The following is a 115,343-nucleotide window of genomic DNA, read 5'->3' on the forward strand; positions in this document are numbered from 1 at the left end:
GATTATCTCACTGGCTACCCCCCGAGCCATCTCTTTGCGTGGTTGGGCCCGCTGGGTTCTGGGGGGGGCGGGCGGCCGCCCCCCCCCCCCCCACCGCGCACCGCGCTCGACAACTAGTGAACTTTTGCTCGAATTCGACCCGAATAGGGGAAAGGAAGTTACGTGCTAGACGTCAACTTCTTCGATGAACTCCGGATCGGCCTTGCCTCCGCCGATGACATCCGCCAGTGGTCTTTCGGCGAGGTGAAGAAGCCGGAGACCATCAACTACCGCACGCTCAAGCCGGAGAAGGACGGGCTCTTCTGCGAGAAGATCTTCGGTCCCACCCGGGACTGGGAGTGCTACTGCGGCAAGTACAAGCGCGTCCGCTTCAAGGGCATCATCTGTGAGCGCTGTGGCGTCGAGGTGACTCGCGCCAAGGTGCGCCGTGAGCGGATGGGCCACATCGAGCTGGCCGCGCCGGTTACGCATATCTGGTACTTCAAGGGCGTTCCGTCGCGCTTGGGTTACCTGCTCGACCTGGCGCCGAAGGATCTCGAGAAGATCATCTACTTCGCCGCCTACGTCATCGTCGGTGTCGACGAGGAGCTGCGTCACAACGAGCTCTCCACGCTCGAAGCCGAGATGGAGGTCGAGAAGAAGGCTGTCGCCGATCAGCGCGACGCCGACCTCGAGGCCCGCGCGCAGAAGCTCGAAGCCGACCTGGCCGAGCTGGAAGCCGAGGGCGCCAAGTCCGACGTACGTCGCAAGGTCAAGGACGGCGGCGAGCGCGAAATGCGTCAGCTGCGCGACCGCTCGCAGCGTGAGCTGGACCGTCTCGACGAGATCTGGACGACCTTCACCAAGCTGTCGGTCAAGCAGCTCATCGTCGACGAGGTGCTCTACCGCGAGCTCGTCGACCGCTACGGCGAGTACTTCACCGGCGCCATGGGTGCGGAGTCCATCCAGAAGCTGATGGAGAACTTCGACATCAACGCCGAGGCCGAGAGCCTGCGCGAGACCATTCGCTCCGGCAAGGGTCAGAAGAAGCTGCGCGCGCTCAAGCGTCTGAAGGTCGTCGCGGCCTTCCAGACCAACGGCAACTCGCCGATGGGCATGGTGCTCGACGCTGTTCCGGTGATCCCGCCGGAGCTGCGTCCGATGGTTCAGCTCGACGGTGGCCGTTTCGCCACCTCCGACCTGAACGACCTGTACCGCCGCGTGATCAACCGCAACAACCGCCTCAAGCGACTGATCGATCTGGGTGCGCCCGAGATCATCGTCAACAACGAGAAGCGGATGCTGCAGGAGTCGGTCGACGCACTGTTCGACAACGGCCGTCGTGGCCGTCCGGTCACTGGACCGGGTAACCGCCCGCTGAAGTCGCTGAGCGATCTGCTCAAGGGCAAGCAGGGTCGTTTCCGTCAGAACCTGCTCGGCAAGCGCGTCGACTACTCGGGCCGTTCGGTCATCGTCGTCGGCCCGCAGCTCAAGCTGCACCAGTGTGGTCTGCCGAAGCTGATGGCGCTCGAGCTGTTCAAGCCGTTCGTCATGAAGCGTCTGGTGGATCTGAACCACGCGCAGAACATCAAGTCGGCCAAGCGGATGGTCGAGCGTCAGCGCGCACAGGTGTGGGATGTCCTCGAAGAGGTCATCGCCGAGCACCCCGTGCTGCTGAACCGCGCGCCCACCCTGCACCGCCTCGGCATCCAGGCCTTCGAGCCCCAGCTGGTCGAAGGCAAGGCCATTCAGCTGCACCCGCTCGTGTGTGAGGCGTTCAACGCCGACTTCGACGGTGACCAGATGGCCGTGCACCTTCCGCTGTCCGCGGAGGCGCAGGCCGAGGCACGCATCCTGATGCTGTCGTCGAACAACATCCTGTCCCCGGCGTCGGGTCGCCCCCTGGCGATGCCGCGTCTGGACATGGTGACGGGCCTGTTCTACCTGACCCGTCTCGACGAGAACGGTGTCGGCACCTACAAGGCCGCCGCCAAGGACGAGCCGGAGTACGGCGTGTACTCCTCGCCCGCCGAGGCACAGATGGCCGTCGATCGTGGCGAGCTGACCGTGCGGTCCACCATCAAGGTGCGACTGACCGAGCAGCGCCCGCCGCGTGATGTCGAGAGCGAGCTGTTCCCGGACGGCTGGAAGCGCGGCGAAGCGTGGCTGGCCGAGACCACTCTCGGACGGGTGATCTTCAACGATCTGCTCCCGGCGGACTACGCGTTCATCAACGAGCCGATGCCGAAGAAGCGTCAGGCCACGATCATCAACGATCTGGCCGAGCGCTACCCGATGATCGTCGTCGCGCAGACCGTCGACAAGCTCAAGGACGCAGGCTTCTACTGGGCCACGCGTTCGGGTGTCACCGTCTCCATGTCGGACGTGCTCGTTCCGCCGGAGAAGCCCGAGATCATGGAACGCTACGAGACCATGGCGGACCTGATCGAGAAGAAGTACCAGCGTGGTGCGCTCGATCACCAGGAGCGCAACAACGCCCTGGTCAAGATCTGGCAGGAAGCCACCGAGGAAGTGGGCGCCGCGCTGCGTACCCACTACCCGCCGGACAACCCGATCATCACGATCGTCGACTCCGGCGCCACGGGTAACTTCACCCAGACCCGTACCCTCGCGGGTATGAAGGGCCTGGTGACGAACCCGAAGGGTGAGTTCATCCCGCGCCCGATCAAGTCCTCGTTCCGTGAGGGCCTGACCGTGCTCGAGTACTTCATCAACACCCACGGTGCTCGTAAGGGTCTGGCCGACACGGCGCTTCGTACCGCCGACTCGGGTTACCTGACCCGTCGTCTGGTCGACGTGTCGCAGGACGTCATCGTCCGCGAAGAGGACTGTGGCACCGAGCGCGGCATCCTGGTGCCGATCGCGGAGAAGCTGGCCGACGGCACGATCATTCGTGACGCGCACGTCGAGACCTCCACCTACGCACGGACCCTGGCGTCCGACGCGGTGGATGCCAAGGGCAACGTCATCGTGGCGAAGGGCGCCGACCTCGGCGACCCCGCGCTGGAGGCGCTGCTCGAGGCCGGTATCACCGAGGTGAAGGTCCGCTCCGTGCTGACCTGCACCACCGGCACCGGTGTCTGCGCCACCTGCTACGGCCGTTCGATGGCCACCGGCAAGCTGGTCGATATCGGCGAGGCCGTCGGCATCGTCGCGGCCCAGTCCATCGGTGAGCCCGGTACCCAGCTGACCATGCGTACCTTCCACCAGGGTGGTGTCGCGGGCGACGACATCACCGGTGGTCTGCCGCGTGTTCAGGAGCTCTTCGAGGCCCGTGTCCCCAAGGGCAAGGCGCCGATCGCGGAGGTCTCGGGCCGGGTGCGTCTCGAGGACGACGACCGCTTCTACAAGATCACGATCATCCCTGATGACGGGTCGGAAGAAGTCGTCTACGACAAGCTCTCGAAGCGTCAGCGTCTGCGGGTGTTCAAGCACGACGACGGCTCCGAGCGTCTGCTGGCCGACGGTGACCACGTGGAGGTGGGTCAGCAGCTGCTCGAGGGCGCTGCCGATCCGCACGAGGTGCTGCGCGTGATGGGTCCCCGTCAGGTGCAGGTCCACCTGGTCCACGAGGTCCAGGAGGTCTACCGCTCGCAGGGTGTGTCGATCCACGACAAGCACATCGAGGTCATCGTTCGCCAGATGCTGCGTCGTGTGACGATCATCGATTCGGGTGCGACCGAGTTCCTGCCCGGCTCGCTCACCGAGCGCGCCGAGTTCGAGAACTCGAACCGTCGCGTGGTGGCCGAAGGCCGCGAGCCGGCTTCGGGCCGTCCCGTGCTGATGGGTATCACCAAGGCGTCGCTGGCCACCGATTCGTGGCTGTCGGCGGCATCCTTCCAGGAGACCACCCGAGTGCTGACGGACGCGGCCATCAACTGCCGCTCCGACAAGCTGATCGGCCTGAAGGAGAACGTGATCATCGGTAAGCTCATCCCGGCCGGTACCGGTATCAACCGTTACCGCAACATCCAGGTGCAGCCGACCGAAGAAGCCCGTGCCGCGGCGTACGCGGTGCCGTCCTACGACGACACCTACTACTCCCCGGACAGCTTCGGCTCCTCCACCGGCGCAGCAGTGCCGCTGGACGACTACGGCTTCAGCGACTACCGCTAGTCCGTGAACATGGACGCCCCGCTCCTACTAGGGAGCGGGGCGTTCGTCGTCCCGGGGTCACGCGACTTCGGTATCGTTGGACTCATGACCGCGGCCTATGATCACTACCCGGAGCTGCACCGTCTGGTCGAACAACTCCGACCCGAGACGGCCCCTGCCGCGCGCGAAGCATTGTTGCGGCTGGTCAAGGACAACGCGCCAGATCGTTTGGCGGCGCTGCCGTCCTTCGACGGTCCGGAAGATCTCAGCGAGCGTATGGACGACGATCTGTTCGATGCACAGTGACACTCATCGTCGACGCGAATGTGCTTGTCGCGGTGATGAACCGCAAGGACAAACGGCACGCCGAGATGAAGGCGTTCCTGTCATCCAGAACCGATTACTTTGTCGTGACGCCTTATATCGTCGCTGAGGTGACATATCTCCTGCAGAAGTACGCTGGAGCTGAAGCCGAGATTCAGTTCATGGAGACGGTGCGTGACGCGCTCTTCCGCGAGGAATTCGACTCGGCGGACTCAACCCGAATCGTCGAGTTGATGAAGCAGTTCGCCGACTTCCCGCTCGGAGCGGCCGACGCGTCGGTGATCGCTGTCGCCGAGCGCCTACACATTCGCGACATCGCCACAGCCGACCACCACTTCCGTGCCGTCCGCACGGCGGGCCTTGACTACCTCAACGTCGTTCCCTGATCTGGCGGCGTGTTCCCTTTTCAGTCACTCGGCTCGTGCCGCTGCGTGCGCGGTGCCGTCCTACTACGACACCTACTACTCCCCGGACAGCTTCGGCTCCTCCACCGGCGCAGCAGTGCCGCTGGAAGACTACGGCTTCAGCGACTACCGCTAAGCAATAGGTAGGCAACAGATTGTCGGCCCCCGCTCTTTCGAGAGCGGGGGCCGTTTTCGTGCGTACAGTCGCTGTGTGAAGTCTCAGATAGTCGTCGTCGCGCTCGCGGTGATCGGTGTGCTCGCGTCGGCGTTCACCGCCTATCAAGTCGCCACCAGCGTGATGTCGGACCAGGTAATAGTCAGCTGCCGCCCGGACCCTGGCAGGTCGTACTGCGTGTACCACCGAACAACGCCAGGGCTGCTGGCCACCGAGTACGTGATCCATGTCGGAATCGCGCCCAATCGCGGCTTGTTCTACGAAATTCCCTACCCCGCAGGCGACGTCGCAGCCACCTGGAATCCGGACACCGCCCTCCTGACGATCGCGATGCCGGGTACGGAGCTGAAGATCGCAGAAGCGGAGTACCGCGACCGGTAGTGGTCGCCTTCTCGGCGAACTTCACTCCGCCACAACGGATTCTGTGGGTCCGGGTTGCCGGCGGGACGGGGCGGTGCGGGCGTGGGTGGCGTAGAGGGTCAGGCCGACGAAGGTGAGGCCGCCGACGAGGTTGCCTACGACGGTGGGGATTTCGTTCCAGATGAGGTAGTCGGCGAGGGAGAAGTCGCCGCCGAGGAGGAGGCCGGAGGGGAAGAGGAACATGTTGACGATGGAGTGTTCGAAGCCCATGTAGAAGAACAGCATGATGGGCATCCACATCGCGATCACCTTGCCCGACACCGAGGTCGACATCATGGCGGCGACGACGCCGGTGGAGACCATCCAGTTGCACAGCACGGCGCGGATGAACAGCGTGAGCATGCCCGCACCGCCGTGTTCGGCGTAGCCGAGCGTTCGGGATTCGCCGATCTCGCCGAGCTTCTCGCCGACGGCGCTGGGGTCGACGGAGAAGCCCATGGTGAGAATGATGGCCATCATCACCGCGACGGTGAACGCCCCGGCGAAGTTGCCGACGAAGACCAGCCCCCAGTTGCGCAGCATCGCGCGCACGGTGACGCCGCGGCGCTTGTCGATCAAGGCGAGCGGTACCAGTGTGAAAACGCCGGTGAGCAAGTCGAATCCGAGCAGGTAGAGCATGCAGAACCCGACGGGGAAGAGCACGGCTCCGAGCAGTGGTTCGCCGGTGTTCACGGTGATGGTCACCGCGAAGGCGGCGGCGAGGGCGAGGATCGCGCCCGCCATGTAGGCGCGGATCACGGTGTCGCGGGTGGACATGAACGCCTTGGCTTCGCCCGCGTCGATCATCTTCTCGACGAAGTCCGCCGGTTTGAGATAGGACATGAAAACCCCTTCGTAGTTGCTCTGGCTCAGGAGTTTTCGCTGTCGAGGTTGCCGCGCGATCACCGGAGGTTGCCCTCGCGTAAATAGTGGTATTCCACTATGGCGGGGAGTGGTTCGAGATGGCAGGCTGGCGGCGACCCCGACCTAGGAGCCCGCATGCAACCGATCCTGAGCAAGTCCGCCGCCGCCGACCTCATCGTCGCCGCCCGTATCCGCAAGGGTCTCACGTGGGCAGGCATCGCGGAATCGATTGGCGCGCCCCTTGTCTGGACCACAGCGGCCCTGCTCGGCCAGCACCCGATGACCGAGGAACAGGCCGCCGCCGTCTGCACCCTGCTCGCCCTCGACGACACGGTCGCCGAAAGCCTGCGCCTCCAGCCCTCCCGCGGCGCCGACCCGGCAAAACTGGCCGACCCGACCATCTACCGCCTCGTCGAAGCGGTCTCGGTCTACGGCCCCGCTCTCAAGGAACTCATCCACGAGGAATTCGGCGACGGCATCATGAGCGCCATCAACTTCAACATCGACATCGCCCGCCGCCCCCACCCGGACGGCGACCGCGTCGTCATCACCCTGGACGGCAAATTCCTCGACTACCGCTGGTGATCCCGGCCGCGTGCGGCACGAGGCTGACGCTGTCGACGCGCCCGCCGAGGATTTGCGCGTAGGCCCACGAGGCAGTGCTTCCCGAGGTCGGCTGTGGTAGTTGTTGCGGGTGTTCCTGCCTTCGCGTCCGTACCTAATAGCGTTGTACGCCTTGGTGTTCACAGCGGGTTGCTCGATCGGGGGCGGTGGTACGACGGGAAGTGCTGTCCCCGAAGTCCGGTCGTATTCGGCGTTGCCTTCGTCATGCGAGGCGGTGGACGGGGCGGTAAGGGAGGCGTTAGGTCGGTTCGCTGGGTATCTGGACGACCCGGACGCACGATTGCAGGCCGCAGACATCGGAACGCCGCTCCGCGCGAACGAGCTGATCTGTACGGTGAGCTTCGATGCCGACCCGGTCCCCGCCAGTGATGTCATGCCTGTTGCTGGACCGCTGCTGCGCACCGTGACTATCGAGCTGAGCCGGGGTCCGGTTCTGCTGCCGCAGATTCACATCACGAGGCCGCCGATGGCGTCGAATGCCGCTGAGCGTGAGCACTTCAGCGCGCCGCGCAGGCTCGACGGAATCGGCGACGACGCGATGATCAGGGACCAGGATCAAGCCGGCGCGATGCGGAGCTGGGCGACCGCGGTGCTGGGTAACGTCAGCCTCGAGGTCGTCACATCCGGGATGGATTGGAGTGGCGGTGCGACGCCTCCGGTCTGGAGGTCGCTGACCATGCGTGACGACCTGAGCTCGGGTGCCGAGGCGATCCTCGCCGATCTTGCCCGTGAGTTGCCCGAAAGCCTGCCCGTCGCGACGAGTGAACCACCGTCTACTTCGACCGCTCCTCCCAGTGTGACTACTACCGCAGTACCTGTGCCCGTGTGGAACCCGTGCGGTATCCCTGAATCTGCCATTGCCGCTGCAGGATTGGACCCGTCGAAGAAGGAGAACGGCACCGGTGGCAGATGTCAATGGCACGGCGACGGGTACACGGTCGAGATCTTGGCGGGCGCGGAACCGTTTCATGAGGTGTACTACAGCCACTACGGCTGGTACCCGACGCCGCGACCGATCAAGATCCGAGATCGGCCCGCGCTCATGGTGGCGAAGGCCTTCGGTGGCGCTGGTGCCGACGTCGACGACGGCTACTGCGAGCTCGGGTTCGACACACCTTTCGGCACGAAGAACGGCATCCCGACCGGCCACGTCAGCATCGAACTGTGGGACACCGTCGACCGCGAGCCTGCTGCGGTATGTAAGGACCTCGCCCGCTTGGCTGAACCACTCGTCGCCCACATCCCACCCAGTCGATAGCAAGCGCTCGACAAGTCGATTTCAGCACGACGCTGCTGGACCGCATGTCGGGTCGGGCAGTGTGGCGGAATGAGTGTTGTCATGCCCGGCGGATCAGGGTTCAGGCCGCGTCAGCGAGATGGCGTCGGTGTGGGTGTCGGCCGGTGTCTCTGGGTCGCCGAGGGCGGGGGCGCCGGGTTCGCCGAGGCGGACGGTGACTACTCCGATGAGGATCAGTGTGCCGCCGAGTAGTTGGATGGGGCGGGGGGCTTCGCCGAGGAGGATCCAGGCGAAGATCAGGGCGGCGAGGACTTCGGTGAGGGCGACGAAGGAGGCCAGGCGGGAGCCGAGGCGGCGGGTGGCGGCGATGCCGGTGACGTAGGCGATGGCGGCGGTGACGATGCCGATGAGGAGGATGGGGATCCACCAGGGGGTGGTGAAGTCGGCGAAGACGACGGGTTCGGTGGTGGCGCGTAGGGGGACGATGCCCACGAGGCCTGCCAGGATCAGGGTGAGGCCGCCGATCAGGAGGCCGCCGCAGGCCAGGACGGTGCCGGGGAGGTCGCCGCCCTGGGCGGAGAGGACGAAATAGGCTGCGGCGCCGACCATCGCGGCCATGGCCCAGGCGATGCCGATCGGATCGGCCGACAGGCCCGAGGCCACATCGAGGACGAGGAGCAGCCCGGTGATGCCGAGAACCGCGCCGCCGATCGTGGCCGCGCCCGGCTGCTGCCGGTGGCGCACCCACAACCAGCCCACCACGGCGATCGGCGCGGTGTATTCGATCAGCAGCGCGGCGCCGACTTCCATGTGCGCGACGGCGTTGAAGTAGGCGAGCTGCGTGCCTGCCACCGCGACCAGCCCGTACGCGCCGATGAGACTCACGTTGGCTCGCAACAGCTTCCAGTCGCCTCGTAGCTGGGGGAGCGCGAGCGGCAGGAGCACCACCCCGGCGAGGATGACCCGTGCGGCGACGACGGCCGCCGCGCTCCACCCCGCGTTCATCAGCCCGCGCGCGAGCGGACCGGACAGCCCGAAGGAGGTGGCCGACGCCAGCGCGAGGAGCAGCCCGGATCGCATCCGGATCGCGCTGTCATGAGTCAAAGTCACCATGACTAATGACGGTAAGCAGACTGCGGTAATATGTCAATGTGGTTTTTGCTCATGACACCGAAGCGGCCCTGCTGGCGGCGGTCGAACTGGTCAATTCCGCCGAGGATCCCGACACCTTGACCGAAACGGCCCAGCTCGCCGAGTTCTTCGAACGACACGTCTACACGGGCGTGCACACCGGCGACCCCGCGGAACTGGCCGCTGTCCGGGCCTTGCGTGCGCCACTCCGCGCGATGCTCACCAGCGACCGCGATGCCGCCGTCACCCTCGTGAACGAGACCCTCGCCGAGCACCGCGCGGTGCCGCAGCTGGTTCGCCACGGCGACGTCGACTACCACGTGCACGCGGTCCCGCCGCAAGCCCCACTACCGGTCCGCGTCGCCGTCGAAACCGCGATGGCGATGATCGATCTCATCCGCGCCGACGACATGAGCCGCCTGTCGATCTGTGCCGATGCCGACTGCGAGGGACTGGTACTCGACCTGTCTCGCAACCGTTCCCGCCGCTATTGCAGTACCGCCTGCGGCAACCGCAACGCCGTCGCCGCATACCGCGCGCGCCAGAAGTAGTCCGCCGCAACGCGATCCGGCGTGCGGAACCTGCCACGATCTAGCCGCTCGGCAGCCGTTCCGCGAGCCCGTCGAGCAAAGCCGCGAGTCCGAACTCGAAACTCGCCACGGCCGTGAGGGTATCCATATCGGCACGCTCGAGCCGCGCCCGCAGCCGCGGGTACGGCTGCGCGATCTCGCTTGCCTCGTCGAGCGCGGCCTGCAATTCGACCGCCGGATCGCGATCTCCGCGCCCGAGCCGCCGCCGCAGTGACACGTCGGCCGCGGCGCCGGCGGCGCTGCCGAGGATCAGCGTGAACACCGCCCCCATCGCTTGGTCGGCCGCGTCGTCGACGAACCCGGCGTTCTCGTACACCGTGAGCGAGACCTCATCGTGGCGAGCCTTGTTCGGCCCGTAGAGCAGGTAGCTCGACTGGGCCTGTGCCAGCCAGGGATGGCTGGTGATGGTTGTGTACAACCCGCGAGCCAGCTGTTCGGCGGCCGCGCGCCAGTCGGGCGAGCCGGGATCGGGCAGGGCGATTTCGCCCCAGGTCTCGTCGGCGGCCAGGCGGATCAGGTTGTCCTTGTTCTTCACATGCCAGTACATCGCGGTCGGCGCGGAGTCGAGCCGCTTGCCGAGGCTGCGCATGTTCAGCCCGTCCAGGCCTTCTTCGTCGAGTAGCTCGATCGCGGTGGCGACGATCTGTTCGCGGGTCAATGTCTCACGCGGCATGCCCCAACCATAGGGGCTCACCTGGCACTTTCACAAAGTTCAAGAAATTTCTTGCACTTAGTTCAAGTCGCGGGCTATTGTACTTTTACAAAGTTCAAGAAGGGATTGACCAGCATGAACGTCCTCCTCGCCACCATCGACCTCGCAATCGCCGCCGCATTCGTGAGCATGCCGATCGTGCGCAATCGCTACGGCGCGGCCGCCATGGCCACCGCCGAGTCCGAGCTGGCCCGGCAGGGCGTGCGTACCACCGCGCTCACCGAGAACGGCATGCGGTTCGACGCCAGCGGCCATGAGAGCGCCGCGCCGTTGAGCGTCGCCGCGATCATGATCGCGCTCGCCGGGGTCAACCTCGCCGATCTGGCCGTCGCCCGGCCGCTGAACTGGGTGCTGTTGACGCTGGTTCTGCTCGCCAACAGCGTCATCGTCTACAGCAATCACACCGCCGTGAGCTCGGTGCGCGCCGCGTTCCGCCGCAAGGGTGATCCCGAACTGATCCGCATCGACGTTCCCGCACTGCTCGCGGCCGCCGAATCCGGCTTCCCGGCCTGGACCTGGACGCTGCAGACGCTGCGCAACATCACCGTCTTCGGCGGCACCATCCTCGGCCTCGCCGCCCTCGCCCTTTCCTGAAACAGCAAGCAAGGAGAAGAATCATGTCCGATCTCGCCCAGTTCACCGCCGCTACCGCCACCGAATTCGGCATCCCAGGCCTAGCTGTCGGCGTTTTCGCCGACGGTCAGGAGATCTTCGCGACGCACGGCGTCACCGGCATCGACAACCCGCTTCCCATCACCCCCGACACCCTGTTCGCCGCAGGCTCGATCACCAAACCGGTGACCGCGACCGCGCTGATGCGGCTGGTCGCCGAGGGCAGGATCGACCTGAATGCGCCTGTTCAGCAGTATGTTCCGGAATTCACGGCATCGACCGAGGTCACCGTCGGGGCCCTGCTCAACCACACCGCAGGCCTGGACTGGAACCTTCTCGTCGACACCGGCGACGGTGACGACGCGCTCGCCGAGTTCGCCCGCCAACTGAGCGATCTCCCGCCGATCGGCAAGCCCGGCGAACGCTCCTCCTACAGCCAGGCCGGTTTCAACCTCCTCGGCCGGGTCATCGAAACCGTCACCGGACAGAGTTTCGAGAGCGCGGTCCATGACCTCGTACTCGCGCCGGTCGGCATGAACAACAGCGTCTTTCAGCTCTCCGACGTCATCACCCGCCGCTTCGCGATCGGCCACGAACTCGGTGCCGATCACGATGTGAGCGTCGTGCGGCCGTGGAAGGGCAACCGCGCCAACAATCCCGGCGGTGGCCTGGCCACGACCGTCGCCGATCAGTTGCGGTGGATGCGTGTGCACCTGGGGAAGGGCGACGTGCTGCCGGCCGACCTGCTCACCCGCATGCAGGAGCCGACCGTGCAGCTGCGGGCCAGTTCGCTCGGTGACGCGATCGGCCTGTGCTGGTTCGTTCGAGACATCGACGGTGTCCGCACCATCGGCCACGGCGGTTCGGGCTTCGGGCAGTTCGCCGAACTGCTTCTCGTCCCCGAACGCGACTTCGCGGTGGTCGTGATGGCCAACGCCGGTCCCGATGGCATCGCCTGCAACCAGCGGATCGTCCGCTGGGTCCTCGCCCACTACCTCGGCATCGACGACGTGGACCCGACGCCGCTGCCCTTCGACGCCACGTCCGCCGCGGAACTGCTCGGCCGCTACGAAATCGACGCGATGACCTTCGACATCACCGCGACCCCGTCGAGTTTGGTCCTCGAGGTCAGGATCAAGCCGGAGCTGCGCGCGGCCGACCAGGAACTCCCGCCCGACCACGCGCCGTTCGAGTTCGGCCTGCTCCCGGGCACCGGTGACGAATACATCATCACCTCAGGAGCTTTCGTCGGTCAGCGTGGGTACTTCAGCCGTGACGAGGACGGCGCGGTGATCGGAGTCGACCTGGCCGGCCGGTTGTTCACGCGCATCGGCTAGCTCGAGTCGAGGCGTACCGCCGGGTTTCGATTGCCCGGCGGTACGGTCATGTCGTCTGTGCCTACCGGACCTTCGGGCACTTCTTCCCCGCAAGGTGACACTTGTCCTCGAAACCAGCGGGCAGCCAGGTGCCGGTCTTCAACAGCGGATGATGCGGAAAATGTTGCAGCGCGGCCGTGACGAAAAGCAGTACGGCCCAGGGACTCTGGACCTGAATCTGCTGCAGCTTGCCTTCCCGGTCGGGGAACCGGCAGCCGATCCGATCCGGCGCGGTGAGGTCGATGGACTCGAGTGCCGACCAGTACAGCGAGAACGACCGTTCGGGGTTGGTCAGGTGCAACCGCCGGTCCGAGATCATCACCGACCCGGCCCGCTCAGCCACCCAGCGCGGTTGCGCGGCAGCCGCTGCCTGCGTGCGGCGCGTCCGGTTCGCGACCGCGTTGCCCAACTGCGCGGCCGCGGCGATCGGGGCCGGACCGGCGACGGGAACCTGACGACGAGTCCGGCTGCCATCGCCCGTCGTCCGCCACGTGTACCAGTTGACCGCGCCCTCGGCCAGGCCGACCTCACCTGGCTCGATCCGCACCCGCGTCGCCGTATGCGGGATCAGCGCGACCTCACCGCGCGCCAGCAGATCGGCCACCCCGCACGTGTACAGCAGGTAGTCGTCGAACCACGTCCACCCGGCCTGTTCGGCCAGGGCGCGTTCGATATCGGCCAGCGGGTCGAACACCACTCTCATCACCACCCACCCGTGCGGACTTCTGCTGTCAACGTTAGCGGAGACGGGCGACTCGATCAGCGTTCGCTGTCCAGCATGGCCATCTGCTCGGCCGCGTAGCGCTCGCCCGCGACAGCGTCGGCGGGCGCCGCCGCTTCGATCACGGCCAGTTCGTCCGGTGTGAGCGAGATCGTGAGTGCCCCGAGCGTCTCGTCGAGGCGAGTGCGGCTCCGCGCGCCGATGATCGGCACCACGTCGGCACCTCGGCTCAGCACCCACGCGATCGCCAACTGCGCGACCGAAACCTGTTTCGTAGCAGCGATATCGGCGAGCGCCTCGACCAATCGCAGGTTCCGGGTGAGATTGTCGCCCTGGAACCGCGGGCTGTGCGCACGGAAGTCGCCGACTGCCGATGGCCCACCGCTTCGGAAGGTATCGCTGAGCAGGCCACGCGAGAGCACGCCGTAGGCGGTGATGCCGGTGCCGAGTCGCCTTGCGATCGGGAGGATTTCCTTCTCGATGCCGCGCGAGATGAGCGAGTACTCGATCTGCAGGTCGGCGATCGGATGCACGGCGGCGGCACGTCGCAAGGTGTCGGCACCGACCTCGGAGAGTCCGATATGGCGCACGTATCCCGCCTCGACGAGTTCGGCGATGGCGCCGACGGTGTCCTCGATCGGCACGTCGGGATCGAGCCGCGCGGGCCGGTAGATGTCGATGTGGTCGACGCCGAGCCGGGTCAGCGTGTAGGTGAGGAAGTTGCGGAGCGCGGCCGGGCGCCCGTCGAATCCGCCCCACGTCCCGCCCGGCCCGCGCAGCGCGCCGAACTTCACGCTGAGCACCACGTCCTCGCGGGCGCGTTCGGCGATGGCCTTGCCGATCAGCGTTTCATTGTGGCCTGCGCCGTAGAAGTCGCCGGTGTCGATCAGATCGATGCCCGCGTCGATGGCGGCGTGCACGGTCGCGGTCGATTCACGGTCGTCGGAGGCGCCGTACATGCCCGACATTCCCATGGCGCCGAGGCCGATGCGGCTGACGCGGGGGCCGGTCTCGCCGAGCGCGACGGTGGGGATCTGTGAGTTCGTCATGCTTCGAGCCTGCGGCGCGAGCGCGGATCGCGGCAGAGATCGTTCATCGGGGGATCGCCGGTCCCTGGCTGGGCGGCGCCGCTGCGCGCACCATGGAGAGATGGACCGATCCGAGCTGGCCGACTTCCTGCGCCGTCACCGGGAACTGCTCACCCCCGCCGACGTGGGCCTGCCGCCCGGCGTGCGCCGACGCACCCCCGGCCTGCGCCGCGATGAGGTCGCCCTGCTCACCGGCATGTCGGCCGATTACTACACCCGGCTCGAACAAGCCCGCGGTCCACGCCCGTCCACCCAGGTGCTCGCCGCGCTGGCCCGCGCGCTCCGGCTGAGCGCCGATGAACGCGACCACCTGTTCCACCTGTGTGGCCATCAATCCCCGGACCGCGGGCTGCGCGACAAGCATGTCGGTCCCGGACTGCTGCACATGCTCGACAAACTCGACGACATCCCCGCCGCCGTGATCACCGATCTCGGCGAGGTCCTCGTGCAGAACCGCATGCACAGCCTGCTGGCGGGCGACCACAGCACCCGTCGTGGCCTCGACCGCTTCTACTCCTGGCGCTGGTTCACCGATCCATCGGCCAGAACGCTTTTCCCCGAATCGGATTGGCCCAGGATGAGCCGCAGTCACGTGGCCGATCTGCGCGCCACCGCGGCACGCCGGGCCGACGACGCCGAGGTCAGCGGTTTCATCGCCGAATTACGCAGCACCAGCGAGGAATTCGAAGAGCTGTGGAACGAACACGAAGTGGCCGTGCGTATCTCCGACACCAAACAGTTCCTGCACCCGGAGATCGGTCTGATCGATACGATCTGCGAAACCCTGCTCACCCCGAACGCGGCCCAGCGACTGCTCGTCTACCTGCCGCGCCCCGGCACCGACGCGGCGGAGAAGATGGCGCTGCTGCGCGTGATCGGTACCCAGCTACTCAGCCCTACAACGCAATAGGCGATCAGGGCGCCCCGGTGACATAGGCCAGCGCGGTGTCGATCGCGGGCTGACCACCTGCCAAGGCGTACCCGGCGAGCGCGCCGATCGCCGCGCCCGCCACCGTGGCGACCGGGACGGTGATGAAGTCCAGAATGAACAGGCCCAGCGGAAAACCGAGAACGAAACCGATGGCTGCTCCGATGGCGGCGCCCTCGATGATCTTCGGCTGCAGGCGTTGGGTTTCGGCGAAGAAGCGTTCCTGTGCGCTGATGTCGCGCACCGGTGCGGTGGATTCGCTGATCGGGGTGAGAGTCAGGCTGGTGCCCTTCTCGTCGATCGACGGGGTGAGCGGCACCGCGTGCTCGCCGACGCGCACGACCATCGGCAGCGCGGCGAGCACCGCACCCGATTCATCGGTCACCGCGACAACTTTCGCGTCGTGGACGAGCTGGAACCGCCCCGTGTCGATGCTGGTGACCACCGCGCGCCGATCGTCGGTCGCGCTCACCTGGTAGTTCAGGCCCTTGTCCACCCCGCGCAGCGAAGGTGCCGGGGTCGGTTGTTCGGCGACAACCGCAGTGGGCTCGGCGTGCCCGTTTCCGGCCGCTGCCACGATGACCCCCAGCGCGAGCAGTGCCGCCCCGACCCCAGTGCCGATCCTCATCCCGCAAGCCTCCTGCTGCTCAATCCGGTCCGATTAGTCCCGTTCGTCGCGGCAAACCTAGCCGTTGTGGCCCGTTTCGGAAAGTCGAGCGCCGGCTGGGCGGTAGGGCGGATCAGCGTGTCGCGCTCGACGGTTCGGCGCCGGTCGGTGGACGTCGCGCGAACTCCGGTGCGTGCTCGGGGCGCAGGCCGATGCCGCCGAGGTAGGCGGTGAGTCCGGCGAGCGCGGGCACGGCGTCGACGACGCGCAGCGGCAGCGGCGCGGTGTGCAGGGTTCCCCGCAGCGCGGGTCCGATGAGCATGTCGTGCTCGCCACGCTGGGATCGCTGGGTGAAGCTCGCGGGCAGCATCCGCCTGCGCTGCACCTTTTCCAGGTCGGCTGTCTGCACGGTGCCGTCGAGCAGTGGCTGCGCCAGGATGCGCGCGGCCGCCACGGCGTCCTGCACCGCGAGGTTGACCCCGACCCCACCGACCGGTGACATGGTGTGCGCGGCATCGCCGATGCACAGCAGGCCGGGCACATACCACCGGTCGAGCATGCCCACCGTGACCTCGAGCAGCTTGACGTCGTCCCAGGTCCGGATCGCCGCCGTCGCCTCGGTGGACCAGCCGAAGAGTTCGGTGACGCGATCACGCAGCCACCCCACGTCGTGCGCGGTGCGAAGCGCTGTGTCGCAGCCCTTCTCGATGATGTAGCCGGTCTGGTAGTAGTCGCCGCGATCGATGGCCACCGCGGAGTTGCCGCTGGTGAAGCGGGCCTGCACAGCTCCGCCGTCGATATCGTCCACCGCTTTGGGGACGCGGAAGAACCACATGTCCATCGGCACGTCCTCCATCCGCTGACGCAGGCCCGCGGCCTCGCGCGTCACGGAATCGCGTCCGTCGCAGGCGATCACGAGATCGGCGCGCAACGCGTGTTCGGCACCACCGGCATCGAGGTAGCGCACGCCTGCCACCCGGCCCGCCTCCTCGATCAGCCCGATCGCGGTCGCGCGCATGCGTAACGTGAAGGACGGTTCTTCGGCGGCGGCGCTGGTCAGCAGGTCGAGGAAGTCCCATTGCGGCACCATGGCGATGTGGCGGTACTTGCCGGGAATCCGCGTGAGATCGGCCGCGACCACCATGCGGTCGCCCGCGTACATGCACATCCGGGTCAGCTCGGAGCGCGGCAACCTGGCGAACTCGGCGCCGAGCCCCAGTTCGTCGATCAGCCGCACGGTCGAGGGGTGCACTGTGTCGCCGCGGAAATCCCGGAGGAAGTCGGCATGTTTTTCCAGCACGGTGACTTCGACGCCGGCTCTGGCCAGGAGTAGTCCGGCCATCGTGCCCGCGGGGCCACCGCCGACGATGCAGCAAGCGGTCTTGTCCATGAGTTCTTCCCCCTCGATGATTTTCCCACCACGTTCTACGACAAAGCGTAGTAGTGAATCCGTTGGCACGTCCAGGGTTTTGCCGAAAGGGCCTTGACCAGATGGGACCGCTGCATAATACTGAACTAGATGGTTCAGTATGACTTCCTAGACGCCTCGTTCGGGGCGCTCGCGGACCCCACACGGCGGGGCATCCTCGAGCAGCTCGGACGTGGGCCCGCGAGTATCAGCGAGTTGGCCGAGCGGTTCGAGATGACCCTGACCGGCATCAAGAAGCACATCGGGTTGCTCGAGGACGCGGGCATGGTGGTCACCGAGAAGCGTGGGCGGGTGCGGTACTGCCGCATCTCCGAGCGCGTCTTCGATCGTGAGGTGGCCTGGATGCAGGGTTATCGGCAGATGCTCGAGGCCCGGATGGACCGTCTCGGTGAATTCCTGCAACGAACGGAGCCAGAGCAATGAGTACAACCACCAATGACGCGGTCATCACCTCCACCTCGGACCGCGAAGTCCACATCGAACGCGATTTCGACGCGCCGCTGGACCGGGTGTGGGACGCCTACAGCCGCATCGAGCAGCTCTCGCGCTGGTGGGGCCGTGGACACGTAGTCGACGTCGAGCGCTGGGAGTTCCGCAAGGGCGGGCACTGGCGGTTCGTCGAACACGACGGCGACGAGTCCTACGGATTCGAAGGCCGCTTCCGCGAGATCACCCCGAAGGAACGCATCGTGCAGTCCTTCGAATGGGACGGCATGCCCGCCCACATCAGCATCGACTCGACCACCTTCACCGATCTCGGCGACGGCCGCACCAGGGTCGCCACCGACAGCATCTTCCACACGGCCGAGGAATGCGCCGGCATGCTCGACTCGGGCATGGAGGTCGGCCTCAACGACAGCTACCGCGCCCTCGACGCCCTGCTGGCCGGCGGTCGCTGAACGCGCGAACCCGATGCGGCGCCGGGGAGCCCGCATCGGGTTCCCGCGTGGTCTGATCCCGGGTCAGAGGTGAGTGCAGCCGGTCGCTCGCTTGCGTGGCTTCAAACGCAACGGAGGCAGGGGCGGGGCGGGTATCCGCTCGTCGGGGGAATGGCCGACGACGGTGGGAAAGCGACTGGTATCGCGGGCTTCCCACGCCGCACGGGCATCGACGATCTCCTCGTGACTGCGTGCGACGAAGTTCCACCACATCACGAGTTCCTCGGCGAAGGGTTCGCCACCGACCAGCGCGAAATGCGCGCCGTCGGAGCTGGAAAGGCGCAGTTCGGCGCGGTCGGTGCCCAGATACAGCAGCGGCCCTGGGGTGAGTTCGGTGCCGTCGATCGTCACCGTGCCCTCGATCACCAGCACGGCGTGCTCGAACGCGCGATCCAGCGGGAGCGACACCTCGGCGTCGGGATCGAGCACGATGTCGGCCCCGACGATCGGTGTGTAGGCCTTCGCGGGTGAGGCGACACCGCCCAGCGCGCCGATCAGCACGGTGGCGCGCAGTCCCGGCGCTGCGTAGGTCGGCAGTTCGCGATGCTGCTCGAAGTGCGGGTCGATGCCGGTGGCGGTGCCGGGCAGCGCGATCCACAACTGGAGGCCGTGGCCCGCTTCGGCGCCGGGCACGCCGAACTCCGAATGCGCGATGCCGCGACCGGAGGTCATCAGGTTCAGCTGTCCCGGCTCGATCTCGACGTCGGAGCCGACCGAATCGCGATGCCGGATGCGGCCGTCGAGCGGCCAGGTCACCGTCTGCAAGCCGATGTGGGGGTGCGGCAGGATGTCGGGGGAGGCGCCGGCCTCGGTCGCGGCGGCCGAACCGAACCGGTCGAGGAAACACCACGCACCGACGGTCGGCAGATCCCGTTGCGGCAGTGTGCGTTCCACGTACACCCCGCGCACCCCGCCGAGCGGGACCTCCCTGGCCGGATACAACTCGGCGATCGGACCCGGGCGCGGCGACGGCTCACACAGCGACTCGTCCGGGTCGACCTCCATGTCGCTCACGGCAGGATGCCCTTGCCCACCACATGCGCGTCGTACTCGGGGTGTTTGTCCAGCCAGCCGCGGATGAACGGGCAGTGCGCGGTGATGGTGCGACCGCGCGCGATCACGTCCTCGACGGCCTGGCGGGCGAGTACCCCGCCGAGCCCTTTGCCCGCGAACGCGTCGTCGATCTCGGTGTGGATGAAATCGGTGTCGTTGTCGCGCTCGATGTACTCGGCGAAGCCGGCGAGCTCGTCATCGAGGAACACGTCGTAGCGGTTCTTCTCCACGTTGCGCACGACGCGGCGCTGCGGATCGGCGGTGGCATCGGTCATGGCCGCGATCCTATTCGCGCCCGGCCGAGGTGAACGACATATCCGCGTACCGGGCGCCTGCCACGTGTCCGGCGATCGGTTCCAGCGTCGCCAGTTCGTCGGATGACAGACGCACGGACGCCGCGGCGACGTTGTCGGCCAGCCTGGTCCGCTTGCGGGTACCGGGGATCGGCACCACGGACACGTTGTGCGCACCCGCCCTCGCATGCACCCACGCGAGGGCGACTTGGGCCTGGGTGATGTCGTGCGCCGCCGCGATCGCGGCCAACGGCGCGAGCAATTCGGCGTTGTGCTCGGCGTTGTCGCCGGTGAAGCGAGGCTGGAACCGACGGAAGTCCTTGTCGCTCAGATCTTTCGCCGAGGTGAACGCGCCCGTGAGAAAACCGCGACCCAGCGGCGAGTACGGAACGAACGTCACACCCAGTTCGGCCGCGGCGGGCACCGCGGTGCGTTCCACGTCGCGGGAGAACAGCGACCATTCCGACTGCAGTGCCGCGATCGGGTGCACCGCGTGCGCGGCGCGCAGCTCGTCACCGGTCACCTCGGACAACCCCAGCGCCCGCACCTTGCCCGCCGCGACGAGTTCGGCCATCGCGGCGACGGTCTCCTCGATCGGCACCGCGGGATCGCGCCGGTGCATGTAGTACAGGTCGATCGTGTCGACGCCGAGCCTGCGCAGGCTGGCCTCGACCGACGCGCGGATGTAGGCGGGGGAGTTGTCGAAGCCGCGGAAGGACGGGTCGTCGGCCTTGCGCACGATGCCGAATTTCGTGGCGATCAGCAGGTTTTCGCGGTTGGCGCGGACGAAATCGGCCAGGAATTCCTCGTTGTGGCCGGAGCCGTACACATCGGCGGTGTCGAACAGGGTGACGCCGAGTTCGAGTGCGTGGTCGAGGGTGGCCCGCGATTCGGCCGCATCGGTATCACCGTAGAACTCGCTGATGCCCATGCAGCCCAGCCCCTGGGTACCGACCAGCGGTCCGTCGGTGCCGAGAGTGGTGGTCGGCAGTGTCGCGGTGGTGCTCATGTGTCGCTTCCTTCGTTCGTGTGCACGGTGATCGTGGCGGGACGGACCACATCGGATCGGCCTTCGTAGATGGCGATCTTGTAGTCGAGAACGGCCACGGTCTGTCGCAGCTCCGCGATTTTGTCGAGCACGTCGGATCGGGTCTGCCGGAACATCTCCAGCCGCTCCGGGTAGGTCTGCTCACCTGCCCGTACCAGTTCGGCGTAGCGGATCATGTCGGCCACCGGCATGCCGGTCAGGCGCAGCCGCCCGATCAGCGCCAGCCACTCCAGGTCGCGGTCGCTGAACCGGCGGTTGCCGGTGTGATCGCGACCGATGTAGCCCATCAGCCCGATCCGCTCGTACCAGCGCAAGGTGTCGCGGCTCAGGCCCGATTGCTGCGCCACCTGGCCGATCGAATACCTCGGGCGCTCGTGCTCGTCGTCGCTGTCGGCGCGTAGCGCTGCGTCCTGATCCATCGTGCTCGTCCCTTCCCGTGGAACTTCCTCAGACGCTATCCACCTGGAGTGCACTCCAAGCAAGACCTATTCTCACGGGCGGGCGAATTCAGCTGTAGTTCGGCAGCTCCTGGATAGCCCACTTGTTGCCGTCGGGGTCGGCGAAGAAGGTGAACCGGCCCCAGCCCATGTCCTCGACGGGGGTGGCTTCCACGCCTGCCGCGATCAGCTGTTCATAGGCCTTGTCGGCGCTGGCCACGACCATCTGCATGCCCTCGACACTGCCCGGCGCGGCGCTGGTGAGCCCGCGCCCGATGCAGATCGAACATCCCGAACCCGGCGGAGTGAGCTGCACGAACCGGATCTCCGGGCTCGGTGTGTGGTCGTGATCGGCGTTGAAGCCGATGCTGGTGTAGAAATCCTTGGCCCGGTCGACATCGGTGACCGGGATGGCAACGAGTTCGATTTTCCATTCCATGCGGTCAAGCATCGTTGCGGGGTCCGACAGAAACAAGGCGCGGATCACATGTCCGTGCGCGCCAAGCGTGTGTACCGGGGTGCCGCAGAAACGTAGTGTGGATCACATGGCTGGTAAGGACATCGACCGCGTCAGGGCCCGCTCGGCTTGGGAAACGGTCAAGGAGAGCCCGGTGATCACCGCGATCGCGGTGGCGCCGGTGGTACTCGTGCTAGGCGTGGTCTGGGCGCTGACGAACGGATTCGTCGCGTTCCTGCTCCTCGCGCTGCTGGGGGTGGGCATCGTCGTCGGCGGCAAGTTGCTGAAGTGAGCCACCGCGTGACTCAGCGCGGGACGTGGAATGACGTGAGTTCGCCCGTTCCGGGGCCCAGTTGTGCCCACGGCCGGTCGAATTCGAGCACGGCCAGCGCCGAGGTGGGGAACTTGCGGCTGAGTTCGGTCGCCTGATCGGATTCGCGGTTGCTCGCCAGTTCCCACGCGGTCCAGGGGATCCCTGGAACGTGGCCGACGACGAGCAGCGTCGAGATCGAGTCGTCGGTGAGCCCGATCAGTTCCATCAGGGTGTGCGGGTTCGCGTCGTAGATGTCGTCGGTGTACTCGACCGGCGCCGTGATGCCGGTGGCGGCCAGCGTCTGCCTGGTGCGCTCGGCCGTCGAGCAGCGCACGGCGTCGATCGGCGGCTGGGAGGCGCGCAGCCAGGCGCCGGCCAGCGCCGCTTCGCGCTCGCCACGCGGTGCCAGCGGGCGGGCGTGGTCGTCGACATTGTCGGGGTAGGCCGATTTTCCGTGCCGCATCAAGATCAGGGTCGCCACCATGAGACCACCGTAATCCTGGGCAGCGGTGAGGTCGCGGTCACACTCGAGGCACACTGAAAGGTGCGTCACCGATGATGTGCCCGCGGCTCACCCGCCGCGGGCCCGTCCCGGCGGCGCCTCGAGCCACCGACCACACATTTCGAGGATCTGCACCCTATGGCCTACGTCATCACGCAGCGTTGTTGCAACGACGCCAGCTGCGTCACCGAATGCCCGGTCGACTGCATCCGCCCGACTCCGGATCAACCGGAGTTCGCCACGGCGGAGATGCTGTACATCGACCCTGACACCTGCATCGACTGCGGTGCCTGCGTCGACGCGTGCCCGGTGGACGCGATCTTCTCCGAGGACGACCTGCTCGCCTCGCTGGCCAGGTATCGCGAGATCAACGCGGCCTACTTCCAGCGCCACCCGCTCGAGTCGAACTTCGACCCGCTGAGCACGCCTGCCCGCCCGCCCAAGAGTCTGGGCACGCTGCGGGTCGCGATCGTCGGTGCGGGCCCCGCGGCCTGCTACGCCGCCGACGAACTGCTGCGGCGCAGCGACGTCGAGATCGAGATGTTCGACCGGCTACCGACCCCGTGGGGTCTGGTGCGCGCGGGCGTCGCCCCCGATCACGCGGGTACCAAGGGCGTCGCCGAGATGTTCGAGTCGGCGTTCCGTCGCGACTCGCTGCAGTACTACCTCAATGTCGAGGTCGGTGAGCACATCGATCACCAGGAGCTCCTCGACCACCACCACGCGGTGATCTACGCCGTCGGTGCCTCGAGCGACCGCTCGCTCGACATCCCCGGCGAGGACCTGCCCGGCAGCCACTCGGCCACCGAGTTCGTGGCCTGGTACAACGGCCACCCCGATTTCGCCGACCGCGAGTTCGACCTCTCCGGCGAGCGCGCGGTGATCGTCGGCAACGGCAACGTCGCCCTCGATGTGGCGCGCGTGCTCACCGGTGACCCCGACGAGCTCGCCAAGACCGATATCGCCGACCACACGCTGGACGCCCTGCGCCGCAGCAAGATTCGCGAGGTCGTGATCCTCGGTCGGCGCGGCCCGCTGCAGGCCGCCTACAGTTCGCCGGAGTTCCTGGCGCTCACCCATCGCAACGGCGTCGATGTGATCGTCGACCCCGCCGATGTCGAACTCGACCCGCACAGCCGTGCGGTGCTCGACGATCCGAACATCGAACCCTCGTTGCGCCTGAAGTACGAACTCGCGCAAGAGTATTCGACGGCGAAGTCCGACCCGGCGAACAAGCGGATCGTCTTCCGCTACCTCGCCGCGCCGACCGCGGTGCACGGCACCGACGCGGTCACCGCGATCGAGTTCGCGCACAACGAATTGACCGAGGAGAACGGGCAATTGGTGGCCACCGCCACCGACCGCACCGAAACCATCGACACCGGACTGGTACTGCGCGCGATCGGCTACCGCGGCGTGCCCGTCGCAGGCCTGCCCTTCGACGAGCGCCGCGGCACGGTGCCCAGCGAGCACGGCCGGGTCCTCGATGCGACCGAGCCCGTCCCCGGCGTCTATGTCTCCGGCTGGATCAAGCGCGGCCCGCGCGGGGTGATCGGCTCCAACCGGGTCGATGCCGAGGAAACCGTCGAAGCGGTGATCGCCGACTTCATCGCGGGCAAACTCACCGCACCGACCGGCGACCGGGCCGCCCTGCGCGCACTGCTCGCGCAGCGTCAGCCCGATCTGGTCGACCGCAAGGGCTGGAAGACCATCGACCAGGCCGAGAAGACCGCGGGCAAGGCGGCAGGCAGGCCGCGGGTCAAGTTCACGACCCGCGCCGACCTCCTCAAGGCCGCGAAGGGGTAGTAGCCGATGGCCCCGGTCCCTAGATGGGTCCGGGGCTATTGGGGGAGCGGCATGATTCTGACGACGGTCGTGGTGACGCCGCCGACCACGAACCACAGCCGCAGCACCGTTTGCCCGTTCCGGTCACCCGGTTCGTGGCGGGCGCGCACGGTGATGTGCTCGCGGGCCAGCACCGGTGCCACGTACTCGATCACGGCGCGGTGCGGTCCGGCGACCAGCTTCGGGAAGTCGACGAGGAACTGTTCGACGGCCTGCCAGTAGCAGGCATTGTTGACGTGGTTGTACTGGTCGATATCGGTGGCGCGGACCGGGAACGGCAGGTCGGTATCGCTCTCGCGCGGCGCCGGATCGGTGAGATAGGGCCGCCAGCGCAGGCGATGCTCGTCGGTGGATCGGGCCAGGTAGGCAAGGCCGTCGTCGCTGATCCGGGCGGGCAGATTGCTCGATTCGCTGAGGTTGATCCAGAATCCCTCGGTCTCGATCAGCCCGCCGCGTTCGCTGGTGATCCGCGTGCGCATGTTCGTCCACCGGGTGGACATCGACGAACACCAGCGCTCGAGATGCACGTGATCGGGCCAGACGACCGGGCGGATCACGTCGATGACGGTGCGGCGCACGATCCAGGTGGGATCGGTGAGATGCAGAGCCGTCTGATTCAGCTCGTCCCAGGCGATATCGGACAGGTAGCGCGCCACGGCATCCAGGCGCAGTCGTTGATAAGGATCCACGTCGCCGGCCCGGACAGGCCACGCCGTGGCGAAACCCGTGCCCTCCTCGGGAAGCGGGGCCAGTGGCTGATCGAGTGACACGTGTGCTCCTTGCGCGGCACACCAGGGTGCGCCGCGACTTCTTGCGTAGTTCTGTAGACGACTTTACGGGTCGCAGATCACACCCTCGCGGCGAGTCGGGACTAGGGGTACCAGGTGACGATCACCAAGGGGGTAGGAGCGCGGTTGTCCTACATGACAGACCTATCCGCGCCCAGGTAGCCTGCTTGAATGGCCGGCGGAGCAATGGCGGGCTCGATGTTCGGGCGCTATGAAATTCGCAGACTTATCGGAGTCGGCGGTATGGGGGAGGTCTACGAGGCCTACGACACCTCCAAGAATCGTGTTGTCGCCCTCAAGATGCTCAACCGCGAACTCGCCACCGACCCCACCTTCGTGCAGCGCTTCCGCCGCGAATCGCACGCGATGGCGAGCGTGCAGGAACCGCACGTCATCCCGGTGCACGACTGGGGCGAGGTCGACGGCGTCCTGTATATCGACATGCGCCTGGTCAAGGGCGTCGATCTCAAGGAGCGGCTCCAGCAGTACGGCAAGCTCACCCCCGTCGAGGCGGTGCAGGTGATCGAGCAGATCGCGTTCGCGCTCGATGCCGCGCACGAGGCAGGCCTGGTCCATCGCGACGTGAAACCGGCCAACATCCTGCTCACCGGCAACCTGTTCGCCTATCTGGTCGACTTCGGCATCGCCCACGCCGCCACCGATCCGCAGCTCACCAGCGCGGGCAGCGCGGTCGGTTCCATGGCGTACATGGCGCCGGAGCGGTTCGAGAGCGTGCCGATGTCGGCGTCGGTGGACACCTACGCGCTCACCTGTGTGCTCTACGAATCGCTGGTCGGCCGGGTGCCGTTCCCGGTGAACAGCCTCGCGGGCGCGATCGGCTCGCATCAGATGGCGCCCGCTCCGCGCCCCAGCGCCGCCGATCCCACGCTCACCACCTTCGACCCGGTTATCGAGCGCGGCATGGCCAAGCGCCCCGACCAGCGCTACGCCTCGCCCATCGACCTGGCCCGTGCCGCCAGAGCCGCGCTGATCCAGGCCGAGCGCTCCACTCCCGCAACGGTATCCGGCCCTCGAATCGAGATCACCGGCCCGCAGACGCCACCGCACCGCTCCGACGTTCCGCCGTCCCCACCGACGACCCGCGGCTCCGCTGTCGTCCCAGCCGACTCACAACTCCCGCCGACCCGGGACTCTGCGGCTCTTTCGCGCGACTCGCAACCCCTGCCGACCCGGGACTCCGCGGCTCTGCCGCGCGACTCGCACCCTGCTCGGGACCCTGCGGCGTTTTCGCCCGACTCGCAGTCGCCCCCGACTCGGGACTCGGCGGCCCTCTCGCGCGACTCGCACTCGCCGCCGACCCGTGGCGCGGCTGCCGTCCCGGCAGACTCACAGTCCCCGCCGACTCGCGCCTCCGCGGCCCTGTCGGCCGAGTCGTCGCCGGCAACCCGTGCTTCGGCGGCTTTCTCCGCCGGATCGCTGTCGTCGCCGACAACTCGAGGGCCGGCCCGATCCGCGACCGGTGCCGGTTCATTCACCCCGATACCTCGCGTCACGGGTCCGCAACCCGCGGAACCGAATTCGACGCGTCGCGTGACAGGCCCACAATCGGCCGAACCGCAGCCGATGCGTCGCGTGACCGAACCCCGGCCCACACGCGCGGCAGGACACGAGTCCACGGTCGTTCGGGCATCACAACGGGTGGTCGGTCCCAGCCAGGGGAGTGGGTACACCCATCCATCGGCGCCGATACCGATTCCCCCGCAACGTAATTCGGCGACACCATTGCTGGTCGGCGCGCTGGGCTCGCTGATCGCGCTGGCGGCGGTCGGCATCGGGGTGTGGTTCATGATGAGCGTCGATGACCGTCGCAACGTGGCCGTCCCGCCATCGCTCGATTCCGGCGTCGTCGAACCGTCCGTGATCGACACCGCGAGCCAGACGTATGCCTCCACAGCACAGTTGCCCACCGAAACCACCGTCCCGCCGCTGCGGTCGAGTGTCACCGGCGCCGACGGTCAGGGCTTCCTTTCTGGAGGCCCGCGCTGTCATGACAACGACGCCGCGATGTCCATCGCCCGCACCACCCAATCGCGAGTGGTCATCTGCCACACCGGTGATCAGCGCTATTACTACAAGGGTGTCCGGGTCAATGACGGCGCCGTCATCACGCTCAACGATCCGGTGCCCAACGGCGACGGCTCGTTCATCGCGACCAACTACACCGACGGCACCCAGTACCTGCTCAGTGCCGACGGTCTCACCATCACCGTTCCAGGTAAACCGCCGTTCAGCGAAACGGTGACCGAGTTCGCCCATCGTTGAACCGCTCGCCGGGTTATGTTCGCGGGTGAATGTCATCGCAGAGAGGTGTCGGAAATGCGCGCAGCCCAGATCGGCAAGTTGGACGGACCGTCGGCGATCGAGATCGTCGAGCTGCCCGAGCCCGTGGCCTATCCGGGCGGTGTCCTGATCGACGTGCACGCCGCGGGCATCGCCTTCCCCGATGTGCTGATGACGCGCGGTCTCTATCAGATGAAGCCGGGCCTGCCTTTCGTCGTCGGCGGCGAGGTGGCCGGGGTCGTGCGCGAGGCACCGGAGGGGTCGTCGCTGCGCCCCGGCGACCGGGTCGCAGCGCTGACCATGCTGGGCAACGGTGTCGCCGAGGTGGCGGTGTCGCCCGAGCACGCCGTGTTCGCGCTGCCCGACAACATCTCCCTCGAAGCGGGCGCGGGCGTGCTGTTCAACGACCTCACCGTCCACTTCTGCCTGACCAAGCGCGGCAGGCTGGCCGAGGGCGAGACGGTCCTGGTGCACGGCGCGGCAGGCGGGGTCGGCACCTCCACCCTGCGGATGGCCAAGGCGCTCGGCGCGGGCCGGGTGATCGCGGTGGTGAGCACCGACGAGAAAGCTCAGGTGGCCAAGGCCAATGGCGCCACCGACGTAGTACTCACCGACGGCTGGCTCGCCGCGGTGAAGGAGCTGACCGGCGGGCGCGGCGTCGATATCGTCCTCGACCCGGTCGGTGGCGACCGCTTCACCGATAGCGTGCGCTCGCTGGCGGGCGGCGGCAGGCTGCTGGTCGTCGGCTTCACCGCGGGGGAGATCCCGACGGTGAAGGTGAATCGCCTGCTGCTCAAGAACGTGGAGGTCGTCGGTGCCGCCTGGGGCGAATGGGTGATGACCCATCCCACCTACCTCGCCGAACAGTGGTCCGAGATCGCGCCGCTGCTCGCCTCCGGCGCGATTCCCGCCCCCGATCCGGTGCTGTACCCGCTGGAGAGCACCGCCGAAGCCGTTGCGGCACTGGATAACCGGACCGCCACCGGCAAGGTGGTCGTGCAGCTGCGCTGACCCGGATGTCAGCGGTCGGCGGTAATGTCGGCGGATCATCGCGGGCCGACGGAGGAACTCGAATGCAGCTGTCGAATCGAACGCTCAACCGGACCTTGCTGGCCCGGCAGCATCTGCTGGAGCGCTCCACGCTGACCGCCGCCCAGATGTGTGACCATCTGATCGGTTTGCAGGCGCAAGACGTACCGCCACCGTTCGTCGGGTTATGGAGTCGGATAGCCGATTTCGATGCCGCGACGGTGACGAACGGCCTCGATGACCGGTCACTCGTCCGGATCACCTTGATGCGCGGCACGATTCACCTCGTCACGCCGCCGGACGCGCTGCGCATCGCACCCCACATCCAGCCGGTTCTGGAAAACGCGCCGTTCCGTAAGGGTTTCAACTTCGGCGCGATGGTCGGCCTCGACCCCGACGAGGTGCGTGCGCACGGTGAGGCGGCGCTGGGCGACGAACCGATGTCGACGGCGGACCTGCGCGCCGCAGCCACCCGCTGCTACTCCGACCGCGACCCCGGTGCCGTCATGCAGACCTGGCTGTACCAACTCCCCGTCCTGCAAACGCCGCCGCGCGGCCGCTGGCGCGACAACAGCCGCCCGGTCTGGTCGCGAATCCAGCCCTGGCTGGGCGCACCACTCGACCCGACCTACCCGGCATCGGAACTGATCCTGCGCTACCTGCGCGCGTTCGGTCCCGCGAGCACGATGGACATGCAGGCCTGGTCACGGCTGCCTGCCATGAAGCAGGCCGTCACCGAACTCGGCGACCGGGTCCGCACCTACACCGACGACCGCGGCCGCACCCTTTACGACGCAGCCGACCTCGAACTCGCCGATCCCGACCTGCCGGCCCCCGTCCGGCTGCTCGGTTGGTTCGACAACGCCCTGCTCTCGCACAAGGACCGCTCCCGCATCGTCGGCGACACCTCCGCACCGCCCCTGCGCACCTTCACGACCAATGTCTCGCCGATCCTGATCGACGGTTTCCTTGCCGGGATGTACAAGATCTTCGTCAACGGTGGCACCGCCCGGCTGTGCGTCAGCCCGAATCGTGACTGGACGAAAGCCGAAGCGGCGCAGGTGGAACCGGAGGCGGTGGCGCTGCTGGCCTTCCTCGAACCCGAGAGCGAGCCGGTCGTGGAGATCCTGGCACCGGGTGCGGACCTGCGCCCGTGACAGCGCCTTAACGTCGAGGCAACACACCGAGCAGAGCTGGACACCCGCCGTCGACGACGACCGCATCCGCGATGTGCTCGCGGTCCGCGCCGTCCTCGACGGTCTCGCCGCCGCCGAGGCGCACGTGCACGGCCTGCTCACCAGGCTCGCCCGGCAGTGACCCCGTCGGCTACTTGACGCCGATCGGCTTGCCGAAGAACGACGCGAACGTCTCGCCGAAGGTGGCGGCCAGCAGGCTCAGACCCTCCGGGTTCAGCGCCATCAGCGTGTCGTCCTTGATGCTGCATCCCGCCTCGGCGGGTACTCCGTCAGGCGGTCACGGACCCAGAGCAGGGCGGTGGCGACACCGGACAGCTGGGTGGTGATGTGCTCGCCGAGGTGCTCGCGGGTGTAGCGGACCTGGGCATCGGGGTTCTGGCAGTAGGTGTCGACCAGGGTGTTCACCGGGCCGACCGGAATCAGCTCATCGGGGTTGGCGTTCCAGATGAACATCGGCATATCCGGCAGGGACTTACCCATGCGCGTCTTGTCGAGCACATCGCGGACGACGGGGTGCTCCAACGGATCACCCGGTACTCGCAGCATCCCGGTGATGTTCAGGAACGGGAAAAGGATGGTGTTGTACTGGACGCACAGCTTGCCCTTCACCTGCGCCAGCGCCTGGCCGAACGGATCGAGGTCGCGGTTCAGCAGGTCGGCGAACTCCGGATACTCGCGGGCGAGCCCGAGGATGGCCGCCATGATCATGCCCGACCACAGCTGGTTGTTGCCGACCTCCACGATGGCTCCGAGGTCGGCGGGTACACCGCCCTCGGCGGCGCCGACGATGTTGAGTTCCGGGGCGTAGCTCTGCTTCAGCTCCGCCGCGTGACCGGTCGCGATCGCGCCGCCGGAGTAGCCGAACAGCGCGGCGCGCACGTCGGGTGAGAGTCGCATCTGTTCGAAGTTCTCGGCGGCGCGGATGCCGTCGAGGGTGATTCGGCCTGCGAGCGGCCCGGCCGCGAAGGCGTCGTCGGGCCCCTGATGGTCGGGAATCACCACGCCCCAGCCCTGCTGCACCGCGCCCTGGGCGATCACGAACTCCGCCGGTGTGACGATCTGGCCGGCCAGCGCGGCCACCGACCACTGCTGCATGGCGTAGGACGGTGCACAGTATCCGGCGAGCGAGTCTTCCGCGCCCTGCATCGACAGCAGTTTGTCGGGCGCTGATCCCCGCGGTTTCAAGACGGTCGCGACCGCGGCGATCGCTTCGTCACGGCTGTTGTTCGATCGGTAGGACAGTTGCCAGGCATCGACGTTCACCGGAATCAAGCCAAGGTTCGCCACGTTCACTTGCCGCGCGGCGATGATCTCGCCGGGAGCCTTTCCGGCGAACAGCTCCGGGGACGGGCGGTAGAAGCCCGGATCCAGCTCGGGCGGCAGCGGGACCGCCGCGGTCGGCTGCACGACGACCGGGTCGGCTGCCACCGGTGTCGCCGTGAACACCGTCAGAGTCGCGATTCCCGCTGCTAGACCGGCAAAGCCGCGAGAAATCCGTTTCGAGGAGGTCACGCCTCGCTCCATCCACTCCTGAGTCAGACACCAGCGTCTAACATTTCGATCACTATGACACAGCAGTGATGCCCGTCTCAAATGTTCGCGCGAATGCGCTGGCTCACTCGCCGGCTCGGGTACGTGAGATCCGGCGTGCCCGGCCGAGGCCGGGGCAGCTACATCAGGCTGATGAGGAAGAGGGTGAGGACCTCGACGAGGTCGTCGAGTTCGGCGCGCGCCGCAGCGGGCCCGCCGGTCGGGTCGCCGGTACTCCACTGATGCACCAGCGCCATCAATGCGCCGATGAAACCCGTTGCGCCGGCGCGATATCCGCCCGCCGGAACGAAATCCTGCCCGAGCGTCCGTCGCAACTCCGCGGTGAAGAACTGCACCCAGATCTCACGCTGTTCGACCCGATGCTTCTCCACGCCCGCGCTCACGCCGACGATCTCGACGAACGACACCCGGGCGCGCCGAGGATCGCTGCCGATCGACTCGGCATAGGCGCGCACCGCGATTCGCGCCCGGGTGGCCGCGTCCGCATCGGTGACCGCTGCCAGCGCCTCGGTCACGGCGAGCCGGGCGTCGGCCTGGATCAGGTCGTAGACCGCGAGCAGCAACATCTCACGGTTGTCGAAGTGTTCATAGAACTGCGCGCGCGCCAATCCGGCGGCCTTGCACACTCCGGTGATGGAGCTGCCCTGGTAGCCGTGCTCGCCGAACACGGCGAGCCCGGCGGCGATGAACTGTGCCCGTCGATCCGCCCGGCGATCATCGACCGGGCGGCCGTCATAGACTCGAGAGGAGCTGCTCGCCGTCACAGCGGCAACCCTAGCGGGGGTGCTCGGTCCGATAGGCGGGCGCCTTCGCGGTACCCGAGGGGGCCAGGGTACGCAGCAGCGGCATGGTGCGGCGCGCGATCACCGTCGACAACACGACCACGCTGTGCGACCGCACCACCGACCCGGTCCGGTCGATGCTCAGCAACACCGACTGCAACCCGGCGTGTGAATCGGCCCCGATCCGGCACAGCACGTCACCGGACCCGGTCGTCGCGTACGCCTCGACCACCCCCGGAATCGCCGCGAGCTCCGCGCTCACCAGGTCGAGCGCTCCCTGCGCGATCTCCAAGGTCACGAACGCCTGGACATCGAAACCCGCTGCGGTGACATCGATCTGTGGGTCGTAGGAGGCGATCACCCCGGATTCCTCCATCCGGTTGATCCGCGCCTGCACCGTGGCCCGCGCGACCTTCGTCCGCCGCGACAGCTCGAGAATTCCGGCCTTCTGGAACTCGTGCATCGCGGTGAGGATCGCCAGGTCGAGCTCATCCAGTTTCGCGGGCGTGCGCATGAGAAGACCTCCATGTCCGGTTGCTATTCAAATTGTCCACCATTTGTGCGCATTCGGTGGCTTCTCGAGCCAGCCTGTTCAGGCAAATATGGGGTAGTTGCCCACCTGTGGCATGACGCGATTTCCTAGGTCATGACCATTGAGCAGCAGCTCGTCGGGCTGATCGAGCACGACGACAGTGTCGATCCGTTTCCGGTGATCGGGTGGGACGCACTCGTCTGGGTTGTCGGCAACGCGACCCAGAGCGCCCACTTCCTGCAATCCGCGTTCGGCATGCGACTCGAGGCATATTCGGGGCCGGAGACCGGCAATCGCGACCACAAGTCGTTCGTGCTGCGCAGCGGGGGAGCGCGGTTCGTGATCACCGGCGCGGTCGACCCCGACAGCCCACTCGTCGCACACCACGACCGCCACGGCGACGGCATCGTCGATATCGCGCTCGAGGTCCCCGACGTGGACCGCTGCATCGCCTGGGCCCGCGAGCACGGTGCGACGATCCTCGTCGAACCCCATGACGAGACCGACGAATTCGGCACCGTCCGCTCCGCCGCACTCGCCACCTACGGCGACACCAGACACACCCTCATCGACCGCTCCGATTACGTCGGCCCCTATCTCCCCGGCTATATCGCGCGCACCTCCACCCGTGAGCCGGGCAAGCGCGTGTTCCAGGCGATCGACCACGTGGTCGGCAATGTCGAACTCGGCATGATGGACCGCTGGGTCGACTTCTACCGCGGCGTCATGGGATTCACGAACATGGCCGAGTTCGTCGGCGACGACATCGCCACCGAGTACTCCGCGCTGATGAGCAAGGTCGTCGCCAACGGCAACCACCGCGTGAAGTTCCCGCTCAACGAACCGGCGGTGGGCCGCAAGCGTTCTCAGATCGACGAGTACCTCGAGTTCTACCGCGGCCCCGGCGTCCAGCACATCGCCCTGGCCACCGGCGACATCCTCACCACCGTCGACGCCCTGCGCGCCGAGGGCGTCGAATTCCTGCAAACTCCCGACACCTATTACGAGGACCCGGAATTGCGCGCCAGGATCGGTGCCGTGCGGGTCCCGGTCGGCGAACTCCAGCGCCGAGGCATCCTGGTCGATCGCGACGAGGACGGCTACCTCCTGCAGATCTTCACCCGCCCTCTCACCGATCGACCCACCGTCTTCTTCGAACTCATCGAGCGACACGGCTCACTCGGTTTCGGAAAAGGCAACTTCAAGGCCCTTTTTCAGGCCATCGAACGCGAACAGGAGGCCCGCGGCAACCTGTGACCGGACCGCGCCGCCGGTTAGAGTTCATGGCATGCGGATCCCCTCGGCGATCATCACCGGCATGACCTTGGTCGTCATGCTGACGTCGTGCGGATCGGGGGGCGACTCCGATACGCCGACAGGGCCAAATCGACCACCACCGAAGGTCGCCTCACTCGGCCCCTTCGTCGGCGAGTGCGGTCACGTCACCGACGACGAAGTGCGCACCCTGGCCGGCCTCGGCCAGATCGCGAGGGTCTACAAGAACGCGACCGGCTGCAACTGGCAGGCGGCCGGATTATCTTCGCCCAGCGTCACTTTCGCCTCCTACCGTGGCAGTCCGATCGAACGTGAGAAGGCATGGGTGTCCAACGTCGGCCGCGCACCGGAGACCGTCGACGTCGGCGGCCACCCCGGCTTCCAGGCACTCGCGCCGGAGGGCACTGTCTGCGACTTCGCCGTGCAACTCGACGACGACTTCTTCGAATGGTCGATATCCACCGGCCTCTTCGCCACCGGCGGGAACCCGTGCGACCGGACCAGGAAACTGGCCGAGCTGACCGTGGGACGGCTGAAGTGAGGGCGGGCGGGATCGCCGTCGCCGCGCTGATGCTCACCCTCGCGCTGGCGGGCTGCGGCCAGAAGATCGAGGGCACCGCCCAGCCGCTGGGCCAGGGTGGCGGCGGGGAGTCGATCAACACCGACTTCGACAAGCTACTGCGCGAGTGCGAGGTGGTGGCCCCCGACAAGATCGGCGAGATCGTCGGCAACGCCAAGATCGTCGGTGCCTCCTTCAGCGGTGCCGTCTGCATGTGGGACGTCGAGGACGCACCTGGTGGGGGAGCCATGGTCAGCCTCAACTGGTACGAGATGGGTACCCTGAACAACGAGAAGACCACCAACGACAAGCTGGGCTACCTCTCCGGCGACATCACCGTGCAGGGCCGCAGGGCGCTGCAGGTGCGTCGGCCGGGCGACAACGACTCCTGCGGCGTCACCGCACCGGCCGCCGATGTCGGCGTCGTCGGCTGGTGGATCAACTACCGGCCCGGCTCGGCTCACCCCGATCCGTGCGCGGGCGCCCAGAAATTGGTCGAGCTGACTCTGGATCTCGCCCGGTAGAAGGCTTGACGCGGCCCCCCGCTTTGACCCCGAATCGGGCAGGTGGGTATCGTAGATCCCTGTGCCCGGATTGCTACGGGCAAGTTCGTGTGTGAACGTAGGCCAGCGAAAGCGGCCGATACGTTCCAACGTGCCTTGAAAAGGGCACTGAGCGCCACCGCGACACGCCCGACCACGGGTTAACGGAAACGTGGTCTGACGTGCGAGTGAAAGCTCGATGAACTGCAAGACACTGCACACCAAGCGCAATTACCAATAAGGAAAGCCGGTCTATGCCAACCATCAACCAGCTGGTCCGCAAGGGTCGCCGCGACAAGGTCACCAAGACCAAGACTGCGGCCCTGAAGGGGAGCCCGCAGCGTCGTGGCGTGTGCACTCGCGTGTACACCACCACCCCCAAGAAGCCGAACTCCGCGCTCCGTAAGGTCGCGCGTGTTCGCCTGACCAGCGCGATCGAGGTCACGGCGTACATCCCCGGTGAAGGCCACAACCTGCAGGAGCACTCCATGGTGCTCGTTCGCGGCGGTCGTGTGAAGGACCTTCCTGGTGTCCGTTACAAGATCATCCGTGGATCGCTCGACACCCAGGGCGTGAAGAACCGCAAGCAGGCGCGCAGCCGCTACGGCGCCAAGAAGGAGAAGAGCTGATATGCCACGCAAGGGCCCCGCACCCAAGCGTCCGCTGATCAACGACCCGGTCTACGGGTCCCCGCTGGTCACTCAGCTGGTCAACAAGATCCTGATGGACGGCAAGAAGTCCACCGCCGAGCGCATCGTCTACGGCGCACTCGAGCAGGCGCGTGAGAAGACCGGCACCGATCCGGTCGTCACCCTCAAGCGCGCGCTGGACAACGTCAAGCCCGCCCTCGAGGTGAAGCCCCGTCGTGTCGGTGGCGCCACCTACCAGGTGCCGGTCGAGGTCCGTCCGGGCCGCGCCAACACCCTCGCGCTGCGCTGGCTGGTCAGCTACTCCCGCGCCCGTCGCGAGAAGACCATGGTCGAGCGTCTCGCCAACGAGCTCCTCGATGCCAGCAACGGCCTCGGTGCCGCCGTGAAGCGTCGCGAGGACACCCACAAGATGGCCGAGTCGAACCGGGCCTTCGCGCACTACCGCTGGTGATTGCCCGGCCCGTCACTTAAAAGGGAGAATTTCGTGGCACAGGACGTGCTCACCGACCTGAACAAGGTCCGCAACATCGGCATCATGGCCCACATCGATGCGGGCAAGACCACCACGACCGAACGCATCCTGTTCTACACCGGTATCACGTACAAGATCGGTGAAGTTCACGATGGCGCGGCCACGATGGACTGGATGGAGCAGGAGCAGGAGCGTGGTATCACCATCACCTCCGCGGCTACCACCTGTTTCTGGAAAGACAACCAGATCAACATCATCGACACCCCCGGGCACGTCGACTTCACCGTCGAGGTGGAGCGTTCGCTCCGCGTGCTCGATGGTGCGGTCGCGGTGTTCGACGGCAAAGAGGGTGTCGAGCCCCAGTCCGAGCAGGTGTGGCGTCAGGCCGACAAGTACGACGTGCCGCGTATCTGCTTCGTGAACAAGATGGACAAGCTCGGTGCGGATTTCTACTTCACCGTGCAGACCATCAAGGACCGTCTCGGCGCTCGCCCGCTCGTGATCCAGCTGCCGATCGGCGCTGAGAACGACTTCGAGGGCATCGTCGACCTGGTCGAGAACAACGCCAAGGTCTGGAAGGGCGAGACCAAGCTCGGCGAAGAGTACGAAGTCGTCGCGATTCCGGCCGACCTCGAGGAGAAGGCCGCGCAGTACCGTCAGGAACTGCTCGAGACCGTCGCCGAGTCCGACGAGGCACTGCTCGAGAAGTTCTTCGGTGGCGAGGATCTCACCATCGAGGAGATCAAGGGCGCCATCCGCAAGATGACGGTCAACTCCGAGCTGTACCCGGTGCTGTGTGGTTCCGCGTTCAAGAACAAGGGCGTTCAGCCCATGCTCGACGCGGTCATCGATTACCTCCCTTCCCCGCTGGACGTCGAGGCCACCACCGGCCACGTGCCCAACAAGGAAGAAGAGCTGATCACCCGCAAGCCGAACGTCGACGAGCCGTTCGCGGCGCTGGCGTTCAAGATCGCGGTGCACCCGTTCTTCGGTGAACTCACCTACGTGCGCGTGTACTCGGGTCAGGTCGCCTCCGGCGCCCAGGTCGTCAACTCGACCAAGGGCAAGAAGGAGCGTCTGGGCAAGCTGTTCCAGATGCACTCCAACAAGGAGATGCCGGTCGCCACGGCGTCGGCAGGCCACATCTACGCGGTCATCGGCCTGAAGGACACCACCACCGGTGACACCCTGTCCGACGCGCAGAACCAGGTCGTCCTCGAGTCGATGACCTTCCCGGATCCGGTCATCGAGGTCTCGATCGAGCCCAAGACCAAGTCCGACCAGGAGAAGCTCGGCACCGCGATCCAGAAGCTGGCGCGCGAAGACCCGACGTTCTCGGTCAAGCTCGACCAGGAGACCGGCCAGACCGTCATCGGCGGCATGGGCGAGCTCCACCTCGACATCCTCGTCGACCGTATGCGTCGCGAGTTCAAGGTCGAGGCCAACGTCGGCAAGCCGCAGGTGGCCTACCGCGAGACCATCACCAAGAAGGTCGAAAAGCACGAGTTCACCCACAAGAAGCAGACGGGTGGCTCCGGCCAGTTCGCGAAGGTCATCATCGCCCTCGAGCCGTTCGTCGGCGAAGACGGCGCGACCTACGAGTTCGAGAACAAGGTCTCCGGTGGTCGCGTGCCCCGTGAGTACATCCCGTCGGTCGACGCGGGCGCCCAGGATGCCATGCAGTACGGCGTGCTCGCCGGCTACCCGCTGGTGAACCTGAAGGTCAGCCTGCTCGACGGCGCGTACCACGACGTCGACTCCTCGGAAATGGCGTTCAAGATCGCGGGTTCGCAGGCCCTCAAGGAAGCGGCCCGTAAGGCCGGTCCGGTGATTCTCGAGCCGCTCATGGCGGTCGAGGTCATCACGCCCGAGGAATACATGGGCGACGTGATCGGCGACCTCAACTCCCGCCGTGGCCAGATTCAGGCCATGGAGGAACGCAGTGGTGCCCGTGTCGTCAAGGCGCTGGTTCCGCTCTCGGAGATGTTCGGTTACATCGGTGACCTGCGGTCCAAGACCCAGGGTCGCGCGAACTACTCCATGGTGTTCGCCCAGTACGCGGAGGTTCCGGCCAACGTGTCCAAGGAGATCATCGCTAAGGCGACCGGCGAATAAAACCCTCTTGCGGTCCAGTGACACACTGGACCGCAAGTGCTGGACGTCAAGAAGAAACCCGATCCCCACCCCCAGTGGGGATGACCATACGCACTGCTGCAAATGCACGCACCAACAAGTCCAGGAGGACCCAAAGTGGCGAAGGCGAAGTTCGAGCGGACGAAGCCGCACGTCAACATCGGCACCATCGGTCACGTCGACCACGGCAAGACCACGCTGACTGCAGCGATCACCAAGGTGCTGGCTGACAAGTTCCCGACCCTGAACGACGCGTTCGCGTTCGATCAGATCGACAAGGCGCCGGAGGAGAAGGCTCGTGGTATCACGATCAACATCTCCCACGTCGAGTACCAGACGGAGAAGCGCCACTACGCGCACGTCGACGCCCCGGGTCACGCGGACTACATCAAGAACATGATCACCGGTGCGGCGCAGATGGACGGCGCCATCCTGGTGGTCGCGGCCACCGATGGCCCGATGCCGCAGACTCGCGAGCACGTGCTGCTCGCCCGTCAGGTCGGCGTGCCCTACATCCTGGTCGCGCTGAACAAGTCGGACATGGTCGACGACGAGGAAATCCTCGAGCTCGTCGAGATGGAGGTCCGCGAACTGCTGGCCTCGCAGGAATTCGACGAGGACGCGCCGGTCGTGCGTGTCTCCGGTCTGAAGGCCCTCGAGGGCGACGAGAAGTGGGCCGAGGCCATCGTCGAGCTCATGCAGGCCGTCGACGACTCGATCCCGGACCCGGTCCGCGAGACCGAGCTCCCGTTCCTGATGCCCGTTGAGGACGTCTTCACGATCACCGGTCGTGGCACCGTCGTCACCGGTCGCGTCGAGCGCGGCATCGTCAACGTGAACGAGGAGGTGGAAATCGTCGGCATCAAGGAGAAGTCGACCAAGACCACCGTCACCGGCATCGAGATGTTCCGCAAGCTGCTCGACCAGGGCCAGGCGGGCGACAACGTCGGCCTGCTGGTTCGTGGCATCAAGCGCGAAGATGTCGAGCGTGGCCAGGTTGTCGTCAAGCCGGGCACCACGACTCCCCACACGGAGTTCGAGGGCCAGGCGTACATCCTGTCGAAGGACGAGGGCGGCCGCCACACCCCGTTCTTCAACAACTACCGCCCGCAGTTCTACTTCCGTACCACGGACGTGACCGGCGTCGTTACCCTCCCCGAGGGCACCGAGATGGTCATGCCCGGCGACAATACCGAGATGCTGGTCAAGCTGATCCAGCCGGTCGCCATGGACGAAGGCCTGCGCTTCGCGATCCGCGAAGGTGGCCGCACCGTCGGTGCCGGTCGCGTCACGAAGATCATCAAGTGAGTCTGTAGACCCACTGCACAACCCGAACGGCGTCGCTCCCCTGGGAGCGGCGCCGTTCGGCGTTTCCGTGCGAGCTACTCCGGTCGGAAGCGGACGGAGACTCCGCCGCGGTCGTCTCGGGTCGCTATGGCGTGGCCGGGGTGGTCGATGCCGTCGATGCGGAGGGTGGCGGGGGCGCCTTCGCCCAGGAAGTTGCGCCACCAGCTCTTCTTGTCCGGCATGGCCACGCCGATGAGGTATTCGTCGCCGGAGCGGCGGTAGTTGACGGGGGTGCTGATGGTGCGGCCGGAGCGGCGGCCGACGTAGGTGATCTGGGCGAAGGCCTTGCCGAGTAGTTTGCCGATGACGGGTGCCTCGGTCAGGGCGACCACGCCCGTGTTGAACGCGCCGACACCGCGGCGCAGCAGCGATTGTTGTCCCATCGGATTCTCCTGTAGTCGACGAACCGCCAGCCTACCGACGGTGGATGACGTCGCAGGTCATCGTGGTTGTCGGTGGTGCTCGGTAGCGTTGGGGCGCTAACGCATTCGACAGGATCGGAGACGTCATGGGCAGGGCTGCGCTCGAACGGGAATTGGATGTCAGCGAGGGGGTGCTCGAACACGGGATGCCCTATCTCGCGTTCGGGTCGGGGCGGCCGCTGGTGTTCTTGCGGTGGTTCACGCCCGACCATGCCAATCCGCGTGGCTGGCTGCGGTCCAGCGAGATCAAGACGATGCTGCCGTTGGCCAGGAGCTTCCGGGTGTACGCGGTCAATCGCGCGCCGGGGATGACGGCAGGCACCTCGATGGCCGATATCGCGCAGGCGCACGCGCAAGCCCTGCGCGCCGAATTCGACGCTCCCGTAGACGTTCTCGGCATTTCCTCGGGCGGTTCGGTAGCGCTGCAACTCGCCGCCGACCATCCGTCCGCCGTGCGCCGACTGGTGATCGCCTCCTCCGCCTACCGGCTCGACCAGGCCGCGCGCACGTCGCAGATGAACTACGCGCAGGCCGCGGCCGCGGGCAAGCGGTCCCTGCACCACCTGGCAACCCAGGGCATCGAATCGCCATTGAAGGCCCGCCTCGTCGGCGCGATGGCCTGGCTGGCGGACCCGCTGCTTCGCCCGAAGAACCCCGCCGACACCCTCGCCTTCGTGCAGGCCGAAGATGCCTTCGACCTGACCGACCGCCTCACCGACATCACCGCCCCCACGCTGGTCGTCGCCGGCGAACGCGACGAGTTCTACGACCAATCCTCGTTCCGCTACACCGCCGAAGGCATCCCCGATTCCCGCCTGATCATCTACCCCGCCACCACCCATCTGGGTGCGATCAAACACGCCAGGTTCGCCCCAGACGTCACCGAATTCCTTTCCGCGACAACTTGACTCAGCGAATCTTGGCCCCGTAGACGTGCTCTACGGACAACGCCATGAGTACCCGCCGGTCCGAGACCATGACCTCGCGATACTCGTTCCAGTCGGGATGCTCGCCCGCCGCTGCCCGGTAGTAGTCGACCAATGCCTCGACTTCCGGTCCATTCGGATCGGTACCGGGACCGGTCAATGTCGCGGTGCCTTCGGCGGTGGCCCACGACCATCCGTCGGCGCTGGTGACCTCGATGGCGGCGCGCGGATCGCGACGGAGGTTGACCGTCTTGGCGCGCCCTTCGGTCATGGAGACGTAGATGATGCCCGCCGCGCGGTCGTAGTACGGGGTGACGGGGGAGAGCTGGGGGCGGCCGTCGGACTTGATGGTGGCGAGGATGCCGATGCGGGAGTCGGCGATGAGGGCGTGCAGGTCGAGTGGGGTTTCGGGCATCGGTCGGCTCCTAGTGGTTGCGGGGCTGCTCGTTGTGACGAACCGTGGTGGTGGCGTGTTTATGCCCGGCGGCGAAAATCCGGTCGACAGCGCGACGTCTCCTCGCGTAGAACTTGTCGCATGGTTACAGCACGTCCGCAGTCGCGGTTCTAGCTCGCATCGGGTCCTTCGGCGCCGGTGCGGCGCCGCGTGATCCGACGCCCGTGCCGTCCCAGGAACGCACAACCGGCGAGCGTCGATTCATCGACCGAACCAGCCTGGGGGATTCCCATGACCAGAATCGATCTCGCCCGCATACGCAATATCGGCATCGCCGCCCACATCGACGCGGGCAAGACCACGACCACCGAGCGGGTGCTGTTCTACACCGGCGTCACCCGCACCCTCGGCGAGGTACACGACGGCACCGCGGTGATGGATCGCATGATCCAGGAGCGTGAACACGGCATCACGATCGCGGCGGCGGCGACCACCTGCTCGTGGAACGAGCACCAGATCACCATCCTCGACACTCCTGGCCACGTCGACTTCACCGTCGAGGTGGAGCGCTCGCTGCGGGTGCTCGACGGTGCGATCGCCGTGTTCGACGCCAAGGAAGGCGTGGAGCCGCAATCGGAGCAGGTGTGGCGCCAGGCCGACAAGTACGGCGTCCCGAGGATCTGTTTCGTGAACAAGATGGACAAGCTCGGTGCCGATTTCGGGTTCACCGTGCGGACCATCGCGGAGCGACTGCGGGTGCGCCCATTGGTGATTCAGCTGCCGATCGGTGCGGAACGGGAGTTCGAAGGGGTTATCGACCTGGTCGAGATGACCGCGAAGGTGTGGCGTGGCGACACCGACCACGGTGCACGTTTCGAGACGGTCGAGATCCCGGAAGAGCTGCGTACCAAGGCCTTCCAACACCGCGAGGCGCTGGAAGCGGCGGTCGCCGAAGCCGACGAGGAAGTGCTGGAGCGCTACCTCGCCGGTCAGCCGATCACCGTCGACGTGCTGAAAGCGGCCATCCGGCGGATGACGATCGACGCACAGGCCTACCCGGTCCTGTGTGGCTCGGCCCTGGCGAACATCGGCGTGCAACCGCTGCTGGACGCCGTCGTCGACTACCTTCCGTCGCCGTTGGATGTTGTTGCTGTGCACGGATTCTCACCGGCTGGCGAGCACATCCATCGCGCGCCCGATATCGCCGAGCCGTTCGCGGCCCTGGCGTTCAAGGTCGCGCTGCACCCGTTCTTCGGCAAGCTCGTCTACCTGCGGGTGTACTCCGGTACCGCCGAACCCGGAGCGACCGTATCGAATTCGACCAATGGACGAAAGGAGCGCCTCGGCAAGCTGTTCCAGATGCATTCGAGCACCGAGATCGCCGTCGAGCGAGTGCAGGCCGGTCAGATCTGTGCCGTGATCGGCCTGAAGGCGACGGGAACCGGAGACACCCTGTGCGATCGGGAAGCCCCCGTCGTGCTGGAGTCGATGACCTTCCCCGATCCGGTACTCGCCGTCTCGATCGAACCGAGGACCCGCGCCGACCAGGACAAGCTGGGCACCGCCCTGGCCCGTCTGGCCGACGAGGACCCGACGTTCACCGTGCACGTCGACGCCGAAACCGGTCAAACGGTCATCGGTGGCATGGGCGAACTGCACCTGGAGATCCTGGTCGACCGGATGAAACGGGAGTTCCGGGTCGACGCCGACATCGGCGCCCCACGCGTGGCCTACCGCGAAACCATCACCGCTGCAGTCGATCTGTTCGAATACACCCACCGCAAGCAGCAGGGTGGGCACGGGCAGTTCGCCAAGGTGGTGATCGCGCTGGAACCGCACGTGGCCGATGACGACGCGATCTACGAGTTCGAAAGCCGGGTCACCGGCGGGCGCGTACCGCGGGAGTACATCCCCGCGGTCGACGCGGGCGCACAGGACGCGCTGTGCGTCGGCACGCTCGGCGGCTTCCCCCTGGTGAACGTGAAGGTGACGCTGCTCGACGGCGCCGCCCACGTGCAGGATTCGTCGGAGCTGGCGTTCCGTCTCGCGGGTGCGGCAGCGGTGCGCGCCGCGGTTGCGAGGGCGAAGCCGGTACTGCTCGAACCGGTGATGGCCGTCGAGGTCGTGACACCGGAGGAGTACGTCGGCGAGGTGATCGGTGACCTCAACGCCCGTCGTGGCCGGGTCACCGACCTCACGGAACGGGGTGGCGCGCACGTGATCCGCGCACTGACCCCGCTCCAGGAGATGTTCGGCTACATCGGGGACCTGCGCTCGAAAACCCGTGGCCGAGCGAACTACTCGATGGTGTTCGACTCCTATGCTCCGGTCCCACCGGGTGCGGCCGAGTCGATCATCACGGGCGGCTGATCGAAACCGGTGGCGTCGCACTGCGTGCGGCGTCACCGGTTCCGTCCGTGATGCCTACGGGTGGGTTCCGTCCGACGTCTCGGAGTCGACCATCGCGGGGAGTTGGCGCGTCCCTGCGGATGCGGCCAGCAGGCGCAGCGCATCGGCCGAACTCTCATCGCGCGCGGTGTAGACCTCGAGCCGATGGTCGGGACTGTCGGGCTGCAACCACACCTGATAGTCGACATCCACGCGCCCGACCGTAGGATGACGCAGATCCATGGGCCCGACGGTGCAATCGGCGACCTCCGCCCCAGCCCACAGCGTCGCGAAAGTCGTACTGCGCATGGCGAGTTCGCCGATCAGTTCGGCCAGATGCGCGTCGGTGGGATACCGTCCCGCGGTCAGCCGCAGGTAGCCGACGTGAATGCGGGCGAGCTCGTCCCAGTTGCGATACAGGTCCCTGGCGAGGGGATCGAGGAAGAACAGGCGCGGAATCGACGGGCGTCGCGCGGGGTCGCTGGGCGCGGTGAAGTCGAGATGCTCGGCGACGAGCGCGTGTCCGGCACGGTTCCAGGCGAGCACATCGCCACGGCGACCGAGGACGACGGCGGGCATGGTGTCCCCGAGTGAGGTGAGCAGCGTGAGTACCCGCGGGTGGGGCTGTTCCGGTTCGGCCCTGACCAGGCGCGGGACGGCCGGTTGACCGGCGAGGTTGTGCAGGTGGGCCGTTTCGGCGGGGTCGAGCTGGAGCACCCGGGCGATGGCATCGATGACCTGGGCGGAGACGGTTCCGGCCTGGTCCTGTTCGAGGCGGGTGTAGTACCCGGCACTGACCCCGGCGAGCTGAGCGATTTCCTCGCGACGCAGGCCGGGCACGCGGCGGGTGACACCGAAGGTACGTAGGCCGATCCGTTCGGGGGTGGTGCGGTCGCGGCGGGACTTGAGGAACGTTCCGAGGCTTTCCAACTCCATCGTTCCGATCGTAGGCACCTGGGCGCGGTCGTGCCTACCCCGGCTGGGTGTACCCACGTCAGGGGTCTGGTTGCCGCCCGCGCCGGATCGCAAGCTCGGTGACATGAATCGAACCCATGACACCGAGCTGCGGTCCTGGCTGGGCCTGCTGGTGGTGCTCGGCCCCGTACTGCTCGTCGCGATGGACGGCTCGGTGCTGTTCCTGGCGATGCCCGCCATCACCGACGCGCTGTCGCCTTCGGCCGACGAATCCCTCTGGATCCTGGACAGCTACGGGTTCGCGGTCGGCGCACTGCTGATCGCGTTCGGCACCATCGGTGACCGTTACGGCCGCAAGCGCCTGCTGATGATCGGCGCGGCGATGTTCGGCCTCGGCTCGGTGGGCGCGGCCTTCGCCACCAGCCCCGAACTGCTGATCGCCTTCCGCGTCCTGATGGGTGTGGCCGGTGCGACGCTGCTGCCGTCGGCGCTCGCCGTGCTCGGCACCCTGTTCACCGACCCACGTCGACGCGCGCAGGCGATCGGCATCTTCGCCGCCACCTTCGCCGCGGGTTTCGCGATCGGCCCGATCGTGGCCGGTCAGCTGCTCACCCGATTCTGGTGGGGGTCGGTGCTGCTGATCAATGTGCCCGTGGTGCTGGTGTTCCTGGTGCTGGCGCCGGTCCTGCTCGGTGAGGTGCGCGCGACCGGGCTCGGCCGCATCGACGTGGTGAGCGTGCTCACCTCGGCGGCCGGGCTATTGCTGACAATGTACGCGGTGAAACATATTGCTGCGCAAGGTGTCTCGATATCATCGGTGATCGCCGGGCTGGCCGGTATTGCTCTGCTCGGGTCGTTCGGCCGCAGGCAGGGTCGCATCGACAACCCGCTCATCGACTTCACCTTGTTCCGCAACCGGGTCTTCACCATCGCGATCATCACCGGGTTCCTGCCACTGGCAGCCTGGTCGGCGACCGCGTACCTGGCCGCGACCTACCTGCAATCGGTCCTCGGGATGTCCATCGCCGACGCCGCGCTGCTCGCGGTACCCGGAGCCCTCGTTCTCACCGTGGCCGCCGTCGTCACCCCGGCCGTCGTCGCCCGCATCGGCCACTCGGCAGCCCTGATCACCGCCCACTTCACGATCGCGGTCGGGCTGATACTGCTGTTGCCGACCAGCACAGGCGGCGGTGTCGGCTGGTACATCGCCGCGACGGCGGTCGCCGGCATCGGCTACGGCATCTCGTTCAGCGTGGTCGCCGATATCGCTGTCGCCGCGGTTCCGGTCGAACGGGCAGGGGCGGCCGCCGCGCTGGCCGAAACCGGCAACGAGCTCGGCAACGCCCTCGGTATCGCCCTGTTCGGTTCCCTGGCCGCCGTGCTGTTCCGCATCGACGGCCCCGACCTAGCTCCGACCCTCGGCGAAACCCTGCGTCTCCCGGCCCTCGCCCCCGCCGTACTGGCGGATGCCCGCAGCGCCTTCGTCAGCGGATTGCATGTCGTCGCCGCGACCGCGGCCATCCTGCATGCCGTCCTGGGGATGGCGGCCATCCGCCTGCTCCGCGGCAATTCGCCGGGCATCCCACCGACCGAGCCGGGGTCAGCCGAGTTGGGTCATGCCCGCCGCGACCACCTGGGCGACATTCATCAGGTCGTCGGCCGTCGGAACGGGTAGGCCGTCGAGGGCGTGGAGGCGGTCGGTACTGGCGATGGCGAACATGGCGGACACCCAGGCGGCGGCGCACGCATGGAGGGTGCCGGGCCGAACGGGGACCGGTGTGCTGGCTTGCAGCACCCGGGCGGTGACGTCGAGGAGCTGGTCGCGCAGGGCGCGCAGGGTGCGGCGGACGTCGGGGTGGGTGTCGGCCTCGCGCCACATGATCACGCGCAGGACCGAGGAATGGTGGTCACGCAGGTTGATCGCGGTGTCGAGGTTGATCAGGCTGGCGGCCGGATCGCCGGGGGTGACCACGGCGGTGAGGTCGTCGATCGGGTGTTCCGGGACGCGCTCGCGCATGAGCGCGGACAGGATCGCGTTCTTGGTGGGGAAGTAGTAGAAGACCAGTCCTTTCGGCACGTCGGCGGCCGCGGCGACGGCTGCTGTCGCGGTGGCATCGAATCCCTGGGTGGCGAACAGGGTTTCGGCGGCATCCAGGATGAGTTGCCGGGCGTCGCCATCGCGTTTCGCGTTGCGGCGCCCGACTCGTCGGCCCGGCATCAGTGATGTGGAGCCATGTTGTGCAGGCGCTGGTTCATCGCGGGCAGTGCGGCGACCGCCACCACCGCCGTCACCACTCCGACCACCCATGCGGTCCAGGATGCGCCGCTGAAGGCGGTGAAGTCCATGGCCCACGGCGAGATGAACAGCAGCACGCCGAACACGCCCATCGCGTAGTCGGCGACGATCAGGTCATCCCTGGCCATCTGGATCAGACCGGTCGCGGCGATGAGAACGCCGAGCACGATGAGGGTCCAGCGGGCGTTGTCGTTGGTGGCGAGCCACAGGGGCGACAGTGCGGTGAACGCGCCGAGCACGACAGCGAGAAAATCCTGTGCGCGACTGTTGGTGAACATAGGTTGTGCCTCCTCGATGAGACGAAAATACTTCTGACCTCGGTCTACTCCTGATTGACCGCCCGGTCGATATCGGAAGCGGCACGGTTGGGTTGCGACGTGGGTGTCACAGCGGCCCGGCGCACTGGTACAAACATCTGGGGGCCGTAGTGGTCCGCGACACAGCAGAACATGGCATGGGTGGTCGGTGACCGAGCATGCCGAGAGGACACAACATGAGCGCGCCCATCGTGATCGTCGGAGCGGGTCTGGCAGGCCTGCGCACGGCCGAGGAACTGCGTCGGGCCGGGTACGAGGGCGGGGTGCTGCTGCTCGGTGACGAGACGCGCCCGCCGTACGACCGTCCGCCGCTGTCGAAGCAGTTCGTGCGTGGCGAGACCGACGACACCACTCTTCGACCGCCGGAGTTCTTCGCGGACAAGAACATCGAACTGCGCCTCGGCACCGCCGTCACCGGCGTCGACACCGCCGCGCGCACCGTCACCCTGGCCGACGGCAGCACCGTCGCCTACGACCAGCTGATCATCGCGACGGGTCTGCGCCCCCGCAGGCTGCCCAGCTTGCCCGACGTCGCGGGCGTGCACGTGCTGCGTGCCCACGAGGACGCCGAAACCCTGCGCGCCGAACTCGACGGTGCGAACCGCGCACTGATCATCGGCGCCGGTTTCATCGGCTGTGAACTCGCGGCCAGCTTCCGTGCTGCCGGAGTCGAGGTCACCCTGGTCGAACCGCAGCCGACCCCGCTCGCTTCGGTTCTCGGCGAGCAGGTCGGTGGCCTGGTGGCGCGCATGCACCGCGACGAAGGCGTCGACCTGCGCTGCGGCGTCGGCGTCGACACCCTGCGCGCCGACGACTCAGGCCGGGTGCGTGGCGCGGTCTTCACCGACGGCACCGAAATCGACGCCGACCTGGTCGTGGTCGGCGTCGGCTCCGTCCCCGTCACCGATTGGCTGGCCGACTCCGGCATCGAACTGGCCGACAGGTCCGCGGGCGGTGGCGTCCTCGCAGACGAGGTCGGCCGCACCTCCGCCGACGCCGTCTGGGCCGTCGGCGACGTCGCCGCCTGGCAGCACGACAGCGGCGTCCGCAAGCGCGTAGAACACTGGACCAGCGCCGGTGAACAGGCGAAACTCCTGGTCACCGCCCTCCTCGGCGGCGCGCCCCCCACCATGGCCCGCGTCCCGTACTTCTGGAGTGACCAGTACGACGTCAAGATCCAGGCACTCGGCACCCCATCGCCCGACGATGACGTCACCATCGTCACCGACGACGGCCGCAAGTTCCTCGCCTACTATTCCCGCGACGGCGTTCTCACCGCCGTTCTCGGCGCCGGCCTGACCGGCCAGGTGATGAAACTGCGCGCCAAACTCGCCACCCCCACCCCGGTAGCCGACCTCCTCGCCGCAGCGGGCTGAACCTCATAGGTGGGCAGGGACCTGCTGGTTGCCCAGCCCGGTGACCAACTCCGCCAGGTACTCGGCGGCGGCGGTGCTGCCCACCAGCGCCGCCGACTGCCCGGACCACAGATTGAGCAGCTCTGAACTACCCTGCTGTGCGGCGGTTTTCCGGATCGGCATCATGAGGGCGTTCTGTGCGGGATAGGCGGGTACCTCGGCTTCGTACCTGGCCATCTCACGCACGAAGCGGTTCGCGATGCCCCGTGCCGTCCGCCCCGAGAACAGTCGGGTGAGCACCGTCGTACGGGCACCTGCCGAGCGCAGCGCGGCGCGGTGCACCGCGCTCGCACCTGATTGCTCGGTGGCCAGAAAGCCGGTCCCGATTTGCACAGCGTCCGCGCCGAGCAGCAGCGCGGCAGCGACCCCACGGCTGTCGGCGATGCCGCCTGCTGCCACGACAGGGATCGAAACAGACTGCGCTACCTGGGGAATCAGTGAGAATGTGCCGACCAACGACTCGTGCACCGGGGCTAGGAACGCGCCGCGATGTCCACCGGCGTCGGACCCGGACGCGACCACCGCGTCCATGCCCGCGGCCTCAATGGCAACGGCTTCGTCGACCGTGGTGGCGGTGCCGAGCGTGAGAATCCCGCGCTTGCGGGCGGCCGCGAGAAATCCCGCGTCGGGAATGCCCATCACGAAACTCACTACCGGTGGCGCCGCTTCGAGTACCCCGGCGAGCTGCTCCGCGTAGTCCGGCGTGAAGATGCCGTGCGGGGGTTCGGTGCCGAGTTCGGTGTAGAACGGTTGGAGCCGGAGCTTGTCCGCAGCCGCGAGGGTTGTGGGTTCGTCCGGTTGCGGTATCCACAGATTGATGTTGAAAGGCCGCTGGGTACGTGCCCGGCATTCGGTCACCAGCTCAACGATGCCCTGCCCATCCAGTATGTGTGCGCCGAAGGAGCCGAGCCCGCCGCCGTCGGAGACGGTTCCCAGCAGCTCGACCGTGGACAGCCCACCGCCGAACGGCCCTTGCACGATGGGATGTTCGATTCCCATCAGTTCGGTGAATGCGTTCACTGGGGCACAACCTCTCGGCCGTGCGCCAGCAGCAGCGCTTGCTCGGCGACGCGACGGCCCAGGTGCGCGGCGGTGTCCAGATCGGCGCGCACAGGCGCCTCGTCCGGCCCCACGTCGGACGGCGACTGCGCCATCGCGCCGAGAAAACCGCCGAGCGCGTTCAGCGAGTCGCGTTCACCGGCAGCGGTGTAGGCCCAACCGGGCGGCAGACCGAGACCGACCCAAGTCATCCCGTGTTGCGCGGCGAACAGGGAAAGCCAGACCAGGGTGTTGAGCTTGTCGCCGTTGACACCGGCGGAGTTGGTGAATCCGGCTGCGACCTTGTCCTTCCATCCTTGCTCGAGCCATACCCCGGAACTGGCCTCGGCGAAAGCCTGGAACACCGCGGTGTGGCTGGCCATGTAGGTGGGCGAGCCGAACACGATGGCGTCGGCGGAGGCAAGGGTGTTCCACAGGTTCTCGCCGAGTTCCTCGACGTCGACCAGCACGGCTGTTGCGCCGTCGAGGCTCTCTGCTCCCGACGCTACGGCCTTCGCTTGCCGCGCGGTGTGGCCGTATCCGCTGTGATAAGCGACGGCAACGGTGATTGTGGACATGTCCATCCTTCATTTGTAGACGACCGGTCAACTATAAACAGAAAGTTGACCGGTCGTCTACTGTGGGGACATGGGAAGAACGAGTGATGCCCGAGAGCGCCTGCTCGACTCCGCGGGGGATCTCATGCATCAGCGCGGCTACGCCGCCATCGGCGTCGCCGAGATCTGCGCGCGTGCTGACGTGCGGAAGGGCAGTTTCTACCACTTCTTCGCCTCCAAGGAGGCGCTGTCGATCGCCGTGATCGATGCCTACTGGGAGGGGCAACGCCCCACGTGGCTGGCCGCCCGTGACGGCGATACCGCACCGGCATCCCGCCTCGAATCGCTGGTGCGCGCCCAAGTCGAGGCTCAGTACGTATACCGGGCAGCCACCGGCAACCTCGGCGGCTGCATGCTGGCAAACGTCGGGCTCGAATTGAGTGACCGAGAACCTCTGGTGCGCAGGAGGATTCAAGAGATCTTCGATGAACAGACAACGATCGTCGCCGACCTGGTGTCCGAGATCGACGGCGTCGATCCCGTCAGCACTGCCCGTTCGGTGCTCGCGCAACTCGAGGGAGCGCTGCTGTTCGCCAAGCTCCACAACAATCCCCTGTTGCTCGACGGACTGTGGGATCAGACCAGACGCCTACTCGACCCCGGGTAGGAGGGGCGGCGCACACATGGGCGCGCAGGGCCGATCTCGCACCTGTAATACGGTGTAGCGGTGATCGTCGCGCTCATCGATTCCGGCCTCGGCCTGTTGCCTACGGCTTCGTGGTTGCGCAAGCTGCGGCCCGACGTCGATCTGCTGCTGCTGCTCGACCCCGACGGCGCGCCGTGGGGGCCAAAGCCCGAGCAGTGGGTGGTCGAGCGGGTCGTCGGCGCGGCGCGGCAGGCGGTCGAGTCGGGGGCCGAGGTGATCGTGCTGCCGTGCAATACCGCCAGTGTCACGGCGTTGGATCACGTGCGGGCCGAGGTGGGGGCTTCGGTGCCGGTGATCGGCACGGTGCCCGCCATCAAACCGGCTGCCGCGCAATGCAATTCGGTGGCGGTATGGGCGACGGCGGCGACCACCGCCAGCCGTTACCAAGCCGACCTGATCGCCCGGTTCGGCGGTGACGCGAAGGTCGTCGGGGTCGCCTGCCACGGACTGGCCGACGCGATCGACCGCGGCGATGTCACGGCGATCCGCGAGTCCATCGCCGACTCCGCCGCGCGCACCCCGGCCGACGTCGAGGGCGTGGTCCTCGGTTGCACGCACTACCCGCTGGTCATCGACGCCATCGTCGCCGCCCTGCCCGACGGCGTGCGTCTGTTCGACAGCGCCCAGGCCGTCGCCGCCCAAACCCTGCGCAAGATGGACGAGCTCGGTCGCCCCACCACCGGCACCGGCACGGTCACCGTCCGCACGAGCGGTCGGCCGGGCGAATTGCCCTCCGGTGCGGCGACATTCGAGTCGGGCCGTCTGCTCGGCGCGCTGCCCGCTTGATCGGCAGGCGACCGCCTGCGCGAACATGTCACCGCACCCGTGTTGAATGCGGAGAGAATCCCTCGACCCGGAGGTGCGTGTGTCCGAGCTCCCCACCGCTGCACAGGTGCGCAAGGCCCTCGCCGACCTGGCGAACCCCACCGACGCGCATCACCTGCAACGCTTCTTCAAGTCCGGCCCCGGCGAATACGGCGAGGGCGACATCTTCCTCGGCATTCGAGTCCCCGTCACCAGAAGTGTGGCGAAAAAGTTCGCCACGCTTCCCCTGTCGCAGATCGACGAACTCCTGGACAGCCCCCTCCACGAGGAACGCCTGGCCGCCCTGTTCATCCTCAACGCCCGCTTCGCCGCGGCATCGAAACCGCGCGTCTTCGACGACAAGGCCCGCGAGGAGATGGTCGACCTCTACCTGGCGGCCGTCCGAAGGGGCCGAGTCAACAACTGGGACCTGGTCGACGCCTCCGCCGAGAACATCATCGGCCCGTGGCTGCTCGACAAAGACCGCACCCTGCTTTTCGAACTGGCCGAGCAGGATTCACTCTGGGAGCGCCGGGTAGCCCTGCTGTCCACGTTCGCCTTCATCAAGGCGGGCGACCCGAGCACGACCCTGGAACTCGCCGAAATCCTCCAGGCGGACCGCCGAGACCTCATCCAGAAAGCACTCGGCTGGATGCTGCGCGAAATAGGCAAACGCGTCGACCAGGCCGCGCTCACCGAGTTCCTCGACAAGAACGCACCCGAATTGGGCCGCACCGCTTTGAGTTACGCGACCGAACACCTCGACCCCGAGCAACGCGCCGCCTACCGCGCCATGCGCTAGAACTGGATCCGCAGCCGATCGGTCACCGGCCGCGCCTGGCAGCCCAGGATGTACCCGTTCTCGATGTCCTCGGGATCCAGGATCTCCGAATTGGCCATCTCCACTTTGCCTTCCAGCACCGTGCAGGCACACGACCCGCACTCGCCCTCCTGGCAGGAGTAGGGCACATCGAGACCCTTGTCGAGCATGATGTCGACCAGGGTCTGCTTGCGCGGCCACGACATCTCGTGCACCTGACCGTCGAGCTCCACCTCCACCGTCGCCGCGTCGGCGGCCTCGGCCTCGGACACCTCGGCGGGTGCGTGGTCGGCGAACGGATCGCCCGCGAGGGAATTGAACACCTCGGCATGGGTACGGTTCCGCGGCACCTCGAGCGCGGCCAGCGAGTCGTGCACCAGGTCCATGAACGGCTTCGGCCCGCACATGAACGCCTCGTAGGCGGTGTAGGGCGCGACCAGCGTGGCCAGCATGTCGGCGGTCGGCAGTCCGAGCAGCGGTTCGAGCCAGTGGATGACGGTGAATCGCTGGGGATGCTTGCCGACGAGATCGCGGAGTTCGTCGGCGAAGATCACCGAGTTCGCGTCGCGGTTGGCGTAGACGAGCACGATCTTGCCCGAACCCTGCGACAGCGCCGACTTCAGGATCGACATCACCGGTGTGATCCCGCTACCCGCCCCGAACAGCAGCAGGTTCTCGTCGAGATTCTTGGGCGTGAACACACCCGACGGCGGCAGCACCTCGACCTCGTCGCCGGCGGCGAGGTTGTCGCACAGCCAGTTCGAGCCGTAGCCGCCCTCGGTGCGCTTGACGGTCACCTTCGGCAGATCATCGGTGAACGGCGAACTGGCCAGCGAATAGCAGCGGGCGACCGATCCGGTCTGCTCGCTCGGGATGCGCAGCGTCAGGAACTGGCCGGGGGAGTAGGTGAAGCGCTCACGCAGTTCGGCGGGCACCTCGAAGACCACGGAGTGGGTATCGGCTGTTTCGGCGATCACCGCGGCTACCCGCAGCACCACCGAGCGCGAGCCGTGCGGAACCTCGACTGTGGTCATGTCGTCCTCTCGGGCAAAACTAGAACGTGTTTCAGTTTCATGCTAGGCCGGGACGCGCCTGCAGGGCAAGCTGTGCCTCGAGTCCGGCGACCAGGACCTCCATCCCGAAGTCGTAGGAGTACTTGCCGCGCAGGTCGGACATGTACTTCGTGGCTCGGGCCACGGCCTCGGGCAGCAGCACATCCGCCGGCGCGGAACGGTCGCGCGGGTTCACTCTGCTGCGGCCGAACAGGTAGGTGTGGATGGTCGCGTAGGCGGCCAGCACATTGCGGTCGCTGAAGCCCGCGTCGAACAGGATCTCCATCACGGCGTCGATCAGGTCGAGCTGCTTGCCGAGCATCTGCTCGAGCAAAATGTCGCCCAGGCCGGGATGCGTGCGCAGTTTATCGTCTATCTGATCGATCAGATCGCGCAGGCGCTGCTGCCACGGACCCGACTCGCGCGGCGGCTTGCGCACCCCGAGCAGTGCGGCACTGGCGACGAGGTCTAGCAGCTCGCGCTTGTCGGCCACGTAGTAGTACGGCGCCATCGGCGACACCCCGAGCTCGCGCGAGAGCCGACGCATCGATAGTTTCTCGACCCCGTCCTCCCGCACCACCTTGAGCGCCGCATCGACAATCTCCGCCTCGGACAGAGTTGAATTTGCGCCACTCCCCGCCCCTCCGTGGTTACGCAAGCTTCCTCCTCCGGGCCACCAGCCCTTTTCCCATCCTGCCCCCGGAAGTCTAGAGGGGTTCGCACGCGATGGGGGTGGGGTGTGCTCAGAGAAAGATTTTCCGATTCCGCCCTTTATGGCAGTCACTGACGTTAAGGTCCGAGGTGACCGGCAACACAATGGAGGTAGTCATGCCTGAGAACACCACGCCTGCGACCGTCGAATCCGACGAGGACCTGGTCACCGAGACGCTGATCGAAGAGGTCAGCATCGACGGCATGTGCGGCGTGTACTGACCATGCTCGATCTCGACACCCGTTGGACGCTGCACCCGCGGGTCTCGTTGCGCCCGGAGTCCTTCGGCGCGCTGCTGTACCACTTCGGGACCCGCAAGCTCTCGTTCCTCAAGAGCCGCGATCTCGTCGACGTGGTCCGGTCGCTGCCCACGCACAGTTCTGTGCGTGACGCACTGCGTGCCAAGGGCATCGACGCCTCCGACGCGCACCTCGCCGCGCTCGGGCAGCTGGCCGATACCGACATGATCGTGCCGACACCAGGCCCGGTCACCGCCGCACCCGCCCCGATTCACGCCGCCGCACCGCAGGCGGGCCCCGCGACGCAGGGCGGCAGGCTGATCGATCGTTTCGAATCAGGTCTGGCCGCACCGATCTGCCTCACCTGGGAACTCACCTACGCCTGCAACCTGTCGTGTGTGCACTGCCTGTCCTCCTCGGGCAGGCGCGACCCGAACGAACTGAGCACCGAACAGTGCAAGGCGCTGATCGACGAGTTCGAGCGCATGCAGATCTTCTACGTCAACATCGGCGGCGGTGAACCGACCGTGCGCCCGGACTTCTGGGAACTCGTCGACTACGCCACCGCGCACAATGTGGGGGTCAAGTTCTCCACCAACGGCGTTCGCATCAACGAGGAGGTCGCCGCGCGCTTGGCGGCCAGCGACTACGTCGACGTGCAGATCTCCCTCGACGGTGCCGACGCCGCGGTCAACGACGCCGTGCGCGGCCCCGGCTCCTACGACACCGCGATCAAGGCGCTGTCGAACCTCGCCGCGGCGGGTTTCAAGGACGCGAAACTCTCGGTCGTGGCCACCCGCCACAACATCTCCCAGCTCGACGAGTTCAAGGCCATCGCCGACAAATACGGCGCCACCTTGCGACTCACTCGGCTGCGCCCCTCGGGTCGCGGCGCCGACGTGTGGGACGAACTGCACCCGTTGCCCGAACAGCAACGCGAGCTCTACGACTGGCTCGTGCTCAACGGCGAGGGTGTGCTCACCGGCGACTCGTTCTTCCACCTTTCCGCATTCGGCTCGGCGCTACCGGGTTTGAACATGTGCGGTGCGGGCCGCGTGGTCTGCCTGGTCGACCCGGTCGGCGACGTCTACGCCTGTCCCTTCGCCATCCATGACCGCTTCAAGGCCGGAAACATCGTCGCCGACGGTGGTTTCGACGCGGTCTGGACCGACTCGGAGCTCTTCGCCGAACTGCGCGAACCGGTCGACGGTGGCGCGTGCACCAAGTGCTCGCACTACGATTCGTGCCGCGGCGGCTGCATGGCGGCGAAGTTCTTCACCGGCCTGCCTGCCAACGGACCGGACCCGGAGTGCGTGCAGGGCTATGGCGAAGCGGCGCTGACGGCACCCGGACGCACCATTCCGCGCCCTGCTGTCGACCACTCCCGCCCGGTTCGCAGCCGTGCCAGGGTGTCGCTGCCGCTGACCGTGAAGCGCCCACCTGCCAAGGCGTGCAACGAGAGTCCGCTCGGCTGACCCGAGGCTGGTTGCCGGAAATGCGCTGCCGATCTTGTTGACACGTCCGGCAACCGGTCAGGGCGGCATTTCAGGCAGACTTTCCTCCTTTTTTGTGGGGTGATGATGTCTGAGAGGCCAACTGCGCATAGCATGCGAGGAATGCGCCATGATCGTCTGCCCGACGGCTTCGGGGTACGGATCGATCCACGGGTACGCGCATTTTCCGGGGGTCGGATCCTGATCGGAGGATCGCCCGCACGGATGCTGCGCTTGGCCCCGGAGGCCGCCGAGTTGATCGGCGACGGATACCTGGAGGTGACCGACACCAAGTCCGCGATCGTCGCCCGCCGACTGCTCGATTCCGGCGTGGCCAACCCACGTCCGCGGCTCGAACCGTCACTCGACGATGTCACCGTCGTCATCCCGCTCTACAACAACGCCGACGGGCTGTTACGTCTGCTGGCGGTGCTGCGCGGGCACAATGTGATCGTCGTCGACGACGGTTCCGACGAGCCGGTCCGCATCCCGCCGCGACCGGGCCGCGGTCAGGTGACGGTGCTGCGGCACGAAAGCCCGCTCGGCCCCGCGGCCGCGCGCAATGCCGGATTGCAGGCGGCGACTACGGGCTTCGTCGCGTTCCTCGACTCCGATGTGGTGCCACGCAGCGGATGGCTCGAGGTCATGCTCGGACATTTCAGCGATCCGCAGGTCGCGCTGGTCGCGCCGCGCATCGTCGCCCTGGACTCCGAATCCAACGCGCTCGCCCGCTACGAGCACACCCGCTCCTCCCTCGACCTCGGCCGCCGCGAGTCGGCGGTGCACGCGCGCGGCATCGTGTCGTATGTGCCGAGCGCGGCACTGCTGGCCAGGAGCGCCGCGCTGCTCGGCGAGGGCGGATTCGACGAGTCGATGCAGGTGGCCGAGGATGTCGACCTCTGCTGGCGGCTCGAACGCGCGGGCTGGCGGTTGCGCTATGAGCCCGCCGCGCACGTCGCCCACGATCACCGGGTGGCCTTCCGCGCCTGGTTCGGGCGAAAGCTGTTCTACGGCACCGGTGCCGCACCGCTGGGGAAACGGCACTCGGGCCTGGTCTCGCCGCTGTCGGTGCCGACCTGGACCGTGCTGGCGAGTCTGCTGTTCGCGACATTGTCGAAGTGGGGTCTGCTCGGCGGACTCGTCACCCTGGCCACGGCCCTCGTCCGCCTGCGCCGGGTCTTCACCGAACTCGACAACCCGACCAGGATCGCCGCGGTCTACCTGGCGCGCGGTTACTTCGCCGGCATGTGGCGACTGGCTTCGGCGATGTGCCGGGACTATTGGCCGGTGACGCTACTCGCCGTCATCGCGTCGAGCCGGATCCGCAAGATCGCCATCACCATGGCACTGGCCGACGGCCTGGCCGACTGGTTCACCCATCGCGACGCAGGCGGCCTCGACCCGCTGCGCTATGTGGCCTACAAACGCCTCGACGACGTGGCCTACGGCACGGGCCTGTGGCTCGGCGTCATCCGGGCGCGCAGTTTCGAAGCGCTCAAACCGAGCGTGCCACCCCGCTGAATACGACTGCGTGACGAGCACTCTCATCGTCGGAGCCGGGTCGGCGGGATGTGTGCTCGCCGCCCGGCTCAGCGCTGACCCGGCGCGTTCGGTGCTGGTGTTCGAAGCCGGACCGGCCTACCGGACGATGGGGCAGCTGCCTACCGAACTGCTCGACCCGGGTCACCTCCCGGTCGGTCCCGACTCCCGGGTGGTGTGGCGGTACCCGGGAAACCTGGTGCGCGGCAAGCTGATCGGTGGATCCGGTTCGATCAACGGCAGCTACTTCATCCGCCCACCCGCCACCGACTTCGCGGTGTGGAGTGCGGTGGCAGGCCCGCGCTGGTCGTTCGAATCGGTGCTGCCCTTTTTCTGCGACCTCGAACACGACCTGGATTTCGGCTCGTCCCCCGGCCACGGCGTCGCAGGCCCGATCCCGATCTCACGAACCAGCGACTGCACCGCGTTCAGCGCTGAATTCGCGGAGCGTTGCGCGGCAGCGGGATTCACCGAAATCCCCGACCTCAACGAACCGACCGGGCCCGGTGCGAACCACACAGATGGATACGGCCCGGTGCCGTTGGCGGTGTCGCGAGGTCATCGAGCGGGGCCCGCTTTCACTCATCTTTATCCGGCGATGGAGCGACCGAATCTGACGGTCACCGGCGACACCATGGTGACCCGCCTACTACTGCGCGGTACCCGGGTGATCGGTGTGGAGTGGGCGCGCGGTCGCGAGCGCGGGCGTACCTATGCCGATCAGACGGTGTTGTGCGCGGGTGCGGTGGAGTCGGCCGCACTGCTGATCAGATCCGGAATCGGGCCCGAACCGCTGCTGCGCTCGCTCGGTGTGCCGATCGTGCGGCCCGCTCCGGTCGGCGCGTGGTGCACCGATCACCCCGAGATCGGCGTCGAATTCCCCGACCACGGGCCCGCCGAGCCCGCCGTCCCGCTCGAATACGTCCTCGAAATCGGCGACCTGGAACTACGCCCGTACACCCCGATGTTCACGCCGGGTCTTCGCAGGATCGGGGTCGCCCTGATGCATCCCGAGTCGACCGGCGAGCTGACCCTGGTTTCGGCAGATCCGGCCGTCCCCGCCCAGGTCGACCAGCGCTATCTCCGCGGCGAACGGGACCGCGCCCGCCTTCGCGACGGCGTAGCGCTCACCGCGGATCTGCTCGGTCGGCGAATCGGCCCCATCGACGACGCCTGGCTATACGCCAACCTGGGTACTTCTCAACATCTTTCCGGTACCTGCCGCATGGGCCCCGCGCACGACGAGCGCGCGGTGGTCGACGAACAGGGCCGCGTCCACGGCATCGAAGCCCTGACGGTCGCCGATCTGTCGGTCGTGCCGGTCCCGCTGGGCCGCGGTCCACAGGCCACGACAGTGATGCTCGCCGCAGCTATAGCGGACTACACGGGGGTGTGACGAAGTGACAGTTGATACCACGATGTGACCTGCGGGACAAACCCAGACTTCTGTCGTTTTGCCCGATAACTGCCCGGTACAGTTTGTAGCGGGAAAGAAAGGCAAATGGTCAGCAATCTTGCAGGTGGGAGGCCCCCACGGCAGGCATCGGAGTCGGGCGCACAGCTCGGGGCTCTGGAAGCCTATGCCGCACAGGCCCATGGATTTCTCAGTGCCGGTGGTGAACAGCTTACCCAGCTGGCCGGTCTACTACGTCCGCTCGTTCTCGAATCATGGCTGCGCGGTGTGCGCGGCGGTGTCGATCCGACGGACGTCATCGACGGTCGCGGGCTGCGCGGCGCCGATCTGGAGCGTTATCGCGATGCCCATCCCATCGCCGCACTGATGCCCTTGATCGACAAACTGCTGGTCCAGGACGCGTCGCAGGCCGGATTGATCGTGACGGTGGCCGACCAGTTCGGTCGTGTGCTGTCGGTGCACGGTCATCCCGAGCAGGTCGCCGCCGCTGCCGAGATCGGCGTGCGCGAGGGTGACGATCTGAGCGAGCGCCGGATCGGCACCAACGCCGTCGGCCTCGTGGTGCGCACCGGCCGTGCCACCTGGATCCACGGACCCGAACATTTCCTGCATCGCATGCACCAGATCACCGGCGCCGCGGCCCCCGTTCACGAGCCGGACGGCCGCCTGATCGGCGTTTTGATGATTGCCGGCGGGATGCGGGTGGCCAAGCCTGAAATCCTCGCTTTGGTCAAAGCCGCCGCGACCGCCGCCGAAATGGACCTGGTGCTGCGGGCGATGCGCGCGAGCCACGGCATCGCGGCACCGGCTCCGGCGAACCGCGACGACACCGAACAGGCCAAGCTCGGCCTCGACGTGCTGGGACTGGGTCAACCTCAGTTGAGCATCGCGGGTGAGCGGGTGCCGCTCTCGCAGCGTCATGCCGAGATCCTGCTCTTGCTCACCGAATATCCCGAAGGCCTCGGCGCCGACCACTTGGCACTGCTGCTGGACGACACCGATCTGGACAACGGCACGATCCGCGCGGCGATGTCGCGGCTGCGGTCGGTGGTCGGTGCCTCGGTCGTCGGTTCGCGCCCTTACCGTCTGCGCGTGCATGTCGCAACCGATGTGGAGGCCTTGCGGGCCGCTCTCGACTCCGGTGATATCGAATCCGCATTGCGCTTGTACGCGGGCCCGGTGCTCCCGCGCTCCTCGGCGCCCGGCATCTGCGACATCCGCGACGAGCTCCGGGTCCGCTTGCGGACGGCCGTGCTGGCCACCCCCGATGCCGGCGTGCTGCGTCGCTGGACTTCGTGCCCGGAAGGGCGTGACGATGCCGCAGCGTGGGCCGCGTACCGGTCGACTGTCGATCGTGATTCGCCGCTGTATGCGCAGATAGAAGCCAAGATCCGGGTGCTCGACCGGCGCATCGGCGCCGATGCAACGCAGATGCAACGTTTCGGCTCATAGTGTCCCGGTCTGAAGGTGTGGTGGCTCACATATCGGTGGCCGATGTGTTGGAGCCCACACTCGTGCCCTGGTCGTGACCAACCCCCGGTACGGACTGGACAATCGACCGAGTTTTTTACCGGAAAAAGTACCTTTTTATTAATCGAAGGCTTACTGTCGGCACTGCATGGACAGGCGCCCATGTGATGTAACTGACAAAGCCGTTGGAGGAATGATCAACAGCTAGGCACCCGCGACGGACACCTCGTCCGTTGCCTCGGCGGCCCCTCGGTCGTCGATCTCGTCCACATGATCTGTCGGGGATCTTGCGCGAGTGTGGCGGCACGCCCACCGCGTTCATATCGAATCTTTCGGTTCACGAGGTGTATTCGTGCTGCCCGAAAACATTCGATCTGCTGTTCTTTCGCGATACGAGGAGGCTCTGGTGCACGGTACGGAGTTGGGTGGGTTCAGTGCGCGACCACAGGAAGCACAGGTTGTCGGTCTGCCGTTTCCGCTGACCCCGGCCCAGCTGGGTGTCTGGTACGCGCAGCTGCTCGACCCCGACGTCCCGATCACCATCGCCCAGTACGTCGACATCGACGGTGAGCTGGATGCCGCTGTGCTGCAACAGGTTACGGCCGAGGCCGCACACGCCTACGGGTCACCGCTGGTGCGCATCGGCGAGTTCGACGGCGTCCCGCACCAGTACGTCGACCACACCATCGCGGTCGAGCAGGAGCTGCCGCTGATCGATCTGCGCCACCACGACGACCCCGTGGCCGCCGCGCACGAATGGATGCGCGCGGAGTTCGGCGCCCCGATCGACCTGCTCACCGACCGGCTGGTGGCCGGCGCGGTATTGCGGGTCGGCGACGCGCGCTGGTTCTGGTATCTGCGCGGCCATCACATCGTGCTCGACGGGTACGGCGCGTTCACCAACTCCCAGCGCATCGCCGAGCTCTACACCGCGCGGATGCTCGACACCCCGGCCCGCGAGGTGGTGCCGGGTGAGCTGTCGGTGCTGGTCGAGGGCGAACAGCGCTATCGCGAGAGCACTCGTTTCGTCGGCGACCGTGAGCACTGGGCACAGCGCATCGCCGGACTCGACAGCCCCACCGCGCTCGACGGCCGTACCGCGCCGCGTTCGGCGATCAACCTGGTGACCGGCGGGCGCCTGTCGGAGAAACTGGTCGACCGGCTGGAAACCATTGCCGCCAGCGATGATTCGACGATCTCCGCAGTACTGCTCGCCGCCTTCGCCGCCTATCTGGGCCGTCTCACCGACCGCCCGGACGCGGTGCTGAGCCTGCCCGTCACCGCCCGGACCACCGCGGTCATGCGACGCTCGGCGGGGATGCTGTCCAATATCGTGCCGCTGCGACTGCCGACGGGCGCGGCGGGTTCGGCCGCCACCTGGGGTGAGCTGCTGCGCGCGGCGCGGGTCGAGGTGGCGGGTGCGTTGCGTCATCAGCGCTACCGTGCCGAGGACATCCGCCGCGACGCCGAGGACGACGGCCGCCCCGCCCGGCGCGCGCTGTTCGGCCCGCTCGCCAACTTCATGCTCTTCCGCAGTGACCTCACGCTCGGAACCACCACCGGCCGCTACCGGGTGCTGTCCACCGGCCCGATCGAGGACCTGAGCCTCAACGTCTACTACGGCGACCGCGACCGCGTGCACGTCGATTTCGAGGCCAACCCCCACCTCTACGACGCCGACACCCTGGCCAGGCACCACGCCCGCTTCCTCGGCTTCCTCGAGCGTTTGGCCGCTGCCGACCTGGACACCGCGCTGAGCGCGATCGAGGTGGCGACTGAGCTGGAACTCCAGGTCAGCACCCGAATCTGGAATTCCACCCGGTTCGATGTCGACGCCGCGCTGGCCGAGCGTTCGGCGCCGGTGGCCACCCTGCCCGCCCTGTTCGAAGCCCAGGTCGCGCGCACCCCCGACGACGTGGCCGTGCGCATGGCCACGTCATTGCGCACCGACGCGCCCAGCGATGCCGACGGCGCGCATTCCGGGGACGCGACGCTGACCTATCGCGAGCTGGCTCAGCGGGTCAACCGGCTGGCCCGGCGGCTGCGGGCCGACGGCATCGGCCCGGAATCGCTGGTGGCGCTGAGTATTCGGCGTTCGCCCGAGCTGGTCGTGGCGATGTACGCGGTGCTCGCCGCGGGCGCGGCCTACGTGCCGATCGATCCGGATCATCCGGCCGAGCGCATCGCGCACATCCTCGCCACCGCCGCCCCGGCCGCGGTACTCACCACCACCCGCGACCGTGCCCACGTCGACGGGCTGCCGGTGCTGGCCGTGGACGCCATCGAGCTGGGCGACTACGACGACGCCCCGCTGACCGACGCCGACCGCACCGCGCCGCTGCGCCCCGGTCACCCCGCTTATGTCATCTTCACCTCCGGCTCCACCGGTCTGCCCAAGGGTGTCGCGGTCGAGCACGCCGCGATCGTGAACCGGCTGGTGTGGATGCAGCAGACCTACCGGCTGCACGGTGTCGACGTGGTGCTGCAGAAGACCCCGATGACGTTCGACGTGTCGGTGTGGGAGTTCTTCTGGCCCTTGCAGATCGGCGCCACCCTGCTGCTGGCCGAGCCGGACGGCCACCGCGATCCCGGGTATCTGCGCCGGGTGATCGCCGAATACGGCGTCACCGTCGCGCATTTCGTGCCGTCGATGCTCGAAGTCTTTCTGGCCCAACAGGAAATCGCCGAGCGCACCTCGCTACGACTGGTCTTCGCGTCCGGCGAGGCACTGCCCGCCGCGCCTGCCCAGCGGCTGCGGCTGCTGACCGGTGCCCGGCTGCACAATCTCTACGGCCCGACCGAGGCCGCCGTCGATGTCACCTTCCACGAGGTGAACGACAGCGACCGGGTCACGGTGCCGATCGGCGCGCCGGTGTTCAACACCCGGCTCCATGTTCTCGACTCACGGCTGCGGCCTGTTCCGGTCGGGGCTCCGGGTGAGCTGTATCTGTCGGGGGTACAGCTCGCCCGGGGTTATGTAGGACGTCCCGAGCTCACCGCCGGACGCTTCGTCGCCGCGCCCGCGATTGTCGCCACCGACGCCGGGTCCGGTGTCGCTCATCCGCTGCCGGGTGAGCGGATGTACCGCACCGGCGACCTCGTCCGCTGGACCACCAACGGCGAGCTGGAATATCTGGGGCGCACCGACTTTCAGGTGAAGCTGCGTGGTCTGCGGATCGAGCTCGGCGAGATCGAGGCCGTGCTGGAGAGCGTCGATTCCGCGGCGCGCGCCGTTGTGCTGGTCCGTGACGACGCGGGTGTCGGCGAGCAGTTGGTCGCCTATGTCGTGGAAGCCGAGCCGGGCTCGGTCGCGATCGCTGATCTGCGCGAGGCCGCACTGCGCGCACTGCCCGCTTACATGGTGCCGGCCGCGTTCGTGCTGCTCGATGCACTCCCGGTGAACGCGTCGGGCAAGCTGGACCGCAAGGCGTTGCCCGCCCCCACCCGCACCGTCGTCACCTACGCCGAACCCGTCGGCCCGGTGGAACAGACGGTGGCCAGGGTGTTCGGTGAGGTGCTCGGCCTCGACCGCGTCGGCCGCGACGACGACTTCTTCGCTCTCGGCGGCAACAGCCTGGTCGCCACCCAGGTCGCGGCGCGCCTCGGCGCCGACCTCGGCTGCCGCCTCGGCGTGCGCGACCTGTTCGGCGCGACCACCGTCGCCCGCCTCGCCACCGCCATCGCCGCACGCGACGACACCGGTGTCTCGGCCCAGCTCCCGGTGCTCACCGCGCGCTCCCGCCCGGCGCTGATCCCGCTTTCCCCAGCGCAGCAACGAATCTGGTTCCTCAACCGCTTCGACCCCTCGGCCCCCGGCTACAACATGCCGTTCGTCATCCGCATGCGTGGCACCGCGGATCTCCCCGCACTGGTCGCCGCCCTGAACGCGGTTGTCGACCGGCACGAAGCCCTGCGCACCGTGTTTCCCGCGGTCGATACTCCTGGCGGTGAGGTCGCCGAGCAGGTCATCCGCGATGCCGGACTGGTCCGCATCGGCGATCCCACCGAAGTGTCGGCCGCCGAGCTCGATGCCGAGCTGACTCGGTTCGCTCGCGCCGGGTTCGATCTCGAACGCGAAGCTCCGTTCCGCGCGGGCATCTTCGTCGTCCCGGCGACCGCCGACACGGCTGTGGACAACTCGGCACCGCGCCGTTCCGGCGTCGCCGCTGAGCCCGTCGGCAGCGATGGTGCGGCGTTCGTCGGCGAGCCGGAGTGCGTACTCGCTGTCGTACTGCATCACATCGCGGCAGACGGTGTTTCGTTGCAGGTGCTGGTGCGCGACGTGCTCACCGCCTATCGTGCCGCCACGGACGGCGTCGACCCTGGTTGGGCGCCGCTGAGCGTGCACTACGCCGACTATGCCCTCTGGCAGCGCGAACTCCTCGGCGCCGAAACCGATCCACAGTCGCTTGCCTCGCGCGAAATCGCGTTCTGGGAGCGGACTCTCGCGGGTCTGCCCGACCAGCTCGAGCTGCCCTCGGCGCGTCAGCGGCCGATCGAGCCGAGCATGCGCGGCGCGCGCACCGCCTTCACCATCGACGCCGACCTGCACCGTCAGCTCGCCGACCTGGCGCAGCAGGCAGGCGCCTCGCTGTTCATGGTCCTGCACACCGCACTGGCCGTGCTCCTCGCGCGCCTGTCCGGGACCACCGATATCGCCATCGGTACCGGTGTCGCGGGCCGCGGCGACCGCGCCATCGACGACCTGATCGGCATGTTCGTCAACACCCTGGTGCTGCGCACCGAGGTCGACCCGGCCGCGAGCTTCACCGCCGCGCTCGAGCACACCCGCGAAACCGACCTCGCCGCCTTCGCGCACGCCACCGTTCCCTTCGATCGCCTGGTCGACGTCGTGAACCCGGCTCGCTCGCAGTCCCGTCACCCGCTGTTCCAGGCGGCGCTCAACTTCCAGGCCGTTCTCGACACCACTTTCGAGCTGGCGGGCTCGCCGGTCACGGTCGGTGAGATCGAACTCGACATCACCAAATTCGACCTGCAGATCACCCTCGCCGAACGACGCGGTGCAGCGGGCGAACCCGCAGGCATCGAAGCCGTCACCCTTTACGCCACCGACCTGTTCGACGAACCCGAGATGCACACACTAGGTGCGCGTTTCGTGCGACTACTGTCGGCGGCAGTCACCGCCCCCGACACTGCGGTCGGCGACCTATCACTGCTGTCGGCACCCGAACTTTCCCAGCTCACCGGTATGCGCGGAGGACCGGTGACCGCCACCGGTCTGCTTCCCGACCTGCTGGCCACCGCCGTCGCGGCCGACCCGGATCGCGATGCGGTGACGGACGGCGACCGCACCCTCACCTACCGCGAACTCGACCGGGCGTCGTCACGCCTGGCCAGGGTCCTCATCGACAGTGGGATCGGCCCCGACGATGTGATCGCCGTCGGCATCCCCCGCTCCATCGAATCGGTCCTCGCGGTGTGGGCTGTCGCGAAGTCCGGTGCCGCCTGGCTGCCGGTCGACCCGAGCTACCCGCTCGATCGGATCACCCATATGGTGACCGATTCCGGTGCGCGACTAGGTCTTACAGTGTCCGAGTCGCAGCCCGCGCTGCCCGGCCCGATCGACTGGCTGGTCCTCGACGAACTGAAGCTGATGGCCGAATGTGCCTGGCGTTCCAGTGATCCCGTCACCGACGTCGACCGCGTCCGCCCCCTGCGTACCCAGCACCTCGCCTACGTCATCTACACCTCCGGCTCCACCGGCCTGCCCAAGGGCGTGCTGGTCACCCAGGCGGGCATCGCCGGGTTCGCCGCCGAGGAAACCGCCCGCATGTTCGGCACCGCCGACGCCCGGGTCCTGCAGGTCGGCTCCCCGTCCTTCGACATCTCGGTGATGGAATTCCTGCTCGCCGTGAACTCCGCCGCGACGCTGGTGATCGCCCCGCTGGGTCGCCACGTGGGAGACGAACTGGCCCAGCTGCTTTCGGAGCAGCGCGTCACACACGCCCTGATGACCCCGTCCGGCTTGGCCGTTCTCGACCCCACCCGGCTCGACGCCCTTCGCATGGTGATGGTCGGCGGCGAAGCCTGCCCGCCCGACCTGATCGCCCGCTGGACCACCGGACCCGTCCCGCGCGCGTTCGTGAACGCCTACGGCCCCTCCGAGACCACGGTCGCCACCAACATCAGCGCCCCCCTCACCGCTGATTCCCCGCTGACCCTCGGCACGCCACTGCGCGGCATCACCCAGTGGGTACTCGACGCCCGCCTGCAACCGGTCCCCGCCGGTGTCGCAGGTGAGCTGTACGTCGCGGGTGCCCAGGTTGCCCGTGGCTACCGCTCCCGCGCGGCCCTCACCGCGACCCGCTTTCTCGCCTGCCCGTGGGCACCGTCCGAGCGCATGTACCGCACCGGCGACCTGGTCCGCTGGACCGCCGAAGGCACCCTCGAATACCTGGGCCGCAACGACGACCAGGTCAAACTCCGTGGTTTCCGCATCGAACTCGGCGAAATCGAAACCGCCCTGCTCGCGCTGCCGTCGATCCGCCAGGCCGTCGTGCTCGTGCGCGCCGACGCGCACCGCGGCGACCAACTCGTCGCTTACCTCGTGCCCGCTGCCATCGACGCAGCACATGCCGGACGCGAGGCTGCCGGAATGGCGGAGGTGGTCGGTACCGATGTCGACGCGATCACCGCTGCCCTGCGCGGCATCCTCGCCCCGCACATGGTGCCGTCCGCGTTCGTCGTGATCGACGCGCTGCCGCTCACCCCCAACGGCAAGCTCGATCGCAGGGCGCTGCCGGAGCCGGTGTTCACCGCGCGCGCTTTCCGTGCGCCCGCCGCGGGCACCGAGTCCGTGGTGGCTCAGGTGTTCGGCGAGGTGCTCGGGGTCGAGCAGGTGGGTGCCCACGACGACTTCTTCGCGCTCGGTGGCAACTCTCTCGTCGCCACCCAGGTGGTGTCGCGCCTCGGCACCGCGCTCGGTCGCGCGGTGTCGCTGAAGGCGCTGTTCGAGGCGCCGAGCGTCACCGCTCTGGCTGCTCTGCTCGGCTCGGCGGAAGTGGTCGAGCCAAGGCTCGCGATGGTGGCAGGGCCACGGCCGCCACGGATTCCGCTGTCCTACGCCCAGCAGCGCATGTGGTTCCTGAACCAGTTCGACGCCGACTCGGTCGCCGACAATATCGCCGCCGCCATCCGCCTGACCGGCGCCATCGACTACGCCGCGATGAACGCCGCCGTCGCCGCGGTCTTCGCCAGGCACGAGGCCCTGCGGACCCGCTACCCCGCCGTCGACGGCATCCCGTTCCAGCAGGTGCTCGACGCCGGCCGGCTGACGATCACCCTCGAACCGCACGCGATCGCCCCGATCGACCTCGACACCCGGATCCGCGCGCTGGCCGCCATCCCGTTCGTGGTCGACCAGGAACCCCCGGTCCGCCTGCACCTGCTGCACACCGCGACCGATGAGCACGTCCTAGTCCTCGTGCTGCACCACATCGCCGCCGACGGCTGGTCCGTCGCACCACTGACCCGCGACGTGATGGTCGCCTACGCCGCCCACCGGTCAGGCACCGCACCGCAGTGGACGCCACTGCCGGTGCAGTACGCCGACTTCGCCCTCTGGCAGCGCGATGCGCTCGGCGACGAGGACGACGCCGATTCGTCCATGTCGCGGCAGATCGCCTTCTGGACAACGGAACTGGCCGATCTCCCCGACCTGCTCTCCCTGCCGAGTGACCGTCCCCGCCCGGCCGTGGCCTCGGGACGCGGTGCGCGGCAAGCATTCACGATTCCCGCCGCGATCACCGAGCGACTGCGCGGCATCGGCGCGCAAGCCAACGCCTCGCTGTTCATGGTGCTGCACGCCGCATTCGCCGCCACACTCACCAAACTGTCCGGCCAGCAGGACATCTCGATCGGCACCCCGGTCGCCGGTCGCGGTGACCAGGCGCTCGACCACCTGGTCGGCATGTTCGTCAACACGCTCGTGCTGCGCACCGAGCTCCGGCCCGAAGCCACCTTCGCCGAACTCCTCGACACGGTCCGCGACGGCGACCTGCGCGCCCTCGCCAACACCGACGTCACCTTCGACCGTCTCGTCGAGGTGCTCAACCCCGAGCGCTCGACCGCCCGGCACCCGCTGTTCCAGGTGATGCTCGACTTCCAGAACAACTCCCGAACCGAACTCGAACTCGCGGGCCTGACCGCCTCGGAGATCGAGATCGACACCCACACAGCCAAATTCGATCTGCACCTGACCCTGCGCGAGACCGCGGACGGACTGCTCGGCCGTTTCGAGTACGCCACCGACCTCTTCGACGCGCAGACCGTCGCAGATTTCGGCACCCGCTTCCTGCGGCTGCTGGATGCGGTGACCGCCGATCCCAACGTCGTGATCGGCGACATCGACCTGCTCGATACCGCGGAGCGCACCCACCTGCTCGACGTCTGGAACGACACCGCGTACCCGGTCCACGAGCGCATGACACTGGTCTCGCTGTTCACCGCGCAGGCCGAGCGCACCCCGGATGCGACCGCGGTGACCTTCGAAGGCGAATCGCTGAGCTATTCCGAGCTCGCCGCAAACGTGAATCGCCTGGCCCGCCTGTTGATCTCGATCGGCGTCGGTCCCGACCGCACCGTGGCTCTCGGCATGCGTCGCTCGACCGACCTGGTCGTCGCCATGTACGCGGTCCTCGCGGCGGGCGGCGCCTATGTGCCGCTCGACCCGGACCACCCGGCCGAGCGCATCGCCCAGGTGATCGCCGCCGCCGACCCGATCTGTGTCCTGACCCGTGCGATCGACGACATCGACCTCTCCGCGGTGGACTCCGAAGACGCGCCCGCCACCGTTCGCCCCGCGATTCTCGATCTCGAGCAACTCGACACCACGGACTACTCGTCCGAACCGGTCACCGACGCCGACCGCCTGACCACCCTGACCCCCGGGAACGCCGCCTACCTGATCTTCACCTCAGGCTCCACCGGCAAGCCCAAGGGCGTCGTCGTCTCCCACGCCGCCATCGTCAACCGCCTGGTGTGGATGCAGGACGCCTACCGCCTCACCCCCGATGACGCCGTCTTGCAGAAGACCCCCGCCACCTTCGATGTGTCGGTGTGGGAGTTCTTCTGGCCCTTGCAAATCGGAGCCCGCCTCGTCCTGGCCCGCCCCGACGGTCACCGCGATCCGGCCTACCTGGCCCAGGTGATCGACACCGAGCAGATCACCGTCGCCCACTTCGTCCCATCGATGCTCGCGGTCTTCGTCGCCGCGATCGTGCAGGCCACAAGCACCGAACCGGCCGGGAACTGCGCATCGCTGCGCCTGGTGTTCGCGTCGGGTGAGGCGCTGCCGCCCGCACCGGCCCAGCTGCTGCGTCAGCGCACCGGTACGGCTGTGCACAACTTGTACGGGCCCACCGAGGCCGCGGTCGACGTCACCTTCCACGAGGTAATCGACGCCGACACCGTCTCCGTCCCGATCGGCGCACCTGTGCACAACACCCAGGTGTACGTCCTCGACGGCCGACTACGTCCGGTCCCCGTCGGTGTTCCCGGCGAGCTGTTTCTGGCCGGCGCTCAACTCGCACGCGGTTACGCGGGCCGCGCCGACCTGACAGCGGACCGCTTCGTCGCCAACCCCTTCACCCTTGGCGAACGCATGTACCGCACCGGCGACCTCGTCACCTGGACGGCCGACGGTGAACTGGAGTACCTGGGCCGCACCGACTTCCAGGTGAAGCTGCGTGGTCTGCGGATCGAGCTCGGCGAGATCGAAGCCGTACTGTCCGGACTTCCCGAGATCACCCAGGCCGCGGTCGTCGTCCGCGACGAGACCCTGGTCGCGTATCTCGTCGCGCCACAACACGTCGACGTGGACGCGGTGAAGTCCACGCTGATCCGCGCCCTTCCCGCCTACATGGTCCCCGCCGCCTTCGTGGTGCTCGACGAATTCCCGCTCAACGCCTCCGGCAAGCTCGACCGAAAGTCGCTGCCCGCACCGAGTTTCGAGGCCGCGGTGTTCCGTGCGCCGGCCACCGAGGTCGCACGTATCGTCGCCGCCACCTTCGCCACGGTGCTCGGCTTCCCCGCCGATCGCGAAGTCGGTCTCGACGACGACTTCTTCACCCTCGGCGGCAACTCCCTCAATGCCACCCAGGTCGCGGCCCGCCTCGGCGCCGCCCTCGACACCCAGATCCCGGTTCGGCTGCTTTTCGACGCACCGACCGTGGCCGACCTGGCCGACCGGTGCGCCGCCCTGCGCGGCACCGGTGGCCGCCTCGAACTCACCACTCGCGAACGACCCCGGCGGATTCCGCTGTCGGCGGCACAGCGCCGGATGTGGTTCCTCAACCGCTACCTCGCCGACGTCGAGGGCATCGGCGACGCTGTCGACAACATTCCCGTCGCGCTCCGACTCACCGGCGACCTCGATATCGCTGCCATCGAAGCCGCCCTCGCCGACCTGGTCGCCCGGCACGAATCCCTGCGAACCAGCTACCCCGACGGGCCGGAGGGCGCCGAACAGCTGATCTCGGCCACAACAGCACTCACCCTGCGCCCCGAGGAGATCACCGAGGCGGAACTGCCCGAACGCCTGGTGTCCTGCGCCGCGATCCGATTCGACCTCACCACCGAAATCCCGCTGCGTGCGGCCTTGTTCGCGGTGAACGGCGACCACGTACTCGTCCTGGTGGTCCACCACATCGCCGCGGACGGCTTCTCGCTCGGCCCACTGGCCGCCGACCTGATGGCCGCCTACGCCGCCCGCCGCGAAGGCGCCACACCCACCTGGGCACCGCTGCCGATCCAGTACGCCGACTACGCGCTCTGGCAGCACGAAAACCTGGGTGACGCGACAGATCCCGAATCGCTCGCGCACACGCAACTCGCCTTCTGGCGTCGTGGCCTCGCCGGTCTCCCCGAGCAGCTCGATCTGCCGACCGACCGTCCCCGCCCCGTCGAATCCACCTACCGTGGCGCCGTCCACCGCTTCCAGATCGACTCCGATCTGCACAGCGAACTGCGCGAACTGGCCCGCAAGCACGAGGCCACCCTGTTCAGCACCGTGCACGCGGCCCTCGCCGTCCTGCTGGCCCGGCTGTCCGGCGCCGGTGATATCGCGATCGGCACTCCGGTCGCCGGCCGTGGCGAGGCAGCCCTCGACGGACTGATCGGCATGTTCGTCAACACCCTGGTCCTGCGCACCCAGATCGACCCGCGCGCCGAATTCGAAACCGCTCTCGACGCCGTCCGCGCGGGCGACCTCGATGCCCTCTCGCACGCCGACATCCCGTTCGAGCAGGTCGTCGATGCCGTCGACCCGGCGCGGTCGCGCAACCGCCACCCGCTGTTCCAGGTAGCCCTGGTACTGCAGAACTTCACCGTCCCCGCGCTCGCGGCAGCGGGACTGCGCGTGGAGCCGGTCGATTTCGATGCCGCCGTGGCGAAGTTCGACCTGCAGTTCACTGTCGGCGAATCCGTCGACATCGACGGTCGCGCGAACGGCATGTCGATCGAAATCGCTTACGCCACCGATCTGTTCGATGAGCCCAGCGTCGCGGTGCTGGCCCGCCGCTTCACCCAGGTGCTGGCCGCCGTCGTCGCCGACCCGACCGTCGTGGTGGGCGACATCCAGCTGCTCAGCGCCGAAGAACAGCAGCGCACCCTGCACGATTGGTCGTCCACCGGCGCTTCGGTGGCTGCCGCCGACACCATAGTCGACCGGTTCACCCGCGCCGCCACCCTCGACCCGAACGCCGTCGCCGTGAAGGCGGGCGAGCTCGCCCTGACCTACGGCGAGCTCGACGAGTGGTCCAACCGGCTCGCCCGACGTCTCGTCGCCGCGGGCGTCGGCCCGGAATCACTGGTAGCGGTAGCACTTCCGCGCTCGGTGGAGTTGCCCGTCGCCTTGCTCGCGGTGCTGAAGGCGGGCGGCGGCTACCTGCCGATCGACCCCAACTACCCCGCCGATCGCATCGAATACGTCCTCGACGACGCCCGCCCGCACTGTGCCATCAGCAACGACGACACCGGCCTGGCACGTGACTGGTTCGGTGGCCCGGTCATCGACCCCGCCGCGGCCAACCTGTCCGACTTCGCCGCCGAGCCATTGGCCGACGCGGACCGGCGGACGCCACTGGCCCCCGCCAACGCCGCCTACGTCATCTACACCTCCGGCTCGACCGGCCGCCCCAAGGGCGTCGTCGTTCCGCACTCGAATGTTATTGCCCTGCTGGACAACACCGCACAGCGCTTCGGCTTCGGCCCGTCGGATGTGTGGACCATGTTCCACTCCTACGCCTTCGACTTCTCGGTATGGGAGTTGTGGGGCGCCCTGCTCCACGGCGGCTCGATCGTCCTGGTCGACTACTTCACCTCCCGCTCGCCCGAACAGTTCCGCGAGCTGCTCCGCACCGAACGCGTCACCGTCCTCAACCAGACGCCGTCCGCGTTCTACCAGCTCATCGCCGCGGACCTGGCCACCCCGGCGCCCATCGAATACGCCTTGCGCACAGTGATCTTCGGCGGCGAGGCACTCGAGCCCCAGCGCCTGGCAGGCTGGTTCGCCCGCCACCCGGACTCGCCCCGCATGGTGAACATGTACGGCATCACCGAGACCACCGTCCACGCCTCCTACCGCGAGATCACCCCGAACACCGGCTCCGCCAGCGTGATCGGCGGTGCCATCGCGGGACTGACAGTGCGAGTACTCGATTCGCGTCTACGCCCTGTCCCGGTCGGCGTCCCCGGCGAAATCTACGTCTCCGGACCACAGTTGGCGCGCGGCTACCTGGGCCGACCCGACCTGACCGCGAGCCGCTTCGTCGCCGACCCCTACGGGCCGCCCGGATCCCTCGCCTACCGCTCGGGCGACCTCGCCCGCTGGACGGTTGTGCCCGACGATCTCGCGGTGTCACCTTCGGCGACCGTCGACACCCGCGTCGATCTCGAATACCTGGGCCGCGCCGACCAGCAGGTGAACCTGCGTGGCTTCCGCGTCGAACTCGGTGAGATCGAGGCGGCGCTGCTGCACAGCTCGGTCGCCCCGCGCGAAGTCGCGGTGCTGGTCCGTACCGACCTCGTCGACGAGCCGCGAATCGTGGCCTACCTGGTCGCGGAGTCCGCCGACATCGACACCGCGGCCCTGCGCAAGGAACTGGCGCGGACCCTGCCCGAGCACATGCTCCCGGCGGCCGTCGTGCCGGTCGACCGCATCCCGCTCACGGTCAACGGCAAACTCGACCGTGCCGCACTCCCCGCACCCGTCTTCGAGACCACCGTCTACCGCAAGCCCGCCACGATCACCGAGCAGATCATCGCCGACGTCTACACCGAGGTCCTCGGCCGTACCGACGACCAGCCGGTCGGCGCCGACGACGACTTCTTCGCCCTCGGCGGCAGCTCGCTGCTGGCAGCCAAGGCCGTCGCCCGCGTCGGTGCGGCCCTGGACCGGCGCGTCGGTGTGCGGACCCTGTTCGAGGCGCCGCGCGTCGCCGAGCTGGCCGCCGCGGTCGATGCCCAGTCCACGGTCGATCGGCCCGCGCTCGTCGGCCGGGCCCGTCCCGAGCTTCTTCCGCTGTCCCCGGCCCAGCAGCGGATGTGGTTCCTCAACCGCTTCGACCGCGCGTCGGTGGCCTACAACATCCCGTTCGCGCTGCGCCTGAGCGGTGCGCTCGATACCGGTGCCCTGCGGGCCGCGATGGCCGACGTGGTCGCCCGGCACGAGTCGCTGCGCACCATGTACCCGGTCTCGCGAGCCGCCGATACCGACGTCGACGGCACCCCTATGCAGTCGATCGTGGCAGCCGCCGATGCCGTTCCGTCGCTGGAACCGATCGCGATGACCGATGCCGACCTCCCCGCGGCGATTCGCGAACTGGCCGAGACCACCTTCGATGTCACCGCCGAGATCCCGGTGCGCATGCGCCTGTTCCAGGTGGCCGACACCGAATTCGTGCTGGCCGCCGTGATGCACCACATCGCGGCCGACGGCTCCTCCATCGCACCCTTCGTCGCCGACCTGATGCGGGCATACACCGCCCGGCTCGCCGATACCGCACCCGGCTGGGCACCGCCGGCCGTGCAGTTCGCCGACTACGCACTGTGGCAGCGCGACCTGCTCGGCGACGAAGCCGACCCGGAATCCGTTGCTGCCCAGCAGGTCGGCTACTGGCAGACCCAGCTCGCCGGACTGCCCGATCAGCTGGCCCTGCCGACCGACCGGCCGCGACCGGCCCGGCAGAGCCTGCGCGGCGACAAGGTGAGCTTCACCGTCGACGCCGATCTGCACGCCGCGCTGATCGCCCTCGGCCGTGGCAACGGCGCCACGCTGTTCATGGTGGTCCACGCGGCCTTCGCGGCCCTGCTGGCCCGCGTCTCCGGCACTGTCGATATCGCCATCGGGACTCCGAATGCGGGCCGCGGCGAAGCCGAACTCGACGAGGTCATCGGCATGTTCGTCAACACCCTCGTCCTGCGCACCCCGGTCATGGGTGACGCCACGTTCACCGACCTGCTCGCCGCGGCCCGCACCGCCGACATCGCCGCGTTCTCGCACGCCGATGTGCCGTTCGAGCGGTTGGTCGAGGTGCTCAACCCGGCCCGCTCCACCGCGCGGCACCCGCTGTTCCAGGTCGGCTATTCGTTCCAGAACCACGAGCGCGGTCAGCTCGAACTCCCCGGCCTCACCGTCTCGAGTATCGAATTCGATTCCGGGGTAGCGCAGTTCGACCTGCACCTGTTCGCCCTTGACAACTACACCGCCGATGGCGCCCCAGCGGGCATCGAGATGGCCCTCGGCTACGCCACCGATCTGTTCGACGCCGGAACTGCCGAACGCTTCGCCGTTCAGCTGCGCCGCGTTCTCGTATCCGTCACCACCGCAGCGGATGTCGTCGTCGGCGACCTCGACCTACTCGGCACCGATCGCACCCTGCTCCTCGAAACGTGGAACGACACCGCCCATCCGGTCGAGCAGACCACCCTCACCGAACTGGTCGCCCGCCAGGCGAACCGGACCCCGGACGCGCTCGCGCTGGTCGACGACGAGACCGGCGAATCCCTGGACTACGCCACCTTCGATGCCCAGGTCAACCGTGTCGCCCGGCTCCTGATCGCCGAGGGTGTCGGCCCGGAACGCACCGTCGTGCTGGCCATGCGCCGTGGCATCGACCTCGTGATCGCCATGCATGCCGTGGTCCGGGCGGGCGGCGCATACGTGCCGATCGACCCTGACCACCCCGTCGACCGCATCGCCTACATCGTCGCCACCGCGGCACCGCTGTGCGTGCTCACCACCGCGGCCGACGGCCTACCGATCTCCGTGGACGTACCCGTCTTCGAACTGGATCACCGTGCCCTGCGGGATCTTTCGACGGAACCGGTGACCGATGCCGAGCGCATCGCCCCACTGCGCCCCGCGCATCCCGCGTACATCATCTTCACCTCGGGTTCCACCGGTCGGCCCAAGGGCGTCACCGTCCCGCACGCCGCGATCGTCAACCAGGTCGCCTGGCTACACGACCGCTTCACCATGACCGCCACCGACCGCGTCCTGCTGAAAACCCCTGCCACCTTCGACCTCTCGGTCTGGGAGTTCTGGTCCCCGCTCACCTCCGGCGGCGCGCTGATCGTCACCCGATCCGGCGACGAGCGCGACCCAGATCGTCTGCGCGCCACCATGACCCGGCACGGCGTCACGGTCCTGCACGCGGTGCCGTCTCTCGTCGGCATGCTCCTTGCCACCGAAACCGCACCGGCACTGCCCGATTCGCTGCGCGCCGTCCTCGCTATCGGTGAAGCACTGCCCGCCGCCACGGCTACCGAGTTCCGCGCCAGTGGCACCGAAGCTGTCCTGCACAACCTGTACGGCCCGACCGAGGCCGCGGTCTCGATCACCGAATACGAAGTGGCCCACGACCCGACGCATGTGGTCCCGATCGGCACACCTGCCTGGAACAGCGCTCTGTACGTCCTCGATGCCCGGCTTCGCCCGGTCCCGATCGGCGTAGCCGGCGAGCTCTACCTGTCCGGTGACCAGCTGGCCCGCGGCTACCAGGGTCGCCGGTCCTTGACCGCCGACCGCTTCGTCGCCAACCCCTTCATGACCTTTTCCGCCGGGGCAGGACACCGCGGCGTCGGATCGCGGATGTACCGCACCGGCGACATCGTGCGATGGCGAGCCGACGGCACCCTCGAATACCTCGAACGCGCCGACTTCCAAGTCAAGATCGGTGGCTTCCGCATCGAACTCGGCGAGGTCGAAACAGCCCTGCTGCGCTGCGCCGATGTGCGCGCCGCGGTCGCCGTGGCCAAGACCGACGAGCGAGCGGGCGCCCGCCTGATCGCCTATGCGGCGGTCGCCGACCTGACTCCCGGCGACGAACAAGCCATCGCGGCCCGACTGCGCGGCGAGCTCGCCGCCGACCTGCCCGCCTACATGGTTCCCGCCGCCCTGGTGGTGCTCGACGCGTTGCCTCTCAACGCCAACGGCAAGGTCGATCGCGCCAACCTGCCCGAACCCGAGTTCGCCGAGGCGGCCTTCCGTGCCCCGGTCACCGCAGTCGAACAGCTCGTCGCACAGACCTTTACCGACGTGATCGGCTGCCCGACCGTCGGCTTGGACGACGACTTCTTCGCCCTCGGCGGCAACTCACTGATGGCAACCCGCCTTGCCGCCCGCCTCGGCGCCGCACTCGGCGCCCAAGTCCCGGTAGCCGCCGTGTTCGACGCCCCCACGGTCGCCGCACTGGCCGAACACCTCGCCACCGCCGACCGCACAAGCGCCCGCCCCCCACTGACCAAACGCACGAGCGAAGGCCCCGCGGTCCTCTCGCCGGCACAGCAACGCATGTGGGTGCTGCATCAGTTGTCACCCCAGTCGGCGGCATATCACATCCCCGCCGCGATCCGCCTCACCGGCGACCTCGACCTACCCGCCCTGCAAGCGGCGATCGCCGACCTCCTGGCCCGCCACGACACCCTGCGCACCCGCTACCCGGACACCGCCGCAGGCCCGGTCCAGCAGGTGATGCCCGCCTGGTCCGCCGCCGTCGATCTCACCCCGATCCCGGTCGCGGCCGCCGATGTGGACTCCCGGATCGCGGCTCTCGTCGCGCAGCCGTTCGACATCACCGCCGCACCCCCGGTCCGGGTCGCGCTCTACCGGCTGGGAGCCGACGATCACGTCCTCGTCGTCGTGGTGCACCACATCAGCGCCGACGGCTACTCCATCGACCCGCTCACCCGGGACCTGGTGCGCGCCTATGTAGATCGCAGCCAAGGGCGCGCACCCGGTTGGGGCCCGCTGGACATCCAATACGGCGACTTCAGTACCTGGCAGCGCGACCTGCTCGGCTCCGACGCCGACCCCGGCAGCGTGCTCACCCAGCAGCTCACCTACTGGACCCGCGAACTAGCCGGCGCACCAGAACTGCTGGCTCTGCCGACCGACCGCCCACGCTCCTCGCGGCGTGAAATGCTTGGTGAGACCGTCGAATTCGAGATCGATGCCGCGCTCACCCGCAGCCTCGACCAGGTAGCCCGCACCAACGGAACCACCCTGTTCACCGTGGTCCACAGCGCCCTGGCAGTCCTGCTGGCCAAACAATCGGGCGGCGCGGACATCACCATCGGCGCCCCGGTATCCGGTCGCGGCGCCCGCGAGCTCGACGACCTCGTCGGCATGTTCGTCAACACGGTCGCCCTGCGCACCGAGATCGACTCGCGCGCACCGTTCACCGACCTGCTGGCCCAGGCGAAGCGTCGTGACCTGGCCGCCCTCTCCCACGCGGATGTCCCGTTCGAGCAGGTGGTCGATGCCATGGGCCGCACCCGTACCGGCGCCTACACCCCGCTGTTCCAGGTGATGTTGACCTTCCAGAACATGCCGCCGGGCGGTATCGACCTACCCGGCCTACACGTTCGAACCCTCGACCCCGGCCTGACGGAAGCCAAGTTCGACCTGCACCTCACCGCCCTGCAGCGTTACACGGACAACGGAGCCCTCGACGGCCTCGATGTCCACTTCGGCTACGCCACCGACCTTTTCGACGCATCGACGGTCGAAGCGCTGGCCGAACGATTCCGCAAAGTCCTCACCGCCGTCGCCGCCGATCCCACTGTCGCGGTGCGTTCCATCGACATGCGCACCGACGCCGAAAAGACCCCGATACCAACCACTTACACCATTGCCGATCTTCCGGGCCTCGTCGGCTCGGCAGCTCGGCTCGCGCCGGCGACCGTGGCATTCGCCCACGGCGAGCACGCCATCTCCTACGGAGCACTCGACGCCAAGCTCACCGCGGTGAGCAGGGCGATGGGAGCGAAGATGAAACCTGAAGCGCTGGTGAACGTCGCGCTGGCCGGCCTCGTGCCCGGCGTGCTCGCCGCACTCGGCGCCGCGGGTCTGTCTTCCACTCTGCAAACACTGGTGACCGATGCTGCCGCGGTAATCGCCGGGACAGGGTCGGTTGACGACTCGGAAGGACAACTCTGATGTCGCACACGGATTCGGTCACGACCGCCGCCACCCTCGCCGCGCTCCTGCGTGACCTGGACGGCGATCGACCACGTGACCCGGCGACCCTGCTCGCCGCCTTCTCCACTTACGCCGACCGCGAGCCCGACACCCTCGCGGTGCGCGACGGCGAGACAATCCTCACCTACGGCGAATTGGCCGAGCGGGTCGACGCGCTGGCCGCGGCCCTCGTCGAGCACGGCATCGAACCCGAGACCACCGTCGCGGTCTCGCTGCCACGCTCGGCCGAACTCGTCGTCGCCGTGCACGCGGTGCTGGCCGCGGGTGGCGCCTTCGTCCTGCTCGACCCCGCTACCCCCGGTGACCAGCAACGACGCGCCGTCGGACTGGTCGCGCCCGCATTGATCCTCACCAGTGACGGAACGCCGCACCCCGCCGGGTTCCCGGTTCTGTACACCGATGCCACCGTCGAAATCACCCCCGATGAGCTACCGGGGCCGAGTGCGGACAACCCGGCCTACTTGGTGGTCGATGTCGATGCCTCGACCGCCGTGGTAGTCGGACATCGTGCGGCACAGGCGAATTCGAATTGGCGCCAACGGCTCTGCGGTATCGGCATCGGCGACTCCGTGCTCTGGCACGCGCCGCTGACCGGACAGGCCGCGGTCGGGGAGATGCTGCTCGCTCTGCAGACCGGCGCCACGCTGGTGGTCTCGCCTTCGCAAGCTCTCGCCGACGCGATCGCCGAAACCGGCGTGACCGCAGCTTGTTTCGATCATCTCGAGCTAGCCGAACTGGCGGCGCTACCCGATGCGGAGGAACGCCTCGACTCGCTGCGTGTCGTGCTCGGCTCGGGCGGGTCACAACTGGCGAAAACCGCCGCCGCCCTGCGTGCGGTGAGCGGAGCGACCCTGTGGCACGTCTACGGCAGGCCCGAAACCGCCGGTGAGTTCGTCGCGCACGAGGTGACCGGTGCCGATCTGGAGGTCGTGCCGTTCGGATCGGCCGCCGACGACGTCGAACTGCTGATCCTCGACGAGCACCTGTGCCCGGTCGCCGACGGCGAAATCGGTGAACTCTACGTCTCCGGTGTGCAATTGGCGCGCGGATACGTCGGCAGACAGGCCACCGCCGCGACCTTCCTCGCCAACCCCATCGGCCCGGTGGACGACCGCATGTTCGCCACCGGCGACCTGGTGCGTCGCAGGCCACCGGGCGACGCATGGACCGCCGAAATCGAATTCGTCGGCCGTGTGGACGACGGGCCCTGTTCCCGTTCGGCCGGCCTCCCCGACGAGCTACTGCTCGACGAGTTCGAAGCGCAAGCCACCGCAACCCCTTTCGACCCGGCCGTCGTCCATGCGCCGAGCGACGGCCCGACCTCGATCATCACCTTCGGTGACCTCGACCGGCGCACCAACCAACTGGCCAGGCATCTGACCGCCCTCGGTATCGGCCCGGAATCGGCTGTGCTCGTGGATGTGCCACGTTCCATCGAGTTCGTGGTCGCCACCTACGCGGTCCTCAAAGCCGGGGGCGCGGTAGTGCCGACAGACACCGCGAACCCCCTGCTCCCACCGGTCGTCAACCCGGCACTGGCCATGACCATCGCCGCCCGCGAACACCTCGGGGCTTACGACATCCCGACGGTCACGGTCGACCGGGTCGACCTGTCGGCCTACTCCAGCGAACCGATCGCCCGGAGCGAGCATCGCGCCCCGATCCTGCCGCAACACCCCGCCTTCGTGCTGTTTCCCCCCGGCACAACGCACAGCGTCACCATCAGCCACGCCGCCGCCGTCCACCGGGTAACCGCCATGCAGTCGCGCCACACCCTCACCACCCGCGACGTCTACCTGCACCAAGCCCGCACCGGTGACGTCACCGCGTGGCACGGCTACCTGCTCCCGCTGCGCGTCGGCGCGACCGTGGTCCTCACCGAACCACCAGACCCCACCCGATTAGCCGCCCTCATCACCGCATACGGCATCACCACCACCGACTTCACCCCCCACTTCACGCCCGCCCGCCCCACCCACGGCGACCGCCTGTTCCGCACCAGCGAGCTGGCCCTCAACGACATCGAAGGCACCCCAGCGGCATTGGCCCACCTCGGCACTCTCATCAGAAAGGCCACCCCATGACCAACCCTTTCGACGACGAAAACGCCCAGTTCTACGTCCTGATCAACACCGAAGGCGAACACTCCCTCTGGCCCACCTTCGCCGCCGTCCCCGGCGGCTGGACCGTAGCCTTCGGCGCCGCCCCCCGAACCTCCTGCCTCCACTACGTCGAATCCCACTGGCTCGACATGCGCCCCAACTCCCTGATCGCCGCCATGTCCAACAAACCCTGAGCTCGTCCTCGCGTTCGTCATCGAGCCGCTCAGATGATCGACGTCGATTCAGTCGACTCGGGTCATCGGTGGTGGTTCCCATTTGCCGTCGAGGGCATCCGCGCGCGGTGCGTAGAGGCGCATGGTGAGGGAGAAGTCGCCGGTTCGGGGGATGGGGAGCCAGTTGCCGGTGGGGGTGGCGGGGCGTGGGTCTTGTTGTTGGATGGCTAGTTCCACGGAGCCGTCGGGGGCTGCGACCACGGTGGGGAAGTGGCCTACCGAGTAGATCTCGTCGGGGTTGGGGACCAGGAAGCCCTGGGGGTCGTAGGCGGTGATCGAGGCGAAGGCTTCGACGGGGGGCCATCGGCCTGGTTCGAAGCGGATTCGGTAGCGGAGGGGGTTGCCTCGGTCGTCGGTGGTCGGGGCGTCGCGGTTCGCGTAGATGACGTCGCGAATGGGGGCAAGGGCGGGGGAGCGTTTGGTGGTGGCCGCGCGGCGGAGATAGTCGGTGCCGAAGGTGCCGAGGTCGACGGGGATCTCCCAGCCGTTGGCGTGGCGAGCAGTCGGGTCGGTCCAGTCGGCGATGCGGCGCTGTGCCTGGCGGACCGCTTCGTCGAGTACGTCGGCGGGGAGGTTGTCGACGACCCCACCCGGCTGAATGTCGATCGTGGCCAGCTCGGCCATCAGCGGCGCGTCGGCGGCGGCGGGCGGACCGGTGAGCATCAGCCTGCACAGGCGATTCAAATAGGTGCGGCCGTCCATGGCGGCGATCCGTTTCACGGGCGGTTCCGGTCCGCGGTCGATCGCGTGGACCCGGCTGATCGTGCTGCCGTATTCACCGCGTTGCCAGGCGCTCAACGGGATGAGCTTCAGTTCGTGCTGCCAACGGTTGACGTTCGGTGCGTCCGCGGTGCCTTTGATCTGGATTCGCCCGACGATCGTGCTCAGGGCCGCGGGCATATGCAGCCGGGTCATCCGCGCGGGCACCTCACCCGTCCACTTCGGCCCGGTGATGACGTAGGTGAACGGCGGACCGTCGGCGCCCACGGTGGTCCGTGGATCTTCGCTGGTCAGGTCGTGCACGGTATCGGCCCAGCCGTCGACCAGCTGGAACAGCCAGAACCGGTCGGGGTCCATCCCCGGGATCTCCAGCACCAGCGGCTCAGCGGTGAGGTCGAGCCACGCCTGCGAATACACCACGTCGTGGCTGAGCCGCGCCACTCCACGGTCCAGCGGGTCGGGCAGGACGCTGTGATCGAGGGTGTTGGCCGGGGCGCTGGCCGCGCGCATCATGTCCTGCAGGATCATCGGATAGCCGAAGATGTAGGCGTCGATCGCCAGGGCGAGCACATCCGGGGGACCGGTGGGGTGGATCGGCCCGAACGTCGAGTCACCACCACACCCGGGCAACACCGCCCCCACCGCGACCGCGGCACCGAGACCGAGCAACGATCGCCTGGTCAGCGCACTCGCGCGAGGATCCATGCACGCTCCGTTCGACGGCCTGATCGCCGAGCGTATGCCGCGCCGGGAGCGGCCCGCCTCATCCGCGACGGGTGAAGTGGTCAGCCGAGCAGCACCCGCCGCATCAGGAACCCCACCCTGGCCCGGCCCGCGATCGGGTTGTCGCCGAAACTCTGGCCGAGGTCGATGACCATCGCGAACGCCGCGTGCACCAGGAACCGCGCCTCGGCCGCGGAGAGCTCCGGCCGCATATCGCGCACCAGCCGCGCCCACTCCTGCACGCTCAACCGCTGGATATTGCGCAGCACGGCGCGTTCCTCGGCGGGCACGTGCCCGAACTCGGCGTAGTACACGACGGCGAGCGCCCGCTCGTCGAAGGTGTCAGCGACGAACTGGTCGACCAGCACACCCAGCGCCGCGCCGCTGTCGGGCGTGCTCGCGACAGCGGGTCCGATCGCCCCGGACACCCGATCCGCCGCCCGCCGGAACGCGGCCGCGAGGATGTCGGTCTTGCCGCGATAGAACCGGTACACCGCCGATGCCGCCGACAACCCCGCCGCCGAGGCGATGTCCTCCACGCTGACGTTCGGATAGCCGCGTTTGTGGAACAGCTCCACCGCTTTACGGAGCAGCAGTTCATGTTTGAACGATTCCGGGATCTCGGCGCGGGCGCCCTGCTCCGAAACAGTCGCGGCAGGCGGCAATTCGGTGTCGGTCAGCGCCATACACGCCGAACCGAGCAACTTGTTCAGCGTGCGAACGGGCAGTGCGGCGTGGTGGTCGGCGATGCTGGTGATCACGCCGAGGATTGCCGTGGAGACCATTCGCTGCTCAGCCGTGGTCAATTCGGGACGCAAGAGGGCCAGCTGCCCGTCGAGCGCGACCAGCACCGAACTCTGCTGCTCGTCGAGCACCACCCGATCCGTCGGCTCGAGGTAGCGGCCCTCCCACCGCACCAGCCGTACCGTCGCACGATTCTCCACGGTCGCACCGATCAGCCCGGTCAGCATGTGCCGCAACCGTTGTGCGGCGGGTAGCGGATCCTCGGCCGACACCACGATCGACGCGGTGAACGCCTGCCCGACCCGAAGTAACTCCTCCCGGAACAACGCGTACTTGCTGGGGTAGTGCCGGTACAGCGCGGCCGAGCTGATCCCCAGCCCGGACGCGATGTCCTCCATGCTCACCCCGTGATACCCCGCGGCCCCGAACGCGACCGCCGACGACGCCGCGATCTGCGCCCGACGATTCTTCGGCCTACGCCGCACTTCAGTCCCAGCTACCCCACGCGCCCCACGAGTATCGCTGACATTCATGCTGGAAGTGTATTAGGGCTTGTCGGGCGGGGTGATCCGGGCATACCAGTCGAGCAGTGCTGGGTCGTCGACGGCGCTGCGTTCGACCACTCGGGCGGGGTCGGCGCCCTGGAAGAGCTTCTTGATGGGGACTTCCAGTTTCTTGCCGGTGCGGGTGTGGGGGATGCCGGGGGCTTCGCGGATCTCGTCGGGGACGTGGCGGGGGGAGACCTCGGTGCGGATCGCCGCGGCGAGGCGGGTTTTCAGGTCTTCGGTGAGTTCCGCGCCGGGGGCGAGCACGACGAACAGCGGCATCCAGTAGCCGCCGTCGGGTTGTTCGGCGCCGATCACCAGCGCCTCGGCGATCTCGGGAAACTGTTCGACGACCTGGTAGATGTCGGCGCTGCCCATGCGGATGCCGTGGCGGTTGAGGGTGGAATCGGAGCGGCCGTGCACGACGATGCTGCCGTGTTCGGTCAGGGTGATCCAGTCGCCGTGGCGCCATACGCCGGGGTAGGTGTCGAAATAGGCCGCGTGGTAGCGCTTTCCGTCGTCATCACGCCAGAAGCTGACCGGCATCGACGGCATGGGTGCGGTGACCACCAGCTCGCCGACCTCGCCGTGCACTGGCTCGCCCTGCTCGTCGAAGGCGGCGAGGGCGACGCCCAGATACGGCGCCGACAGCTCACCCGGCCAGACCGGCACGGTCGGTACACCGCCGACGAACGCCGACACCACGTCGGTACCGCCGCTGATCGAGTTCACCTGAACATGCTCGCCCGCGTTCTCGTTCAACCACAGCGCGCTCGACACGGGCAGGGACGAACCGGTGATGCCGACCGAGCGCAGGGCCGACAGATCGTGATCGGCGCGTGGCACGGAACCCGCTTTGATGCAGCCCAGCACGTAGCCGGGGCTGGTCCCGAAAACGCTGACACCTACCTGAGCGGCCATGCGCCACAGGGCATCCGGTCCGCCCGCGGTCGGGCTGCCGTCGTAGGTGACGATGGTGGCGCCGGTCAGCAGCCCCGCTACCTGGAAGTTCCACATCATCCAGCTCGGGCTGGTGTACCAGAAGAACGTGTCGTCGGGGCCCATGTTCGATTGCAGCGCTACGGCTTTCAGGTGCTCGAGCAGCACACCGCCGTGGCCGTGGACGATGCCCTTGGGCAGTCCGGTGGTGCCGGAGGAGAACACGATCCACAACGGGTGATCGAAATCGACAGGGACAGTTTCGATCACGCCGAGCCCCGCATCGGCGACCGCGTCCGTCCATGACAGCGCGTCCGACACCTCAAGTCCGAGCTGCGAGACAACGACGGTGGCGCGCAGGCTGGGCAGCCCATCCCGCAATGCCGCGATGTCGGCTCGCTTGTCGTGTTCCTTGCCGCCGAAGCGGTAGCCGTCGGCGGTGACCAGCACCGTCGGGTCGAGCTGGCCGAGACGGTCCAGCGCGGCCTTGGCGGAATAGTCCTGACCGCAGGCACTCCACACCGCGCCGATGCTGGCGGTGGCGAGGAAGGCGACGATCGCTTCCGGGACATTGGGCAGGTAGCCGATCACCCGGTCGCCCGCCTCGACACCCTGCTCACGCAAGGTGCGCGCGAAAACCGTGACCTGCTCGATCAATTCGGCCCAGGAAACCTCCTCGGGCTCGGCGTCCTCGTGCAGGGCGATGACCGCCGGGCGGCCGAACTGGGCCATCCGGATGATCTGGTCGACATAGTTCAGCCGGGTGCCTGCGAACCACTCCGCGCCCGGCATCTCGCGCGAGCCGAGGACCTCACCGGCGGTCTCGCCGAGTTCGAAGTAGTCCCACACGGCCTGCCAGAAGCCGGCGATGTCATCCACCGACCATTGCCACAGGGCCTGGTAGTCGGGGTAATCGCCGCCGGTTCGCGCGGTGACGAAGGCGGCGAAATCGGTGATTCGGGCCGACGCGAGGTCGTGTGCGTTCGGTACCCATTGCGGTTGCACCGGATGTCCTCCTCGAACTGGACTACTTCGGATATCGGGAGATGGTTACCCGATGTTCAGCCGGGCACGCCCGCGCGCCGGACGATCTGTTCGGCGTGCCGCAGCACCGGAGCGTCGACCATCCGACCCTCGAACGCGAAGACGCCGCGATGGTTGGGCACCTCCGCCAGCACCCGGTGCGCCCAGTCGAGCTCGGCGGGATCGGGTGCGAAGCCGTCGCGGATCACCGCGACCTGACTCGGGTGGATGGCGACCTTGACGTCGAAACCGACGGCGACCGCATCGCTGGTCTCCGCGGCGAGGCCGGCGAGATCCTTGATGTCCAAGTACACCGAGTCCAGGGCGAAGCGGCCGAAAGCCTTGGCCGCCAGCAGAGTCGATGAGCGCACGTGCCGGGCGACCTCCCGGTAGCTGCCGTCGGCATGCCTGCTCGAGTTGCCGCCGAGCCCGGCGACCAGATCCTCGGCGCCCCACATCACGCCGATGGCATTGTCTGCCTGCACCGACTCGGTGATCCGCACCGCGCCGAGCGGTGATTCGACCAGCACGATCACCTCATAGCCCGCGAGGCTGCGAACCTGTTCGGCCGACTCACATTTGGGCAGCATGATCCGGCGGTAGGCGGTCCGGGCGAGTACCGCCAGATCGGCCGCGTACTCGTCGGTGTCGGCCGCGTTGACACGAATCACCGTGTGCTGCGGGTCGAGTGGGGTCTCGATCAGCGCCTGCCTTGCCGCGGCCTTGTCGCCCGCCGCGACGCCGTCCTCGAGATCGAGGATCACCACATCGGCCACCGCGGCGGCCTTCGCGAAGCGTTCGGGGCGATCGGCCGGGCAGAACAGCCACGCGGGACCACTGGGCTGCCAGCTCATACTGCGTCCTTTCGGCGGGTGCCATGACCGCTCATGCTGTGGGTGCCTTGCGGACCAGTGTCTTGCGCACCGCGGTCGCCACGATCACGCCGTGCTGGTTGCGTGCGGTGTGTGCCAGGCTGACGATGCCCTCGCCGGGGCGGCTCTTGGATTCGCGCTTGTCGGTGACCAGCGTCTCGGCGTACATGGTGTCACCGTGGAACAGCGGAGCGGGGATGGTCATCTCGGAGAAACCGAGGTTGCCGACCAGTGTGCCCTGCGTGAGCTGGGCGACCGAGAGCCCGACCAGTGTCGACAGGGTGAACATCGAGTTCACCAGGCGCTGGTTGAACGGCGGCTGCGCGTCGGCGAAGGCCGCGTCCAGGTGCAGGGCCTGGGTGTTCATGGTCAGTGTGGTGAAAAGGACATTGTCGGCCTCGGTGATGGTGCGGCCGGGCCGGTGCTCGTAGATCGTGCCGATCTCGAACTCCTCGAACCACAGACCACGCTGCACGATCCGCCGGTTTTCGCTCACAGACCGAGCTCCCTTGCGATCAGCATCAGCTGTACCTCCGTGGTGCCCTCGCCGATTTCCAGAATCTTGCTGTCACGGTAGTGCCTGGACACCGGGTATTCGTTCATGAAGCCGTTGCCGCCGAAGATCTGGGTGGCGTCGCGGGCATTGTCCATCGCGGCCTCGCTGGAGACCATCTTCGCGATCGACGCGGCCTTCTTGAACGGCTTGCCTGCCAGCATCAACGCGGCGGCGTCGTAGTAGGCGGTGCGCGCGACGTGGGCCCGCGCCTCCATCCGGGCGATCTTGAACGCGATGGCCTGATTACGGCCGATCGCCTGCCCGAAGGCCTGACGCTCGTTCGCGTACCGCACGCTCTCGTCGACACAGCCCTGCGCGGCGCCGACCGCCAGCGCGGCGATGGCGATGCGGCCCTCGTCGAGGATGCGCAGGAAGTTGGCGTAGCCGCGACCGCGCTCGCCGAGCAGGTTCTCCTGCGGCACCCGCACATCGGTGAAGCTCAGCGGGTGGGTGTCGGACGCGTTCCAGCCGACCTTGTTGTAGGCGGGCTCGGCCACGAAACCCGGCGTGGAGGTCGGCACCAGGATGGTGGAGATCTCCTTCTTGCCACCGGCCTGCCCGGTGACCGCGGTGACGGTGACCAGCCGGGTGATGTCGGTGCCGGAGTTGGTGATGAACTGCTTGCTGCCGTTGATCACCCAGCTCTCGCCGTCCTGTACGGCGGTGGTCCTGGTGCCGCCCGCGTCGCTGCCCGCGTCGGGTTCGGTGAGCCCGAAGCCCGCCAGCGTCTGTCCGCTGGTGAGCTGGGGCAGCCATTCGTTGCGCTGCTTGTCGTTGCCGAAGCGGTAGATCGGCATGGCGCCGAGCGAGACACCTGCCTCGAGGGTGATCGCCACGCTCTGGTCGACCTTGCCGAGCTCCTCGAGTGCCAGGCACAGGGCGAAGTAGTCGCCGCCCATGCCGCCGAACTCCTCGGGGAACGGCAGGCCGAACAGCCCCATCTCGCCCATGCCTGCCACGACTTCGTACGGAAAGCTGTGTTCGGCATCGTGTTTCGCCGATACCGGGGCAACGACCTGCTGTGCGAAGTCGCGGACGGTCAGCGCGAGCTGGCGATATTCGTCGGGGAGCGAACCGGTGGACAGGTAGTCGGTCATGCGAGGGTTCCTTCGCGCTCGGTTTCTGCTGCGGCGACAGCACTGTCTGCTGCCGCTTCGGTCTCAACGGGATGGGCGAGGACGCGCACCAGTACTTGGTCCAGCTTCACCTGGGCGCCAGGGACGGCAAGCACCTCGACCGTGCCTGCCACCGGCGCGGTGAGCGCGTGCTCCATCTTCATGGCCTCGATGACGATCACCGGATCGCCGACGGCGACGGTCGCGCCGTTCTCGACCGGTGTCGCGATCACCGAGCCCGGCATGGGGCTGCGTATTTCGGCGTCCCCGACGTGGGTGTCATCGCCACGCACGCTCGCCTCGGCGACCTCGCGCAGGACGGCGAGGCCGCCGTCGTGGCTCACCCACAGCTGACCGTCGGCCTCGGCGATGCGGTAGGTGCGCCGCAGTCCGTCGAGCGTCGATACGAGACCGTCGGCCGAGACGGCGGCCGTAAACGTGTGTGGCTCGACTCCGCTCGATGTCGAGACATCCGAGGCCTGCTCGTCGAGCCAGACCGTCGCCGAAGCCGGTGTGCCAGTGATGAAAACGTGGCGTACTTGATCGCCCGAGGACAGTCTGATCGAGGTCGGGGCCGGTGCGCCGAGGCGCCATCCCGAGGGGGTCGACCACGGGTCGCCACCGGTGGCAGGCCAGCGGCGCAACCAGTGATGTGTTGCGGCGGCGATGAATTCGGCATCGGTGACCTCGGCGGACACGAAGTCGGCCACGCGCCGATCCAGCAGCGCCGTGTCGAGACGGCCGGCCTGCACGTCGTCGTCGGCGAGCAGGAACCGCAGGAATTCGATATTGCTCGTCACGCCGAGCAGCACAGTCTGTTCCAGTGCGCGGTCCAGCGTGGCGAGTGCCTCGGCACGAGTGGTGCCCCGCGCGATCACCTTCGACAGCATCGGGTCGTAATCGCTACCGACCACGGTGCCTACCGAGATCCCCGAATCCACGCGCACGCCTGCGCCGTCCGGCTCCGACAGGGCGAGCACGGTGCCGCCGGTCGGCAGGAACCCGCGGCTCGGATCTTCCGCGTAGACGCGTGCCTCGATGGCGTGCCCGACGAGGTGGATCTCGTCCTGGGTGCGCGCCAGCTTCTGGCCCGCGGCAACACGCACCTGACATTCCACCAGGTCGACACCGGTGACCATCTCGGTCACCGGATGCTCCACCTGCAGACGGGTGTTCATCTCCATGAAGAAGAATTCGTCCGGCTGGTCGGCCGAGACGATGAACTCCACGGTGCCCGCGCCCACGTAGTCCACGCTGCGGGCGGTATTGCAGGCGGCGGTGCCGATGCGGGCCCGGGTCTGGGGGTCGAGCAGTGGTGACGGAGCCTCCTCGATCACCTTCTGATGCCTGCGCTGCAAGCTGCATTCGCGCTCACCCAGGTGCACCACATTGCCGAACTTGTCGGCCAGGATCTGCACCTCGATGTGGCGCGGCCGGTTGACGAACCGTTCCAGGAACAGCGTGTCGTCGCCGAACGACGCACCGGCTTCACGCCGGGCGCTCACCAGCGCGGCAGGCAGATCGGCGGGATCGGTGACCCGGCGCATGCCCTTACCGCCACCACCGGCGGAGGGCTTGACGAGTACCGGGTAGCCGACTTCCGCTGCGGCGGCGATCAATTGGTCATCGGTCAGACCGGGTTCGGCGATGCCGGGCACCACCGGAACCCCGAACGCCGTCACCGTCTTCTTCGCGGTGATCTTGTCGCCCATCACCTCGATGGCCTTGGCCGACGGCCCGAGGAACACGATGCCCGCGTCGGCGAGTGCGGCCGCGAAGGCCGAATTCTCCGACAGGAAGCCATAACCCGGATGCACAGCCTGTGCGCCGGAACGAACAGCGGCGTCGACGACCTTCTCGATCGACAGGTAGCTCTCGCGCGCGGGTGCGGGCCCGAGCCGCACCGCGATATCGGCCTCACGCACATGGCGCGCGTCCGCGTCGGCGTCGCTGTAGACAGCGACCGAGCGAATGCCCATGGCACGCAAGGTTTTGATGACGCGCACCGCGATCTCGCCGCGGTTGGCGACCAGGACGGTGTCGAATTCGACGGGGTGGTTCTTGTTCAGCATGTCGCTCACATCCGGAAGACGCCGTAGGAAACGGGTTCGAGCGGCGCTTGCGCGCAGACCGAAAGGGCAAGGCCGAGCGCAGTTCTGGTGTCGGTCGGCGCGATGACGCCGTCATCCCAGATCCGGGCCGTCGAATAGTAGGGGTTGCCCTGGGTCTCGTACTGGTCCCGGATCGGCGCCTTGAAGGCCTCCTGATCCTCCTCGGACCACGGCTTGCCCGCGCTGTCGAGCTGATCGCCACGCACCGTCGACAGCACCGAGGCGGCCTGCTCGCCACCCATCACCGAGATGCGCGCGTTCGGCCACATCCACAGGAAGCGCGGCGAATACGCGCGCCCGCACATGGAATAGTTGCCCGCGCCGTAGGAGCCGCCGATCACCACGGTCAGCTTCGGCACCCGCGCGCACGCCACCGCGGTGACCATCTTCGCGCCGTGCTTGGCGATGCCGCCCGCCTCGTAATCGCGGCCGACCATGAAGCCGGTGATGTTCTGCAGGAACAGCAGCGGGATCTTGCGCTTGTCGCACAGTTCGATGAAATGCGCGCCCTTCATGGCGGACTCGGCGAACAGCACGCCGTTGTTGGCGACGATGCCGACCGGATGGCCGTGGATGCGGGCGAACCCGGTGACCAGGGTCTTGCCGTATTCGGCCTTGAACTCGTGGAATCCGGCCTCGCCGTCGACGATCCGGTCGATCACCTCGCGCACGTCGTACGGCGTGCGCGGGTCCACCGGGACCACGTCGTAGAGCTCGTCCTCGTCTTTGGCGGGCGGGGTGCTCGGCAGCACCTCCCACGGCGCCTCGGGCTTCGTGCCGAGCGTGCCGACGATCTTGCGGACGATGCGCAGCGCGTCGCGATCGTCGTCGGCCAGATGGTCGGTGACGCCGGAGGTCCGCGAATGCAGCAGGCCGCCGCCGAGCTCCTCGGCGGTGACGACCTCACCGGTCGCGGCCTTCACCAGCGGCGGGCCGCCCAGGAAGATGGTGCCCTGATCACGCACGATGACGGCCTCGTCGGCCATCGCGGGCACATACGCGCCGCCCGCGGTGCACGAGCCCATGACCGCCGCGATCTGGGCGATGCCCTTGGCACTCATGTTCGCCTGGTTGTAGAAGATGCGGCCGAAGTGCTCGCGGTCGGGGAACACCTCGTCCTGACGCGGCAGGAAGGCGCCGCCGGAGTCCACCAGGTACACACACGGCAGGTTGTTCTGCGCGGCCACTTCCTGCGCGCGCAGGTGCTTCTTCACCGAGATCGGGTAATACGTGCCGCCCTTGACCGTCGCGTCGTTGGCCAGGACCAGGCACTCACGGCCCGAGATGCGGCCGATGCCCGCGATCATGCCCGCGCCGGGGCACTCGTCGCCGTACATGCCGTTTCCGGCCAGCGGCGCCAGCTCGAGGAACGGGCTGCCCGGGTCGAGCAGCTGCTCGACCCGCTCGCGGGGGAGCAGCTTGCCCCTGGCCACGTGCCGTTCGCGGGACTTCTGCGGGCCACCGAGGGCGGCCGTGGCCAGCCGCTGCCGCAGATCGGCGACCAGGGCACCGTGCGCGTCCCGGTTGCTCGTCGCGGCCAGGGTGCCGTCTTCGGTCTCGTGCGTAACCGTCATCGCGCCATTCTCTCACTCGGTTAATCGCCAATAACTGAAATTCAGGTTAATCTTGACTAACCAAGTTGTCCAGAGGGGCCGCCAGATGTCGACTACCGAGCCTGTTCAGGTGACCCGCCGCGAGCAGCTCAAAGCCCAGCGTCGCGAACAATTGCTGGCCGCGGGCGCCCGCCTGATCGCCGACCGCGGGTTCTTCGGCGTGCGCCTCGACGACCTCGGCGCGGCCGTCGGTATCAGCGGCCCCGCCGTCTACCGCCACTTCGCGAACAAAGAGGCGCTGCTGGTCGAGCTCCTGGTCGGCATCAGTGAGCGCCTGCTCTCGGGCGGTCGCGCCGTCGTCGACGAATCACCGTCGGCCGCGACGGCACTGCCCGCCCTGGTCGACTTCCACCTCGACTTCGCCTTCGGCAACCCCGAACTCATCCGCATCCAGGACCGCGACCTCGACAACGTCCCCGCCAACGACCGCCGTATCCTGCGCCGCACGCAGCGCCAATACGTCGAGATCTGGGTAGGCGTCCTCCGCGAACTGAACCCCGCCCTCCCCGAGGAAGCCGCCCGCATCCAGGCCCACGCGGCCTTCGGCCTGATCAACTCCACCCCCCACAGCGCCAGCGCCGCGAGTGCTTCCCGGGCTCGCCCGGTGCTGCGTCAGATGGCCCTGGCCGCCCTGGGTGCTCGAGCGTCATTTGCTTGACGTTGAGGCTGGTCGGAAGTGATACCGAGCGGTATCATGAACGCATGGCTATGACTCTGCGGTTGTCCGACGAACAGACTGCTGCACTCCGGCGCCGCGCAGAGGCTGAACACACATCGATGCAGCAGGTTGCCCTAGCTGCCATCGATAGTTACATCCAGCAACCTGCGGGACCCGGTCGGCGCCGCGCCGTTCCGGTCGACGAACTGTTCGCAGCATTCGGCGATCTCCCGCCTATGAGTAGCGACCGCTTCCGGGCAGACCAAGACGAGCACATCGATGGCGCGGCGCACTTCGACGCCTATCTGCGCGCACACGGTGATAGGGAATCGGAATGACCCCACGCCATCTTCGTGGTCTCGCCGACACCAATATTCTGATCTATCTGGAACGTCTGCCGCGTGAGGTGCTTCCAGGCGAGCTGGTGACCAGTGCGGTCACCCTGGCTGAACTCTCGGCTGGTGTGCACCAAACTGACGATGCGATGGAGCGTGCGCTGCGCATCGTTCGGTTGCAACGAACCGAGGCGATGTTCGACCCGTTGCCGTTCGATGCCGATGCTGCTCGGCAATACGGGCTCATCGCAGCGGGAGTTATCGCCAGTGGGCGTAAACCGCGTCGCCGTGAAGCGGATCTGATGATCGCCGCCGTCGCCGCTGCTCATCGGCTGCCTCTGTTCACCACCAACCCTGACGACTTCAAGGGGACGGATGGCCTGCTGACAGTCGTCCCGGTGCCGCGCCCCCCGGATTTACCCGGTCCGAGGCCTATGCGTCCAATCAAGAAGCCCGCTCCGGAGCCGATTCAAACCAGCGGGACGGTCTCTGATCTGATCGACGACCAGCGGCGATAGCACGATCAGTCGAGCTGGCGCCAGAGCCAGCCGGGGCCGACGGATTCGGCGCCGTAGGCCTCGACTCGGGTGCGGAGTTCGCGGTCGGCGGTGACAACGGTGATCTGTTCGTGGGAGTCGGTCTCGGCGACTACGTCGACGATCTTGTCGTCGCCCGAGCCCTCGGCGAGGACCACCTTCATGCGCGGTGCGGAAGGTTCGGCGCCGTCGACGGCAGCTCTGGCCGCCCCTTCGAGGACAACGGTGATCTCGGTGGATTCGGGCAGACGCGTGGTCAGTTCCGCCACGTCGGAGAGGAGCCTGCGAGCAGCGCCCGCGCGGTCCTTCCACCATCCGTTGGCGCGCGAGCCGATGACATTGGCCGCATCCACCACGATGAGATGCCTCGGATCGCTCATCGCCCCAGTCTGCCCGGCGGTCGACGTTGCCGAGACAATTCGACTCACCGGGGTGGGACGTCAGGCAGGCGTGGGGACGCCGATGCCGGTGAGGCGGCCGTCGGTCATGCGGTAGACGGCGTCCATGCGGTGGAGGTGGGTGGGGTCGTGGGTGACGAGGATGGTGGCCGCGTGGTGGGTGCGGGCGATGGTGGTGATGAGGTCGATGATGGCGGCGCCGCGTTCGGAGTCGAGGGCGCTGGTCGGTTCGTCGACGACGAGCAGGGCTGGGTTGTTCATCAGGGCTCGGGCGATGTTGACGCGTTGCCGCTGGCCACCGGAGAGTTGGGCCGGGCGTTTGTGGGCGTGTTCGGTCAGGCCCACAGCTTCCAGGAGTTCCTTTGCGCGGGTGCTGGTTTCGCTCCGTGATGCCCGCTTCGGGCCACCTAGGTGAGCGGTGACTTCCAGTTGCTCGACGGCGGTGAGTGAGGGGATGAGATTGGCCTGCTGGAAGACGACGCCCATCGAGGTCCGGCGAGCTGTCGCGGCCGCTCGTCGGCTCAATGTGGCGAGATCTGTGGTGCCCGAATCGGTGTCGAGCTCGACCGTGCCGGAGTCGGGTCGGATCAGAGTCGCGGCGACGGCGAGCAGACTCGATTTGCCAGAGCCGGAAGGGCCGGTGACGGCGGCGATCGTGCCGCCGGGGACGTGCAGGTTCACCTGGTCCAGCGCGGTGAGACGGCCCGCGCCGTCGGGGTAGGTGAGGGTCACATCGGTGAGGGTGAGCGCCATGGGAAGTCCTTCAGCGAGTCGCGCCGAGCGCGGTCAGCGGGTCGGTGGTGAACAGGAAGCGCAGGGCGACAGCGGCGCCGGCCAGGCCGAGCACGATCAGGGCCAGTGCGGGCACCAGGGTGGTCGCGGGGCTGAGCACGAAAGGCATTGCGTCGCCGAGGAACAGCGAGGTAGCGGCCGTGATCGACAGACCTGCGGCGACGCCTGCGATCAGGACGATCGCGGCCTGGGCGAGGGCATCGCGGACCAGCGATCCGGTGGTCGCGCCGAGGGCTTTCAAGGTGGCGATGTCGGGTTGGCGCTGCACGGTCCAGACGGTGAAGAAGGCGCCGATCACCAGGGCCGAGATGGCGAACAGCAACAAGGTCATCAGGGTGAGTGAGCTGTTCTCGGCCTGGTAGGAACCGATCGCCTGCACGGCGTCCTTCGCCGGTACCTGCCGCGTTCCCGCTTCGGCGTCGAGACTGCCGCTGGCGAGGGTGCCGGTGATCGCGAGCACTGTCGCGGCTCCCGAGCGTGGGCTGGCGGCCTGCCAGTCCTGCATGCTCGTCCAGATCACCGGCGTGTGGCTGTACCACTCGTCACCGGCGACGTCGGCGACGGTGAACTCGTGGCCTGCCAGCAGCACGATATCGCCGGTGCCCGCGGACAGCTCACGCGCCGCGGCCGCACTCAGCACGACCGCACCGGGCGCGGTAGCAGGGCGATTGCTGAACGCCGATGGGTCGCCACCGAACAACGCGACCTGCGTCGGGCTCGCACCCGCGTGCTCGGCCCGGGTCCGCGAGATGCCGATCGGCGTGGCATCGATTCCGCCCGCCGACTGCCACTGCGCGATCTGCTGCTCGGTGAGCACCGACGAATCGAAGGACGGATCGGCCCCGGTCTCGGCGAAAACCACCTGGTCGGCCTCGATGCCATGGACCGCGGAGATGTTCTGGTGCGCCAGCCCGGCGGTGAGACCGCTGAGGAAACTCACCAGCACCGCGACCAGCAGCACGACGGTGGTGATGAGCAGGAAGCGGCCACGAGCGGCCCGCAGATCTCGGAGTGCGACGAACATGACTCCACTCTGTCCGCGCGGGCCGTCGACGCCATCGCACCGGCGCACGAAACGCCGTCCATCCAAGGTCTGCCGCCGTTTACATCTTTCGATGGATGCCCGCCTGGTTGCCGCACATAAGCTGGTCGGCGTGCACTCGTCCCCTTTGACCCCGGTGGTCACCACGCTGCGGCTTGGCCTGCATGTGCTGGTGACGGCACTGGCGGTGGTGGTCGCGGTGCGCGCGTTGCTGCCCGACGGTGGTGGCCATGGTGCCGCGGTGGTCGCGCTGACGGTGGTGTGGTTGCTGGTCTACTTCGCCGGGACCGAGCTTCCTCGCCGCTCAGCCGAGCGTGCGGAATCCGGTGCTGCCGGAGTAGTGCGGGGCTATCGCGCGGTTGCTGGTGGTGTGTCGGCGAAGCCGGCCGCTGGTGACGCTTCTGCCCATCGATGGTCGGGCGCGGTGTGGATCTGGCTGGCTGTGCTCACCGCGCTGTGGCTGGCCCTGCTCGCGCTCACGCCCGATGCCGTCTATCTCGCGTTCGGGCTGTTCTTCGTTTATCTGCATCTGCTGCCGCGTCCGTGGAATCTGATCGCGGTGGTACTCGCTACGGGGGTCGGGGTGCTGGGTTTCGCGGCGCATCGCGGATGGTCGGCCGGTGCGGTGGTCGGGCCCGCGCTCGGTGCGTTGGTCGCGATCGGGATCGGGCTCGGGTATCAGGCGCTGCATCGCGAGGCTGTCGAACGGGAGCGGCTGATCGACGAATTGATCGGCACCAGAGCGATTCTCGCGGAGCAGGAACGCACCGCGGGCAAGCTCGCCGAACGTGAACGCCTGGCCAAGGAGATCCACGACACCGTCGCTCAGGGATTGAGCAGTATCCAGCTGCTCCTGCACGCGGCCGAACAGGCCGCACCGGATCATCCTGCGCTGGATCGCATTCGGCTCGCGCGGGAGACCGCCGCGGGGGATCTGGCCGAAACCCGAAGGCTCATAGACGAATTGTCACCGGCGGCGTTGGATGGGCAATCGCTCGCCCAAGCGCTGGAACGGATTTGCCTTCGCGCACAGTCGCCGACACTGACCACACAGCTGCTCGTCGAGGGTGAACCGGAGCGACTACCGATGCCGGTCGAGGCGGCGCTGGTGCGGATCGCGCAGAGTGCGGTGGCCAATGTGGTTCAGCACGCGCGGGCCGCGCGCATGCGGGTCACCCTCACCTACGACGACACCGACGCGCACCTCGATATCGTCGACGACGGCATCGGCATCGACCCGGATGTGTTGCGCCAACCACGTTCCGGCGCGTTCGGCCTCGCCGCCATGCGCAGCCGCGTCGAACAACAGGGCGGCGCGATGACAGTCGAATCCGAACCCGGCCACACAGCCGTGACGGTGTCCTTCCCCCTCGGAGCAGCCTCGTGATCCGCCTTCTCCTCGCCGACGACCACGCCATCGTCCGCGCCGGCCTCCGCGCGCTCCTCGACGCCGCCGACGACATCACCGTGGTCGGCGACGTCGCGGATGCCGATGCGGCAGTGGCCTTCTGCGCCGCCACTCCCGTCGACCTGGTCCTGATGGACCTGCGCTTCGGCGACGGCCGCTCGGGCGCCTCCGCCACCGCGGGCCTGCGCGCCCTCCCCACCCCGCCGAACGTCCTCGTCGTCACCAACTACGACACCGACGCCGACATCCTCGGCGCGATCGAAGCGGGCGCCGTCGGCTACCTCCTCAAGGACACCCCACCCACCGAACTCCTCGCCGCCGTCCGCGCCGCCGCCGCAGGCGAAAGCGTCCTGTCCCCAACCGTCGCCTCCCGCCTGATGACCCGAGTCCGCCGAGCCGACACCACCCTGAGCCCCCGCGAAGTAGAAGTCCTGCGCCTGGTCGCCGCAGGCCTGTCCAACCGCGACATCGCCAAACAACTGTTCCTCAGCGAGACGACAGTGAAGTCCCACCTCGTCCACATCTACGCCAAACTGGGCGTGAAATCCCGAACCTCCGCCGTCGCCACCGCACGCGAGAGCGGTGCGATCTGAACCCGGCCGGTCGGTACCGCGAGGTGGGGTCTTGTTGGCCTACCCTGGGCGCATGGCTTCCCTGTCGGATCCTCAGGTGCGCGAGTTTCTTTCCCACGGCACGCGAACGGGCAAGGTGGCGTTCGCCGGCGCGGATGGGCGTCCGCTGGTGACGCCGGTGTGGTTCATCGTCGAAGGCGATGAGCTGGTTTTCAATACGGGAAAGGACACGGCCAAGGGGCGGGCTTTCGCGCGTGATCCTCGTGTCGCGCTGAGTGTTGATCTCGAGGAGCCGCCGTATGCGCTGGTCCAGGTGCAGGGGACGGTCACGCTGTCCGAGGACCTCGATGAGCTCGTGCGTACCGCTACCGCCATCGGTGCCCGATACATGGGTCCGGACCGGGCGGCGGAGTTCGGTAAGCGCAACGGGGTCCCCGGTGAACTCGTGGTGCGGGTGCGGCCGACGAAGGTCGTCGCGCAGTTCGATATGACGAGCTAGCGGGCGCCGTCCATCGGGACCGCGTCAGGGCCGGGCGGGGTCGGGTCGTAGGGCGGGGGATCGTTGCGGTCGAAGAGTGGGGACGAGCAGGTCGCTCCGACTTCTGGTGTGGTGTACGGGTTTTCGCGCAGGGCGACGATGAACTGGTCGATGCGTTCGTCGGTGGCGGAGTCGAGGGTGAGCTGGTGGCCCCACGACTGCAACGAGATCGGGTGGTCCATGTCGGGGATGGGCGACATCAGGGTGTACTGCCGGTCGGTCACCTTCGCGCTCAGCAGGGCCTGATCCTGCGGGCTCACCTTCGCTGGGTCGTAGGCGATCCACACCGCGCCGTGTTCGAGCGAGTGCACCGCGTTCTCGGTGCGCAGGGCCTTCGAATAGACGACGCCGGTGCAGGCCGCCCACTGCGCGTCGTGCGGTCCGCCCACCGGGGGGATCGACGGGTAGGCGACTCGCTGGGTCGGGCGCACATGCTGCTGCCCCGGCGCGATCTCGGTGACAACGACGCCGCGAATCTGTAGCGAGGGATCCTGATTGTCCTCCGACGGTGCGAAGCTGTCCCCCGAAGCGGTGGCCTTACCCGCCACCTTGTCGGCCGAGCACCCTGCCGCCAAAGCCGCGGCCACAACCACTATCGCGCAAGCACATACGCCCCGCACCCCACCGTTCCTGCCTGACACCCGCATCGCGGAACCCCGTTTCGTCGTCGCCAGCGCCTGCCGTCCGACACAGAACCTACTTGTCCCAGGTCTCTCGAGCCATAACGATCTCACCGAGATGGATGGTTGGAACAAGGCCCGAGCGGACGCGCCCAAGGTCGCAAGGTGAAGCACTGCCGCACCGAGAAGTAGCTGAAAGGACGTACGTGGACGACGAACGCGATGTATGGGAGTTCGCGGTGGGACTGGGGCTCCCGGACGAGACCGGGCCCGGCGCGCTCGGCGGTGAGGGGATCCACCCGATAGCGCTGGCACTAGAAGAGAGTGTGCATCGGATCGAGGGAGTGAACCGCATCCCGTGCTACACCAGCTTCGGTCCGGTCAACGCATTGAGTGAGTTCGCGCACCGCGCGTGGGGTGACGAATACGACCGCGTACCGGTCGAGTGCTGTCTCGCTGTCTACGTCACCGATGACGAGCTGGATGCATTGGTGGCCGCGGTCGTCGAGAACCTCGGTATCGCCGAGGACGGGCACTCGTCTGCAGCGGACCGTACCGTCAGTGTCGGGCTGCGAATCATCGATCTGGATTCGCCATCGAACAGCTTTTACCAGCATCTCGTCGATCAATTTCGCGATCGAGCCGGCGCGACTGGCTGAGTCTGTCGTGATTCAGCCTGTCCAGTAACCCTGGATGCTGATTGCGTCGGTCCCGCCTCGATGCAGAGGCGGGGCAGACGCCTCATAGGATCCTCCTCATGACCGTGCACTTCATCGGGGCAGGCCCCGGCGCTGCCGACCTGCTCACGGTGCGAGCGGTCAACCTCTTGCGTGACAGCCCGGTCTGCCTCTATGCGGGCACCTATCTCGACCCCGAGGTCCTCGCGCACTGCGCGCCCGGTACCGAACTGATCGACACCCAGCATCTGGACCTGGACCAGATCATCGACCACCTGGTGCGTGCCGACCGGGCCGGCCAGGATGTGGCACGGCTGTGCTCGGGCGATCCCTCGATCTATTCGGCCCTTACCGAGCAGACTCGCAGGCTCGACGCCGAGAACGTCGCATGGGACATCACTCCGGGCGTCCCCGCCTACGCTGCCGCAGCAGCCGCCCTTGGCACTGAGCTGACCGTTCCCGAGGTCGTCCAGTCGGTAGTCCTCACCCGAACACAGGCTCGCTCCACCGCGATGCCTGAAGGTGAGGCCTTGGCGAACTTCGCCGCGACCGGCGCGACCCTCGTCCTACACCTCGCGATCACCCGGATCAGAGTGCTGGCCGAGGAGTTGGTCGGCGAGTACGGCGCGGACTGCCCGGTCGCCGTCGTCTATCGCGCCAGCCAGCCCGAACAGCTCGTCCTGCGCGGCACCCTGGCCGACATCGCCGACCACGTGGAGGCGGCGGGCCTGCGTCAAGCCGCGGTGATCCTGGTCGGCCGCGCGCTGTCCACGTCCATCGACTGCGCCCAGTCCCACCTCTACGACCCGGCCAGGACCCGGTAACACCCACTGCCGCAACAGCAGACCGATCGGTGTGAGCCATCACTCAGTTCCCGCGGTGCACAGGTCATCCGGCGGGGATGTGAGAACGCAGACAAGCGTCAGCAAACGCGGGTCGGGGGCTTCACCTGGGGCGATGCTTGCCAGCTATGGAGGTGGTTGGTTGCGGGGCGGGCACACCGGTAGATTGGTGCGATGGTTTGCGACGAGTAGACCGGCGCTGGCGGCCGGGCGGTCAGGTGCATGGTCTCGGCTGTGTAACGAGACCCGCCCGGGTGACAGATAGTGCCAATGGACATTTTTGCCTGATTGATTCGAGAACTGAACCCGAGACGCGGGCGCCCCGCTGGAAATTTGGTGGGCGCTCGCGTTCCGGTGTCGTCGGGGAGCGCCTACCCAGGTGTTCCGGAAGCGAGGTTTGGGTTGGACCGGCTGGATTTCGGCGGAAACGGCGAAACTGGTGACGGACGTGGAGGCTCTTCGGAGTACTTCCCGCTCTCGCCCGCACAGCTGGGTATCTGGTACGCGCAGCACGTCGACCCACAGGTGCCGATCAATATCGCCCAGTACGTCGACCTGCGTGGACGCCTCGATGTCGCCGTGCTCGAGCGCGCGAGCGCCGACGCGGCCACCGACCTCGAATCGGGCTGGCTGCGCATCGTCGAGATCGACGGTGAGCCGATGCAGACCGTCGATCCCACCCAGGACGCGACGCTGATCTATGTCGATGTGCGTGGCGAGGCCGACCCCGAAGCGGCCGCCGCCGCATGGATGCGCGCCGAGTACAGCCGCCCGCTCGACATCGTTCGTGACCGCCTGGTCCAGGCCGCCGCGATCCAGCTCAGCGATGACCGCTGGTACTGGTATGCCCGCGTCCACCACATCGTGCTCGACGGTTTCGGCGCCAACAACTTCGTCAACCGCACGGCGCAGCTCTATACCGCCGCGGTAACCGGCACCCCGGCGCCGCCGAACAAAGCCACCGACCTGCGCGCGCTCTACGAGTCCGAGCTCGTCTACCGCGACAGCACCCGCTTCCAGTCCGACAAAGAGCACTGGGCCCAGCGGGTAGCGGGTCTGGAGGAGGGCAGCAGCCTCACCGGTCGCTCGGCCCCGCCATCGCCGGTCAACGACATCACCAGCGCGGCACTGAGCCCCGCCCAGGACGAGCGGCTCACCGCCGCGATCGCCCGCCACGACAGCACCGCGGCACCGCTGCTGATCGCCGGCTTCGCCGCCTACCTGGCCCAGATCACCGGCACCGAAGACGTCATCCTCAGTCTCCCGGTCACCGCCCGCACCACCGCGGTGATGCGGCGCTCCGGCGGTGTGACCTCCAACATCGTCCCGCTGCGCCTGCGCGTCGGCCACGACACCACCGTCGCGCAGCTGCTGCGTTCGGTGACCACCGAGGTCTCCGGCGCCCTGCGCCACCAGCGCTACCGCCACGAGGACATCCGCCGCGACTCGGCGGGCGAGGGCATGGTCTCCACGGAGTTCTTCGGCCCGTGGGTCAACATCATGCTGTTCGACAACCACCTGAGTTTCGGTGACATGGAGGGCACGCTCAACGTGCTGTCCACGGGCAGCATCGAGGACCTGGGCGTCAACTTCTATCAGTCGCACGGTGGCACCCGCTCCCACATCGACTTCGAGACCAACCCGAACCTGTACTCGGCGGCCGACGCGCAAACCCATCACGGCCGGTTCCTCGAGTTCTTCGACCGGTTCCTCGCCGCCGACGCCGAGCTACCGGTGTGGAATCTGCCGGTCACCGGCACCGCGGAACTGGAACGCTCGCTGACCGAGTGGAACGACGCGGCGCACGAGGTCCCCGCGACCACGCTGCCCGCGCTGCTCGACGCGCAGATCCCGCTCACCCCGGACAGCATCGCCCTCGACTTCGAGGGCGAGACCCTCACCTACGCCGAATTCGGCGCGAAGGTGAACCGTCTTGCCCGCTTCCTGATCGCCGACGGCGTCGGCCCGGAATCCCTCGTAGCGCTCGGCATGCGCCGCTCGCTCGACCTCGTGATCGGCATGCACGCCGTGCTCAGGGCCGGTGGCGCGTATGTGCCGATCGACCCGGATCATCCGGCCGACCGCACCGCCTACATCCTCGAGTCCGCGGCACCGGTCTGCGTTCTGACCACCGCCGGTGACGACCTCGATCTCCCGGAAACTGTCGCCCGCGTCGAGATCGATCGACTCGACACGACCGGTTTCGACGCCACACCTGTCACCGATGCCGACCGGCTGTCCCCGCTGCGCCCGGACAACACCGCCTACGTCATCTACACCTCGGGTTCCACCGGCCGCCCCAAGGGCGTCGCGGTCACCCACCACGCGATCGTCAACCAAGAGCTGTGGATGCTCGACGAGTACCGGTTGACCGCCGACGACGTCTACCTGCAGAAGACCGCCACCACCTTCGACGTGTCGCTGTGGGGCTACTTCCTGCCGCTGATGGTCGGCGCGAAACTGGTCATCGCGAGCCCCGACGGCCACCGCGACCCGCTGTATGTCGCGGACATGATCCAGCGTCACGGCGTCACCGTGACGGACTTCGTCCCGTCCATGCTGACCGTGTTCGTCTCCCACGCGACGCAGGCTCAATGCGCAACGCTGCGTGCGGTTTTCGTCATCGGTGAGGCACTGCCTCCCGAGACCGCCGCGGGTCTGCGCGCGATCTCCGACGCCGGTCTGCACAACCTCTACGGCCCCACCGAAGCAGCGGTCTCGGTCACCTACTGGGAGGCCACCGAAGCCGACACCACGCAGGTGCCGATCGGTATCCCCGAGTGGAATGTCGAAGTCTACGTACTGGATTCGCGGCTGCGCCCGGCCGCGATCGGCGCACCGGGTGAGTTGTATCTGGCCGGTCGTCAGCTGGCCCGCTGCTACCGCGGCCGCCCCGACCTGACCTCGGACCGCTTCGTCGCCAACCCCGTCGGCGCCGCAGGCGAGCGCATGTACCGCACCGGCGACCTCGTGCGCTGGAACGCCGACGGCGTCCTGGAATACATCGGCCGCACCGACTTCCAGGTGAAGTTCCGCGGCCAGCGCATCGAGCTCGGCGAGATCGAAACCGACCTGCTCGCGCACCCGAGTGTCAGTCAGGCCGCGGTCCTGGTGGTCGACACCGCGACCGGCCAGCAGCTCGTGGCCTACATCGTGCCCGCGCCGGGCCAGTCCGCCGATCCGGCGACGCTGACCCGCTTCGTGTCCGAGAAGCTGCCCGCCTACATGGTGCCCGCGTCGATCATGGTGCTCGACGCGTTCCCGCTCAACACCTCGGGCAAGCTGGACCGCAAGGCCCTGCCCGAGCCCGTGTTCAGTGCTGCCGCAGGCGATTTCCGCGCACCGCGCACCCCGGCCGAGCAGATCGTGGCGGGCATCTTCGCCGACGTGCTGAGCCAGGAACGGGTCGGCGCCGACGACAACTTCTTCGAACTCGGCGGCAACTCGCTGGTCGCCACCCAGGTCGTCGCCCGCATCGGTGCCGCGTTCGGCATCCAGCTGGGTGTGCGCGCGCTGTTCGAGACCCCGACGGTGGCCGGACTCGCCTCGCGTGCCGAATCCGCTACGCCTGCGGATGTTTCGGCTAAGCGTCCGCCGCTGGTCGCGCAGCCGCATCCGGAGCAGGTGCCGCTGTCGCTGGCCCAGCAGCGGATGTGGTTCATCAACCAGTTCGACCCGACCGCGCCCACCTACAACCTGCCCTTCGTGGTGCAGATGAAGGGTCGCGTCGAGGTCGACGCGCTGATCGCCGCGCTCAATGATGTTGTGGTGCGCCAGGAATCGCTGCGCACGATCTTCCCCGATGCCGACGGCGGATTCCAGCAGGTGCTCGGCGCCGACGAATTCGATCTCGGCATCGCGGTGACCCCGATCGACCAGTCGCGGCTGCGCGAGGAGCTGATCGATTTCGCCTCCACCGGCTTCGACGTGACCCTCGAACTGCCGATCCGGGTGCAGATCTTCAAGGTCGTCGGCGGAACCACCAATGGCACACCGGAATACGCGGTCGCCTTCGTGGTCCACCACATCGCGGCCGACGGCTTCTCCTTCGGTCCGCTGGCCCGCGACGTCGCCACCGCCTACCTGGCCCGTGCCGCGGGCGCGGCCCCGGCCTGGCTGCCGCTGCCCGTCCAGTACCGCGACTACACGCTGTGGCAGCACGAACTGCTCGGTGCCGAATCCGACCCGACCTCGATGGCCGCGCGTCAGCTCGACTACTGGCAGCGGGCGCTGGAAGGCCTGCCCGACCAGCTCGACCTGCCCAGCGACCGCCCGCGCCCGCAGCAGCAGAGCTTCCGTGGCGCGCGCGTCGGTTTCGAGATCGACGCCGACACCCACGAGCAGCTCGCCGCGGTGGCTCGCGCCAACGGCGTCACCCTATTCATGGTCGTGCACGCCTCCCTCGCAGTGCTGCTCGCGCGCCTGTCGGGCACCACCGACATCGCAGTCGGCACTCCCATCGCGGGCCGTGGTGAGCAGGCGCTGGATGACCTGATCGGCATGTTCGTCAACACCCTGGTGTTGCGCTCCGACGTCGACCCGACTCAGCCGTTCACCGAATTCCTCACCCGCACACGCGAAACCGACCTGAGCGCGTTCGCCAACGCGGATGTGCCGTTCGAGCGGCTCGTCGACGTGCTCAACCCGTCGCGCTCCCAGGCCAGGCACCCGCTGTTCCAGGTGGTGCTGTCGTTCCAGGAGATGTCGCACGGCACCCTGGAGCTGCCAGGTCTCACGGTCACGGCCGACGAGGTCGAGGTCGACATGGCCAAGTTCGACCTGCAGTGGACGCTCACCGAGGAACGCACCGGCACCGGCTCGCTGTCGGGCATGACCGGCGTGCTCACCTACGCCATCGACCTGTTCGATCAGTCGACCGTCGAAGAGCTGCTGCTGCGCTGGCGCCGCGTGCTCGACGCGATCCTGGCCGACCCGGCCGTCACCGTCGGCGCGATCGATGTGCTCGACGATGCCGAACGCACCGACCTGGTCACCCGTTTCGGCGCTCCCGCCGCGGTGGCCCGCACGCTGCCGCAGCTGATCGCCCAGGCCGCCCGCGACACCGAGTCGACCGCAGTCGTGTTCGAGGGGACAGCTGTCTCCTACGGTGACCTCGATCGCCGCTCGAACCAGCTGGCGCGCTTGCTGATCCAGCAGGGTCTCGGCGCCGAGGACTTCGTCGCCGTCGCCGTGCCGCGTTCGCTGGAGTCGGTGCTCGCGGTGTGGTCGGTCGCCAAGACCGGCGCCGCGTTCGTGCCCGTCGACCCGAACTACCCGGCCGACCGCATCGCCCACATGATCACCGATGCCGGTGTGTCCGTGGGTATCACGGTCACCGGTGAAGCCGATGAGCTCCCCGATTCGGTGCGCTGGCTCGTGGTCGACGACATCGACCTCACCGGCATCTCCGATGCCCCGCTGGCCCCGCGCGAACTCGTCCGCCAGACCGATCCCGCGCAGCCCGCGTACCTGATCTACACCTCCGGCTCCACCGGTGTGCCCAAGGGCGTCGTGGTCACCCATGCCAGCGTCGCGAACTTCTGTGCCGAGCAGATCGACCTGTATTCGCTCGACTCCACCACGCGCGCACTGCATTTCGCCTCGCCCTCGTTCGACGCGTCGGTGCTGGAAATGCTGCTCGCCATCGGTCGCGGCGGCACGCTCGTCGTCGTCCCGCCGGGCGTCTACGGCGGTGAGGAACTGCGCGACATCCTCATCACCGAACAGGTCACCCACGCGTTCGTGACCCCCGCCGCGCTGGCAACCTTCGACGCCCGCGGCCTCGATCACCTGCGGGTGCTCGCCGCCGGTGGTGAAGCGGTCCCGCCGGAACTGGTCGCCAAGTGGGCGGTGCGCCTGCCCAACGGTTCGCGCCGCATGCTCGGCAATGTCTACGGCCCCACCGAAACCACCATCGCGTCCAACCTCAGCGAAGGGCTGATCCCGGGGGAGCGGGTCGTCATCGGCGGCCCCATCCGCGGCGTCCACACCCTGATCCTCGACGACCGCCTGCGCCCCGTGCCGGTCGGTGTCGCGGGTGAGCTCTACATCGGTGGCGTCGGTATGGCGCGTGGCTACCACGCGCGCGCCTCGCTGACCGCCGACCGGTTCGTCGCCAACCCGTACGCCCCCGGCGAGCGGATGTACCGCACCGGTGACGTGGTGCGCTGGACCGCCGATCGCAATGTGGAATACGTCGGCCGCTCCGACTTCCAGGTGAAGGTCCGCGGTTTCCGGATCGAACTGGGCGAGATCGACTCCGCGCTCGCCTCGCACGAGACCGTCGACTTCGCGGTGAGCATCGGCCACAAGAACAAGGGCGGCAGCACCTCGCTGGTGTCCTATGTCGTCGCGGTGCCCGGCAGTTCGATCGATATCGCCGAACTGACCGACCACGTCGCGCAGCGTCTGCCCGCGTACATGGTGCCCTCGTCGATCATGGTGCTCGCCGCGGTCCCGCTGACCGTCAACGGCAAGCTCGACCGTCGCGCGCTGCCAGCCCCGGTGTTCGAGGTGCGCGAGTTCCGCGCGCCCACCACCCCGATCGAGCAGATCGTCGCGCAGATCTTCGCCGACGTGCTCGAGCTGTCGCGCGTCGGTGTCGAGGACGACTTCTTCGAACTGGGCGGCAACTCGCTGATCGCCACCCAGGTCGCCTCCCGCATCGGTATCGCCCTCGATACCCGTGTCCCGGTCCGCATGCTGTTCGAGGCGCCCACGGTGGCGGCGCTGGCCGCCCGCGTGGAGTCCCAGGCCGGTGACGGTGCCCGCAAGGCTCTGGTCGCGCGCGAACGCCCCGACCTGGTGCCGCTGTCGCTGGCGCAGCAGCGCATGTGGTTCCTCAACCGGTTCGACACCGCCTCGGCGGTCAACAACATCCCGGTCGCGATCCGGCTGTCCGGTGACCTCGATGTGGCCGCGCTGCAGGTGGCGGTCATCGATGTCATCGACCGGCACGAGTCGCTGCGCACGGTGTTCCCTGATTCCGGCACCGGCCCGGTCCAGGTGGTCCTCGATGCCGCGCAGATCGTCCCCGACCTCACCCCGTACCGGGTCACCGAGGACAACCTCATCGATCATCTGATCGATCTGGCGTCGATGGCGTTCGACGTGACCAGCGAAGTACCGCTGCACGCACGGCTTTTCGAGGTCTCCGAGTCCGAGTACGTGCTCGGCATGGTGGTGCACCACATCTCCGCCGACGGCTGGTCGATGGCCCCGCTCTCGCGCGATGTGATCATGGCCTACGCCGCCCGCACCTCGTGGGAAGCGCCGACCTGGGCCGAATTGCCGGTCCAGTACGCCGATTACTCGCTCTGGCAGCGTGAGGTCCTCGGCTCCGAGGACGATCCGCAGTCGTTGATCTCCTCCGAGATCGCCTACTGGGCGAAAGAACTCGCCGACCTGCCCGACGAGCTGGTACTTCCGGCCGATCACCCGCGCCCGCCTGCCGCGTCCTACCGGGGCGGCACCTACAGCTTCGTCATCGCGAGCGAAACCCAGCGCGCCCTGGTCGAATTGGGCCGCCGCTACAACGCCTCGCTGTTCATGGTCATGCACAGCGCCCTCGCGGTGCTGCTGGCCCGTGCCAGCGGCACCAGTGACATCGCGATCGGTACGCCGGTCGCGGGCCGTGGCGATCAGGCGCTCGACGACCTGGTCGGCATGTTCGTCAACACCCTGGTGCTGCGCTCGCAGGTGGACGGCGCGACCCCGTTCGCCACCCTGCTCGCCCAGGCCCGCGAGACCGACCTGCAGGCCTTCGCACACGCCGACGTGCCGTTCGAGCGCCTGGTCGAGGTGCTCAACCCGGCCCGTTCGCAGGCACGCCACCCGCTGTTCCAGGTGATGCTGTCGTTCCAGAACAACAAGCAGGCCTCGCTCCAGCTGCCGGGCCTCGCGGTCAGCGGTATCGATTACGACCCCCAGCTGGCCAAGTTCGACCTGCAGCTCACGCTCACCGAGGTGCAGGACACCAACGGCGAAGCCGGTGGCATGGCGGCCGAGTTCTCCTACGCGCTCGACCTTTTCGAGGAATCGACGGTCGCCGCGTTCGCCCGCAGGCTCGACAACATCTTCGCCGCGGTCGTCGCCGATCCCGAGGTCTTCGTCGGCGATATCGATCTGCTCGCGCCCGAGGAGCACGCGCAGGTTCTCGTCGACTGGAACGACACCGCGCACGCGGTCCCGCACGGCACGCTGGTGTCGCTGTTCGACGCACAGGTCGAGCGGACCCCGGACGCCGTCGCCCTGGTCTTCGAGCAGGAAGAACTGTCCTACCGCGAGCTGCAGGAGCGGGCCAACCGCATCGCCCGCCGCTTGATCGCCGACGGCATCGGCCCCGGTGACCAGGTGGCACTGGCGATCCGGCGCTCCACCGAGCTGGTCGTCGCCATGTACGCGGTGCTGCAGACCGGTGCCGCCTACGTGCCGCTGGATCCGGATCAGCCCGCCGACCGCATCGGCCACATCCTCGAGACCGCGCAGCCGCGCCTGGTGCTCACCAGCCGACGCGACTCGTTCGAAGCCGACGGCGTCACCGTGGTTGCGGTCGAGAACATCTTCTCGCCCGCCGACTTCAGCGGTGCACCGATCACCGATGCCGAACGCGTGCGACCGCTGCGGGCAACCAACACGGCCTACGTGATCTTCACCTCCGGCTCGACCGGGCGCCCCAAGGGTGTGGCGGTCGACCACGCCGCGATCGTCAACCGGCTGCTGTGGATGCAGCACGAGTACCCGATCGACGTCGCCGACGCCGTACTGCAGAAGACCCCGGCCACCTTCGACGTGTCGGTGTGGGAGTTCTTCTGGCCCTTGCAGACCGGCGCCCGCCTGGTCGTCGCCAAGCCCGACGGCCACCGCGACCCGGTGTACCTGGCCCAGATCATCGCCGAACGCGACATCACCACCGCGCACTTCGTGCCCTCGATGCTGTCGGTGTTCGTCTCGACCCTCGGCAGCAACGGCAACGGTGACGCGGTGCGCCTGCGTCAGGTGTTCGCCTCCGGTGAGGCGCTGCCCGCGCCCACCGCGCAGCGCCTGCGCGAGCTCACCGGTGCCCGCCTGCACAACCTGTACGGCCCCACCGAGGCCGCGGTCGACGTGACCTATCACGAGGTCGTCGACGCCGATGTGGAGTCCGTGCCGATCGGCCGCCCGGTGTGGAACACCAGGGTGTTCGTGCTGGATTCCCGGCTGCACCCCGTGGCCCCCGGTGTCGCGGGAGAGCTCTATCTGGCGGGCGATCAGCTGGCCGTCGGCTATCTCAACCGGGCCGACCTGACCGCCGACCGTTTCGTCGCCAACCCGTACGGCGCGGCCGGTTCACGCATGTACCGCACCGGTGACCTCGTCACCTGGACCGCGGTGTCCGATGGCGACGGTCTCTCGTACGGCGAGCTGAACTACCTGGGCCGCACCGACTTCCAGGTGAAGCTGCGCGGTCTGCGCATCGAACTCGGCGAGATCGAGGCCACCCTGCTGGCCCAGCCGGGTGTCGCGCAGTCGGTCGTGGTCGTGCGCTCCGACGCGCACGCCGGTGACCAGCTCGTCGGTTACGTTGTGCCGGAGGCGGAGACGACCGTCGACGTGGCCGCGGTGAAGGCGGGCATCACCGCCGAGCTGCCCACCTACATGGTGCCCTCGGCACTGGTCGTGCTCGATGCCTTCCCGCTCAACGCGTCCGGCAAGCTCGACCGTAAGGCGCTGCCCGCGCCCGTGTTCGAGGCGAAGATGTTCCGTGCGCCCTCGACCCCGATCGAGGAGATCGTCGCCGAGATCTTCGCCGACCTGCTCGGCGCCGAGCGCGTCGGCGTGGACGACGACTTCTTCGCCCTCGGCGGCAACTCCCTGGTCGCCACCCAGGTCGCGGCCCGCCTGAGCAAGGCGCTCGATGCCGAGGTCGGCGTGCGCACCCTGTTCGAGGCGCCCACCGTCGGTGCGTTGGCCGCCCGCGTGGAATCGCACGCGGGCACCGGTCAGCGCGCCGAGCTCACGGCCCGTCAGCGCCCCGAGCATCCGCCGCTCTCGCTCGCGCAGCAGCGCATGTGGTTCCTGAACCGCTTCGACATCGCCGATACCGGTACCTACAACATCCCGGTCGCGGTCCGCCTGCAGGGCCTGCTCGACCTGCCCGCCCTGCGCGGCGCGGTCGCCGACGTGGTCGCCCGCCACGAAACCCTGCGCACGGTCTACCCCGTGTACGTGGCACCCGAGTCGGGGCGCGCCACCATGGCGGACGGCACCGCCTATCAGAAGGTCCTCGCCGCCGCGGGCTCGATCCCGGACGTCGAGCTGATGGAGGCCGACGAGACCGATATGGCGACCTCGCTCTACGAGTTCGCCCGCCGCGGTTTCGATGTCACCGCGAACGCGCCTGTGCGCCTTCGGGTCTACGAGCTCAGCGAACGCGAGCACGTGCTGGTGATGGTGGTCCACCACATCGCCGCCGACGGTTTCTCGCTGCGCCCGCTGGTGCGCGATCTGATGACGGCCTACGTCGCCCGCACCGCGAGCACCGAACCCGGCTGGCCGCCGCTGGAGGTGCAGTACGTCGACTACGCGCTCTGGCAGCGCGAAATCCTCGGCGACGAAACCGATCCCACCTCGCTGATCTCGGAACAGCTCGAGCACTGGCGCGGCGCGCTGGCCGACCTGCCCGACGAACTGCGCCTGGGTCACAAGTCGCGGCCCGCCCAGGCCAGCTACCAGGCGGGCACGCACCGCTTCGAACTGCCGGGCGAGCTCGTCGAGGCACTGAACCGGGTCGCCCACGAGCACAGCACCACCCTGTTCATGGTGGTGCACAGCGCTTTCGCCGTGTTGCTGTCGCGCCTGTCGGGCACCTCCGACATCGCCATCGGCACCCCGGTCGCGGGCCGTGGACAGCAGGCCCTCGACGATCTGGTCGGCATGTTCGTCAACACCCTGGTGTTGCGCGCCCAGGTCGACCCCGGCGCGACCTTCACCGAGCTGCTCGGTCAGGTCCGCGAACACGACCTGGCCGCCTTCGCGCACGCCGACGTGCCGTTCGAGCGTCTCGTCGAGGTGCTCAACCCGGCGCGGTCGCAGTCGCGGCATCCGCTGTTCCAGGTGATGCTCTCGTTCCAGAACCTGGGTCGCACCACCCTGGAACTGCCCGGCCTCACGGTCTCCGAGCTCGGCATCGACCAGCACATGGCCAAGTTCGACCTGCAGCTCGCGCTCAGCGAGGTCCCGGCCGACGACGACAGCCATATGGACGCCGAACTCGTCTACGCGACAGACCTTTTCGACGCGGGATTCGCCGCGACCTTCGGTGCTCGCCTGCTGCGCGTGCTCACGGCCGTCGTGGTCGACCCCTCGGCCCCCGTCGGTGACATCGAGCTGCTCGACTCCGCCGAGCGTGCCTTGGTGCTCGATCGCTGGAACGACACCGAATTCGCCGTCGACGCCGCGTTGAGCACGCCGAGCGACGACGATCCGGCCACTCTCAACGCCTTGTTCGAGGCCCAGGTCGCGCGGACCCCCGACGCGATCGCGCTCACGTTCGAGGGGACGAGTCTGTCCTACTCCGAGTTCGCGGTGCGGGTGCGTCAGCTGGCGCGTTGGCTCAAGGACGCCGGTGTGGGCCCGGAATCGTATGTGGCCCTCGGTATGCGGCGCTCGATCGACCTGCTGGTCGGCATGTACGCCGTGTCCGCCGCCGGTGGCGCGTACGTGCCCCTCGACCCCGATCACCCGGCCGAGCGCATCGAGCACATCCTCGAGACCGCGCAGCCGGTCTGCGTGCTGACCTCCGGCGAGAGCCTGCCCGCGGCCGCCGGTCGCGAGGTGCGCATCGACCAGCTCGACCTGTCCGGTCACTCCGCCGCGCCGGTCACCGATGCCGATCGGCATCGCCCGCTGCGCTCGGACAACACCGCCTACGTCATCTTCACCTCCGGTTCGACCGGTCGACCCAAGGGTGTCGCGGTCAGCCACGCGGCGATCGTCAACCGCCTGGTGTGGATGCACGCCGCCTACGGCCTCGCCGCCGACGACGTGGTGCTGCAGAAGACCCCCGCCACCTTCGACGTGTCGGTGTGGGAGTTCTTCTGGCCCTTGCAGGTCGGCGCGCGACTGGTCGTCGCCAAGCCGGACGGGCATCGCGACCCGGCCTACCTGGCCCGTCTGATCGTGGCCGAACAGGTCACCACCGTGCACTTCGTGCCGTCGATGATGGCCGTGTTCGTCACCGAACCGCTTGCCGCCGAGTGTGTCTCGCTGCGCAATGTGTTCGCCTCCGGCGAGGGTCTGCCCGCGCCGACCGCGCAGCGTCTGCGCGAATTGACCGGCGCCGCACTGCACAACCTCTACGGCCCCACCGAAGCCGCGGTCGACGTGACCTATCACGAGGTCACCGACGCCGACACCGAGACGGTGCCGATCGGCGCTCCGGTGTTCAATACCCGCCTGTACGTGCTGGACTCGCGGCTGCGACCCGTTCCGGTGGGTGTCGCGGGTGAGCTCTACCTCGCGGGCGTGCAGCTGGCCCACGGTTATGTGGGTCGCGCCGACCTGACGATGGACCGCTTCGTCGCCGACCCGTTCGCGCCCGGCGAGCGCATGTACCGCACCGGTGACCTCGTCACCTGGACCGCGGACGGCGAGCTGGAATACCTGGGCCGCACCGACTTCCAGGTGAAGCTGCGTGGTCTGCGCATCGAACTCGGCGAGATCGAGTCGGCGCTCACCGCGCTGCCGGAGATCGCCCAGTCGGTGGTCGTGGTCCGCGCCGATGAGCACACCGGCGATCAGCTGGTCGCCTACGTCATCCCGCAAGCCGGCGTCACCATCGACACCGACGCGGTCAAGGACACCCTCGGCACCGCGCTGCCCGTCTACATGGTGCCCGCCGCGTACGTGGTGCTGAACGCGTTCCCGCTCAACGCCTCCGGCAAGCTCGACCGCAAGGCGCTGCCCGCGCCGGTGTTCGCCGCGCGCACCTTCCAGACGCCGGTCACCCCGGTACAGCAGATCGTCGCCGCGACCTTCGCCGAGGTGCTCGGTGCCGGTCAGGTCGGCCTCGACGACGACTTCTTCGAACTCGGCGGCAACTCGCTGGTCGCCACCAGGGTCGCGGCGCGGCTGTCCGAGGCGCTCGACACCCAGGTGCCGCTGCGCGCGCTGTTCGAGGCCTCGACCGTGGCCGCGCTGGCGGCGCGCGTGGAAACGCACACCGGTCGTGGTGGACGCATCCCGCTCGCCCCGCGCCCGCGTCCCGAGCTGGTGCCGCTGTCGCAGGCCCAGCAGCGGATGTGGTTCCTCAACCGCTTCGACAACCGCACCGCGGTCAACAACATCCCCGTCGCGATCCGCCTCACCGGTGACCTCGATGTCGCCGCGCTCGAAGCGGCCATCGCCGATGTGGTGGCCAGGCACGAGTCGCTGCGCACCTTCTACCCGGCATCCGACATCGCCGTGGGCGCGGTGGACGAAGGCGCCGGCTACCAGCAGGTCCTGCCCGCCGACGAGGTCCGCTTCGCGCTGCCCGCCCAGCCGGTCGCCGCGAGCGACGTGGTCGCGCGCGTGATCGAGCTGGCGAGCGTGCACTTCGACGTCACCCGCGAAGTCCCGTTCCGCGCGAGCCTGCTGCGCGTCGACGACCGTAGCCACGTGGCCGTGCTGGTCATGCACCACATCAGCGGTGACGGCTTCTCGCTGCGCCCGCTGCTGCGCGATGTCGTCATCGCCTACACCGAGCGCACCCGCGGTGAGATCCCCGCCTGGTCGCCGCTGGAAGTCCAGTACGCCGACTACACCCTGTGGCAGCGTGAGGTCCTCGGTGAGGAGTCCGATCCCGAGTCGGTCGCCGCGAGCCAGCTCGCCTACTGGACCGAGCAACTGCGCGACCTGCCCGATCAGCTCGAACTGCCCGCCGACCGTCCGCGCCCCGAGGTCGCCACCAATGCCGGTGACCTGCACCGCTTCTCGGTCGACGCGCACCTGCACCACGCGCTGACCGAGATCGCCCGCGCCCGTGGCGTCACCCTGTTCATGGTGATGCACGCGGCACTGGCCACCTGGGCCGCGCGCCTGTCCAACAGCACCGACATCGCCATCGGCACCCCCATCGCCGGTCGTGGCGAGCGCACGCTCGACGACCTGGTCGGCATGTTCGTCAACACCCTGGTGCTGCGCAGCGAGGTCGACTCCAGCGCGAGCTTCAGCGACCTGCTCGACCAGATCCGCAAGGTCGACCTGTCCGCCTTCGCCAATGCCGATGTGCCCTTCGAGCGCCTCGTCGACGTGCTCAGCCCCACCCGTTCGCAGGCGCACCACCCGCTGTTCCAGGTGGCGCTCACCTTCGAAGCGGCCACCGCCGCCGACACCGGCACCATCGCACTGCCCGGCCTCGACCTGTCCGTCGTCGACTTCGACCCGGGCACCGCGAAATTCGACGTACAGCTGACCGTGGGCGAAGCCGCCGACGGCTCCCTGGCGCTGTCGTGGAACTACGCCACCGATCTGTTCGACGTCGAAACCGTCGCCGCTTTCGGTGACCGCCTGGTACGCATCCTGCGCAGCGTCGCCGAGAACCCCGACGTGATCGTCGGCGATATCGACCTGCTCGGCGAAGCCGAACAGCGCGATGTCGCCCAGCGCTGGGTGTCCTCCGGTGTCGACGCCATCGGTCTGCCGGTCATCCACGACGCCAGCACCCCCGCCGGCTACCGGCGCGGCCTGTTCGGCAACAAGCACACGACCCTGGTCGACCTGTTCGACGCCGCGGCCGCCGCCTATCCGGACCGCATCGCCGCCAAGTTCGGTGTCGAGTCGCTGACCTACGCCGAACTCGATCGCCGCGCGAATGTGCTGGCGCGCAGGC

Annotated in this window: 87 protein-coding genes (1 of these 87 running past the window's edge); 48 read left to right on the plus strand and 39 right to left on the minus strand. The window is 67.7% G+C overall.

Annotation, left to right across the window (positions count from 1 at the left end; all coding sequences use genetic code 11):
* Positions 1-162 precede the first annotated feature (162 nt).
* The 4 genes from ACFWPX_RS20700 to ACFWPX_RS20715 all read left to right on the plus strand — a co-directional run bounded on the left by ACFWPX_RS20700 (position 163) and on the right by ACFWPX_RS20715 (position 5,379).
* Positions 163-4,116, plus strand: coding sequence for a DNA-directed RNA polymerase subunit beta' (locus tag ACFWPX_RS20700; protein ID WP_378913240.1), 3,954 nt, complete (start codon positions 163-165; stop codon positions 4,114-4,116).
* 84 nt (positions 4,117-4,200) lie between these two features.
* Positions 4,201-4,401 carry a hypothetical protein gene (locus ACFWPX_RS20705; protein WP_378913241.1) on the plus strand — a complete coding sequence of 67 codons (201 nt, stop codon included), beginning with the start codon at positions 4,201-4,203 and terminating at the stop codon, positions 4,399-4,401.
* Positions 4,398-4,805 (plus strand): type II toxin-antitoxin system VapC family toxin, encoded by a 408-nt coding sequence (locus ACFWPX_RS20710; RefSeq protein ID WP_378928740.1) that lies wholly within the window; start codon positions 4,398-4,400, stop codon positions 4,803-4,805. The genes ACFWPX_RS20705 and ACFWPX_RS20710 overlap by 4 nt, the downstream gene beginning before the upstream one ends.
* Before the next feature lie 229 nt (positions 4,806-5,034).
* On the plus strand, positions 5,035-5,379 hold the full coding sequence (locus ACFWPX_RS20715; protein WP_378928742.1) for a hypothetical protein: 345 nt from the start codon (positions 5,035-5,037) through the stop codon (positions 5,377-5,379).
* A gap of 21 nt (positions 5,380-5,400) precedes the next feature.
* Here ACFWPX_RS20715 and ACFWPX_RS20720 read toward each other — a convergent pair whose 3' ends face one another.
* Positions 5,401-6,240 (minus strand): formate/nitrite transporter family protein, encoded by an 840-nt coding sequence (locus ACFWPX_RS20720; protein WP_378928743.1) that lies wholly within the window; start codon positions 6,238-6,240, stop codon positions 5,401-5,403.
* Between the two features lie 156 nt (positions 6,241-6,396).
* On the opposite strand from ACFWPX_RS20720, the gene cynS reads away from it, so the two are divergent.
* Together cynS and ACFWPX_RS20730 are read left to right on the plus strand one after the other, a co-directional pair.
* The gene (cynS, locus tag ACFWPX_RS20725; protein WP_378928744.1) at positions 6,397-6,846 is read left to right on the plus strand and encodes a cyanase; all 450 of its coding nucleotides are present in this window, start codon (positions 6,397-6,399) and stop codon (positions 6,844-6,846) included.
* Between the two features lie 412 nt (positions 6,847-7,258).
* Positions 7,259-8,143 carry a DUF3558 family protein gene (locus ACFWPX_RS20730; RefSeq protein WP_378928745.1) on the plus strand — a complete coding sequence of 295 codons (885 nt, stop codon included), beginning with the start codon at positions 7,259-7,261 and terminating at the stop codon, positions 8,141-8,143.
* A gap of 93 nt (positions 8,144-8,236) precedes the next feature.
* Here the strand turns inward: ACFWPX_RS20730 and ACFWPX_RS20735 are convergent, their stop codons facing one another.
* The gene (locus ACFWPX_RS20735; RefSeq protein ID WP_378928746.1) at positions 8,237-9,235 is read right to left on the minus strand and encodes a DMT family transporter; all 999 of its coding nucleotides are present in this window, start codon (positions 9,233-9,235) and stop codon (positions 8,237-8,239) included.
* A 38-nt stretch (positions 9,236-9,273) separates the two neighbouring features.
* Here ACFWPX_RS20735 and ACFWPX_RS20740 point away from each other — a divergent pair, with 38 nt between their 5' ends.
* Entirely contained in the window at positions 9,274-9,804 is a 531-nt protein-coding gene (locus ACFWPX_RS20740) for a CGNR zinc finger domain-containing protein (protein ID WP_378928747.1), read from the plus strand.
* A gap of 40 nt (positions 9,805-9,844) precedes the next feature.
* Here ACFWPX_RS20740 and ACFWPX_RS20745 read toward each other — a convergent pair whose 3' ends face one another.
* Positions 9,845-10,516 (minus strand): TetR/AcrR family transcriptional regulator C-terminal domain-containing protein, encoded by a 672-nt coding sequence (locus tag ACFWPX_RS20745; RefSeq protein ID WP_378928748.1) that lies wholly within the window; start codon positions 10,514-10,516, stop codon positions 9,845-9,847.
* 114 nt (positions 10,517-10,630) lie between these two features.
* Here ACFWPX_RS20745 and ACFWPX_RS20750 point away from each other — a divergent pair, with 114 nt between their 5' ends.
* Both ACFWPX_RS20750 and ACFWPX_RS20755 read left to right on the plus strand, forming a co-directional pair.
* On the plus strand, positions 10,631-11,149 hold the full coding sequence (locus ACFWPX_RS20750; RefSeq protein WP_378928749.1) for a hypothetical protein: 519 nt from the start codon (positions 10,631-10,633) through the stop codon (positions 11,147-11,149).
* Between the two features lie 23 nt (positions 11,150-11,172).
* Positions 11,173-12,504 (plus strand): serine hydrolase domain-containing protein, encoded by a 1,332-nt coding sequence (locus ACFWPX_RS20755; RefSeq protein ID WP_378928750.1) that lies wholly within the window; start codon positions 11,173-11,175, stop codon positions 12,502-12,504.
* Between the two features lie 61 nt (positions 12,505-12,565).
* Here the strand turns inward: ACFWPX_RS20755 and ACFWPX_RS20760 are convergent, their stop codons facing one another.
* Positions 12,566-13,246 (minus strand): hypothetical protein, encoded by a 681-nt coding sequence (locus ACFWPX_RS20760; RefSeq protein ID WP_378913253.1) that lies wholly within the window; start codon positions 13,244-13,246, stop codon positions 12,566-12,568.
* Between the two features lie 56 nt (positions 13,247-13,302).
* Positions 13,303-14,313, minus strand: a complete 1,011-nt coding sequence (locus tag ACFWPX_RS20765; RefSeq protein ID WP_378928751.1) for an aldo/keto reductase — start codon at positions 14,311-14,313, stop codon at positions 13,303-13,305.
* A gap of 100 nt (positions 14,314-14,413) precedes the next feature.
* Between ACFWPX_RS20765 and ACFWPX_RS20770 the strand changes: the two genes are divergently transcribed.
* Complete coding sequence (locus tag ACFWPX_RS20770; RefSeq protein WP_378928752.1) at positions 14,414-15,262, plus strand: helix-turn-helix transcriptional regulator; 849 nt, start codon at positions 14,414-14,416, stop codon at positions 15,260-15,262.
* A gap of 4 nt (positions 15,263-15,266) precedes the next feature.
* On the opposite strand, the gene ACFWPX_RS20775 is transcribed toward ACFWPX_RS20770, so the two are convergent.
* Together ACFWPX_RS20775 and ACFWPX_RS20780 are read right to left on the minus strand one after the other, a co-directional pair.
* Positions 15,267-15,908 (minus strand): hypothetical protein, encoded by a 642-nt coding sequence (locus tag ACFWPX_RS20775; protein WP_378913256.1) that lies wholly within the window; start codon positions 15,906-15,908, stop codon positions 15,267-15,269.
* Between the two features lie 112 nt (positions 15,909-16,020).
* Positions 16,021-17,277, minus strand: coding sequence for an FAD-dependent oxidoreductase (locus ACFWPX_RS20780; protein WP_378928753.1), 1,257 nt, complete (start codon positions 17,275-17,277; stop codon positions 16,021-16,023).
* Between the two features lie 129 nt (positions 17,278-17,406).
* Between ACFWPX_RS20780 and ACFWPX_RS20785 the strand changes: the two genes are divergently transcribed.
* Both ACFWPX_RS20785 and ACFWPX_RS20790 read left to right on the plus strand, forming a co-directional pair.
* Positions 17,407-17,739: an ArsR/SmtB family transcription factor gene (locus ACFWPX_RS20785; protein WP_378913259.1), complete on the plus strand. Its 333-nt coding sequence runs from the start codon at positions 17,407-17,409 to the stop codon at positions 17,737-17,739.
* On the plus strand, positions 17,736-18,215 hold the full coding sequence (locus tag ACFWPX_RS20790) for an SRPBCC family protein (RefSeq protein ID WP_378913260.1): 480 nt from the start codon (positions 17,736-17,738) through the stop codon (positions 18,213-18,215). The genes ACFWPX_RS20785 and ACFWPX_RS20790 overlap by 4 nt, the downstream gene beginning before the upstream one ends.
* A gap of 63 nt (positions 18,216-18,278) precedes the next feature.
* On the opposite strand, the gene ACFWPX_RS20795 is transcribed toward ACFWPX_RS20790, so the two are convergent.
* The 5 genes from ACFWPX_RS20795 to ACFWPX_RS20815 all read right to left on the minus strand — a co-directional run bounded on the left by ACFWPX_RS20795 (position 18,279) and on the right by ACFWPX_RS20815 (position 21,524).
* Positions 18,279-19,259: a pirin family protein gene (locus ACFWPX_RS20795; protein WP_378928849.1), complete on the minus strand. Its 981-nt coding sequence runs from the start codon at positions 19,257-19,259 to the stop codon at positions 18,279-18,281.
* Between the two features lie 5 nt (positions 19,260-19,264).
* Positions 19,265-19,582: a GNAT family N-acetyltransferase gene (locus ACFWPX_RS20800; protein WP_378913261.1), complete on the minus strand. Its 318-nt coding sequence runs from the start codon at positions 19,580-19,582 to the stop codon at positions 19,265-19,267.
* Between the two features lie 10 nt (positions 19,583-19,592).
* Positions 19,593-20,609 (minus strand): aldo/keto reductase, encoded by a 1,017-nt coding sequence (locus ACFWPX_RS20805; protein ID WP_378928754.1) that lies wholly within the window; start codon positions 20,607-20,609, stop codon positions 19,593-19,595.
* Positions 20,606-21,067 (minus strand): MerR family transcriptional regulator, encoded by a 462-nt coding sequence (locus ACFWPX_RS20810; protein ID WP_378928755.1) that lies wholly within the window; start codon positions 21,065-21,067, stop codon positions 20,606-20,608. The genes ACFWPX_RS20805 and ACFWPX_RS20810 overlap by 4 nt, the downstream gene beginning before the upstream one ends.
* 88 nt (positions 21,068-21,155) lie before the next feature.
* The gene (locus ACFWPX_RS20815) at positions 21,156-21,524 is read right to left on the minus strand and encodes a VOC family protein (protein ID WP_378913264.1); all 369 of its coding nucleotides are present in this window, start codon (positions 21,522-21,524) and stop codon (positions 21,156-21,158) included.
* A 106-nt stretch (positions 21,525-21,630) separates the two neighbouring features.
* On the opposite strand from ACFWPX_RS20815, the gene ACFWPX_RS20820 reads away from it, so the two are divergent.
* Positions 21,631-21,834 (plus strand): hypothetical protein, encoded by a 204-nt coding sequence (locus tag ACFWPX_RS20820; RefSeq protein WP_378913265.1) that lies wholly within the window; start codon positions 21,631-21,633, stop codon positions 21,832-21,834.
* Between the two features lie 13 nt (positions 21,835-21,847).
* On the opposite strand, the gene ACFWPX_RS20825 is transcribed toward ACFWPX_RS20820, so the two are convergent.
* Complete coding sequence (locus ACFWPX_RS20825) at positions 21,848-22,339, minus strand: SixA phosphatase family protein (RefSeq protein ID WP_378913266.1); 492 nt, start codon at positions 22,337-22,339, stop codon at positions 21,848-21,850.
* Between the two features lie 156 nt (positions 22,340-22,495).
* On the opposite strand from ACFWPX_RS20825, the gene ACFWPX_RS20830 reads away from it, so the two are divergent.
* Positions 22,496-24,163 (plus strand): FAD-dependent oxidoreductase, encoded by a 1,668-nt coding sequence (locus tag ACFWPX_RS20830; protein ID WP_378928756.1) that lies wholly within the window; start codon positions 22,496-22,498, stop codon positions 24,161-24,163.
* A 35-nt stretch (positions 24,164-24,198) separates the two neighbouring features.
* On the opposite strand, the gene ACFWPX_RS20835 is transcribed toward ACFWPX_RS20830, so the two are convergent.
* A complete protein-coding gene (locus ACFWPX_RS20835; protein ID WP_378913268.1) occupies positions 24,199-24,972 on the minus strand; it encodes an acyl-[acyl-carrier-protein] thioesterase in 774 nt (257 codons plus the stop codon).
* A gap of 189 nt (positions 24,973-25,161) precedes the next feature.
* Here ACFWPX_RS20835 and ACFWPX_RS20840 point away from each other — a divergent pair, with 189 nt between their 5' ends.
* From ACFWPX_RS20840 to ACFWPX_RS20850, 3 genes are all read left to right on the plus strand, one after another.
* Positions 25,162-27,273: a protein kinase gene (locus ACFWPX_RS20840; RefSeq protein ID WP_378928757.1), complete on the plus strand. Its 2,112-nt coding sequence runs from the start codon at positions 25,162-25,164 to the stop codon at positions 27,271-27,273.
* A 54-nt stretch (positions 27,274-27,327) separates the two neighbouring features.
* On the plus strand, positions 27,328-28,302 hold the full coding sequence (locus ACFWPX_RS20845) for an NADPH:quinone oxidoreductase family protein (protein WP_378913270.1): 975 nt from the start codon (positions 27,328-27,330) through the stop codon (positions 28,300-28,302).
* A gap of 62 nt (positions 28,303-28,364) precedes the next feature.
* Entirely contained in the window at positions 28,365-29,477 is a 1,113-nt protein-coding gene (locus tag ACFWPX_RS20850) for a winged helix DNA-binding domain-containing protein (protein ID WP_378928758.1), read from the plus strand.
* A gap of 7 nt (positions 29,478-29,484) precedes the next feature.
* Here the strand turns inward: ACFWPX_RS20850 and ACFWPX_RS20855 are convergent, their stop codons facing one another.
* From ACFWPX_RS20855 to ACFWPX_RS20870, 4 genes are all read right to left on the minus strand, one after another.
* Positions 29,485-29,607, minus strand: coding sequence for a hypothetical protein (locus ACFWPX_RS20855; RefSeq protein ID WP_378928759.1), 123 nt, complete (start codon positions 29,605-29,607; stop codon positions 29,485-29,487).
* 131 nt (positions 29,608-29,738) lie between these two features.
* Positions 29,739-31,028 carry a lipase family protein gene (locus ACFWPX_RS20860; RefSeq protein ID WP_378928760.1) on the minus strand — a complete coding sequence of 430 codons (1,290 nt, stop codon included), beginning with the start codon at positions 31,026-31,028 and terminating at the stop codon, positions 29,739-29,741.
* 158 nt (positions 31,029-31,186) lie between these two features.
* A complete protein-coding gene (locus tag ACFWPX_RS20865) occupies positions 31,187-31,831 on the minus strand; it encodes a TetR/AcrR family transcriptional regulator (protein ID WP_378928761.1) in 645 nt (214 codons plus the stop codon).
* Positions 31,832-31,841: 10 nt separating this feature from the next.
* On the minus strand, positions 31,842-32,363 hold the full coding sequence (locus ACFWPX_RS20870; protein WP_378913275.1) for an Lrp/AsnC family transcriptional regulator: 522 nt from the start codon (positions 32,361-32,363) through the stop codon (positions 31,842-31,844).
* Positions 32,364-32,495: 132 nt separating this feature from the next.
* Between ACFWPX_RS20870 and hppD the strand changes: the two genes are divergently transcribed.
* The 7 genes from hppD to tuf all read left to right on the plus strand — a co-directional run bounded on the left by hppD (position 32,496) and on the right by tuf (position 39,320).
* Positions 32,496-33,638: a 4-hydroxyphenylpyruvate dioxygenase gene (hppD, locus tag ACFWPX_RS20875; RefSeq protein ID WP_378913276.1), complete on the plus strand. Its 1,143-nt coding sequence runs from the start codon at positions 32,496-32,498 to the stop codon at positions 33,636-33,638.
* 31 nt (positions 33,639-33,669) lie between these two features.
* Entirely contained in the window at positions 33,670-34,197 is a 528-nt protein-coding gene (locus ACFWPX_RS20880) for a DUF3558 domain-containing protein (protein ID WP_378913277.1), read from the plus strand.
* Positions 34,194-34,739 carry a DUF3558 domain-containing protein gene (locus tag ACFWPX_RS20885; protein ID WP_378928763.1) on the plus strand — a complete coding sequence of 182 codons (546 nt, stop codon included), beginning with the start codon at positions 34,194-34,196 and terminating at the stop codon, positions 34,737-34,739. Before ACFWPX_RS20880 ends, ACFWPX_RS20885 begins: the two co-directional genes overlap by 4 nt.
* Positions 34,740-35,011: 272 nt before the next feature.
* Entirely contained in the window at positions 35,012-35,386 is a 375-nt protein-coding gene (gene rpsL / locus ACFWPX_RS20890; protein ID WP_056814220.1) for a 30S ribosomal protein S12, read from the plus strand.
* Position 35,387: 1 nt separating this feature from the next.
* Positions 35,388-35,858, plus strand: a complete 471-nt coding sequence (rpsG, locus tag ACFWPX_RS20895) for a 30S ribosomal protein S7 (RefSeq protein WP_056814216.1) — start codon at positions 35,388-35,390, stop codon at positions 35,856-35,858.
* Between the two features lie 33 nt (positions 35,859-35,891).
* The gene (gene fusA, locus ACFWPX_RS20900) at positions 35,892-37,994 is read left to right on the plus strand and encodes an elongation factor G (protein ID WP_067449655.1); all 2,103 of its coding nucleotides are present in this window, start codon (positions 35,892-35,894) and stop codon (positions 37,992-37,994) included.
* A gap of 135 nt (positions 37,995-38,129) precedes the next feature.
* Positions 38,130-39,320: an elongation factor Tu gene (gene tuf, locus ACFWPX_RS20905; RefSeq protein WP_056814209.1), complete on the plus strand. Its 1,191-nt coding sequence runs from the start codon at positions 38,130-38,132 to the stop codon at positions 39,318-39,320.
* A 74-nt stretch (positions 39,321-39,394) separates the two neighbouring features.
* On the opposite strand, the gene ACFWPX_RS20910 is transcribed toward tuf, so the two are convergent.
* Positions 39,395-39,742, minus strand: a complete 348-nt coding sequence (locus tag ACFWPX_RS20910; RefSeq protein ID WP_378928764.1) for a nitroreductase/quinone reductase family protein — start codon at positions 39,740-39,742, stop codon at positions 39,395-39,397.
* 125 nt (positions 39,743-39,867) lie between these two features.
* Here ACFWPX_RS20910 and ACFWPX_RS20915 point away from each other — a divergent pair, with 125 nt between their 5' ends.
* Positions 39,868-40,689, plus strand: coding sequence for an alpha/beta fold hydrolase (locus ACFWPX_RS20915; protein ID WP_378928765.1), 822 nt, complete (start codon positions 39,868-39,870; stop codon positions 40,687-40,689).
* Position 40,690: 1 nt separating this feature from the next.
* Here ACFWPX_RS20915 and ACFWPX_RS20920 read toward each other — a convergent pair whose 3' ends face one another.
* A complete protein-coding gene (locus ACFWPX_RS20920; RefSeq protein ID WP_378913283.1) occupies positions 40,691-41,122 on the minus strand; it encodes a PPOX class F420-dependent oxidoreductase in 432 nt (143 codons plus the stop codon).
* A 270-nt stretch (positions 41,123-41,392) separates the two neighbouring features.
* Between ACFWPX_RS20920 and fusA (ACFWPX_RS20925) the strand changes: the two genes are divergently transcribed.
* Positions 41,393-43,471, plus strand: a complete 2,079-nt coding sequence (gene fusA, locus ACFWPX_RS20925; protein WP_378928766.1) for an elongation factor G — start codon at positions 41,393-41,395, stop codon at positions 43,469-43,471.
* A gap of 54 nt (positions 43,472-43,525) precedes the next feature.
* Here fusA (ACFWPX_RS20925) and ACFWPX_RS20930 read toward each other — a convergent pair whose 3' ends face one another.
* Complete coding sequence (locus ACFWPX_RS20930) at positions 43,526-44,425, minus strand: helix-turn-helix transcriptional regulator (protein WP_378928767.1); 900 nt, start codon at positions 44,423-44,425, stop codon at positions 43,526-43,528.
* Between the two features lie 103 nt (positions 44,426-44,528).
* Here ACFWPX_RS20930 and ACFWPX_RS20935 point away from each other — a divergent pair, with 103 nt between their 5' ends.
* The gene (locus ACFWPX_RS20935) at positions 44,529-46,079 is read left to right on the plus strand and encodes an MFS transporter (protein ID WP_378928768.1); all 1,551 of its coding nucleotides are present in this window, start codon (positions 44,529-44,531) and stop codon (positions 46,077-46,079) included.
* Here ACFWPX_RS20935 and ACFWPX_RS20940 read toward each other — a convergent pair.
* Together ACFWPX_RS20940 and ACFWPX_RS20945 are read right to left on the minus strand one after the other, a co-directional pair.
* A complete protein-coding gene (locus ACFWPX_RS20940) occupies positions 46,005-46,622 on the minus strand; it encodes a TetR/AcrR family transcriptional regulator (RefSeq protein WP_378913288.1) in 618 nt (205 codons plus the stop codon). The genes ACFWPX_RS20935 and ACFWPX_RS20940 overlap by 75 nt on opposite strands.
* Positions 46,622-46,978 (minus strand): SPW repeat protein, encoded by a 357-nt coding sequence (locus ACFWPX_RS20945; RefSeq protein ID WP_378913289.1) that lies wholly within the window; start codon positions 46,976-46,978, stop codon positions 46,622-46,624. Before ACFWPX_RS20945 ends, ACFWPX_RS20940 begins: the two co-directional genes overlap by 1 nt.
* 215 nt (positions 46,979-47,193) lie before the next feature.
* Here ACFWPX_RS20945 and ACFWPX_RS20950 point away from each other — a divergent pair, with 215 nt between their 5' ends.
* Entirely contained in the window at positions 47,194-48,393 is a 1,200-nt protein-coding gene (locus ACFWPX_RS20950) for an NAD(P)/FAD-dependent oxidoreductase (RefSeq protein WP_378928769.1), read from the plus strand.
* 3 nt (positions 48,394-48,396) lie between these two features.
* On the opposite strand, the gene ACFWPX_RS20955 is transcribed toward ACFWPX_RS20950, so the two are convergent.
* Positions 48,397-49,452: an NAD(P)H-dependent flavin oxidoreductase gene (locus ACFWPX_RS20955; RefSeq protein ID WP_378928770.1), complete on the minus strand. Its 1,056-nt coding sequence runs from the start codon at positions 49,450-49,452 to the stop codon at positions 48,397-48,399.
* A complete protein-coding gene (locus ACFWPX_RS20960; protein ID WP_378913293.1) occupies positions 49,449-50,048 on the minus strand; it encodes a flavodoxin family protein in 600 nt (199 codons plus the stop codon). The genes ACFWPX_RS20955 and ACFWPX_RS20960 overlap by 4 nt, the downstream gene beginning before the upstream one ends.
* 70 nt (positions 50,049-50,118) lie before the next feature.
* On the opposite strand from ACFWPX_RS20960, the gene ACFWPX_RS20965 reads away from it, so the two are divergent.
* The 3 genes from ACFWPX_RS20965 to ACFWPX_RS20975 are packed head-to-tail and all read left to right on the plus strand — an operon-like array spanning position 50,119 to position 52,339.
* Positions 50,119-50,694, plus strand: coding sequence for a TetR/AcrR family transcriptional regulator (locus ACFWPX_RS20965; RefSeq protein ID WP_378913294.1), 576 nt, complete (start codon positions 50,119-50,121; stop codon positions 50,692-50,694).
* Positions 50,695-50,754: 60 nt separating this feature from the next.
* Positions 50,755-51,519, plus strand: coding sequence for a glutamate racemase (locus ACFWPX_RS20970; RefSeq protein ID WP_378913295.1), 765 nt, complete (start codon positions 50,755-50,757; stop codon positions 51,517-51,519).
* Between the two features lie 46 nt (positions 51,520-51,565).
* A complete protein-coding gene (locus ACFWPX_RS20975) occupies positions 51,566-52,339 on the plus strand; it encodes a DNA alkylation repair protein (RefSeq protein ID WP_378928771.1) in 774 nt (257 codons plus the stop codon).
* Here ACFWPX_RS20975 and ACFWPX_RS20980 read toward each other — a convergent pair.
* Positions 52,336-53,391, minus strand: a complete 1,056-nt coding sequence (locus ACFWPX_RS20980; RefSeq protein WP_378928772.1) for a 2Fe-2S iron-sulfur cluster-binding protein — start codon at positions 53,389-53,391, stop codon at positions 52,336-52,338. The two genes, ACFWPX_RS20975 and ACFWPX_RS20980, sit on opposite strands and share 4 nt — an antisense overlap.
* 37 nt (positions 53,392-53,428) lie before the next feature.
* Positions 53,429-54,067, minus strand: coding sequence for a mycofactocin system transcriptional regulator MftR2 (gene mftR2, locus ACFWPX_RS20985; protein ID WP_378913300.1), 639 nt, complete (start codon positions 54,065-54,067; stop codon positions 53,429-53,431).
* A 170-nt stretch (positions 54,068-54,237) separates the two neighbouring features.
* Here mftR2 and mftA point away from each other — a divergent pair, with 170 nt between their 5' ends.
* The 8 genes from mftA (at position 54,238) to ACFWPX_RS21025 (ending at position 81,074) form a co-directional block, all read left to right on the plus strand.
* Entirely contained in the window at positions 54,238-54,342 is a 105-nt protein-coding gene (gene mftA, locus ACFWPX_RS20990) for a mycofactocin precursor MftA (protein WP_101468422.1), read from the plus strand.
* A 2-nt stretch (positions 54,343-54,344) separates the two neighbouring features.
* Positions 54,345-55,835 carry a mycofactocin radical SAM maturase gene (gene mftC / locus ACFWPX_RS20995; protein WP_378928850.1) on the plus strand — a complete coding sequence of 497 codons (1,491 nt, stop codon included), beginning with the start codon at positions 54,345-54,347 and terminating at the stop codon, positions 55,833-55,835.
* Between the two features lie 141 nt (positions 55,836-55,976).
* The gene (gene mftF / locus ACFWPX_RS21000; RefSeq protein ID WP_378913302.1) at positions 55,977-57,374 is read left to right on the plus strand and encodes a mycofactocin biosynthesis glycosyltransferase MftF; all 1,398 of its coding nucleotides are present in this window, start codon (positions 55,977-55,979) and stop codon (positions 57,372-57,374) included.
* A 10-nt stretch (positions 57,375-57,384) separates the two neighbouring features.
* Positions 57,385-58,788, plus strand: coding sequence for a mycofactocin system GMC family oxidoreductase MftG (gene mftG, locus ACFWPX_RS21005; protein ID WP_378928773.1), 1,404 nt, complete (start codon positions 57,385-57,387; stop codon positions 58,786-58,788).
* A 105-nt stretch (positions 58,789-58,893) separates the two neighbouring features.
* Positions 58,894-60,258 (plus strand): GAF domain-containing protein, encoded by a 1,365-nt coding sequence (locus ACFWPX_RS21010; RefSeq protein ID WP_378928774.1) that lies wholly within the window; start codon positions 58,894-58,896, stop codon positions 60,256-60,258.
* Positions 60,259-60,682: 424 nt separating this feature from the next.
* Complete coding sequence (locus ACFWPX_RS21015) at positions 60,683-78,736, plus strand: non-ribosomal peptide synthase/polyketide synthase (protein ID WP_378928775.1); 18,054 nt, start codon at positions 60,683-60,685, stop codon at positions 78,734-78,736.
* Positions 78,736-80,862 carry an AMP-binding protein gene (locus ACFWPX_RS21020; RefSeq protein ID WP_378928776.1) on the plus strand — a complete coding sequence of 709 codons (2,127 nt, stop codon included), beginning with the start codon at positions 78,736-78,738 and terminating at the stop codon, positions 80,860-80,862. The genes ACFWPX_RS21015 and ACFWPX_RS21020 overlap by 1 nt, the downstream gene beginning before the upstream one ends.
* Entirely contained in the window at positions 80,859-81,074 is a 216-nt protein-coding gene (locus ACFWPX_RS21025) for an MbtH family protein (RefSeq protein WP_378913309.1), read from the plus strand. Before ACFWPX_RS21020 ends, ACFWPX_RS21025 begins: the two co-directional genes overlap by 4 nt.
* A 48-nt stretch (positions 81,075-81,122) precedes the next feature.
* Here ACFWPX_RS21025 and ACFWPX_RS21030 read toward each other — a convergent pair whose 3' ends face one another.
* The 8 genes from ACFWPX_RS21030 to ACFWPX_RS21065 all read right to left on the minus strand — a co-directional run bounded on the left by ACFWPX_RS21030 (position 81,123) and on the right by ACFWPX_RS21065 (position 92,035).
* Positions 81,123-82,538, minus strand: coding sequence for a DUF1254 domain-containing protein (locus ACFWPX_RS21030; RefSeq protein ID WP_378928777.1), 1,416 nt, complete (start codon positions 82,536-82,538; stop codon positions 81,123-81,125).
* 80 nt (positions 82,539-82,618) lie between these two features.
* Positions 82,619-83,833, minus strand: coding sequence for a TetR/AcrR family transcriptional regulator (locus ACFWPX_RS21035; RefSeq protein ID WP_378928778.1), 1,215 nt, complete (start codon positions 83,831-83,833; stop codon positions 82,619-82,621).
* A 12-nt stretch (positions 83,834-83,845) separates the two neighbouring features.
* Positions 83,846-85,789 carry an acetoacetate--CoA ligase gene (locus ACFWPX_RS21040; protein WP_378928779.1) on the minus strand — a complete coding sequence of 648 codons (1,944 nt, stop codon included), beginning with the start codon at positions 85,787-85,789 and terminating at the stop codon, positions 83,846-83,848.
* 56 nt (positions 85,790-85,845) lie between these two features.
* Complete coding sequence (locus ACFWPX_RS21045; RefSeq protein WP_378913313.1) at positions 85,846-86,661, minus strand: HpcH/HpaI aldolase/citrate lyase family protein; 816 nt, start codon at positions 86,659-86,661, stop codon at positions 85,846-85,848.
* Positions 86,662-86,692: 31 nt separating this feature from the next.
* Positions 86,693-87,175 (minus strand): MaoC family dehydratase, encoded by a 483-nt coding sequence (locus ACFWPX_RS21050; protein ID WP_378913314.1) that lies wholly within the window; start codon positions 87,173-87,175, stop codon positions 86,693-86,695.
* Entirely contained in the window at positions 87,172-88,332 is a 1,161-nt protein-coding gene (locus ACFWPX_RS21055) for an acyl-CoA dehydrogenase family protein (RefSeq protein WP_378913315.1), read from the minus strand. Before ACFWPX_RS21055 ends, ACFWPX_RS21050 begins: the two co-directional genes overlap by 4 nt.
* Positions 88,329-90,422 carry a biotin carboxylase N-terminal domain-containing protein gene (locus tag ACFWPX_RS21060; RefSeq protein WP_378928780.1) on the minus strand — a complete coding sequence of 698 codons (2,094 nt, stop codon included), beginning with the start codon at positions 90,420-90,422 and terminating at the stop codon, positions 88,329-88,331. Before ACFWPX_RS21060 ends, ACFWPX_RS21055 begins: the two co-directional genes overlap by 4 nt.
* A 5-nt stretch (positions 90,423-90,427) precedes the next feature.
* A complete protein-coding gene (locus ACFWPX_RS21065; protein ID WP_378928781.1) occupies positions 90,428-92,035 on the minus strand; it encodes a carboxyl transferase domain-containing protein in 1,608 nt (535 codons plus the stop codon).
* 85 nt (positions 92,036-92,120) lie between these two features.
* On the opposite strand from ACFWPX_RS21065, the gene ACFWPX_RS21070 reads away from it, so the two are divergent.
* The 3 genes from ACFWPX_RS21070 (at position 92,121) to ACFWPX_RS21080 (ending at position 93,585) form a co-directional block, all read left to right on the plus strand.
* Complete coding sequence (locus ACFWPX_RS21070) at positions 92,121-92,732, plus strand: TetR/AcrR family transcriptional regulator (protein WP_378928782.1); 612 nt, start codon at positions 92,121-92,123, stop codon at positions 92,730-92,732.
* A 62-nt stretch (positions 92,733-92,794) separates the two neighbouring features.
* Positions 92,795-93,070 (plus strand): hypothetical protein, encoded by a 276-nt coding sequence (locus ACFWPX_RS21075; protein ID WP_378928783.1) that lies wholly within the window; start codon positions 92,795-92,797, stop codon positions 93,068-93,070.
* Positions 93,067-93,585 carry a type II toxin-antitoxin system VapC family toxin gene (locus ACFWPX_RS21080; RefSeq protein ID WP_378928784.1) on the plus strand — a complete coding sequence of 173 codons (519 nt, stop codon included), beginning with the start codon at positions 93,067-93,069 and terminating at the stop codon, positions 93,583-93,585. The genes ACFWPX_RS21075 and ACFWPX_RS21080 overlap by 4 nt, the downstream gene beginning before the upstream one ends.
* A gap of 5 nt (positions 93,586-93,590) precedes the next feature.
* Here the strand turns inward: ACFWPX_RS21080 and ACFWPX_RS21085 are convergent, their stop codons facing one another.
* From ACFWPX_RS21085 to ACFWPX_RS21095, 3 genes are read right to left on the minus strand one after another with little or no spacing between them, the layout of a single operon-like run.
* On the minus strand, positions 93,591-93,983 hold the full coding sequence (locus tag ACFWPX_RS21085; RefSeq protein WP_378928785.1) for an NYN domain-containing protein: 393 nt from the start codon (positions 93,981-93,983) through the stop codon (positions 93,591-93,593).
* A 60-nt stretch (positions 93,984-94,043) separates the two neighbouring features.
* A complete protein-coding gene (locus ACFWPX_RS21090; protein WP_378928786.1) occupies positions 94,044-94,754 on the minus strand; it encodes an ABC transporter ATP-binding protein in 711 nt (236 codons plus the stop codon).
* A gap of 10 nt (positions 94,755-94,764) precedes the next feature.
* The gene (locus ACFWPX_RS21095; RefSeq protein WP_378928787.1) at positions 94,765-95,817 is read right to left on the minus strand and encodes an ABC transporter permease; all 1,053 of its coding nucleotides are present in this window, start codon (positions 95,815-95,817) and stop codon (positions 94,765-94,767) included.
* A gap of 130 nt (positions 95,818-95,947) precedes the next feature.
* On the opposite strand from ACFWPX_RS21095, the gene ACFWPX_RS21100 reads away from it, so the two are divergent.
* Genes ACFWPX_RS21100 through ACFWPX_RS21110 form a run of 3 tightly spaced genes read left to right on the plus strand, consistent with a single transcriptional unit; the run spans position 95,948 to position 98,314 of the window.
* Positions 95,948-97,222: a sensor histidine kinase gene (locus tag ACFWPX_RS21100; RefSeq protein ID WP_378928788.1), complete on the plus strand. Its 1,275-nt coding sequence runs from the start codon at positions 95,948-95,950 to the stop codon at positions 97,220-97,222.
* A complete protein-coding gene (locus ACFWPX_RS21105) occupies positions 97,219-97,836 on the plus strand; it encodes a LuxR C-terminal-related transcriptional regulator (RefSeq protein ID WP_378928789.1) in 618 nt (205 codons plus the stop codon). Before ACFWPX_RS21100 ends, ACFWPX_RS21105 begins: the two co-directional genes overlap by 4 nt.
* A 52-nt stretch (positions 97,837-97,888) precedes the next feature.
* Positions 97,889-98,314 (plus strand): PPOX class F420-dependent oxidoreductase, encoded by a 426-nt coding sequence (locus ACFWPX_RS21110; RefSeq protein WP_378928790.1) that lies wholly within the window; start codon positions 97,889-97,891, stop codon positions 98,312-98,314.
* Here ACFWPX_RS21110 and ACFWPX_RS21115 read toward each other — a convergent pair.
* Positions 98,311-98,940 (minus strand): DUF3105 domain-containing protein, encoded by a 630-nt coding sequence (locus tag ACFWPX_RS21115; protein ID WP_378928791.1) that lies wholly within the window; start codon positions 98,938-98,940, stop codon positions 98,311-98,313. The two genes, ACFWPX_RS21110 and ACFWPX_RS21115, sit on opposite strands and share 4 nt — an antisense overlap.
* 239 nt (positions 98,941-99,179) lie before the next feature.
* On the opposite strand from ACFWPX_RS21115, the gene ACFWPX_RS21120 reads away from it, so the two are divergent.
* From ACFWPX_RS21120 to ACFWPX_RS21130, 3 genes are all read left to right on the plus strand, one after another.
* The gene (locus ACFWPX_RS21120) at positions 99,180-99,632 is read left to right on the plus strand and encodes a hypothetical protein (RefSeq protein WP_378928792.1); all 453 of its coding nucleotides are present in this window, start codon (positions 99,180-99,182) and stop codon (positions 99,630-99,632) included.
* 98 nt (positions 99,633-99,730) lie between these two features.
* Positions 99,731-100,474, plus strand: coding sequence for a precorrin-4 C(11)-methyltransferase (gene cobM / locus ACFWPX_RS21125; protein WP_378928793.1), 744 nt, complete (start codon positions 99,731-99,733; stop codon positions 100,472-100,474).
* Between the two features lie 420 nt (positions 100,475-100,894).
* Positions 100,895-115,343: the 5' end (the start) of a non-ribosomal peptide synthase/polyketide synthase gene (locus ACFWPX_RS21130; protein ID WP_378928794.1), read on the plus strand. Its footprint extends 29,381 nt past the window's final position; the window shows 14,449 of its 43,830 coding nt (coding positions 1-14,449); the start codon lies at positions 100,895-100,897; its stop codon lies off the right edge, out of view.

Origin of the sequence: Nocardia sp. NPDC058518 (assembly GCF_042719655.1) — a bacterium.
Classification (GTDB): Bacteria; Actinomycetota; Actinomycetes; order Mycobacteriales; family Mycobacteriaceae; genus Nocardia.

Coding starts and splice junctions, on each gene's coding strand:
- ACFWPX_RS21095 (WP_378928787.1), bottom strand. CDS start 95,817: ATGTTCGTCGCACTCCGAGATCTGCGGGCCGCTCGTGGCCGCTTCCTG.
- ACFWPX_RS20950 (WP_378928769.1), top strand. CDS start 47,194: ATGAGCGCGCCCATCGTGATCGTCGGAGCGGGTCTGGCAGGCCTGCGC.
- ACFWPX_RS20720 (WP_378928743.1), bottom strand. CDS start 6,240: ATGTCCTATCTCAAACCGGCGGACTTCGTCGAGAAGATGATCGACGCG.
- ACFWPX_RS21090 (WP_378928786.1), bottom strand. CDS start 94,754: ATGGCGCTCACCCTCACCGATGTGACCCTCACCTACCCCGACGGCGCG.
- ACFWPX_RS20850 (WP_378928758.1), top strand. CDS start 28,365: ATGCAGCTGTCGAATCGAACGCTCAACCGGACCTTGCTGGCCCGGCAG.
- ACFWPX_RS20760 (WP_378913253.1), bottom strand. CDS start 13,246: ATGAGAGTGGTGTTCGACCCGCTGGCCGATATCGAACGCGCCCTGGCC.
- ACFWPX_RS20945 (WP_378913289.1), bottom strand. CDS start 46,978: ATGTTCACCAACAGTCGCGCACAGGATTTTCTCGCTGTCGTGCTCGGC.
- ACFWPX_RS20790 (WP_378913260.1), top strand. CDS start 17,736: ATGAGTACAACCACCAATGACGCGGTCATCACCTCCACCTCGGACCGC.
- ACFWPX_RS20705 (WP_378913241.1), top strand. CDS start 4,201: ATGACCGCGGCCTATGATCACTACCCGGAGCTGCACCGTCTGGTCGAA.
- ACFWPX_RS20730 (WP_378928745.1), top strand. CDS start 7,259: ATGCCTGTTGCTGGACCGCTGCTGCGCACCGTGACTATCGAGCTGAGC.
- ACFWPX_RS20915 (WP_378928765.1), top strand. CDS start 39,868: ATGGGCAGGGCTGCGCTCGAACGGGAATTGGATGTCAGCGAGGGGGTG.
- ACFWPX_RS21060 (WP_378928780.1), bottom strand. CDS start 90,422: ATGCTGAACAAGAACCACCCCGTCGAATTCGACACCGTCCTGGTCGCC.
- hppD (WP_378913276.1), top strand. CDS start 32,496: ATGACCATTGAGCAGCAGCTCGTCGGGCTGATCGAGCACGACGACAGT.
- ACFWPX_RS20815 (WP_378913264.1), bottom strand. CDS start 21,524: ATGGAATGGAAAATCGAACTCGTTGCCATCCCGGTCACCGATGTCGAC.
- ACFWPX_RS20940 (WP_378913288.1), bottom strand. CDS start 46,622: ATGCCGGGCCGACGAGTCGGGCGCCGCAACGCGAAACGCGATGGCGAC.
- ACFWPX_RS20965 (WP_378913294.1), top strand. CDS start 50,119: ATGGGAAGAACGAGTGATGCCCGAGAGCGCCTGCTCGACTCCGCGGGG.
- ACFWPX_RS20800 (WP_378913261.1), bottom strand. CDS start 19,582: ATGACCGATGCCACCGCCGATCCGCAGCGCCGCGTCGTGCGCAACGTG.
- fusA (WP_378928766.1), top strand. CDS start 41,393: ATGACCAGAATCGATCTCGCCCGCATACGCAATATCGGCATCGCCGCC.
- ACFWPX_RS21085 (WP_378928785.1), bottom strand. CDS start 93,983: ATGAGCGATCCGAGGCATCTCATCGTGGTGGATGCGGCCAATGTCATC.
- ACFWPX_RS21055 (WP_378913315.1), bottom strand. CDS start 88,332: ATGACCGACTACCTGTCCACCGGTTCGCTCCCCGACGAATATCGCCAG.
- ACFWPX_RS20775 (WP_378913256.1), bottom strand. CDS start 15,908: ATGAGGATCGGCACTGGGGTCGGGGCGGCACTGCTCGCGCTGGGGGTC.
- rpsG (WP_056814216.1), top strand. CDS start 35,388: ATGCCACGCAAGGGCCCCGCACCCAAGCGTCCGCTGATCAACGACCCG.
- cobM (WP_378928793.1), top strand. CDS start 99,731: ATGACCGTGCACTTCATCGGGGCAGGCCCCGGCGCTGCCGACCTGCTC.
- ACFWPX_RS21020 (WP_378928776.1), top strand. CDS start 78,736: ATGTCGCACACGGATTCGGTCACGACCGCCGCCACCCTCGCCGCGCTC.
- ACFWPX_RS20745 (WP_378928748.1), bottom strand. CDS start 10,516: ATGCCGCGTGAGACATTGACCCGCGAACAGATCGTCGCCACCGCGATC.
- cynS (WP_378928744.1), top strand. CDS start 6,397: ATGCAACCGATCCTGAGCAAGTCCGCCGCCGCCGACCTCATCGTCGCC.
- ACFWPX_RS20910 (WP_378928764.1), bottom strand. CDS start 39,742: ATGGGACAACAATCGCTGCTGCGCCGCGGTGTCGGCGCGTTCAACACG.
- ACFWPX_RS20810 (WP_378928755.1), bottom strand. CDS start 21,067: ATGGATCAGGACGCAGCGCTACGCGCCGACAGCGACGACGAGCACGAG.
- ACFWPX_RS20765 (WP_378928751.1), bottom strand. CDS start 14,313: ATGACGAACTCACAGATCCCCACCGTCGCGCTCGGCGAGACCGGCCCC.
- ACFWPX_RS20780 (WP_378928753.1), bottom strand. CDS start 17,277: ATGGACAAGACCGCTTGCTGCATCGTCGGCGGTGGCCCCGCGGGCACG.
- ACFWPX_RS20735 (WP_378928746.1), bottom strand. CDS start 9,235: ATGGTGACTTTGACTCATGACAGCGCGATCCGGATGCGATCCGGGCTG.
- ACFWPX_RS20830 (WP_378928756.1), top strand. CDS start 22,496: ATGGCCTACGTCATCACGCAGCGTTGTTGCAACGACGCCAGCTGCGTC.
- ACFWPX_RS20770 (WP_378928752.1), top strand. CDS start 14,414: ATGGACCGATCCGAGCTGGCCGACTTCCTGCGCCGTCACCGGGAACTG.
- ACFWPX_RS20880 (WP_378913277.1), top strand. CDS start 33,670: ATGCGGATCCCCTCGGCGATCATCACCGGCATGACCTTGGTCGTCATG.
- ACFWPX_RS21035 (WP_378928778.1), bottom strand. CDS start 83,833: ATGAATGTCAGCGATACTCGTGGGGCGCGTGGGGTAGCTGGGACTGAA.
- ACFWPX_RS20980 (WP_378928772.1), bottom strand. CDS start 53,391: ATGACCACAGTCGAGGTTCCGCACGGCTCGCGCTCGGTGGTGCTGCGG.
- ACFWPX_RS20755 (WP_378928750.1), top strand. CDS start 11,173: ATGTCCGATCTCGCCCAGTTCACCGCCGCTACCGCCACCGAATTCGGC.
- ACFWPX_RS20845 (WP_378913270.1), top strand. CDS start 27,328: ATGCGCGCAGCCCAGATCGGCAAGTTGGACGGACCGTCGGCGATCGAG.
- ACFWPX_RS20870 (WP_378913275.1), bottom strand. CDS start 32,363: ATGCGCACGCCCGCGAAACTGGATGAGCTCGACCTGGCGATCCTCACC.
- ACFWPX_RS20975 (WP_378928771.1), top strand. CDS start 51,566: ATGCGGAGAGAATCCCTCGACCCGGAGGTGCGTGTGTCCGAGCTCCCC.
- ACFWPX_RS20795 (WP_378928849.1), bottom strand. CDS start 19,259: ATGGAGGTCGACCCGGACGAGTCGCTGTGTGAGCCGTCGCCGCGCCCG.
- ACFWPX_RS21070 (WP_378928782.1), top strand. CDS start 92,121: ATGTCGACTACCGAGCCTGTTCAGGTGACCCGCCGCGAGCAGCTCAAA.
- rpsL (WP_056814220.1), top strand. CDS start 35,012: ATGCCAACCATCAACCAGCTGGTCCGCAAGGGTCGCCGCGACAAGGTC.
- ACFWPX_RS20930 (WP_378928767.1), bottom strand. CDS start 44,425: ATGGAGTTGGAAAGCCTCGGAACGTTCCTCAAGTCCCGCCGCGACCGC.
- mftC (WP_378928850.1), top strand. CDS start 54,345: ATGCTCGATCTCGACACCCGTTGGACGCTGCACCCGCGGGTCTCGTTG.
- ACFWPX_RS20785 (WP_378913259.1), top strand. CDS start 17,407: ATGGTTCAGTATGACTTCCTAGACGCCTCGTTCGGGGCGCTCGCGGAC.
- mftA (WP_101468422.1), top strand. CDS start 54,238: ATGCCTGAGAACACCACGCCTGCGACCGTCGAATCCGACGAGGACCTG.
- ACFWPX_RS21025 (WP_378913309.1), top strand. CDS start 80,859: ATGACCAACCCTTTCGACGACGAAAACGCCCAGTTCTACGTCCTGATC.
- ACFWPX_RS21045 (WP_378913313.1), bottom strand. CDS start 86,661: ATGAGCTGGCAGCCCAGTGGTCCCGCGTGGCTGTTCTGCCCGGCCGAT.
- ACFWPX_RS20920 (WP_378913283.1), bottom strand. CDS start 41,122: ATGCCCGAAACCCCACTCGACCTGCACGCCCTCATCGCCGACTCCCGC.
- ACFWPX_RS20960 (WP_378913293.1), bottom strand. CDS start 50,048: ATGTCCACAATCACCGTTGCCGTCGCTTATCACAGCGGATACGGCCAC.
- ACFWPX_RS20840 (WP_378928757.1), top strand. CDS start 25,162: ATGGCCGGCGGAGCAATGGCGGGCTCGATGTTCGGGCGCTATGAAATT.
- ACFWPX_RS21065 (WP_378928781.1), bottom strand. CDS start 92,035: ATGACGGTTACGCACGAGACCGAAGACGGCACCCTGGCCGCGACGAGC.
- ACFWPX_RS21010 (WP_378928774.1), top strand. CDS start 58,894: ATGGTCAGCAATCTTGCAGGTGGGAGGCCCCCACGGCAGGCATCGGAG.
- mftF (WP_378913302.1), top strand. CDS start 55,977: ATGCGCCATGATCGTCTGCCCGACGGCTTCGGGGTACGGATCGATCCA.
- ACFWPX_RS21080 (WP_378928784.1), top strand. CDS start 93,067: ATGACCCCACGCCATCTTCGTGGTCTCGCCGACACCAATATTCTGATC.
- ACFWPX_RS20820 (WP_378913265.1), top strand. CDS start 21,631: ATGGCTGGTAAGGACATCGACCGCGTCAGGGCCCGCTCGGCTTGGGAA.
- ACFWPX_RS20935 (WP_378928768.1), top strand. CDS start 44,529: ATGAATCGAACCCATGACACCGAGCTGCGGTCCTGGCTGGGCCTGCTG.
- ACFWPX_RS20805 (WP_378928754.1), bottom strand. CDS start 20,609: ATGAGCACCACCGCGACACTGCCGACCACCACTCTCGGCACCGACGGA.
- ACFWPX_RS20825 (WP_378913266.1), bottom strand. CDS start 22,339: ATGGTGGCGACCCTGATCTTGATGCGGCACGGAAAATCGGCCTACCCC.
- ACFWPX_RS21030 (WP_378928777.1), bottom strand. CDS start 82,538: ATGGATCCTCGCGCGAGTGCGCTGACCAGGCGATCGTTGCTCGGTCTC.
- ACFWPX_RS21110 (WP_378928790.1), top strand. CDS start 97,889: ATGGCTTCCCTGTCGGATCCTCAGGTGCGCGAGTTTCTTTCCCACGGC.
- ACFWPX_RS20750 (WP_378928749.1), top strand. CDS start 10,631: ATGAACGTCCTCCTCGCCACCATCGACCTCGCAATCGCCGCCGCATTC.